This window comes from Deltaproteobacteria bacterium (genome assembly GCA_029210625.1).
Taxonomy (GTDB): Bacteria; Myxococcota; Myxococcia; order SLRQ01; family SLRQ01; genus JARGFU01.
Genome location: JARGFU010000003.1, coordinates 1 through 112,676, shown reverse-complemented (window position 1 = coordinate 112,676; position 112,676 = coordinate 1). Strand labels below are relative to the sequence as shown.

The 112,676-nt window shown below is 71.6% G+C and carries 97 protein-coding genes (1 of these 97 running past the window's edge); 42 read left to right on the top strand and 55 right to left on the bottom strand.

All coding sequences use genetic code 11. The features are described from left to right. Both P1V51_03950 and P1V51_03945 read right to left on the bottom strand, forming a co-directional pair. A protein-coding gene (locus P1V51_03950) for a sulfurtransferase TusA family protein (GenBank protein ID MDF1562169.1) crosses the window boundary here: on the bottom strand, positions 1-203 show its 5' portion. It extends 46 nt beyond the left edge of the window; the window shows 203 of its 249 coding nt (coding positions 1-203); it begins with the start codon at positions 201-203; the stop codon falls past the left edge of the window. After that, on the bottom strand, positions 200-451 hold the full coding sequence (locus P1V51_03945; GenBank protein MDF1562168.1) for a hypothetical protein: 252 nt from the start codon (positions 449-451) through the stop codon (positions 200-202). The genes P1V51_03950 and P1V51_03945 overlap by 4 nt, the downstream gene beginning before the upstream one ends. 239 nt (positions 452-690) lie before the next feature. On the opposite strand from P1V51_03945, the gene P1V51_03940 reads away from it, so the two are divergent. Continuing rightward, positions 691-2,661, top strand: a complete 1,971-nt coding sequence (locus P1V51_03940; GenBank protein MDF1562167.1) for a thioredoxin domain-containing protein — start codon at positions 691-693, stop codon at positions 2,659-2,661. Positions 2,662-2,743: 82 nt separating this feature from the next. Here P1V51_03940 and P1V51_03935 read toward each other — a convergent pair whose 3' ends face one another. Then, complete coding sequence (locus tag P1V51_03935; protein ID MDF1562166.1) at positions 2,744-5,494, bottom strand: serine/threonine protein kinase; 2,751 nt, start codon at positions 5,492-5,494, stop codon at positions 2,744-2,746. Between the two features lie 145 nt (positions 5,495-5,639). Continuing rightward, a complete protein-coding gene (locus P1V51_03930) occupies positions 5,640-6,374 on the bottom strand; it encodes a hypothetical protein (protein ID MDF1562165.1) in 735 nt (244 codons plus the stop codon). 138 nt (positions 6,375-6,512) lie between these two features. Between P1V51_03930 and P1V51_03925 the strand changes: the two genes are divergently transcribed. Continuing rightward, positions 6,513-8,156: a hypothetical protein gene (locus tag P1V51_03925; protein ID MDF1562164.1), complete on the top strand. Its 1,644-nt coding sequence runs from the start codon at positions 6,513-6,515 to the stop codon at positions 8,154-8,156. Between the two features lie 3 nt (positions 8,157-8,159). Here P1V51_03925 and P1V51_03920 read toward each other — a convergent pair whose 3' ends face one another. Continuing rightward, positions 8,160-8,864, bottom strand: a complete 705-nt coding sequence (locus tag P1V51_03920) for a hypothetical protein (protein ID MDF1562163.1) — start codon at positions 8,862-8,864, stop codon at positions 8,160-8,162. A 74-nt stretch (positions 8,865-8,938) separates the two neighbouring features. On the opposite strand from P1V51_03920, the gene P1V51_03915 reads away from it, so the two are divergent. Both P1V51_03915 and P1V51_03910 read left to right on the top strand, forming a co-directional pair. Further along, the gene (locus P1V51_03915; GenBank protein ID MDF1562162.1) at positions 8,939-9,547 is read left to right on the top strand and encodes a YiiX/YebB-like N1pC/P60 family cysteine hydrolase; all 609 of its coding nucleotides are present in this window, start codon (positions 8,939-8,941) and stop codon (positions 9,545-9,547) included. A 13-nt stretch (positions 9,548-9,560) separates the two neighbouring features. Further along, positions 9,561-10,271 (top strand): hypothetical protein, encoded by a 711-nt coding sequence (locus tag P1V51_03910; GenBank protein ID MDF1562161.1) that lies wholly within the window; start codon positions 9,561-9,563, stop codon positions 10,269-10,271. Here P1V51_03910 and P1V51_03905 read toward each other — a convergent pair. Genes P1V51_03905 through P1V51_03880 form a run of 6 tightly spaced genes read right to left on the bottom strand, consistent with a single transcriptional unit; the run spans position 10,268 to position 17,800 of the window. Further along, positions 10,268-10,855 (bottom strand): hypothetical protein, encoded by a 588-nt coding sequence (locus tag P1V51_03905; protein ID MDF1562160.1) that lies wholly within the window; start codon positions 10,853-10,855, stop codon positions 10,268-10,270. The two genes, P1V51_03910 and P1V51_03905, sit on opposite strands and share 4 nt — an antisense overlap. Positions 10,856-10,864: 9 nt before the next feature. Beyond that, positions 10,865-12,178, bottom strand: a complete 1,314-nt coding sequence (locus tag P1V51_03900; GenBank protein MDF1562159.1) for an SGNH/GDSL hydrolase family protein — start codon at positions 12,176-12,178, stop codon at positions 10,865-10,867. A gap of 50 nt (positions 12,179-12,228) precedes the next feature. Next, positions 12,229-14,172, bottom strand: coding sequence for a hypothetical protein (locus P1V51_03895; GenBank protein ID MDF1562158.1), 1,944 nt, complete (start codon positions 14,170-14,172; stop codon positions 12,229-12,231). Positions 14,173-14,232: 60 nt separating this feature from the next. Then, complete coding sequence (locus P1V51_03890) at positions 14,233-14,760, bottom strand: nitrate reductase cytochrome c-type subunit (GenBank protein ID MDF1562157.1); 528 nt, start codon at positions 14,758-14,760, stop codon at positions 14,233-14,235. Next, on the bottom strand, positions 14,760-17,540 hold the full coding sequence (napA, locus tag P1V51_03885; GenBank protein ID MDF1562156.1) for a nitrate reductase catalytic subunit NapA: 2,781 nt from the start codon (positions 17,538-17,540) through the stop codon (positions 14,760-14,762). Before napA ends, P1V51_03890 begins: the two co-directional genes overlap by 1 nt. 2 nt (positions 17,541-17,542) lie before the next feature. Next, a complete protein-coding gene (locus P1V51_03880) occupies positions 17,543-17,800 on the bottom strand; it encodes a chaperone NapD (GenBank protein MDF1562155.1) in 258 nt (85 codons plus the stop codon). 152 nt (positions 17,801-17,952) lie between these two features. On the opposite strand from P1V51_03880, the gene P1V51_03875 reads away from it, so the two are divergent. Together P1V51_03875 and P1V51_03870 are read left to right on the top strand one after the other, a co-directional pair. Next, positions 17,953-18,153 (top strand): redoxin domain-containing protein, encoded by a 201-nt coding sequence (locus P1V51_03875; protein MDF1562154.1) that lies wholly within the window; start codon positions 17,953-17,955, stop codon positions 18,151-18,153. A gap of 3 nt (positions 18,154-18,156) precedes the next feature. Continuing rightward, the gene (locus tag P1V51_03870) at positions 18,157-18,498 is read left to right on the top strand and encodes a redoxin domain-containing protein (GenBank protein MDF1562153.1); all 342 of its coding nucleotides are present in this window, start codon (positions 18,157-18,159) and stop codon (positions 18,496-18,498) included. On the opposite strand, the gene P1V51_03865 is transcribed toward P1V51_03870, so the two are convergent. Both P1V51_03865 and P1V51_03860 read right to left on the bottom strand, forming a co-directional pair. Beyond that, positions 18,499-20,196 (bottom strand): type IV pilus twitching motility protein PilT, encoded by a 1,698-nt coding sequence (locus P1V51_03865; protein ID MDF1562152.1) that lies wholly within the window; start codon positions 20,194-20,196, stop codon positions 18,499-18,501. A gap of 10 nt (positions 20,197-20,206) precedes the next feature. Further along, positions 20,207-20,692 (bottom strand): hypothetical protein, encoded by a 486-nt coding sequence (locus P1V51_03860; protein ID MDF1562151.1) that lies wholly within the window; start codon positions 20,690-20,692, stop codon positions 20,207-20,209. A 138-nt stretch (positions 20,693-20,830) separates the two neighbouring features. Between P1V51_03860 and P1V51_03855 the strand changes: the two genes are divergently transcribed. Then, positions 20,831-22,525 (top strand): carbamoyltransferase C-terminal domain-containing protein, encoded by a 1,695-nt coding sequence (locus tag P1V51_03855; protein MDF1562150.1) that lies wholly within the window; start codon positions 20,831-20,833, stop codon positions 22,523-22,525. After that, positions 22,525-24,222: a carbamoyltransferase C-terminal domain-containing protein gene (locus P1V51_03850; GenBank protein ID MDF1562149.1), complete on the top strand. Its 1,698-nt coding sequence runs from the start codon at positions 22,525-22,527 to the stop codon at positions 24,220-24,222. The genes P1V51_03855 and P1V51_03850 overlap by 1 nt, the downstream gene beginning before the upstream one ends. Here the strand turns inward: P1V51_03850 and P1V51_03845 are convergent. Next, complete coding sequence (locus P1V51_03845) at positions 24,131-26,335, bottom strand: hypothetical protein (GenBank protein MDF1562148.1); 2,205 nt, start codon at positions 26,333-26,335, stop codon at positions 24,131-24,133. The genes P1V51_03850 and P1V51_03845 overlap by 92 nt on opposite strands. A gap of 23 nt (positions 26,336-26,358) precedes the next feature. On the opposite strand from P1V51_03845, the gene P1V51_03840 reads away from it, so the two are divergent. Beyond that, positions 26,359-26,943, top strand: coding sequence for a hypothetical protein (locus tag P1V51_03840; protein ID MDF1562147.1), 585 nt, complete (start codon positions 26,359-26,361; stop codon positions 26,941-26,943). Here the strand turns inward: P1V51_03840 and P1V51_03835 are convergent. The 5 genes from P1V51_03835 to P1V51_03815 are packed head-to-tail and all read right to left on the bottom strand — an operon-like array spanning position 26,906 to position 32,102. Next, positions 26,906-27,718 (bottom strand): SDR family oxidoreductase, encoded by an 813-nt coding sequence (locus tag P1V51_03835; protein MDF1562146.1) that lies wholly within the window; start codon positions 27,716-27,718, stop codon positions 26,906-26,908. The genes P1V51_03840 and P1V51_03835 overlap by 38 nt on opposite strands. Next, positions 27,705-28,688: an SDR family oxidoreductase gene (locus P1V51_03830; GenBank protein MDF1562145.1), complete on the bottom strand. Its 984-nt coding sequence runs from the start codon at positions 28,686-28,688 to the stop codon at positions 27,705-27,707. Before P1V51_03830 ends, P1V51_03835 begins: the two co-directional genes overlap by 14 nt. Continuing rightward, a complete protein-coding gene (locus tag P1V51_03825; GenBank protein MDF1562144.1) occupies positions 28,685-29,632 on the bottom strand; it encodes a bile acid:sodium symporter family protein in 948 nt (315 codons plus the stop codon). Before P1V51_03825 ends, P1V51_03830 begins: the two co-directional genes overlap by 4 nt. Further along, positions 29,632-31,383, bottom strand: a complete 1,752-nt coding sequence (locus P1V51_03820; protein MDF1562143.1) for a thiamine pyrophosphate-binding protein — start codon at positions 31,381-31,383, stop codon at positions 29,632-29,634. Before P1V51_03820 ends, P1V51_03825 begins: the two co-directional genes overlap by 1 nt. Before the next feature lie 56 nt (positions 31,384-31,439). After that, a complete protein-coding gene (locus tag P1V51_03815; protein ID MDF1562142.1) occupies positions 31,440-32,102 on the bottom strand; it encodes a TetR/AcrR family transcriptional regulator in 663 nt (220 codons plus the stop codon). 177 nt (positions 32,103-32,279) lie between these two features. On the opposite strand from P1V51_03815, the gene P1V51_03810 reads away from it, so the two are divergent. Both P1V51_03810 and P1V51_03805 read left to right on the top strand, forming a co-directional pair. Continuing rightward, positions 32,280-34,181 (top strand): carcinine hydrolase/isopenicillin-N N-acyltransferase family protein, encoded by a 1,902-nt coding sequence (locus P1V51_03810; GenBank protein MDF1562141.1) that lies wholly within the window; start codon positions 32,280-32,282, stop codon positions 34,179-34,181. Further along, entirely contained in the window at positions 34,178-35,377 is a 1,200-nt protein-coding gene (locus P1V51_03805; protein MDF1562140.1) for a hypothetical protein, read from the top strand. The genes P1V51_03810 and P1V51_03805 overlap by 4 nt, the downstream gene beginning before the upstream one ends. On the opposite strand, the gene P1V51_03800 is transcribed toward P1V51_03805, so the two are convergent. The 3 genes from P1V51_03800 to P1V51_03790 all read right to left on the bottom strand — a co-directional run bounded on the left by P1V51_03800 (position 35,357) and on the right by P1V51_03790 (position 37,584). Then, positions 35,357-36,103, bottom strand: a complete 747-nt coding sequence (locus P1V51_03800; GenBank protein MDF1562139.1) for a TerC family protein — start codon at positions 36,101-36,103, stop codon at positions 35,357-35,359. The two genes, P1V51_03805 and P1V51_03800, sit on opposite strands and share 21 nt — an antisense overlap. Positions 36,104-36,106: 3 nt before the next feature. Continuing rightward, positions 36,107-37,066, bottom strand: coding sequence for an MBL fold metallo-hydrolase (locus P1V51_03795; GenBank protein MDF1562138.1), 960 nt, complete (start codon positions 37,064-37,066; stop codon positions 36,107-36,109). 89 nt (positions 37,067-37,155) lie between these two features. Further along, positions 37,156-37,584, bottom strand: a complete 429-nt coding sequence (locus P1V51_03790) for a DUF420 domain-containing protein (protein ID MDF1562137.1) — start codon at positions 37,582-37,584, stop codon at positions 37,156-37,158. Between the two features lie 352 nt (positions 37,585-37,936). Between P1V51_03790 and P1V51_03785 the strand changes: the two genes are divergently transcribed. Continuing rightward, on the top strand, positions 37,937-38,245 hold the full coding sequence (locus P1V51_03785; protein ID MDF1562136.1) for a hypothetical protein: 309 nt from the start codon (positions 37,937-37,939) through the stop codon (positions 38,243-38,245). Between the two features lie 3 nt (positions 38,246-38,248). On the opposite strand, the gene P1V51_03780 is transcribed toward P1V51_03785, so the two are convergent. From P1V51_03780 to P1V51_03765, 4 genes are read right to left on the bottom strand one after another with little or no spacing between them, the layout of a single operon-like run. Then, positions 38,249-40,870, bottom strand: a complete 2,622-nt coding sequence (locus P1V51_03780) for a dehydrogenase E1 component subunit alpha/beta (GenBank protein ID MDF1562135.1) — start codon at positions 40,868-40,870, stop codon at positions 38,249-38,251. A 16-nt stretch (positions 40,871-40,886) separates the two neighbouring features. Further along, positions 40,887-41,942: a hypothetical protein gene (locus P1V51_03775; protein MDF1562134.1), complete on the bottom strand. Its 1,056-nt coding sequence runs from the start codon at positions 41,940-41,942 to the stop codon at positions 40,887-40,889. Positions 41,943-41,970: 28 nt separating this feature from the next. Next, complete coding sequence (locus P1V51_03770) at positions 41,971-43,008, bottom strand: radical SAM protein (GenBank protein ID MDF1562133.1); 1,038 nt, start codon at positions 43,006-43,008, stop codon at positions 41,971-41,973. Beyond that, positions 43,005-43,628 (bottom strand): TetR/AcrR family transcriptional regulator, encoded by a 624-nt coding sequence (locus tag P1V51_03765; protein MDF1562132.1) that lies wholly within the window; start codon positions 43,626-43,628, stop codon positions 43,005-43,007. The genes P1V51_03770 and P1V51_03765 overlap by 4 nt, the downstream gene beginning before the upstream one ends. Positions 43,629-43,725: 97 nt before the next feature. Here P1V51_03765 and P1V51_03760 point away from each other — a divergent pair, with 97 nt between their 5' ends. From P1V51_03760 to P1V51_03740, 5 genes are read left to right on the top strand one after another with little or no spacing between them, the layout of a single operon-like run. Then, the gene (locus P1V51_03760; protein ID MDF1562131.1) at positions 43,726-44,289 is read left to right on the top strand and encodes a sterol desaturase family protein; all 564 of its coding nucleotides are present in this window, start codon (positions 43,726-43,728) and stop codon (positions 44,287-44,289) included. Between the two features lie 58 nt (positions 44,290-44,347). Beyond that, entirely contained in the window at positions 44,348-45,436 is a 1,089-nt protein-coding gene (locus tag P1V51_03755; GenBank protein ID MDF1562130.1) for a hypothetical protein, read from the top strand. Continuing rightward, complete coding sequence (locus tag P1V51_03750) at positions 45,433-46,458, top strand: DUF362 domain-containing protein (protein ID MDF1562129.1); 1,026 nt, start codon at positions 45,433-45,435, stop codon at positions 46,456-46,458. The genes P1V51_03755 and P1V51_03750 overlap by 4 nt, the downstream gene beginning before the upstream one ends. Further along, complete coding sequence (locus P1V51_03745) at positions 46,455-48,227, top strand: 4Fe-4S dicluster domain-containing protein (GenBank protein ID MDF1562128.1); 1,773 nt, start codon at positions 46,455-46,457, stop codon at positions 48,225-48,227. The genes P1V51_03750 and P1V51_03745 overlap by 4 nt, the downstream gene beginning before the upstream one ends. Further along, positions 48,220-49,449: an aldo/keto reductase gene (locus tag P1V51_03740; protein ID MDF1562127.1), complete on the top strand. Its 1,230-nt coding sequence runs from the start codon at positions 48,220-48,222 to the stop codon at positions 49,447-49,449. The genes P1V51_03745 and P1V51_03740 overlap by 8 nt, the downstream gene beginning before the upstream one ends. A 4-nt stretch (positions 49,450-49,453) precedes the next feature. On the opposite strand, the gene P1V51_03735 is transcribed toward P1V51_03740, so the two are convergent. From P1V51_03735 to P1V51_03715, 5 genes are all read right to left on the bottom strand, one after another. Then, positions 49,454-50,782, bottom strand: coding sequence for a radical SAM protein (locus P1V51_03735; protein MDF1562126.1), 1,329 nt, complete (start codon positions 50,780-50,782; stop codon positions 49,454-49,456). 21 nt (positions 50,783-50,803) lie between these two features. Continuing rightward, a complete protein-coding gene (locus tag P1V51_03730; protein MDF1562125.1) occupies positions 50,804-52,630 on the bottom strand; it encodes a hypothetical protein in 1,827 nt (608 codons plus the stop codon). A gap of 118 nt (positions 52,631-52,748) precedes the next feature. Next, positions 52,749-54,074, bottom strand: a complete 1,326-nt coding sequence (locus P1V51_03725) for a methyl-accepting chemotaxis protein (GenBank protein MDF1562124.1) — start codon at positions 54,072-54,074, stop codon at positions 52,749-52,751. 86 nt (positions 54,075-54,160) lie between these two features. After that, positions 54,161-54,697, bottom strand: a complete 537-nt coding sequence (locus P1V51_03720; protein MDF1562123.1) for a hypothetical protein — start codon at positions 54,695-54,697, stop codon at positions 54,161-54,163. A gap of 93 nt (positions 54,698-54,790) precedes the next feature. Then, positions 54,791-56,134, bottom strand: a complete 1,344-nt coding sequence (locus P1V51_03715; protein MDF1562122.1) for a mandelate racemase/muconate lactonizing enzyme family protein — start codon at positions 56,132-56,134, stop codon at positions 54,791-54,793. 45 nt (positions 56,135-56,179) lie between these two features. Between P1V51_03715 and P1V51_03710 the strand changes: the two genes are divergently transcribed. From P1V51_03710 to P1V51_03685, 6 genes are all read left to right on the top strand, one after another. After that, positions 56,180-56,902 carry a hypothetical protein gene (locus P1V51_03710; protein MDF1562121.1) on the top strand — a complete coding sequence of 241 codons (723 nt, stop codon included), beginning with the start codon at positions 56,180-56,182 and terminating at the stop codon, positions 56,900-56,902. A 90-nt stretch (positions 56,903-56,992) separates the two neighbouring features. Then, positions 56,993-58,498, top strand: a complete 1,506-nt coding sequence (locus P1V51_03705; GenBank protein ID MDF1562120.1) for a hypothetical protein — start codon at positions 56,993-56,995, stop codon at positions 58,496-58,498. Then, complete coding sequence (locus P1V51_03700; GenBank protein ID MDF1562119.1) at positions 58,488-59,528, top strand: DmsE family decaheme c-type cytochrome; 1,041 nt, start codon at positions 58,488-58,490, stop codon at positions 59,526-59,528. Before P1V51_03705 ends, P1V51_03700 begins: the two co-directional genes overlap by 11 nt. Before the next feature lie 8 nt (positions 59,529-59,536). Beyond that, a complete protein-coding gene (locus P1V51_03695) occupies positions 59,537-61,600 on the top strand; it encodes a hypothetical protein (protein ID MDF1562118.1) in 2,064 nt (687 codons plus the stop codon). Next, complete coding sequence (locus P1V51_03690) at positions 61,597-62,514, top strand: ABC transporter substrate binding protein (protein MDF1562117.1); 918 nt, start codon at positions 61,597-61,599, stop codon at positions 62,512-62,514. Before P1V51_03695 ends, P1V51_03690 begins: the two co-directional genes overlap by 4 nt. Positions 62,515-62,560: 46 nt before the next feature. Continuing rightward, complete coding sequence (locus P1V51_03685) at positions 62,561-64,618, top strand: fused MFS/spermidine synthase (GenBank protein MDF1562116.1); 2,058 nt, start codon at positions 62,561-62,563, stop codon at positions 64,616-64,618. Here P1V51_03685 and P1V51_03680 read toward each other — a convergent pair whose 3' ends face one another. Further along, positions 64,619-65,029: a secondary thiamine-phosphate synthase enzyme YjbQ gene (locus P1V51_03680; protein ID MDF1562115.1), complete on the bottom strand. Its 411-nt coding sequence runs from the start codon at positions 65,027-65,029 to the stop codon at positions 64,619-64,621. A gap of 42 nt (positions 65,030-65,071) precedes the next feature. Here P1V51_03680 and P1V51_03675 point away from each other — a divergent pair, with 42 nt between their 5' ends. Genes P1V51_03675 through P1V51_03665 form a run of 3 tightly spaced genes read left to right on the top strand, consistent with a single transcriptional unit; the run spans position 65,072 to position 66,971 of the window. Then, entirely contained in the window at positions 65,072-65,914 is an 843-nt protein-coding gene (locus tag P1V51_03675; GenBank protein MDF1562114.1) for a thymidylate synthase, read from the top strand. Next, the gene (locus P1V51_03670) at positions 65,911-66,414 is read left to right on the top strand and encodes a dihydrofolate reductase (GenBank protein MDF1562113.1); all 504 of its coding nucleotides are present in this window, start codon (positions 65,911-65,913) and stop codon (positions 66,412-66,414) included. Before P1V51_03675 ends, P1V51_03670 begins: the two co-directional genes overlap by 4 nt. Next, positions 66,411-66,971, top strand: a complete 561-nt coding sequence (locus P1V51_03665; GenBank protein MDF1562112.1) for a PEGA domain-containing protein — start codon at positions 66,411-66,413, stop codon at positions 66,969-66,971. Before P1V51_03670 ends, P1V51_03665 begins: the two co-directional genes overlap by 4 nt. Here the strand turns inward: P1V51_03665 and P1V51_03660 are convergent. Continuing rightward, entirely contained in the window at positions 66,968-69,154 is a 2,187-nt protein-coding gene (locus tag P1V51_03660; GenBank protein MDF1562111.1) for a protein kinase, read from the bottom strand. The genes P1V51_03665 and P1V51_03660 overlap by 4 nt on opposite strands. A gap of 3 nt (positions 69,155-69,157) precedes the next feature. Further along, positions 69,158-70,723, bottom strand: coding sequence for an adenylate/guanylate cyclase domain-containing protein (locus tag P1V51_03655; protein ID MDF1562110.1), 1,566 nt, complete (start codon positions 70,721-70,723; stop codon positions 69,158-69,160). 232 nt (positions 70,724-70,955) lie between these two features. On the opposite strand from P1V51_03655, the gene truD reads away from it, so the two are divergent. After that, positions 70,956-72,437, top strand: coding sequence for a tRNA pseudouridine(13) synthase TruD (gene truD, locus P1V51_03650; protein MDF1562109.1), 1,482 nt, complete (start codon positions 70,956-70,958; stop codon positions 72,435-72,437). Here the strand turns inward: truD and P1V51_03645 are convergent. Beyond that, positions 72,331-73,263, bottom strand: a complete 933-nt coding sequence (locus P1V51_03645) for an alpha/beta fold hydrolase (GenBank protein MDF1562108.1) — start codon at positions 73,261-73,263, stop codon at positions 72,331-72,333. The genes truD and P1V51_03645 overlap by 107 nt on opposite strands. 34 nt (positions 73,264-73,297) lie before the next feature. Between P1V51_03645 and P1V51_03640 the strand changes: the two genes are divergently transcribed. After that, a complete protein-coding gene (locus P1V51_03640) occupies positions 73,298-73,801 on the top strand; it encodes a DUF2505 family protein (protein ID MDF1562107.1) in 504 nt (167 codons plus the stop codon). A 219-nt stretch (positions 73,802-74,020) separates the two neighbouring features. Here P1V51_03640 and P1V51_03635 read toward each other — a convergent pair whose 3' ends face one another. From P1V51_03635 to P1V51_03625, 3 genes are read right to left on the bottom strand one after another with little or no spacing between them, the layout of a single operon-like run. Next, positions 74,021-74,296, bottom strand: coding sequence for a polyhydroxyalkanoic acid system family protein (locus P1V51_03635; GenBank protein ID MDF1562106.1), 276 nt, complete (start codon positions 74,294-74,296; stop codon positions 74,021-74,023). Between the two features lie 51 nt (positions 74,297-74,347). After that, positions 74,348-76,615, bottom strand: a complete 2,268-nt coding sequence (locus P1V51_03630) for a hypothetical protein (protein ID MDF1562105.1) — start codon at positions 76,613-76,615, stop codon at positions 74,348-74,350. Positions 76,616-76,672: 57 nt separating this feature from the next. Continuing rightward, on the bottom strand, positions 76,673-77,293 hold the full coding sequence (locus tag P1V51_03625; protein MDF1562104.1) for a LysE family transporter: 621 nt from the start codon (positions 77,291-77,293) through the stop codon (positions 76,673-76,675). A gap of 155 nt (positions 77,294-77,448) precedes the next feature. On the opposite strand from P1V51_03625, the gene P1V51_03620 reads away from it, so the two are divergent. Beyond that, entirely contained in the window at positions 77,449-78,897 is a 1,449-nt protein-coding gene (locus P1V51_03620; GenBank protein MDF1562103.1) for an MFS transporter, read from the top strand. Between the two features lie 447 nt (positions 78,898-79,344). Here the strand turns inward: P1V51_03620 and P1V51_03615 are convergent, their stop codons facing one another. Further along, the gene (locus tag P1V51_03615; protein ID MDF1562102.1) at positions 79,345-80,856 is read right to left on the bottom strand and encodes an AMIN domain-containing protein; all 1,512 of its coding nucleotides are present in this window, start codon (positions 80,854-80,856) and stop codon (positions 79,345-79,347) included. Positions 80,857-81,029: 173 nt separating this feature from the next. Between P1V51_03615 and P1V51_03610 the strand changes: the two genes are divergently transcribed. Then, complete coding sequence (locus P1V51_03610) at positions 81,030-81,785, top strand: sulfite exporter TauE/SafE family protein (GenBank protein MDF1562101.1); 756 nt, start codon at positions 81,030-81,032, stop codon at positions 81,783-81,785. Here the strand turns inward: P1V51_03610 and P1V51_03605 are convergent. The 8 genes from P1V51_03605 to P1V51_03570 are packed head-to-tail and all read right to left on the bottom strand — an operon-like array spanning position 81,766 to position 90,394. Continuing rightward, positions 81,766-83,238, bottom strand: a complete 1,473-nt coding sequence (locus tag P1V51_03605; GenBank protein MDF1562100.1) for a sodium:solute symporter family protein — start codon at positions 83,236-83,238, stop codon at positions 81,766-81,768. The two genes, P1V51_03610 and P1V51_03605, sit on opposite strands and share 20 nt — an antisense overlap. After that, positions 83,235-84,347: an alpha/beta fold hydrolase gene (locus tag P1V51_03600; GenBank protein MDF1562099.1), complete on the bottom strand. Its 1,113-nt coding sequence runs from the start codon at positions 84,345-84,347 to the stop codon at positions 83,235-83,237. The genes P1V51_03605 and P1V51_03600 overlap by 4 nt, the downstream gene beginning before the upstream one ends. Then, complete coding sequence (locus P1V51_03595; protein MDF1562098.1) at positions 84,344-84,595, bottom strand: hypothetical protein; 252 nt, start codon at positions 84,593-84,595, stop codon at positions 84,344-84,346. The genes P1V51_03600 and P1V51_03595 overlap by 4 nt, the downstream gene beginning before the upstream one ends. Next, on the bottom strand, positions 84,592-85,437 hold the full coding sequence (locus P1V51_03590) for a hypothetical protein (protein MDF1562097.1): 846 nt from the start codon (positions 85,435-85,437) through the stop codon (positions 84,592-84,594). Before P1V51_03590 ends, P1V51_03595 begins: the two co-directional genes overlap by 4 nt. Then, the gene (locus tag P1V51_03585) at positions 85,427-86,998 is read right to left on the bottom strand and encodes a hypothetical protein (protein ID MDF1562096.1); all 1,572 of its coding nucleotides are present in this window, start codon (positions 86,996-86,998) and stop codon (positions 85,427-85,429) included. Before P1V51_03585 ends, P1V51_03590 begins: the two co-directional genes overlap by 11 nt. Beyond that, positions 86,995-87,897, bottom strand: a complete 903-nt coding sequence (locus tag P1V51_03580; protein ID MDF1562095.1) for an alpha/beta fold hydrolase — start codon at positions 87,895-87,897, stop codon at positions 86,995-86,997. The genes P1V51_03585 and P1V51_03580 overlap by 4 nt, the downstream gene beginning before the upstream one ends. Next, entirely contained in the window at positions 87,894-88,919 is a 1,026-nt protein-coding gene (locus P1V51_03575; protein ID MDF1562094.1) for a hypothetical protein, read from the bottom strand. Before P1V51_03575 ends, P1V51_03580 begins: the two co-directional genes overlap by 4 nt. After that, positions 88,916-90,394, bottom strand: coding sequence for an AMP-binding protein (locus tag P1V51_03570; GenBank protein ID MDF1562093.1), 1,479 nt, complete (start codon positions 90,392-90,394; stop codon positions 88,916-88,918). Before P1V51_03570 ends, P1V51_03575 begins: the two co-directional genes overlap by 4 nt. 189 nt (positions 90,395-90,583) lie before the next feature. Between P1V51_03570 and P1V51_03565 the strand changes: the two genes are divergently transcribed. The 4 genes from P1V51_03565 (at position 90,584) to P1V51_03550 (ending at position 94,027) form a co-directional block, all read left to right on the top strand. Next, a complete protein-coding gene (locus P1V51_03565) occupies positions 90,584-91,147 on the top strand; it encodes a polyhydroxyalkanoate synthesis regulator DNA-binding domain-containing protein (GenBank protein MDF1562092.1) in 564 nt (187 codons plus the stop codon). Positions 91,148-91,271: 124 nt separating this feature from the next. Further along, positions 91,272-91,526, top strand: a complete 255-nt coding sequence (locus tag P1V51_03560; protein ID MDF1562091.1) for a hypothetical protein — start codon at positions 91,272-91,274, stop codon at positions 91,524-91,526. Between the two features lie 97 nt (positions 91,527-91,623). Next, positions 91,624-92,337 carry an SDR family oxidoreductase gene (locus P1V51_03555; GenBank protein ID MDF1562090.1) on the top strand — a complete coding sequence of 238 codons (714 nt, stop codon included), beginning with the start codon at positions 91,624-91,626 and terminating at the stop codon, positions 92,335-92,337. Positions 92,338-92,344: 7 nt separating this feature from the next. Continuing rightward, positions 92,345-94,027 (top strand): amidase, encoded by a 1,683-nt coding sequence (locus tag P1V51_03550; protein MDF1562089.1) that lies wholly within the window; start codon positions 92,345-92,347, stop codon positions 94,025-94,027. Here the strand turns inward: P1V51_03550 and P1V51_03545 are convergent, their stop codons facing one another. From P1V51_03545 to P1V51_03520, 6 genes are all read right to left on the bottom strand, one after another. Next, the gene (locus tag P1V51_03545; protein MDF1562088.1) at positions 94,028-95,368 is read right to left on the bottom strand and encodes a bifunctional folylpolyglutamate synthase/dihydrofolate synthase; all 1,341 of its coding nucleotides are present in this window, start codon (positions 95,366-95,368) and stop codon (positions 94,028-94,030) included. Next, positions 95,368-96,204 carry an acetyl-CoA carboxylase, carboxyltransferase subunit beta gene (gene accD / locus P1V51_03540; protein MDF1562087.1) on the bottom strand — a complete coding sequence of 279 codons (837 nt, stop codon included), beginning with the start codon at positions 96,202-96,204 and terminating at the stop codon, positions 95,368-95,370. The genes P1V51_03545 and accD overlap by 1 nt, the downstream gene beginning before the upstream one ends. An 11-nt stretch (positions 96,205-96,215) precedes the next feature. Beyond that, positions 96,216-96,848, bottom strand: coding sequence for a Crp/Fnr family transcriptional regulator (locus tag P1V51_03535; protein ID MDF1562086.1), 633 nt, complete (start codon positions 96,846-96,848; stop codon positions 96,216-96,218). Positions 96,849-96,978: 130 nt separating this feature from the next. Then, positions 96,979-98,601: a cyclic nucleotide-binding domain-containing protein gene (locus P1V51_03530; protein ID MDF1562085.1), complete on the bottom strand. Its 1,623-nt coding sequence runs from the start codon at positions 98,599-98,601 to the stop codon at positions 96,979-96,981. A 16-nt stretch (positions 98,602-98,617) separates the two neighbouring features. Continuing rightward, positions 98,618-101,221 (bottom strand): adenylate/guanylate cyclase domain-containing protein, encoded by a 2,604-nt coding sequence (locus tag P1V51_03525; GenBank protein ID MDF1562084.1) that lies wholly within the window; start codon positions 101,219-101,221, stop codon positions 98,618-98,620. Between the two features lie 75 nt (positions 101,222-101,296). Beyond that, entirely contained in the window at positions 101,297-102,001 is a 705-nt protein-coding gene (locus P1V51_03520) for a TIGR04282 family arsenosugar biosynthesis glycosyltransferase (protein ID MDF1562083.1), read from the bottom strand. A 79-nt stretch (positions 102,002-102,080) separates the two neighbouring features. On the opposite strand from P1V51_03520, the gene P1V51_03515 reads away from it, so the two are divergent. From P1V51_03515 to P1V51_03485, 7 genes are all read left to right on the top strand, one after another. Then, positions 102,081-102,500 (top strand): CBS domain-containing protein, encoded by a 420-nt coding sequence (locus P1V51_03515; GenBank protein MDF1562082.1) that lies wholly within the window; start codon positions 102,081-102,083, stop codon positions 102,498-102,500. Positions 102,501-102,571: 71 nt separating this feature from the next. Continuing rightward, positions 102,572-105,658, top strand: a complete 3,087-nt coding sequence (locus tag P1V51_03510; GenBank protein ID MDF1562081.1) for a hypothetical protein — start codon at positions 102,572-102,574, stop codon at positions 105,656-105,658. Positions 105,659-105,684: 26 nt separating this feature from the next. Beyond that, positions 105,685-106,113, top strand: a complete 429-nt coding sequence (locus P1V51_03505; GenBank protein MDF1562080.1) for a hypothetical protein — start codon at positions 105,685-105,687, stop codon at positions 106,111-106,113. Between the two features lie 29 nt (positions 106,114-106,142). Beyond that, on the top strand, positions 106,143-107,183 hold the full coding sequence (gene purM, locus P1V51_03500) for a phosphoribosylformylglycinamidine cyclo-ligase (protein ID MDF1562079.1): 1,041 nt from the start codon (positions 106,143-106,145) through the stop codon (positions 107,181-107,183). After that, positions 107,180-107,836 carry a phosphoribosylglycinamide formyltransferase gene (purN, locus tag P1V51_03495; GenBank protein ID MDF1562078.1) on the top strand — a complete coding sequence of 219 codons (657 nt, stop codon included), beginning with the start codon at positions 107,180-107,182 and terminating at the stop codon, positions 107,834-107,836. Before purM ends, purN begins: the two co-directional genes overlap by 4 nt. Continuing rightward, positions 107,833-109,302 (top strand): hypothetical protein, encoded by a 1,470-nt coding sequence (locus P1V51_03490; protein ID MDF1562077.1) that lies wholly within the window; start codon positions 107,833-107,835, stop codon positions 109,300-109,302. The genes purN and P1V51_03490 overlap by 4 nt, the downstream gene beginning before the upstream one ends. A 12-nt stretch (positions 109,303-109,314) precedes the next feature. After that, positions 109,315-110,748, top strand: coding sequence for an MFS transporter (locus P1V51_03485; protein MDF1562076.1), 1,434 nt, complete (start codon positions 109,315-109,317; stop codon positions 110,746-110,748). Between the two features lie 37 nt (positions 110,749-110,785). On the opposite strand, the gene P1V51_03480 is transcribed toward P1V51_03485, so the two are convergent. Together P1V51_03480 and P1V51_03475 are read right to left on the bottom strand one after the other, a co-directional pair. Next, entirely contained in the window at positions 110,786-111,142 is a 357-nt protein-coding gene (locus P1V51_03480; protein MDF1562075.1) for a type II secretion system protein GspG, read from the bottom strand. A gap of 97 nt (positions 111,143-111,239) precedes the next feature. Then, positions 111,240-111,902: a dihydrofolate reductase family protein gene (locus P1V51_03475; GenBank protein MDF1562074.1), complete on the bottom strand. Its 663-nt coding sequence runs from the start codon at positions 111,900-111,902 to the stop codon at positions 111,240-111,242. Between the two features lie 263 nt (positions 111,903-112,165). Here P1V51_03475 and P1V51_03470 point away from each other — a divergent pair. Beyond that, positions 112,166-112,676, top strand: a 511-nt coding sequence (locus P1V51_03470) for a transposase (protein ID MDF1562073.1), incomplete at its 3' end; no start/stop codon positions are given.

The following is a 112,676-nucleotide window of genomic DNA, read 5'->3' as shown; positions in this document are numbered from 1 at the left end:
TGCATGTCCACGAGCTCGTGGCCGGTGGCCTTGCACCAGGCCGGGAAGTCGCTGTGCATCCCCCGATCCGTACCCACCACCCGGAGGATCTCCCCCCGGGCGATCTCCTTGATCGCCCGGGCGGTCTCGATCACCGGCCGGGGGCAGAAGGTCCCCTGGACGTCGACCTCCCGGACGAAAGAGCCCTCACTGGCCTCGCTCAACCAGCCACTTCCTGATCGGAGAGGCGGCGCTCGTCGTCACGGCGCCCGGCGATGAAGAAGCGCAGGATCCGCAGCCGGCACTCCTCCATCATGTCGCCCTGCCGACCGTTGTCGAGGAGGGTGCAGGTCTCGCAGCGGGTGGACTGGTCCACGAAGCGGACGTGGGTCTCGTAGCCGATGTTCCCCCGCTCGTAGTCCTCCTCGTTGCGGTCGACCAGGTAGGTCAGGTGTTGACGGGAGATACACATGGGCAGCGGAGGGATTATAGGAGCGGGTGCCTCCGGGTCGCCACCGGAGCGGGGGTCCGGGAGGCGCGGCCAGAGCCGGGAATGGCCTCCGGGGCTCCGGGGTTCACCGCTGCCGGGAGTGCCGGCGGCGGCCCTGGCTTGCCGTCTCCCCGCGCCATCTGCTACAGTGCCCGGCCAACCTTCGCACAGGTGCAACCTGTTGATTTTCCAAGAGTTTTGATTCCGAGAGGATCCCAAGCATGAAGAACGCGAGTGTCGTCATCGCCCTGGTCATCGGGATGGTCATCGGCCTTCTCGTCGGCCGCATGACCGCCGAGGGGACCGCCCCATCCGGTACCCCCACCGTCGCCGCCGCCCCCGCGCCCTCGGCCGCCGAGGCCGTCCGCGGCGCCCCCGCCGCCCCCTCCGACGATCCCACCTACCGGATCGAGGTGGGCGACGCCCACTTCAAGGGCCCCGCCGACGCCCTCGTGACGATCATCGAGTTCTCCGACTTCGAGTGCCCCTTCTGTTCCCGGGTGAACCCCACCATCAAGCAGATCCAGGACACCTACGGCGACAAGGTGCGGATCGCCTTCAAGCACAACCCGCTGCCCTTCCACAAGAACGCGGGCCCGGCGGCCAACGCCGTCGAGGCGGCCGGCGCCCAGGGCAAGTTCTGGGAGATGCACGACAAGCTCTTCGCCAACCAGAAGGCCCTCACCCGCCCCGACCTCGACGGCTACGCCGAGGAGATCGGCCTCGACATGGGCAAGTTCAAGGCGGCCATGGACGGGAACGCCTTCCAGCAGAAGATCACGGCCCAGCAGGCCGAGGCCCGGCGCCTGGGCGCCAGCGGCACCCCCGGCTTCTTCATCAACGGTAAGTTCCTCCGGGGCGCCCAGCCCTTCCCGCGCTTCAAGGAGGTCATCGACCGCGAGCTGGCCGCCGCCGAGAAGCTCGTCGCCACCGGCGTCGCCAAGGCGCAGGTCTACGAGCGCACCATCGCGCGGGGCCTGACCAAGGCCGCCCCGCCGCCCCAGCAGGCGCCGAACCAGCGACCGGCGCGCCCGCAGTTCGGCGACGTGAAGGTGGGCGACGCCCACGTGAAGGGCCCGGCGGACGCGAAGGTGACCATCGTCGAGTGGTCGGACTTCGAGTGCCCCTTCTGCTCCCGGGTGGTCCCCACCATCAAGGAGCTGACCGACAGCTACGGCAAGGACATCCGCATCGCCTTCAAGCACCAGCCCCTGCCCTTCCACAAGAACGCCCACCTCGCTGCTCAGGCGGTCGAGGCCGCCGGCGCCCAGGGCAAGTTCTGGGAGTACCACGACAAGCTCTTCGCCAACCAGAAGGCCCTCGATCGGCCCCAGCTCGAGCAGTACGCCGGTGAGCTCGGCCTCGACATGGCGAAGTTCAAGGCCTCCCTCGACCAGGGCGCCTTCAAGAAGAAGATCGACGCTCACTCCAACGAGGGCCGGGGCGTCGGCGCCAACGGGACCCCCACCTTCTTCATCAACGGCCGCCTCCTCTCCGGCGCCCAGCCCGTCGACGCCTTCAAGCGGATCATCGACGAGGAGCTGAAGAAGGCCGACGCCGCCCTGCAGGCCGGCACCCCCCGCTCGGGCCTCTACGAGAAGCTGCTGGCCGACAACGCCAAGCTCTTCAAGAACGCCCCGGCGCCCTCCCCGGCCGCCCCGGCGGCCCCCGCCGCGCCGGTCGACATCAAGGCCGGCAACTCGCCTGCCAAGGGTCCGGAGAACGCCAAGGTCACCATCATCGAGTTCTCCGACTTCCAGTGCCCCTTCTGCAGCCGGGTGAACCCGACGATCAGCCAGATCATGGACGAGTACAAGGGCAAGGTCCGGGTCGTCTTCAAGCACCAGCCGCTGCCCTTCCACCAGGACGCCCCGCTGGCCGCCGAGGCCTCGCTCGCCGCCAACGCCCAGGGCAAGTTCTGGGAGTTCCACGACAAGCTCTTCGCCAACCAGAAGGCCATCCAGCGGCCCCAGCTCGAGCAGTACGCCGGGGAGCTCGGCCTCGACATGGCGAAGTTCAAGGCCGCCCTCGACCAGGGCACCTACAAGGCCGCCGTCGCCGCCGACCAGGCCGAGGCCCGCAAGTACGGCGCCTCCGGCACCCCGACCTTCTTCATCAACGGTCGCAAGCTGGTCGGCGCCCAGCCCTTCCCCGCCTTCAAGGCCCTCATCGACGAGGAGCTCGCGAAGTAGCGGCGAGGTCTGAAGACCGAACAAAGAGACGCCCGCTCCCCTTCGGGGGGCGGGCGTTTCTCTTTGGTTCCGGCTCTTCCGCCTAGAACCGGTGAATCACCTTCTCGGTCTTGTCCGCCGAGATGGTGATGCTCTTCTCGACCCGCTGACCGGTCGAGGTCTCGAAGACGACCTTGTGCTTGCCCGCAGAGAGCTGGAGCGGCTTGTTCGGGGGCACGGGGGTCCAGCGACCGGTGTCCTTGCCGTCGATGATGATCTTCGCCGGCGGGACGGTCATGGCGATGAGGCTCCCCGTCCCGGCGGGCTCGGGCTCGGGCTTGGGCTTCGGCTTGGGCTTGGGCTTGGGCTTGGGCTTCGGCTTCGGCGTGGGCTTGGGGGTCGGGAGCGTCTCGGCGACCTTCTCGATCTTGGCCACGGTGGAGTCGGCCTCGAGCTTGGTCAGCTCGAGATCGAACTCCCGGCGGGGCCCCTGGTCGAAGACCACCTCGACCCGCTCCACCCGGTGGCCGGTGAGCAGGACGGTGAAGCGGTGGACCGCCTCCAGGTCCAGGTCGCCGGTCTCGAAGGGGGTCTCGCCCAGCTTCTTCCCGTCCAGCTCCACGCGTGCTCCGGGGGGCGTCGTCCGGATGACCACCGTCCCCTTCTCCGGGGCCGGCGGCGGCGGGGGCTCCCCCGGGGGAGGCGGCTCGGGGGTCTCGGCGCTGCCCTCGCTGCCCGCGGCCACGGCGCCCGGCTCCTCGCCGCCCGGCTCGGCGGGCTCGCCGCCCTCGCTGCCGGCCTCCGCGGTCGCGCCCTCGGGATCGGGGGCCACCTCGGGGGTCGGGGTCGGGGTCGGGGTCGGGGTCGGCTCGGGCGGTGGAGGCGGCTCGCTGCCCGTGCTCGGCGTGGCGAGGCCGCCTCCGCCCAACGCGAGCTCGACGCGCAGCTCCTCGCCCTCGGCCAGCTCGAAGGTCTTCTCCTCGCGCTCCAGGCTTCCCGGCCGCTTCAGGGCCACCACGTGGGTGCCCGGAGCGAGGCCCTCGACCAGGGTCGGCGAGCGGGTGTCGACCACCCTCCCGTCCACGAGGATCTCCACTCCGAGCTCCGGCGTGGTGAAGATCGTCAGCTGGGTGGGCTTCGCGGCCGGCTTGAAGAGGAAGAAGGCGCCGACGGCCAGGGCCACCGCCAGGATGCCACCTCCGGCGATGGCCAGCTTCATGGCCTTGCCGCCCCCATCGGAGGTCGGCCGGGCCGCGCTCAGCGGCTTGCCGCCCCGGACGACGACCGGCGGCGCGCCGTCGGGGGTGACCTGGGGCGTGATCAGCCGCTCCTGGGCCGGGCGCTGGCGCGCCGGAGCCCTGGGCTCGATCGGGCGCCGCGGGAGGTCCTCGGGAGCCTCGATCTCGGCGGAGTCGGTGATCCGGGTGGCCTGATCGAGGAGGGCCGCCTGGGGCGGCGGCGGGAGGGGCGCCTCCGGCACCTCGGCGGCCAGCGCTCGCACCGCGGCCTCGTGCCCGGCCGCCTCGGCGTCGCCGAGGGGGGCTCGTCCCCGCGCGCCGTTCCCCGGGACCGGGGTCCGCTCCTCGTCTCCACCGGTGGCCTCGTCGTCTCCGGGGGCCGGCGGCATCACGCCGTCCTCGACCCCGGGGACCTTCATCTCCTGGGAGGAGATCCTGGTGGCCTGGTGCTGGATCGGCGCCTCGGTGCCACTATCCGTCGCCCCGTCGCCATCGAAGACGCCACCGGCGTCGAAGAGCACCGTCCGGTCTCCGCCGCCCTCCGGCAGGAGCTCCGGCGGTGGCGGCGGCGGCAGCGCGGCCCCGCGGCCGGGGGCGGTGTCCTCGTCGGGAGAGGTCTCGGTCTCCGGCACCAGGTGCGCCGGCGCCTCGATGGCGGCGTAGGCCTCCATCCGGGCCGCCTCGGCGTCGATGATGTCGGAGAACTCCTTCCGCAGGAAGCTCGAGAGCTGCTTGGCCCCGTAGATGCGCCCGTCGCTGAAGAGGAAGCGCATCAGGTCTTCCTGGAAGTCGGAGGCGTTCTGGTAGCGCTCGTCGACGTCCTTGGCGAGCGACTTCATCAGGACCGCCTCGAGCTCCTCGGGGATGTCCTTGTTGAGGCTCCGGGGCAGCGGAACCTCGGCGTTGCGGACCTTCTCCAGGGTGGAGAAGTCGCTCTCGCCGATGAAGAGCTTCTCGCCGGTGAGGCACTCGTAGAGGCAGACCCCGACCGCGAAGATGTCGGAGCGGTGGTCGATCGGGAGGCCCCGCACCTGCTCGGGCGACATGTAGCCGAACTTGCCCTTCAGGATGCCGGCCTGGGTCTTCTGCGCGCGGTTGGCGGCCTTGGCGATGCCGAAGTCGATGAGCTTGACCTCGCCCTCGAAGGAGAGGAGGACGTTCTGGGGCGAGACGTCCCGGTGGACGATGTTCAGGCTCTGACCCCGGGCGTCCTTCTTGCGGTGGGCGTAGTCGAGGCCCTCGGCCATCTTGGAGGCGATGTAGACCCCCTGGGCCTGGGGCATCAGCTGGCCGGCGGCCTTGTAGCGATCCAGCAGGGTGCGCAGGTCGCGGCCCGCCACGTACTCCATCGCGATGAAGTAGTTCTCGTCGTGCTTCCCGAGCTCGTAGACCTGCACGATGTTGGCGTGGGTCAGCTGGACGGAGATCCGCGCCTCGTCGATGAACATGGTGATGAACTCTTCGTCCTCCACCATGGTCGGCAGGATCTTCTTGATCGCCAGGACCCGCTCGAAGCCCTCCACGCCGAAGGCCTTGGCGCAGAACACCTCTGCCATTCCACCCACGTTGATGCGGTCGAGGAGGAGGTACTTTCCGAATGGAATCGGGCGTTTCATGAGCGTGCGGTGCCTGGATCCCTCTTGGCAGTAGAGATCCGTTGGATCCTAACCTGCATCCGATCACGAAAAAAAGCCCGGACCCCCGATTTGGGCGAGATCCGGGCTCTTTCGTGGGCTTCGCCGCGTGAACGCGGAGGCGTGATCAGCAGCTCGGATCAGGCTCCATCACGGGCTTGCCGGTCTTGGGATCCTTGATCTCCTTGCCGGTCTCGGGGTCCCGCTTGGGCTTCTCGGGCGGCGTGCCCTCGAAGAAGTTGTGCACCTCCTCGAAGAGGCGCAGGTAGCGGGTCTGGGCGAAGTCCTCGATGCGGGCGGCGTCGATCCGGTTGGCGGCCGAGGGCCGGATCATCCCGGTCCAGACCTTCTTCTTGCCCATGCAGGCCCACATCGCCCAGACGTTGGTCAGGGGGGCGGACTCGCTGATCGCCTGGGCGAGGTAGACCGCGTCGTGGGTCAGGCGCTCCTTCTGGGCGGCGTTCCAGGAGACGTAGCCGACGATCGTGCCGTCCACCTCGACCAGCTCGATGGAGGTGATCTGGCCGCCGACCTCGCTGGCCTTGAGCGCCTTCTCGGCGTCGGCCTGGTTGGCGGCCACGAGGCCCTCAGCGCTCTTCTCACCTTTGGTGACGGCCTTCTTCAGCTCCGGCGTCGTCACCCCGAAGTTGCGGGCGATCCGCGGGAGACGCTGGGCCGCCTTCATCTTCTGGACCCGGGGGTCCTCGAGGGCGTTCAGGTAGTCCTTGTAGAGCTTGTACTCCTTGGCGGTCATCGCGGCCGGGTCCACACCCTCGGACTCGGCCCGGGCCACCCCCCCGATTCCGAGGGCGAGGCAGATCAGGATCAACTGGATGGGGGCCTTCCGGCCGGCTCGCCGCATGGTGGACTCCTTCTCCTTCGGGAACAGTCGTGACGGCCGCGAATGGTAGCCAGAGGGACCCGGCAGGGTCAAACGCAGCTCACCTTACCTGCCACCTCCCTTACGACGAGCGCTCACTCCGGGGTATTCATAGGGCGGATGAGCGAGAACGAGACAGGGGGAGCCGGGCCTGCCTGGCGCCAGCAGCCGGAGCTGCTCGCCGGCGCGGGGCTCCTCGGCCTCTTCCTCCTGCTGAAGACCTACGGCCTCCAGCCGGCCGCCAGCGACGAGAACATCTACTTCTACCTCGCCGCCCGGGCCGCCGAGGGCGTCCTCCCCTACCGGGACGCCTTCTTCGCCCACCCCCCGGTGCACCTGCTGCCGGGGACGCTCCTCGCCCTCCTCTTCTCCCCCGGGCTGCTCCTCTTCAAGACCATCGCCCCCCTCTCGGCCGCGGGCGCGGGGCTCCTGCTCTGGCGCGTGGCCCACCGGCGCCTCGGCCGCCTCGAGGGGCTGCTCACCCTCCTGCTCTTCCTCTCCGCGCACGACCTCCTGCGGGCCTCGAGCCACCACACGGGGGTCAACCTGGGGCTCCTCCTCCTCTGCCTCGGCCTCTACCTCCTCGATCGAGAGAAGGAGGTCTGGGCGGGCGTGGCCATCGCGGGCAGCGCGCTGACGGCCTTCTACCTGGCGCCGGCCGGCGCGGCCCTGGCCCTGGTCCACCTCTACCGGGATCGGCGGCGCGGCCTGCGCCTCATCGCCTCGGGCACCGCCGCCTTCCTCGCGGTGAACCTCCTCTTCCTCCTCGTGGCCGGTGGGGCCTACTGGGATCAGGTCTACGGCTACCACCTGAAGAAGCCCGAGGTGGAGGACGCGATCTGGGGTGCGATCAAGCCGGTGACCTTCCGCAACGCCACCCTGATCTGGGCCCTGGCGATGGCCCCGGGCGCCCTGCTGGCCCGCCACCTCCTGGAGGGCCGCAAGAAGGGCGAGGGCCGGGGTCCTCCGCTCCCCCGGCTCCTCCTCGAGGCCGGCGCGATGGTGCTGGCCACCCTCCTCCTCCTCTCCCTCCTCGGCCGCCTCTACCACTTCTACTTCCTCGCCGGCTTTCCCGGGCTCGCCCTCCTCGGCGGGTGGGGCTACGGAGCAATGCTCCGCCGCCTGGCCGAGGTCCACACCCGGCGGGAAGAGGCCGGCCACGACCGCCGGATGGTCGCGGGGCTGCTCCTCTGCCTCCTGGGCCTGGGCGCCTTCGCCCTGCGCCAGGCCGCCCTCTCCGGCCTCTCCTGGTACCAGGAGGAGAAGGGCCAGGTGCGCGCCTACGTCTGGACGCCCTCCCCGGTGCTCCCGTCCTGGGTGGACGGGGGGCTGAAGGCGGTCTTCTGGAAGGAGCAGCGCACGATCGGCGGCTTCAGCCTCGGCCTGCACCAGTACCTCTGGCACGAGAGCCGGGTCTTCGAGGCCGGGGAGGCGCTCGCCCGCGAGGTCCAGGCGCGGGTGCCGCCCGGGGGGACCCTCTTCGGCGACAGCACCTCGGTGCCGCTGATCGCACTCCTCGCGGATCGTCACCTCGCCAACCACGAGGCCGACACGAACTTCATGCGCTTTCGCTCGGGCGTGACGCCCACCCGTGACTTCCTCGATCGCCTCGCCGCCGCGCCACCGGCGGCCGTGATCCTCCGGCCCGGCCGCGGGGTGGCGACCGTCCCGGGGATCCAGGGGTGGGTGGACACCCACTACCGGGTCGTCCACCAGGAGAGCGACCCCTACCAGGGCCGCTACCTCCTCTACCTGCCGCGCTAGCCCCTACCAGTGGGGTGGATAGGCCGGGTTGCCCCAGAGCCCGAGCATCCCTGGCGCGCACTCCTGCCAGTAGTCGGTGCAGGGGCTCGCGTCTCGCTCCTCCCGCGGGACGATGCTCGCCTCCCGGCTCGAGAGGCCGGCCGCGATCCAGGGCTCGAAGGCCGCGTCCGACATCGAGGTAAAGACCGGGTGCGGCGTGTCGGTGCGCTCGAGGGCCAGGTCGAAGGAGGTGGGATGATCGGCGATGCGCGAGGGGTCACCGGGATCGCACTCCCGGGTGTCCGCCCAGGCGATGCGCTCCCCGGCCTCCACCCGGGTGCCCTCCTCCACCGCGGCGTTCACGTGGAAGAACTTCAGGTAGAAGGTCGCCTGGGCCTCGGAGCGCAGATAGAGGTTCACGCCGTGCCGGTCGCCGAAGCAGGGCAGCTCCCGGGAGGACTCGCTGATCCGGTAGACCTTGCCCGCGAAGGGCGCGGTGATCGGCAGGAGGTCGTCGGAGAGCCCCACCGCGTCGACCGGATGGAAGTAGTGCTTCATGCTGCGGTTCTTCTCTCCGTGGCCCGAGTAGTCGTGCCCGCAGCAGGAGCGGTAGCGGGAGATGCGCGCGATCTGCCCGACGTCGACGAAGGGCTGGACGAGCAGGTCCGGTGCGGGCGGCTTGCAGGCGGCGAGGCCGCCGGCGGCGAGCAGGGCGAGGAACCAGCGCATGGCGCGATGATACCCGGGCGCGGATTGACCTGCCGCCCGGGCCGTGGCCACCATGGGCCATGGGGTGGACGCAGATGAACCGCAAGCGCTGGGCCTTCCTCGGGGGCGCCCTCTGCCTGGGCGTTGGCGTGCTGGTCATGGTGCAGTGCACGGGGGTGCGCACCCACGTGAAGCCCCCGCCCCCGGAGATCCGCGACCAGCAGACCCGGGACTGGCTGGTGGAGATCCGCTCGCTGGCCGAGGCCGGCGACTGGCTGGCCATCCGCGGCTACCACTCCACCGACGATCTGGTGGTCACCGCCACGAACTCTCCCATCTCCCACGTGGCCCTCTTCGATCTCGAGGGGGAGCAGATCGTCGAGGCCATCGGCTCCGGGGTGCAGCAGCGCGCCCTGAAGGACTTCGTCCACGAGTCGCACCGGGTGCTGCTGATCCGGCCCAAGTGGTGGACCCGGGAGGCCGGCCTCGACGCCATCGCGCGGGCGCGGGAGACGGTGGGGAAGAAGTACGACTTCCTGGGCACCGTCGGGCTGCCCTCGAAGAAGCGCTTCTACTGCTCGGAGCTGGCGACCTGGGCCTATGCGGAGCACCACCAGGAGAACGAGCACCTCCCGAAGGTGATCGAGCCGGGGCAGCTCTACCTCTGGGGCGAGATCCTCTTCGACTCCGGCAGCCGGGACTAGAGGGGGCACCGAGGTGCGCACCGATCACGAGCCCGGAGAGCTGAAGCGGGGCCTGCTCCGGGAGGGCGCCGCGCACCTGGGGCACGGCCTCCTCTACGGCTTCGGCTACCTGCGCAGCCGGCACCGCCCCCTGCGCCGGAAGGAGCTGCACACCCTGGTCTTCGTCCATGGCCTGGGGGGGAACCGGGCGGGCTTCTTCCCCCTCCAGGGCTACCTGGCCTGGCACGGCCACGACCGGCAGCTCGCCTACAACTACCGGAGCAGCGGCGCCTCGCTCGAGGGCCTCGGCCTGGAGCTGAAGCGCCTCCTCGACGCCCAGGTGCGGGGCGGGCGCATCACCCTCGTCGCCCACTCCATGGGCGGGCTGGTCTCCCGCGTCTACCTGCAGCTCCTCGGAGGCCACCGGCGAGTCGAGCGGCTGGTCACCCTCGGCACACCCCACCTCGGCAGCCACGCCACCGCCTATCTCCCGACCCCGCTGGTCTCCCAGCTTCGCCCCGGCGGCCCCTTCCTCGAGCACCTCAACGCTCTGCCGCCCCCCGGGGGGGTCGAGGTCCTCTCCATCGCCGCCGAGAAGGACCTGATGGTCCTCCCGGCCGAGAACGCCCTCTGCCCCTTCGGCGAGCGGCGGATGATCCCCGGCCGGGGCCACCTGGATCTCCTCTTCTCCCGGGAGGTCTTCCGGGAGATCCGCGACTTCGTGACGTTCCGGTCCGCGGACTAGGGTGCGCAGGCGCCCGAGGTGACCCCGGCGCAGGCCTCGAAGCCGAGCTCGCACATCTCGCAGCGGCACCCCGCGCACTCCGGCCCGGTGGGGTCGAAACTGCAGGTGGAGAGGCAGTTGGAGAGGGTGCAGTCGGCGTTGTCGGCCAGGCAGTAGGAGCAGCCCGCGGAGATGGGCTGGCCGGCGTTCGAGCTCTCGCTCTGGATGCAGTTGTCGAGGCAGGTGACGCGATCACCGTCGGACATGCAGTTCATGCTGCAGGTCGAGGCCAGCTCCTCCATCACGCCGGAGGAGAGGGAGGCCCCGTCGTCCGGGTTGTCGCAGGCGCCGCCGCCGACGCCACCGTCGGTCCCACCGTCCGTGCCACCATCGCTGCCACCGTCCGTGAGCCCGCCGTCCGTGCCACCGTCGGTGCCGCCGTCCGTGAGCCCGCCGTCCGTGGTCCCCCCACCGTCGGAGATGCTGCCATCCGGCGAGGTTCCAGCGTCGCCATCGCCGCTGTCATCGGTCGCGGGGAAGCAGGCGAGGGTCGTCGAGAGGAGCGCGACGAGCGCGAAGCGGGAGAGGGCGGAGAGGATACGCATCCCCCTACTCTACCGAGCCGGAGGCACTTGCTCCAGCACTCGCTCGGCCAGCAGCACGCCCAGCTTCGCGTTGAGGGTCGCCTTGGGGTGGAAGTCCTTCTCGTACCAGTACTCGTTGCGATGGTTGGGGTAGCGCAGCTCCTCGGGGAGCTCGAACTCGACCATGCCCGGCATCCCCGACAGGGGGTAGCGCTCGAGGTAGTGCAGCAGGATCACCTTGCGTCCGGCAGCGGCCGCGTCCCGGGCGATGCGCTCCAGGATGCCCAGGTTGCGCTCCATGTTCGCCTCCGACTCCCAGAAGTGCTCCCGGTGGACCACCGCGACGACGTGGACGCGCTGGAGGATCTTGAGGTTCCAGATCAGGTTCCGGAAGAGCGTCGAGCTCGGCAGGCTCTCCTGGAGCCGCTGGGCGTCCAGCGGGTCGGCGTCGGAGCGCCCCAGGGAGCCCACGATGATCAGATCGGGGGGGAAGTGCCGGCCCGCGGCCTGGATGGCCCGCTCGTAGCCGTGGAAGCCGTTGCCGGGGAAGGCGAGGCTCATCACCACGTAGGCGCCCGGGGCCCGGGCCTCGAGCGCCTGGCGCAGCTGGTAGCCGATGGTCTCCTCGTTCGTCGCGATCCCGTCCCCCCACACGAAGGAGTCTCCGACGATGAGGACCCTCCGCTGCCCCTCCTTCAGCTCCGCCACCGGCTCCTCGTCCCGGAAGCCCAGGCGGTTGTAGCGGAAGGTCATCAGCGGATAGCCGTCCTTGTTCAGGTAGAGCGACCCGTCGGTGACATCGGTCCTGGAGGGAGGGAAGCCCACCAGGTCCGGGGGGGCACCCCGGGCCTCGCCCCAGTCCGCCTGCTCCCCTCGCGCCGACGAGGTCGAGAGGAAGGCGACCACCGCGAGGCCGGCGGCGAGGTAGGCGGCCAGGGTCCGCCGGACCCCCGACCAGCGTCGGACGCCCCAGATCACGGCCACGCCCGCGACGAAGGCCGGGAGCAGGCCCCGGAATCGCTCGGTGACCTCGCCGAGGTTGATGAGACCCCAGAAGAGCGCGAGCAGCGCCACGAAGAGGAACGCGTAGGTCGCGCTCTCCCGCACCCAGAAGCGGCGCGCCTCCGGCGGCGGTGAGACGAGCAGGGCGAGGTGGCTGGCCACGACCTGCACGAGGGCGAGCCGCAGGAGGAGCCAGTAGCTGGTCAGATCGAGATCGCCCTCGTCCATGTTGACGACGACGAAGGGGGTCCCCGCCAGGTAGGCCGCGAAGCCCGCGAGGAGCCCGTGGCTGATCCGCCCCCGCTCGCCCTTCGATCCTGCGCCCTGTTCCGCGGCCCTCACCGCCCCAGGGCTACCACGATTCCGGGGCCCCCGCAGCCGCCGCGCGGACCTCAGTCCGGGTCACAGGGGCCGTCGCAGGTCTGGAGGATCTCTCCCCCGGGAGAGAGGAAGGCGTCGACCTGCGCCTGCCCCTCCGGGCTGTTGCGGACGTCGCCGTGGACCGAGGTGCCCTCGGGGGGGATGGTCGCGTGGGTCCCCGGCAGGGGTGCGGGCACGCCAAAGTCGAACTCGACCAGGGCGGAGCCCGCGTGGGGCGCCGTGACCTCGTCGAGGCCCACCACGCTGCGCGGCCCGGGCTGCATCAGGGGGATCCCGAGGGCGCGGGCGTCGAGGTGGGAGGCGAGGTTCGGCACCGCCGTGTCCCCCAGGCCGATCTGCAGCAGGACCCGCCGCCCGGTGAGCCCTCCGGGGAGGGGCGAGGTGACGACGTGGCTCGCGTAGGTGATGGGATCGATCCGGTCGAGGGTGAGCTGCATCAGCGAGGTGACCTTCTGCTGATCCAGCGCGTCGGGGACCGCCCCGGCGATCACCCCGAGGAGGGACTCGAAGTTCCGGGAGCGGAACATGATGAAGTTGTAACTCGCCCCCCCGACCGAGAGCGCGGCGCGATCGTGGAAGGGGGAGAGGGCCAGGAAGGTGCCACCCAGGATGTGCCCGTTGCTCAGCCCGTAGAAGTAGAGGCGCTCCGGATCCAGCAGGGAGACGCCCCCCACCTGGAAGGCGGCGTTCAGCGGCAGCACCTCCTTCAGCGCGAAGGCCAGCGCGAGCTGGTTGGCCATGCCCTGGTGCAGGCGATCGACGAAGCGCATGGCGATGGACGGGTCGGTGATGAGGTCGCCCCCGAGGGAGACCATGTCGGCCCGCGCCATCCCCTGCCAGTTCGCCGCGACGAAGACGCTGGCCGTGTCCTGAGCGAAGCCGACGGAGAAGCCGTCGGTGATCTCGTCCTGCCCGCCGAAGAAGCCGTGGCCGAACTGGATGATCCGCGCGGGGGCCGGCGCCTCCCCCACGCTCCGCGGGATGACGGCCGTGAAGGGCACCTCGCCGACGCCGCTGGCCTCGGGCAGGCCGTCCGCGCCGCGCCGGAGCATGGCACCGGTGTTCTCGTCCTCGACGAAGAGCGGCACCTCCAGGGTCCCACTCACCTTCCGGAAGATCTGGGCGTCGACGTCGTCGAGGACCTCGATGATCCGGACCACCGGCGGTGCGGCACCGAAGGCCTCCAGGATCGCCCGCCGCACCTCCAGGAGGTCGGCGGTGGTCTGCTCCGCGCTGCGCGTGGTGAAGTCCCAGGCCAGCTGCAGCTCGTCCCGGGCGACACCGGCCGCCTCCAGGAGGGGGAAGACCTCCTCCTCGTAGCGCTCGGCCAGGGGGTCGAGGACGGGGTCGTGCCGGGTCTCGCCGTCCCGGATCCGCCGGAAGGCCTCCGGGGCGGGCAAGAGCTCCCCATCGAGGCCCCGTAGCCCGCGCAGCGCGACCACGTGGCGAGTAGCCGGCGCGAGGGGACGCATCGGGCGCAGGAAGATCGCCCGCCGCGCTGGATCCGCGGGCCTCGGATCGAGCTCGGCGAAGTGGAGCAGCGCCCTGCCCTCCCCGTCGAGGAGCACGGTCGGACCGGCCGCGTCCAGGGTCGTCGCCACGGCGGGATCGTCGTGGAAGATCAGGTTCCCGTCGTCGATCGCTCCCGGCAGCAGGGCGTAGATGGAGGGGTGGAGGGACCAGCCGTCCGCCGGGTGCAGGAGGGTGGGATCGATGGCCTCCGCCTCCGGCGTGTGCACCAGGGCCGCGTCGGGGAAGGCCACCCGGAAGCCCGTCGGCATCGCGGCGTCCGCCTCCCGGAAGTGGTCCGAGGGGAAGGGCAGGAAGCAGTCGAGCTCGGTCGCGAGCGGCTGGCAGCCCGCCGGGATCGCCAGCGGTTCGGGGGCTCCGCAGCCCTCGCAGAGGAGAGAGAGGAGTGCGAGGCAGGCGACGCTCCAGCGGGAGGAAGAGCTCATCCTCCGGAGTCTACCGAATCCCGGGGGCTCCCGGAGCCCGGGCGCCCCCCGGCGCGAGGCTCAACCCCCGAAGGAGTTGCCGACCAGCGGCGCCTGGTCGGTGCGGGCCACGTGGCAGGAGATGCAGACCCAGCGCGCTCCGGCCACCTTCTCCCCCACCTTCTCCGGCGCGTTGCGCAGGTCGGTGTAGTGGCTCGGCGGCATGGGGGTGGGCTCGCCCTCGGTCTTCTCCTTCACCTCGTGGCAGTCGACGCAGGCGTTGCTCTCCCGGGTGATGGGATCGAGGTCGGCGACGCCGTGCGGGATCACCGGCGCGGCCATGGGGTGGGCGCGGGGGTGCTTCGGGCCCTCACCGGGCTCGGAGCCCTCCGCCACCGGCGCCATCGGCGTGCCGGCCTCGAAGACGTCGTAGCTCCCCAGGCCGATCTCGGACTCGGGGATCGACGCGGGGGCCGGCGCCGGGGCCTCGGCGGTCTCGGTCGCGCCCTCGTCGGCGGGCGGCGGCTCGGGAGCCTTGTCCGGCGCCGGGGCCGCGCCCGAGCAGGCGGTGATCAGCAGTGCGAGCGAGAGAAGAGTGAGAGAGCGCATCAGCGGGCCTCCTCGACGGCCGGGGCGGCGGCCACGGCCTCGGCGGCGTAGACCTTGACCGCGCACTTCTTGAAGTCGGTCTCCTTGGAGATCGGGCAGGTCGCGTCGAGCGTCAGCTTGTTGATGAAGACGCTCTCGTCGAACCAGGGAACGTAGACGGTCCCCCGGGGAACCTTGTTGCGTCCCCCGATCTCGACCCGTGCCTGGATCTTGCCGCGCCGCGACTCGACCCAGACCAGGTGACCGTGCTTCACCTTCCGCGCGGTCGCGTCCTTCGGGTGCATCGCCAGCGTCGCGACGGGCACGGCGTTGTGCAGCTCGGGGACCCGGCGGGTCATCGTCCCGCTGTGCCAGTGCTCCATCACCCGGCCGGTGGCCAGCCAGAGATCGAAGGCCTCGTCCGGCGACTCGGCGGGGGCCGCGTAGGGGCGGAAGAAGATCTTCGCCCGGCCGGCCACCGACTGCGGCTCCGGCTTGGTGACCTCGTCCAGGTTCCCCTTGGGGATGGCCTTGAGGGCGCCACCGTAGAACTCGAAGCCCGCGCCCTTCTTCACGTAGGGATCGTGCTCCTCGTTGAAGCGCCACCTCGTCTCCTTGCCGTCGACCACTGGCCAGCGCAGGCCGCGCACGTCGTCGGCGAAGAGCAGGTCGAAGGGCGCCAGGTCGTGGGCGTGCCCCCGGCCGAAGGCGGCGTAGTCCTCGAAGAGGGCCTTCTCCGGGAACCAGGTGATGCCCGCGGCGTCGACCGTGCAGTTGTCCGCGCCCTTCGCCACCGGATCGGGCCAGGCGAAGGTTCCGGCGAGGGGCCTCTCGAAGAGCACGTCGTAGAGGGTATCGTCGGGCGAGTAGCCGAGCTTCCCGGCCTCGGCCAGCACGTCGGGGAGCTTGCCGTCCTCGAAGCCCTCGGCCTGCAGGCCGGGGATGCTCTGCTCACCCCAGACCTCGGAGAGCTTGAAGCGCTTGGCGAACTCCATGATCTGCCAGACGTCGGAGCGGGCCTCGCCCGGCGGCGGGACCTGCTGCCGCCAGACCTGGGTGCGGCGCTCCGAGTTCCCGTAGGCACCCCACTTCTCGAAGATGATCGCCGAGGGGAGGATCAGGTCGGCGACCTTGCAGGAGAGGGTCGGGTAGACGTCCGAGACCACCACGAAGGCGTCGTTCTTTCGGGCCGCCTTGATCCAGTGGTTGGCGTTGGCCGTGGACTGGAAGGGGTTGGTGACCTGGACCCAGAGCCACTTCATCGACCCGTCCTCGATGTCGCGCATCTGCTGGGTGATGTGGCTGCCGATCTTGGGGTTGAGGGTCTTCGCCGGGAGCTTCCAGTGCTTCTCGCTGATCTCCCGGTGCTTGGGGTTGGCCACCACCATGTCGGCGGGAAGGCGGTGCGCGAAGGTGCCGACCTCGCGGGCGGTGCCGCAGGCCGAGGGCTGCCCGGTGAGCGAGAAGGCGCCGTTGCCCGGCTTGGCCTGGCGCCCGGTGAGCAGGTGCACCATGTAGGCCTGCTCGTTCACCCAGGTGCCGCGGGTGTGCTGGTTCATGCCCATCGTCCAGAGCGAGACGATCTTGCGCTGCTTGTCGACGTAGAGGTCGGCGAGCTGCTTCAGCTTCTTCTTGAAGGACTCGATCGGCTCGTCCGGATCCCCATTGGCCAGGTTGGCCACGAAGTCGAGGGTGTAGGGCTCGAGGGCCTTCTGGAAGTCCTTGAAGGTGATCTGCCAGTGCTTGCCCGCGCTGGCGACGTTCTTCTGCTCGTAGGCAGTGCGGGTCCCCACGGGCTTGCGCTGGGCGATGGCCTCCTCCTTGGTGAGGACGACCACCCGCTCGCGAAGCTGGGTGTCCTTCTCGGCCTCGTAGGCGAAGGCATCGCTCCCCCGCATCCCGTAGCCGATGTCGTAGGGGCCGGTGGCGAAGACGCAGTGCGCGTCGACGAACTTCTTGTCCATCGCCTTGCGCTTGATGACCTCGCGGGCCAGGAAGTTCCAGATCGCCAGATCGGTCTGCGGCTTGAAGACGATCTCCAGATCGGCGAGCTGCGAGCTGCGGTTGCTGATCGTGGTGAGGTTCACGATCTGGTACTTGCCGCCGGCCAGCCGCTTGTCGACGATGCGTGACCAGAGCATGGGGTGCATCTCGGCCATGTTCGCGCCCCAGAGCACCGCGGTGTCGGTGAGCTCGAGGTCGTCGTAGCAGCCCGAGGGCTCGTCGATGCCGAAGGTCTGGATGAAGGCGGCCACCGCCGAGGCCATGCAGTGGCGGGCGTTGGGATCGAGGTTGTTGGTCCGCCAGCCCGCCTTGGCGAGCTTCACCGCGGCGTAGCCCTCCTGGATGGTGTACTGGCCTGAGCCCATGATGCCGACGCCCGTGGGGCCGAGCTCGCCGTGGGCTTTCTTGAACTGGGCCTCCATCTCGTCGAAGGCCCGCTCCCAGGAGACCGGCACGAAGTCACCGCTCTTGTCGAACTTGCCGTCCTTCATCCGGAGCAGGGGCCGGGTGAGGCGATCGTCGCCGTAGGGGATCAGGGCGTTAGCGTAGCCCTTGGCGCAGAGGATGCCACGGTTGACGGGGCTGTCCGGGTCGCCCTTCACCGCGACCACCTTGCCCTTCCTGGTGGCGATCTGGATGCCGCAGCCCACGCCACAGAAGCGGCAGGCCCCCTTGTCCCACTTCCAGCCCTCCTCCAGGACCTCGGCGGCGGCCTCCCGGGCGGAGAGCCCCACCGTCGCGGCCGCGGCGGCGGCGACGGAGGTCTTCAAGAAATCACGGCGATCGAGATTGGCCATTGCTACTCTCCCTCGTGCGGTTCTCGGTGCTCGTCGACCAGGTGATAGACGAGCTCGGCGAAGAGGACCCCGGGCAGGGCCTGGATCCTCCGAAGCCCCTCCTTCGAGGCCTCGTTGGTCGCGGCCTCCTGGACCGCGATCATCCGGCCCTCCTCGGGGTGGAAGCGGTGGACCTCGAACGCCTCCAGGCCGTCGACGGCGCGACGGACCTCGTCCATCGCCTCCGGCCGGGCCGCTATGAGGATCCCTGAGTACTCCATCGCTTGCCTCCCCCGGCGATCGCCGGTGTCGAGGGTCTACTCGATCCTTTCCCAGGCTGGAACGAAGGGTGGTCAAGGAGCCCTGACCGACTCCCGACCCCGCTCGAGGATCCGGCGGCGCGGCCGCCTCGCCGGGACTAGGCTCTCCCTCCATGAAGACGCGCAACACGATCGCCGTCGCCGCGGCGCTCCTGTCCTCCGCCTGCGCCCACGGGCAGCAGCTGGACCCGGGCACCTCGGCCCCCCCCTTCGAGCTGGCGGGCTCCGATGGACGGCAGCACGCCCTGGCGGACCACCTCGGCAAGGAGGTGGTCGTCCTGGCCTGGTTCCCCAAGGCCTTCACCGGCGGGTGAACCATGGAGTGCAAGTCGCTCCGTGAGAGCGGCGAGGCCATCCGGCGCTACGAGGTCGCCTACTACGCGGCGAGCGTCGATCCCGTGGAGAAGAACACCGAGTTCGCCAAGAAGCTCGAGCTCGACTACCCCATCCTCTCCGACCCGGGGAAGGAGGTCGCCCGCGCCTACGGGGTGCTCCTCAAGGGGGTCGGCGTGGCGAGCCGCCACACCTTCTACATCGGCAAGGACGGGAAGATCCTGAAGGTCGACCGGGACGTCAGCCCCTCGACGGCCGGCGCGGATGTCGCGCGCACCCTCGCCGAGTTGGGGGTAGCGCTGCGCGAGGCGCAGCCCTCCGAGTAGCTACTCGCGGACGACGATCCCCTTCTCCATCAGGGTCTGGCGCATCTCGGCGCGGGCCACCGACTTGGTGACCGCCTCCTCCGGAGAGATCAGCCGGCTCTTGAGCAGGCGCAGGAGCGACTCGTTGAGGGTGGTCATCCCGGCGCTCCGGCCGGTCTGCATGATCGAGGGGATCTGGAAGGTCTTGCCCTCGCGGATCAGGTTGGCCACCGAGGCGGTGACGATCAGCACCTCGAGGGCGGCGACCCGTCCTCCCCCCACCTTCTTGCAGAGGGTCTGGGCGATGACCCCCTTCAGGGACTCGGAGAGCATGGTCCGGATCTGGGCCTGACGGTCCGCCGGGAACTGGTCGATGATCCGGTCGATGGTGGAGGCCGCGGTGTTGGTGTGGAGCGTCCCGAAGACCAGGTGACCGGTCTCGGCGGTCTCGATGGCGATGGCCACCGTCTCCAGATCCCGCATCTCACCCACCAGGACGATGTCCGGATCCTCTCGGAGGGCCGCGCGCAGGGCCTGCTTGAAGCCCTTCGTGTGGACCCCCACCTCCCGCTGGTTGATCAGGCACTTGTGCTGGGGGTGCACGAACTCGATGGGGTCCTCGATGGTGATGATGTGCTCGTCCCGGCTGCGGTTGATGTGGTCGATCATCGCCGCCAGGGTCGTCGACTTGCCGGAGCCGGTGGGGCCGGTCACCAGCACGAGCCCCTTGCGCAGCTCGCAGAGGTTCATCACCGCCGGGGGCAGCCCGAGCTGCTTCGCGGAGAGGATCTCGGCCGGGATGATCCGGAAGACGGCGCCCGGGCCGTTCCGGTCCATGAAGAGGTTGGCCCGGAAGCGCGCGAGCCCCGGGATCTCGTAGGCGAAGTCGGTGTCGTGGAGCTCCTCGAACTCCCGCCGGTTCTTCTCCGGGGTGATCTCCAGGACCAGGCGGTGCACCGTCTCGGCCGAGAGCCGCCCGTCGCCCATCAACGACACCATCGAGCCGTCGAGTCGGAAGAGGGGCGGCTGCCCGCTGGTGAGGTGCAGATCCGAGCAGCCCTCGTCCTGCATCCTCCGGAAGAAGGCATCGATCTCCGCCGCGCCTCCCGGGGAGGAGACCGCCACCGGGGCGGAGGGCGGCGCCTCGGGGGGCGCCGGGTACTCGGAGTCGGGCGCCCGGGTGGCGCCCGCCGCGACGTCCGGCACCGGCTCGCGCTCCCGCTCGAGGAGGTCCGGGAAGCCGGCCCCGGTCTCCGGAACGTCGTCCAGCTCGATGGCGTCGGGCGCCTCGGCCAGCGAGATCCCGGCCTCGGGGATGAAGACGCCGGTGTCGGGCGCGTCGAGCTCGACCTCCCCGACGGACTCCTCCTGGGTCCAGGCCCGCAGGGCCTCGAGGGCCGACTCCCCGTCGGGCTCCTCGGGCACCGGCCGCAGGGAGGCGGTGATCTGGTCGCCCACTCGCCCCACGGTCACCTTCACCTTGCCCTGGCCCGAGCGGTGCTCGAAGGAGAAGGCGCCGTCCACCTCCAGCTCCGGGTGGTGCACCTCGGGGGCGATCTCCCGCAGCAGCTCGACCACCTGGGCGGAGGTGGCGTCCTGGTGGGTCACCGGCCGGGCCTCCTGGCCGGTCACCAGGATGGCCCGCATCCCGGCCACGATGCGCAGCTCGTCGGCGCCGAACTGGAAGAGCGCGTCGATGAACTTGTCGATGCGTGCCATCGCTCTCCTGCTAGCCTTCCTTCTTGCGGATCCAGAGGATCCGCCGCTTGTTCACCAGGTAGATCTCCTCCCCCGCGCGCAGCGGGAAGAAGGTCCCGCTGACGTTGAGGTAGTCCTGCAGGCGCTGCTGGGCGTCCGGCAGGAGGAAGACGACCGTGCCCTCCAGGGGCCGGTCGTCCTCGAGCATCACCGTCACCGGCACCGCCTGGGCCGAGGAGGCCCCCAGATCCTCGGCCGGCAGGTGGTCGCTGCCCAGCTCGACCTCGGTGGCCACCTTCAGGAAGGCGACCGCCTCCCGCTGGATGAGGACGAAGCCGTCCTCGGCGTCGACGCAGGCGAAGAAGGTGGCCTCGCCCTCGAGGAGGTCGCTGGGGCGCTCGGGTCCGGCGTGCCGCTCCGCCTGGTGCGCCAGGAAGATGCTCACCTGGCGAGCCTCCCGGCCCGCCAACCCCAGGGTGGCCTGCACCTTCGTCTTCGGGACCCGATAGGCTTCCACGTCCACGATCGGTAGCACCCGCGCGCCGCCCGCGACAAGCGCCCCCCGGGACCTCCGGGAGGCCGCCGGCGAGAAGAGCGGGCGGCCCCCATTCGAGGGATGGCCCCCGGATCCGCTGCGCTGCTAGGTTCTGCCCCGATGTATGTCCTGGGATTCAACTGCTACGTCTTCAACTCGGCCGCCGTCCTCCTGCGCGACGGCGTGCCGGTGGCGGCGGCGCAGCAGGAGCGCTTCGACCGCAACCGCCACACCGGCGAGTTCCCGAAGGACGCGATCGCCTACTGCCTGGCCCAGGAGGGCATCGGGCTGAAGGACGTGGATCACGTCGCCTTCCACTGGCGTCCCTTCCACGACTTCCACCGCCGCCTGGGCCAGATCGCCCGGGGGATGCCCGCCTCCCTGCGCTTCTGGAACAGCCACGGGGGCCGGTGGTGGAACATGATCCGGGCCCCCGAGGATCTCCGCCGCCACTTCCCGGAGGCGACGAAGCAGCGGCCTCGCTTCTGGAGGGTCCGCCACCACCTCTGCCACGGCTCGAGCGCCTTCTTCTGCGCTCCCTTCGACGAGGCCGCCATCCTGACGGTGGACGGCTCCGGCGAGATGGCCACCACCACCCTGGCTCACGGGCGCGGCTCGGAGATCGAGACCCTGGGCGAGGTCTACTTCCCCCACTCCCTCGGCTACCTCTACGTCTCCCTGACCCACTACCTCGGCTTCAAGCCCGACAGCGACGAGTACAAGGTGATGGCGCTCTCGGCGCTCGGGCAGCCGACCTTCCGGAAGGACTTCGAGGAGATCGTCACCCTCGAGGGTGAGGGGAGCTTCCGCCTCGACCTCGACTACTTCGGCTTCCAGCACGGCATCCGGGATCCCTGGGTCTCCCCGCGCTTCATCGAGCGCTTCGGTCCCCTGCGCCGGCGGGGAGAGCCCCTCGAGCAGCGGCACTACGACATCGCCTTCGCCCTGCAGAAGCGCGTGGAGGACGTCGTCCTCCACCTCGCCCGCGGGCTGAAGGCGCGCACCGGGAGCCGCAACCTGGCCTACGCCGGCGGCGTCGCCCTCAACTCGGTCCTCAACACCCGCCTCCGGGAGGAGCTGGGCTTCGACGAGGTCTTCGTCCAGCCCGGCGCCAACGACGCCGGGACGGCGCTGGGCGCCGCGCTCTACGTCTGGCGCCACCACCTGAAGCAGGACACCCGCTGCGACTTCCGCTCGGCGGCCCTCGGCCCGGCCTTCCCGGACGAGGCCTGCCAGGCCGCCCTCGCCGGCCGCCCCCACGAGGTCCTCGGCGAGGAGGCCCTCCTCGAGCGCACGGCCAAGGCCCTCGCCGCGGGCAAGGTCGTCGGCTGGTTCCAGGGCCGGATGGAGTTCGGCCCCCGGGCCCTCGGCCACCGCTCGATCCTGGCGGATCCGCGGCCCGCCGAGATGAAGGACCGGATCAACGCCAAGGTGAAGCACCGGGAGGGCTTCCGCCCCTTCGCCCCCGCCGTGCCCCTGGAGGAGGCCAGCACCTTCTTCGACTCCACCCGCCCCTCGCCCTTCATGCTCTACGTCGTGCCCATCCGCGAGGCGTGGGTCGACCGGCTGGCGGCGGTGGCGCACGTGGATGGCACGGCCCGGCTGCAGACCGTCGAGCGCGAGGTCGACCCCCTCTTCTGGGGGCTGCTGCGCGCCTTCGAGAAGGAGAGCGGCGTCCCGGTGATCCTGAACACCTCCTTCAACGTGATGGGGGAGCCCATCGTCTGCACGCCGGAGGACGCGGTCGCCTGCTACGACGGCACGGGCATCGACGCCCTGGCGCTGGGCCCCTGCTGGGTCGAGAAGCCCGAGTGATGCGCGTCCTGGGCTTCAACTGCTACGCCCACAACGCCGCGGCCGCGCTCGTCGAGGACGGGCGGCTCACCCACTACGTGCAGGAGGAGCGCCTCTCCCGCCGCAAGCACGACGGCCGGCTGCCCCGGCTCGCGATGGCCTGGTGCCTGGAGCAGGCGGGCCTGCGCGCCGACGAGCTCGACGCCGCCGCCTTCCACTGGCAGCCCCTCCACGGCCTGCCCCAGCGCGGGCGGATGCTCCTGCAGAACCTCCCGCGGGCCCTGCGCATGGGGAGCGCGCACGGCGGCACCTACGCCGATCTGCTGCAGGCCGGCGCCCGCTTCCGCTCGACCTTCGGCCTGGGCCGGCGGCACCCTCCCCTGACCCACGTCCGGCACCACCTGGCGCACGCCGCCAGCGCCTTCCTGCCCTCCCCCTTCGACTCGGCGGCCATCCTCACCCTGGACGGCAACGGCGAGATCGCCTCGACCCAGCTGGCGATGGGCGAGGGCAGCCGGATCCGGGTGCTGGAGGAGGTCGACTACCCCCACTCCCTCGGCTACCTCTACGCGGCCGTCACCCACTACCTGGGCTTCGACCCGGAGGGGGACCAGTACAAGGTGATGGGGCTGGCGCCCTTCGGGGACGAGAGCCTGGTCGAGCGCTTCCGCGAGGTCCTCCACCCGCTGCCGGGCGGCACCTTCGAGGTCGACCTCTCCTACGTCGACTACCCCGCCGGGGGCCGGGATCCCTGGGTCTCCCGGCGCTTCGTCGAGACCTTCGGGCCGGTGCGCCCCCGCGGCGCCCCCCTGGAGGACCGGCACCGCGCCGTCGCCCGGGCCATGCAGGCGGCCCTGGAGGAGGTGGCGCTCCACCTGGCCCACCGGCTCCACCAGCGCACCGGCGCCCGCCGCCTCTGCCTGGCCGGCGGCGTGGCGCTCAACTCCGCGATGAACGGCCGGCTGCAGCGGGAGGGCCCCTTCGAGGAGCTCTGGATCCAGCCGGCGGCGAACGACGCGGGCGCGAGCATCGGCGCGGCGCTGCAGGTCTACCACCAGCTCGCCCCCCGGGCGCCCCGGCAGCCCCTGGAGTCGGTCTTCCTCGGCCCGGGCTTCGGCAGCGAGGAGGTAAGGCGCGCGCTGGAGGCCTCGGGGCTGCCCTTCGAGCAGCTCCCGGAGGAGGCGCTGGTGGAGGAGGTCGCCCGGCGGCTGGACGAGGGCGAGGTCCTCGCGCACTTCAGCGGCCGGATGGCGGTGGGCGCCCGCGCCCTGGGTGACCGCTCGATCCTCGCCGACCCCCGCCGCGCCGAGATGAAGGACCGGGTGAACCTCAAGGTGAAGCACCGGGAGCCCTTCCGCCCCTTCGCGCCCTCGATCCTCGAGGAGGCCGCCCCCGAGTGGTTCGAGGGCTGCGGCCGCTCCCCCTACATGACCACGGTCTTCCCCGTGCGGGAGGGCTTCAAGGATCGCATCCCCGCCGTGACCCACGTGGACGGCACCGCGCGGGTGCAGACCGTCTCGGCTGCCGACCACCCCCGCTACCGGCGGGTGATCGAGGCCTTCGGCCGCCGCACCGGCGTGCCGGTGGTCCTGAACACCTCCCTCAACGTGATGGGCGAGCCGATCGTCAACACGCCGGAGGAGGCGCTGGCCTGTCTGCAGGCGACGGATCTCGACGGGATGGTGATCGAGGACTTCCTGGTCCGGAAGACCGGATGAGCTCCCCCAGGGTCCAGGCCGTGACGAGTCCCAGGCCCAGCAGCAGGAAGGCGACGTAGACGAAGGGCGTCCGCAGCGGCAGCGTCGCGTCCGCCGCGGGTACGGGCCGGGTGCGCATCGCCGGCCGGCGGGGGGCCGCGGCCAGCTCGAGGCCGGGCACCAGGGAGAGCGAGACGAGGGGCGCCGCCTCGGCGGCGTCGGCCGGCTCGGGGTAGAGGGCGCGCGCCTCGGCGGACGGCCGGTCGGCGGGCCACTCCAGGAGGGCCGGCGTCCCGAAGAAGCGAGAGTCGCAGCCCTCCAGGGCGCGGGAGAGGTAGAGGTGGGCCTCCCCCTCCGGATCGGCCGGGTGCAGGATCACCTCGCCCGCGGAGAGCACCTCGAGATGGGCCCCGGTGGCGCCGAGCACCTGCGTCACGCAGCCGTGGAACTCGACCGGCTCCAGGAGGAGGCGCCGGGGCTCCCTCACCTCCGGGCGCAGCTTCACGCGGTAGCGGATGCGATCGATCGGGTCCTCGCCGGGGGGGGCGATGGAGGCCAGCTCCCGGGCGAGGTAGGGCTCGGGGGGGGCGGCGATGCTCAGCCGCGCGCTCAGGGTCCCGCCCCCGGGCGCGCAGGCCAGGGGATCGCCTGGCGGAGCCGCCCCGATCCCGCAGATCTCCGGGGCTCCACGATCCAGGATGGACCGATGCACCTGCACGCCGAAGGTGGGCTCCCGGGCCGGGGCGTCCGGCCGCAGGTCGATCCACCCGGCGGGTAGCTGGGCCCGGGCACCGGGCGGCAGGCGCACGATCTGGAGGTCGAGATCGACGATGCCCTCCTCACCTGGCTGGCCGAGGGGCTCGGTGGAGAGGGCGGCGAGCCAGAGATCCGCGCGGCGCGCGCCGCGCAGCCTCCAGAGGGCGTCCTCGAAGTCCCAGTCGAGCTCCTCCCGCAGCAGGCGGGCCAGGGCCCGGCCGTCGGCCGGCCGGACGCAGAGGGGGGTGAGCTTGGGTTGCGCCTCGAGGCTCGGCTGGTAGCGCTGGAGCGCGACGAGGGTCAGCACCCCGACGCCGACGCCGAGGGCGATCCGGGCGAGGGGAATCCCGCGCAGGCGCGTGGGGATCCGGGCGAAGAAGTGCGACAGGCGCAGCGCGGCGAGGAGGGCGAGCCCCGGGACGAGCGGGAGGAGGTAGCGGGCATCCCCGGTGGAGGAGAGGCCGGCCAGGAGCGCCAGGGGCAGGTGGGTGACGAGGAGGGCCAGCGCGAGCGCACGGCCGGGCGTCGCCTCGCCCGCCGACCCTCGCCGCCGCCAGAGGAGGTCGAGGCCGGCGAGAGCGCAGAGGCCGAAGAGGAGGAGGTGGGCGCCCTCGAGGCCGCGGGCGTCGGTCGCGGCCGCGGGCCCGGAGCCGCCCGGGTCCAGCTGCGCCAGGCTCGCCGGGGAGCCCAGGAGAAAGGTGAGCAGAACGACGCCGAGGGAGAGGAGGAGCGCCGCGAGCCAGCGCCGGGGCGGGAGCCGGCTCGCCAGCCAGACCCCGAAGGGCAGCAGGGCGAGGCCGGCGAGGTGGGTCTGCGCCACCCAGGAGAGGAAGAAGGCCACGAGCAGGAGGTGCCGCAGCCGGCGCGTCTCGAGGAAGAGGACGCCCGCCGCCAGGGCCAGCACCACGAAGGGCGGGAGGAAGACGGGGTTCCAGAGGACCGAGAGCCCGGTGATCATCGAGGAGCCCGCGGCGAGCAGGCAGAGCTCGGCCGCCAGGAGACCGGCGAGGGGCTCCTGCAGGCGAGCGCCGAGGAGGTAGAGAGCGAAGAGCGCCAGCAGGTAGAGCGCCGCCGCCAGGTAGGCGACGTCCTCGAGCTCGCCGCCGAGCACCGCGAGCCCCGACATCAGGTGGAGCGCCGCCGCCCCGTGGGCCAGATCCAGGCGGCTCAGGCGCCCGAGGGAGAGGGAGCACCCCCGCCCCTCGGCGCAGTCCAGGGCGCGCGCCCAGTGCCCGGCCGTGTCGATGTGCGTGCAGAGCTCGCCCTGATCCAGGGGCGCCGTCTGGCTCCAGACCTGCAGGGCCAGGATCAGGAAGACCCCCAGCCCACCGGCCCAGACCCGAAGTCCTCTGAAGCGCCCCGGGCCCTCGGAATCCATGGCGCGCATTATAGAGTGCTTCCATGATCCGCCGAGCGCTCGTGGTGGTCCTCCTGGCCCTGCTGCTCGCCCCCCGCGCGGGGCGCGCCGGGGAGGAGAGCGACGCGTGCCGCTTCGTGATCTCGCCCGGCGGCCCCTACTGGCTCGCCGGGCAGCTGCCCGAGGCGAGCGGCGAGGGCTGCACGCTGGCCTCCCTCGCGACCGAGCGCACCGTGTTGCGCCTCGTCTACGAGCAGGCGGAGGGGCCGGGACCGCAGGTCGCCCTGCGGGCCCTCGAGTGCCGGCCGCGGGGGGAGGCGGGGCGCGCGGAGGGCCCCTTCTTCCTCGGCGGGATCGCGGCCCTCGAGGCCCGGTGCCCCCGGGCCGCCGCCGCGCTGATCGGGGCGCTGGCCGATCCGGCCGCGAGGCAGGCCCTCCGGAGCGAGCCCCGGGACACGCCACCGCGGGCGGCCGAGGCCCCCTCTCCGATCCTCCTCGGCTTCCTGATGGCAGGCGACCTCCGCCTCCTCCTCGGCCTCGGGCTCGCCTCCCTCCTGCTGCTGGCCCTGGGCGCCTGGCGCTGGCGCCGCGCTAGCGCTCCAGCTCCGAGCCCACCGAGCGGACCATGAGGCGCTCGTAGAGTCGCGGCCAGAGGGCGGTGAGCAGGCGGGTCACGACCGCGACGCGGCCGAGGGGGAGGAAGCGCCGATCCCGCCGCGACGCGTCGACGATCTTGGCGGCGGCCTCCGCCGGCCCCATCACCTTCCCCACCGTCGACTGGGGGTGCCGGGTCCTGCTGCCGTCCCCGTCGAGGGCGTTCACGTTGATGTCGGTGCGGATGAAGGAGGGCGAGACGATCAGCACGCCGACTCCGTCGGGGGCGAGCTCGGCGCGCAGGGTGTCGAAGAAGCCGTGCAGGGCGTGCTTCGAGGCGCAGTAGCCGGTGCGGCCCAGCAGGGGGGCGAAGCCGGCCACCGAGGAGATGACGATCACCTGGCCGCGGCTGGCCTTCAGGTGAGGCAGGGCCGCGCGGGTGCAGTGGAGGGATCCGAAGAAGTTCACCTCCATCACCTTGCGGTAGACGGCCAGGTCCGTGTCCACGAAGGCGCTTCGCTGAGTGATGCCGGCGTTGTTCACCAGCACGTCGAGGCCCCCGAGGGCGCCGGCGACATGGGTGATGCCGGCCTCGCAGGCCGCGGGGTCGGTCACGTCGCAGGCGGCGTGGGCGCACTCGCTCCCCTTCCCCGTGAGCTCCGCGGCGAGCGCCGCGCAGGCCGCCCCGTCGAGGTCGAGCAGGCCGAGCCGCGCCCCCCGCGCCGCGAAGGCCCTCGCCATCGCCGCGCCGAGCCCGCCGGTCGCGCCGGTGATGACGACGACCTTGCCCCTCGGATCACGCGCGGGCATGGCGGCGCGCCTCCAGGAAGTGCTCGAAGACCTCCCGGCTGGTCTTGCGGGGGGTGTAGGGGAAGTCCCGCTTCAGCCGCGCGTTGGAGAGCACCGGCCGGTAGCGCAGGAAGTCCACCTGCTCGGGGCCGTACTGGGTCCGCCCGAGGCGCTTCATCACCCAGAGGGCCGAGCGCACCAGCCCCACCGGCAGGGGCAGGTAGGGCTTGCCCATCATCCGCGCCAGCTCCCGCATGGGCAGCGCGCCGTCCCCGGCGAGGTTGAAGGCGCCGGTCACCTCCTCCAGCACGCCGCGGACGATGATCTCGGCGACGTCCCGGTCCCAGATCAGCACGAAGGGGGTCTCGGCGCCGCGCAGGCCCACCACCAGCTTCCCGTCGAAGAGGTCGGTGATCTGGTTGCGGGTGTGGTCCCCCAGCACCGTCCCCGGGCGCAGGATCAGCTGCTGCAGCTCGGGGTGCTCCTCGCGCCAGCGGGCGAGCATCTCCTCGACCAGCCGCTTGTGATCCGAGTAGGCGAACTCCTGGTTGCCCCGCAGGGCGTCCTCCTCCGAGAGCCACTCGGGGTTGTCGGCGTGGTAGCCGTAGGCCGCCCCGCTGCTGGTGATGATCACCTTGCGCACGCCGGCCGCCAGGCTGCACTCCAGGACGTTCTTCGTCCCCAGGACGTCCACCGAGTACTCCAGCTCCCGGTTCGGCTTCTTGCCGGGGGTGACGATGGCGGCCAGGTGCGCCACCACCCCGATGGAGTGCTCCTCGAGCAGCCCCTTCAGGGCGCTGTCCCGCACGTCGGAGGCGGCGTAGACCACGCCCTCGAGCCGGTCCTCCGGGGCGGGCTCGCGCAGGTCGGCGGCGACGATGGTGCCGAGGCGGCCCACCGTCTCCCGGGCGTGGCGGTGCAGCTCCTCCACCACCACCCGGCCGATGTAGCCGCCGGCCCCGGTGACCAGGACGTTGATCGGAGCGCTCATACCGCCTCCTCCTCGTAGGCCGAGCCGACCTCGGCGGGGGTCAGGATGGGGGTCCGGGACCAGAAGAAGGCCAGGGTCAGGCCGGCGATGATGTGCCAGATGCCCCACCAGGCCACGAGGATGGCCATCCCGCCGAGCCCGTCGAAGAAGTTGAAGACCAGCACCAGGCCCAGGGCCGAGTTCTGGATCCCCACCTCGATCGCCACCGCGCGGCGATCCGCCGGGGGCAGCCCCATGAGCCGGGCCGAGCCCCAGCCGACGCCGATGGCCAGGGCGTTGTGGAGGAGCACGGCGAAGATCACCAGCCCGATCACCTCGAGGAAGATCTTCCAGTTGGCGGCCAGCGCCCCGCCGACCACGCCGATGAAGATGATCACGGTGAGGATCTTGAAGGGCCTGCGGACCTTCTCCACCAGGGCCGGCTTCCAGCGCGCCACCAGCAGGCCCGCGATCAGGGGGATGCCCAGGATCACGAAGACCGTGACGAAGACGTCCACCGGCGAGAGGCTGACCTGCTTGAGGATCGGCGCAGTGTCCGGGTTGAGGCTGCCCCAGAGGGTGAGGTTCAGCGGCGTCATGACGATCGCGGCGAGGGTGGAGATGGCCGTCATGCTGATCGAGACGGCGACGTTCCCTCCGGCGAGGTAGGTCATGAGGTTCGAGAGGTTTCCGCCCGGGCAGGCGGCCACCAGGATCATCCCCAGGGCCAGGGAGGGCAGCGGCCCGAGGATCATCGTCAGGCCGAAGGTGAAGGCGGGCAGCAGGATGAACTGCGCCACCAGCCCGATGAGGGGGGCCTTGGGGGACTTCGCGATCTTCACGAAGTCTTCCAGCTTCATGTCCAGGGCGACCCCGAACATCATCAGGCCGATGACGGCGTTGATGGCGTTGAGGCCTACCTGACTGAAGTTGAGCTGGATGGTGTCGACGGTGGAAGCGTCCATCACTTCCCCTTCGGCTCCTGGTGCATGTCCTTGAAGTGCATCAGCGCCGGCGCCCAGAGGTGCTTGTCCGGATCGACGTCGACGTGGATCACGGCGCAGCGGCCGCACTGCAGGGCCTTCTCGATGGCCGCGGGGAGCTTCGCGGGATCGGCCACCCGATCCCCGTAGCCGCCCATCGCCTCAGCCAGCTTGGCGTAGTCGATCTCGTCCAGGGTGGAGTTGATGGTCTCCTCGGGATCGAGGCGCTTCTTCAGCATCATCTTCAGGGGCTTGAAGGCGATGGACTGGGTCATCTTCACCATGCCCCACTGCCGGTCGCTCACCACCAGGAAGACGATCTTGAGATCGTTGCGGATCGCCGTCTCGATCTCCTGGGGGTGCATCCCGAAGGCCCCGTCCCCGATGATGCAGCAGACCTGCTTCCCGGGCCGGGCGATGGCCGCGCCGAGGGCCTGCCCCACCCCGGCGCCCAGGTGCCCCATGTGGTGGGTGGCGAGCACCGAGTTCGCCGCGCGGGCCTGGAAGAAGAACTGGCCCCAGACCGAGGTGTTGCCGCCGTCGAAGACCAGCACCGCGTCGTCGTCCAGCACCTTGCGGGCGCTGACGCCGACGTGGGCGGTGTTCATCGGGGTGGCCAGATCCTCGAGCTTCTCGTCGAGCTTCGCCCGGTCCTTGTCCCGCTCCTTCGCGAGGCGGGCGACCGTCTCCTTGCGGGCGGCCAGGGGCATCTCCGACTTCAGCTCGTCGAGGGCCAGGGCCAGCTGCCGCAGGAAGACCTTCACGTCGGCCTGCACCGGCAGGTCCGCCGGGCGGATCCGGCCCAGGACGTCGCCGTCGATGTCGACCTGGATCAGCTTCTGCTGGTCGGGCGTCGCCCAGTAGGGCGCCTTGCCCCACCAGTCGGTCTCGCCCAGGCGGGAGCCCAGGCAGAGGACGACGTCCGCCTCGTTGCGGACCTCGTTGTTGGACTTCACGTGGACCATCGGCCAGGCCAGCGGGTGCGCCTCGGAGAGCACCGTGCGGCCGCTCCAGGAGGTGGTCACCGGGGCGTGGAGGCGCTCGGCGACGGCCTCCAGCTCCTCGAAGGCGCCGGCGTGGATGACCCCGCCGCCGGCGTGGATCACCGGCAGCTTCGCGTCCACCAGCATCCGGGCCGCCTGCTGCACCGCCTCGGGCGCCGGGACGGCGGGGCGGGTGCGCCGGTAGCGCTCGGGGGCCCAGTCGGGGGGCACCTCACCCTTGCCGTTGATGAGGTTCTCGGGGACGTCGAGGTGGACCACCCCGGGCCGCCCCTCCCAGCACTTCGCCAGGGCGCGCCGCATCAGCTCGGGGATGCGCTCGAAGGAGTGCACCGCCTCGGACCACTTGGCCATCTTCCCGATCACGCCCACCTGGTCGAAGGCCTGATAGGTGCCGCCCCGGTTGGGGTAGTGGATCCCCGTGCGGCGGCAGCTGGTGATGAGCAGGACCCGGTGGCCCTCGACCTCCTCCACGGCGATGCCCGAGAGCACGTTGGCCACGCCGGGCCCGTTGCTGGCGATGACCACACCGAGCTTTCCGGTGAGGCGGGCGTAGGCCCCGGCCATGTGCGCGCCGATGGTCTCGTGCCGCGGCGTCGTCAGCTCGATGCCCTCCTTCACCAGGCCCGCGCAGAGCTGCAGGTAGGACCCGTCCACGATGCCGAAGGCCTGCTCCACCCCCTCGAGGCGCAGCATGCGGGCGATGATCTCTCCACCGGTCTCCTTGGCCATGTCGTATCTCCCCTTGTCTCGGTTTGTTCGAATTTCGTCGCCGAGGGCCCTTCTCTTCAGGCCGTCGGACGCAGGTTGAAGCGGATGAAGTCGAGGGCACGCTCGCGCAGCGTCTCGACCTGATCGTCGGAGAGCTCGACGTCGGGCTCGCCGACCTCGAGGTACTCGCGCAGGCGCGTGCCGAAGTGCTGGCTGACCAGCGCGGTCAGCAGCATCACGTAGGTGTTGTTGATCTGCCAGGCGACCTGCGGCACGTCGATCGACGTGTCGACCAGGCCCGCCTCGATGCCCGCCCGCAGGGTGTCCTTCAGACGATCGGCGGTGGGCTTCTCCACCTCCACCGAGAGCCGCCGGGCGAAGTGCTCGAGCCCGGAGGAGGCGACGTGGAGGTAGAGGGAGACGTACTCGGGGTGCTCGCGGGCGAAGCGCACCCCGGCGGCGAAGACGTGCTCCACCAGCTCGAAGATGTTCGCCTCGGCGGGAGCGCTCTCCCAGACCGCCTCCCGGGAGCGGGAGAGCCCGTCCCGGCAGACGAAGACGTAGAGCTCTTCCTTGTTCTCGAAGTAGTTGTAGAGGGAGCCCTTGGCGATGCGGCAGCGGCGGGCCAGCTCGGCCATGTCGGTCTGGCTGTAGCCGCGCTCGGCGAAGAGGATGGCCGCCTCGCGGAGGATCCTCTCCTTCTTCTCGGAGGCGATGTTTTCCAGGGTGTCTCGAGGCATGGTGGCTCTCCGGAATGACTGGACAGTCAGTCAGTTTCGCCGTAGTTATCGAATCCATGACTGACCGTCCAGTCATTTCTTCACCGGGCGGTCGAGATCCGGGAATGACGCGCCGGGACGCCACGAAACCCGGCAGAAGACGCTAATATGCGGCCCCTAGGCTGCGGGGGCGGGAGCATGCGTATGAAGGACCTGATCAAGCGGGGAGCCATTCTGCTCCTTCCGATGCTGATGGCGGCCGGTGGCTGCAGCAAGGCCACCGAGCCCCCACCCTTCGTCCGGATCGTGGTCCTGAAGGGCTCGGACTACGAGCGGGGCTTCCAGCACGGTCAGCTCTTCTCCTCCGAGATCCGGTCCTTCTACACCCGGATGCTCACCAACTCCCTGATGCCGGCCATCAGCCGGGAGCGCCCCGACATCGCCGAGGTGCTCTGGACCTACCAGGACGAGCGCTACGCCGGCTCCCGCTTCGCCGAGGAGGTGATGCTCGAGAGCGCCTACAACCTCGAGCTGGAGATGTCCCCTGCGCACCTCGACGAGATCCAGGGTCTCGCCGACGGCGCCGGCCTCCCCTACGACCAGATGCTCCTGCTCAACACCTTCATCGACTCGGTGCTGGGGGTGCGATCGATCCAGAAGTTCGTGAACCTCGCCCAGGCCCCCCGGGTCACGGTCCTGGAGATCCGGAGCGCCTCGACGGACGACCTCGAGGGCGACGGGGTCGACAACGACGAGGACGGCCAGACCGACGAGGTCGACGAGGGGATCCTGGATCCCTACGACCCGCTCTTCCACGCCCCCTTCGTCGAGGTCCCCACCGACGCCGTCTTCCGCTGGGTCCTCTGGGATCCCGACGGCGTGAACCCCGAGAGCATCCGGCTGATGGTCGAGGACGCGACCTACCTCGCCGGCGATCCCGCCCTCTCGATCCGGGTCTTCGGCGCCGAGAACGACAGCCTGGAGCTGATCTTCACGCCCCCCGCTCCCCTCCCCGCCGCCGCGGTGGTCACCCTGCGGGTCGAGGCCACCGACACCACCCTGGTCACCGCTCCGCCGCCGACCAAGAGCCGGGTGATGCGCGAGCAGGCCGTGGTCGTCGGGACCACCGGGCTGGGCAAGTCGACCTACGAGATCCCCAACCGCAGCATCCTGGACGACCGCTTCCCCCCCTACTCCCAGGGCTTCGGCGTGCGAGACGGCGCGACCCCCGACGGGGAGATCCGCGTCGGCCACCACTTCGTCCTCTTCGACGGCAACGTCGCCCACAAGCACAACGTGGTCTTCGTCCACGTGCCCGACGACGGCAGCATCCCCCACGTCACCCTGGGCTGGACGGGCATCACCTGGGGTGTCGCCGGCATGAACGCCGAGGGCCTGGTCTGGACGGTGAACAGCGCGGACACCCTCGACAACCCGATGGTCAAGGACATCTACGAGAAGACCATCGCCGGGCAGCTGATCTCGACCGGGATCCCCGTCGGCTACCAGGGCCGGGAGCTCCTCGCCACCCACTCCACCGTGGCCCCCGCCGAGGCCTTCATCCGCCAGTCGGGCCAGACGGTGGGCTGGACCCACATGCTGGCCGACAGCGCCCACGCCATGCGGGTCGTCGAGCGGGACGGGAACATGTTCTCCGAGGCCGACGGCGGCGCCCTCGGCTACGACACCGAGACCCGCGACGCCAACGGCCGCCGGATCGGCAGCGCCACGGGCGACGACCTCTACATGAGCGCCCACTACCTGCTCAACATGGAGGACCTGCGAACCTCGATCCTGGGCTTCGACCTGATGCCCCAGCGCTACTGGAGCGGCATCTGGCACTCCTCGGTCCGCAGCCAGTCCTTCCTCTCCGAGCTGCTCGTGCGCGACCACGGCAGCTTCGACGCCGAGCAGATCATCGAGACCCTCCGGCACCCGGAGGTGGTCAACACCCGCGACAGCATGACCGCCGCGGTCTTCGAGCCCGAGAGCCAGTCCTTCCACGTCGGCCTCGGCGTCGTCCCGGCCACCGGCGCGGACTTCATCCCGCTGAATCTGACGGACCTCATCGCGCGGGACGCCGGGGAGGTGACGCCGTGAAGCGCCTCCTCCCGGCCCTGAGCCTCGTCGCCCTCCTCGCCGCGCCGGGCCTCGCCCGGGCCGGCTACACCGAGACCCTGCCCTCGAGCACCTTCATCCTCGACAGCAGCTTCGTCTGGTCGAAGGTGAAGACCCACTGGAACGACGAGGGCGAGCCCGGCCCCCTCCTCGAGGAGGTGGTGCGCTACGAGCCCGGCGGCGGCTGGCAGGGCACCCTCATCCCCAACGCCACGGCCGAGTACGACGTGCTGGTCAGCCTGTTGATGTACGGGGTCACCGACCGCATCTCGGTGATGGCGGGAATCCCCCTGGTGCTCCAGACCTCGATCGACCCCGACCTCGGCTGGGAGGTCGGCGTCCACAGCGTGCAGATCGGGCGGCCCTACAGCGAGGAGGACTTCTGGGCCTGGGCCGGCAGCATGGATCAGCCCAAGCCCGGCCCCTGGACGGGCAACAAGGGGGCGCTCTCGGACATCGTCCTCGGCGCGCGGTGGCGCTTCGACGAGCTGATCCCGCCCTTCCAGGACCTGAAGCTGCGCTCGGCCGTGCAGATCTTCGGCGCCCTGCCCACGGGCGTGGCGCCGGATCCCGAGGAGCTGGTCGCGGCCGGCACCATGAGCTGGAACCTCAACACCCAGGGTGAGCTGGGCTTCCACCTCGCCTTCGAGCGGGAGCTGGGCGACCGGGTGCTCGTGGGCGTGGACTTCTTCCACGAGATCTTCTTCCCCCATCGCTTCTACTCCTCCACCGGCGCGGTGCACCCGCTGCTGCTGAACACCCGCCCCTACGTGGGCGAGACCTACGTCATCGACGGCGGCGACTTCACCGGCGTCGACGTGGGCGTGGAGGTCATCGCCATCCAGGGCCCGATCCTCGACACCTGGCTGACCAAGAAGCTCAAGGGCGCCGGCAACATCCCGCCGCTGGTCACGCTCACCGCCCGCTACAACTTCACCTACGTGGGACAGACCGACTACACGTCCAACAGCGAGCTCTGGGACTGGGAGCAGGAGAAGTTCTGGAAGCCCGGCTACAAGAACATCCTCCTGGGTCAGGTCATGGTGAGCCTGCTGCGGGTGGGCGTGCCGCTGCGCCTCTACGCCAAGGTGCGCGACATCAGCCTGCTGCCCGGCAAGAACGTCCGGGGCCCCCTCGCGGTCACCGGCGGGCTGCAGCTACCCCTGCGCTTCTGGTGAGTCCCCGCGCTTGCGCAGCTTGTTCTTGCGCAGGCGCATGTTGACCAGCTCGACCAACAGGGCGTAGCCCATGGCGAAGTAGACGTAGCCCTTGTCGATGTGGCGGTCGAAGGCCTCGGCCGTGAGCAGCACGCCGATGAGGAGCAGGAACGAGAGCGCCAGGATCTTGATGGCCGGGTTCGCGTTGACGAAGTCACCGATCCTCTGAGCGAAGACCATCATGATCGCGATGGCGATGATCACCGCGGTGACCATGATCGCGATCTCGTCGACCATCCCGACGGCGGTGATCACCGAGTCGAGGGAGAAGACGATGTCGAGCAGCATGATCTGCACGACGATGGACCAGAGGTTGCCGTGCCCCCCGGTGCCCTGCGTCTCGTCGTCGAGGCCCTCCATCTTCTCGAAGATCTCGTGGGCGCTCTTGCCGATGAGGAAGAGCCCGCCGAGGAGCAGGATCACGTCCCGGCCCGAGAACTCGGAGCCCCAGAACTCGAAGAGGGTGGCCTGCAGCCCCATCACCCAGGAGATGGCCAGCAGCAGGAGGACCCGGGTGAAGAGCGCGCCGCCGAGGCCCAGGCGGTAGGCCAGTGCCCGATCTTCCTTCCTCACGCGCTCGGTGAGGATCGCGATGAAGACGATGTTGTCGATCCCCAGGACGATCTCGAGCGCCGTCAGGGAGAGCAGGGCCAGCCAGGCGTCGGGCGAGGAGAGGAGCTGCACCATCCCCTACCCTCCGGTGGTCTGGAGGAGCTCGAGGGTGTGCACCGGCAGCCCGGGCGCGTGGCGGTGGACCTCCTCGAGGAAGCCCCCGAGGTTCACGTTGAAGGAGAAGCCCATCGGCCCCTCGAGGGGCAGGAAGAAGTTGTCGAAGTGGTGGGGCAGGATCGCCGAGGGGCGGGTGGCCCGCAGGATCCGGGGCAGGAAGTCGGGGGTGTGGCCGCGACCGGCGATGCCCAGCAGGAGGGTGTCCACCCGGTCGAAGCGGATCTCGTCCTCGAGGAGGTTGGCGCTGCCGAGGTGGTAGAGGCTGTGGCCGGCGACCTCCAGGTGGATGCCCCAGACCTGCCCGCAGCAGAAGGTGCCGTTGGAGAGCGCGTCGAGGTGGTCGCAGGTGATCTCGCCCTCGGAGGTGACCTTCAGGCCCAGCGCCAGCTTGCTGTGGACCGAGGGCACGAAGGTCACCTTGAAGGGGCCGATCTCGAAGGGCTGGTTGCCCTCGACCTCCCGCGCCCGCGCGCCCTCGCCCCAGAGCCCCATCAGGGTGGCGACCGAGCGGCCGCCGTAGACCGGGCAGTCCAGGTGCCGCGCCGCCACCGGCACGTCCATCGCGTGATCGTAGTGGGTGTGCCCGACCAGGATCGCATCGGCCCGCTCCCCGAGGTGCTGCGCCACCGCCTCGCCGCGGGGCCGCAGGTTCTGGTTGAGCGCGACCGGCCGCAGGGGCGGCCGGGTGACGAAGGGATCGATCAGCAGGCGCGTACCCTCGTGGGCGATGGCAAAGCCGGCGGTGCCCAGCCACTGCAGGGAGAGGCCCGGGGGCAGCGCGAGGGGGTGGCGGCTGACGTTCCGGTCGGCCGCCGCGCTGGCGTCGTTCTCCTGCCGGGCGCCGGGCCGCAGCAGGTAGCGTAAGAGCGACTCCACGGGCAGCGCCCACCCCTCCCCGCCCGCTCGTGATCGCAGCTGCATGAAGGTACTCTAGTCCAAGGACCCCTCGCCAGCACCCCGGAAGCCAGGTCCCGGGAGGCCCGGTGAGCGGCCCTGGATCACCGGCCGGCTCAGGTGCCGGCCACGTAGACGAAGGTCAGGTAGTAGACGAAGACCCCGGAGCCGACCGATCCCACGAGCAAGAGGAAGGCGGGGTAGCCCCGGGTCCGATGCGTCGCGCGAAGGCCGGGATCGACGGGCGCATCCGGATTCAGGCGCCGACCGCTCCCCACGGCCAGGCCGGCGACGATCAGCGCGAGGATGGCGCAGAGGACGTGGAGCGCCACGACCGTGAAGTAGGTGCTCTCGGGCATCTGGATTCGATCCCGGAGGAAGGCCAGCCCCCCCTGGTAGAGCATGCTCGCCTCGTAGATCACGACGTAGCCCACCACCACCGAGACCACCGACCACATCAGGAACCGGTGCAGCCGCCGCCTTCCTCCGCGGCCGGCCCAGACCCCGGCGAGCAACGCCGGCACGATGACGACGAGGGCGATCATCAGCAGATCCGAGAGCAGATCCCCCCGGAATCCCAGGAATCCTCGAGAGAGCAGATCCTTCACTTGCTGGCTCCATGCCCCCCCGGACGGGTCGCCCGTAGATTAGCATGGACCTCCGTGGTTGTCAGGGTGACCTGACATTCCCACGCGCCATGGTCGGCGAATGGGGCGATTGGGGGCGGATCCACCGCCGGGAGAGAGGACGGCAGGGCGCCTGAATCTTCCTGGCGCCGGTTCGATTCTTCCGGCTAGGGTGAGTACCGCGTCGGCCAAGGGCGGTTGGAGGGCGGACGCACTTCAACTCGCGCGACACCGGTCCGTGAGAATCGGACCGCTCCCGAAAGGAATCCACATGGCCCGCGCCATCCTCGCCGTCCTCTGCCTCTCGTTCTTCGCCCTCTCCCTCGGGGCCTGCAAGACCACCGGCCTCTCCCTCAACGAGGTGAAGAGCGCCACCACCCGGCCGGGCGGCGTCGAGCGCCTGGCCGAGAAGAAGGCCAAGAGCTCGGCCTGCAACGAGAGCTGCCAGGCGACCTACGACGAGTGCTACGGGGGATGCAGTGAGAGCGCCGAGACCTCGGATGGTGATCACGCCTGCGGCACCGCCTGCGACGAGGCCCGCAGCACCTGCCTCAACAGCTGCCGCAGCGCGGTGAACTGAGGATCACCGCCTCGCAGGCGCCCCCCCGACGGCCATCCCCTCCAGCGAGGTGACGATGCCCTCGACGGTGGGGAGGGTCGCCCGCTCGAGGCCCGGGGCGTAGGCGATGGGCAGGTCCTTCGCGGCCAGGCGCAGGGGCGGGGCGCGCAGGAGGTCGAAGGCGCGCTCGCTGACCCGGGCGACGATCTCGGCGCCGAAGCCGTGGGTCTTGGGCGCCTCCTCCAGGGTGGCGATGCGGCCGGTCTTGCGGACGCTCTCGAGGATGGTCTTCAGATCCAGCGGGACCAGGGTCCGCGGATCGATCACCTCGAGCTCGATCCCCCGCCGCGCCAGCTCCTTGGCCGCCTCGAGGGCCTGGTTGAGGGCGCCGCCGATGGCGACGAGGGTCAGATCGCTCCCCGCCCGCTTGATCGCCGCCTTACCGATCGGGATCAGGTACTCCTCCTCGGGCACCGGCCCCACCGCGGCGTAGGCCAGCTTGTTCTCGAAGAAGATCACCGGGTTGTTGGAGCGGATGGCCGTCTTGAGCAGGCCCTTGGAGTCCGCCGGCGTGCTGGGCGCCATCACGATCAGGCCGGGGACGCCGCAGAGCAGCGCCTCCAGGGACTGGGAGTGCTGGGCCGCCATGCCCAGGCCCGCGCCGCCGGGCGTCCGCACGACGAGGGGCATCTGGTACTGCCCCCCGGACATCAGCCGCAGCTTCGCGGCGTTGTTCACGATGGGATCGAGGCAGGTGGTGAGGAAGTCCGAGAAGAGGATCTCGGCCACGGGCCGGCTGCCGGTCATGGCAGCGCCCACCGCCGAGCCGACGATGGCGTACTCGCTGATCGGCGTGTCGACGATCCGCTCGCTGCCGAACTCGCCCGCGAGCCCGGCGGTCACGGCGAAGTAGCCGCCCCCCCGGACGTCCTCTCCCAGGAGGTAGACGGTGGGGTCGCGGCGCAGCTCCTCGGCCAGGGCCTCGCGGATGGCCTCGGCGCAGGAGATCTCCCGCACCGGCGCCAGCCTCGGCGGGCTCGAGCCGGGCAGGTAGCGCGGCTGGACCTCGCCGGCGAGGAAGAGCTCGGCCGGCTCGGGGGCGAAGACGTCCTGGTCGAGGGTCTCGAGGGAGGGCGCCTCGCTCTCCCGCGCGAAGAGCAGGGCCGCCTCGACGGCCTCCTTCGCCTCCCGCTCCAGGGCCTCGAAGCCCGCCGCGTCGAGCACCCCCTCCTCGAGGAGCGCGTCGCGCAGGGCGGCGATGGGGCAGCGGGCCTTCCAGGAGGCGATCTCCTCGGCGCTCCGGTAGGGCACCTTCTCGCCCTCCATGTGGCCGTGCCAGCGGTAGGTGTCACAGACCAGGAGGGTCGGTCCCCCACCCTGCCGCGCCCGGGCCACCGCCTCGCCCATGGCCCGGTGAACGGCGCGCACGTCGTTGCCGTCCACCGTGGCGCCGGCCATCCCGTAGGCGCGCGCGCGGTCCTGCAGGCGCTCGACCCGGGTGTGGGCGTGGAGGGGCGTGAACTCCCCGTAGAGGTTGTTCTCGCAGACGAAGATCACCGGCAGCTCGAAGACGGCGGCGAAGTTGAGGGCCTCGTGGAACATGCCCTGGTTGGTGGCGCCGTCGCCGAAGAAGGCGACCGCCACCCGGTCGTCGCCCTCCCGCTTGATGGTGTGGGCGGCCCCGGCGGCCAGGAGCGGGCTCGCGCCGACGATGCCGTTGGCGCCGATGGCGCCCACCCGGGCGTCGGTGACATGCATCGAGCCGCCCTTGCCCCGGCACAGCCCGGTGGCCTTGCCGAGGATCTCCGCCATCATCCCGTCGACCGGGGCGCCCTTGGCCAGCAGGTGCCCGTGGCCGCGGTGGGTGGTGGCGAGGTAGTCGTCCGCCCGGAGGGCGAAGCAGGCGCCGACGGCCGTGGCCTCCTGCCCGATGGAGAGGTGGATGGCCTCGGTGGGCACCTCTCCCTCGGCGTAGAGCGTCGAGAGGGCCTCCTCGAAGCTGCGGACGAGGAGCATCCGGGAGAGCATCTCGCGGTGGAGGGCGGCGGGCTCCGTGGGCAGGTTCAGCTCCCTAAGGAGCGGCGCCTCGGGGGCGGGGGTGTGGGGGCCGATGATCGGGATGGGCGCGCCGCCCAGCCCGCTGGTGTCGAGGAGGCGGGTGCTCTCCCTCCGGAAGAGGCCCCGGAGACGGTCGCCGAGGGTGGGTCCGGCGCCCGGCCGCCGCGAGGCCCGGGGCTGCGGCAGCAAGTCGGAGAGCCCGAGCTCCTGCAGGACCTGCCGGTAGATCGGGAAGGCCGGCTTCACCGCCGGGAGCAGGGACAGCGCCTTGGCGATCTCGCCGCGGCTGACGATCTTCCGGCCGGCGATGGCCAGGGGGACGTTCAGCTCACCGAGCCAGAACTGGTGCGCCACGTCGCCGCTCTGGATCATCTCCAGGTCGCAGGCGAGCTCGCTCTCGCCGAAGCTCCAGACCAGCCGCTCGCCCCGCAGGTCGCACGTGACCAGACCGTCGGGGTCGCGGTAGCGGAAGCGCAACACGAAGGAAGCGTTCAGGAGCGGCTCGACGATCTCCCGGCGATCGCTCATCCGCCGGAAGAGCGCGTCGAAGACCTCGTAGAGCTGCTCGGTGTTCTGGAAGACTGGCATGACCCTCTCCTTCCCCCTAGGGGTTCCCCATCTGCTCGACGTAGCCCTCGCCCTCGAGCGCTCCGGTGTGGCCGAGGGTCTCGAGCAGCGCTCCCTCGGCCTGGTAGTCCTGGGCGGCGAGGAAGCCGTCGCCCAGCAGCGGCCGGGCCTCCTCCGCGAGCGCCCCGTGCAGGATCAGCTCCCGCCCCGCCTCGTCGCGCAGGCGGGTCCGCCAGCGGCGGGGCAGGCGCCGCGGGGCGCCCCGGTAGTTCGGCAGCGTCTCCCACTCGAGCACCTCGAAGCTGCGCAGCTTCAGCCGGTGCCCCGGGCCCTCGAGCCGGCGGTGCAGCGCCGTCCGCCGCAGGTGCACGCCACCGGGCCCGTCGCAGACCAGCACCACCAGGTAGGCGTCGCCGGGCAGGCGCAGGACCTCGTAGCGGAAGAGCTGCAGGCCGCGGCCGAGGACCCCCAGGTTGCGCCCCCAGCCGTGATCGTGGAGCAGCGGCGTCTCGAGGGCGCCCTCCTCCCGGCCCCAGCGCCAGCGCAGGCGCGCCGACGCGAAGGAGGTGTAGTGCGAGTAGAGCCCGGGGTTGCGCGCCCACCAGCACAGACCCTCGCGTGAGCGCAGCTCCAGCTCGAGGGTCAGGGCCTCGTGGGGCAGGCAGAGCTCGGCGCGGTAGTCGGGCCAGGTCCCCTCGAAGGAGAGGAGCGGGGGCAGCTCGACGCCGCCCGGCGAGCGGCGCGCGGGGTACGCCGCGCGGGGGTGGTAGGCCTTGTGGGCCGCGTGGAGCCCCCGGCCCTCCAGGCAGACCTGCAGGTCGAAGGCCTGCCCGGCCGGGACGGCGCCGAGGTGCTCCGGGCGGTCGAAGGGCAGCCCGGTGAGACCCACGGCGAAGTTCAGGTTCAGGTAGCGCAGCGGCGCCTCGGGTCCGAAGACCGCGATCAGGGTGCGCAGATCCCAGCGGCCGGGCTCCACCCTCACCGGGGAGAGGTCCTCGGCCGGGCTCGGGGCGCGGCTCGGGGTGCGCTCCCAGGCGTCGACCCGGGAGAGCACCCCGCTGACCACGGGGTTCAGCCGATCGATGAGCGGCATGACCAACATCGCGTCCCCCAGGGCCTGGCTAGAAGGCCAGGCCTCCCTCGGAGAGTAGCAGCTCCGGGCGCTCCCAGATGTGGGAGCAATCCACCATGGTGGGCGAGTTGCACGAGGAGCAGCCCTCCGCGTCCCGGCGCAGCTCCAGGAAGCGCTGGCGCGCCATGATCTCCTTCAGCGGAGTCTCCCGGATATTGCCGATGGGGCGCTCGAGGGCCAGGCAGTCCTCGACGTTGCCGCGGGCGTCGAGGCTCATCGCCACCTTGGGGAGGTGGCAGTGGTAGCCGGGCCGGCCGCGGGCCATGTAGTCGAAGTAGAGGCCGGTGTTCACGATCGGCGCGCCGGCCCGCTTCTTCTCCAGCAGGTGCGCCGCCACCGCCTGCACCTCCGGCAGGGAGAGCCCCATGTCGGTGGAGGTGAAGGCCGAGCCGTCGCCGGCGTTGCGGGCCTCGGTGATGAAGTCGAAGGAGATCTTCACGCCGAGCTCCTCGGCCAGGCCGATCAGTCCGTCGATCTCCGGCTCGATGCCCTTCTGCACGCAGGTGTTCAGGTGCAGGGGCACGTGGGGGTAGCGCTCGCGCATGGCCTTCACCCCCCGCACCAGGCGGTCGAAGAGGCCGGGCAGCCCGCGGATCTCGTCGTGGCGGGAAGGAACGGCCGAGTCGACGCTGACGATCATCATGTCGATGAAGGGCGCGACCTCGTCCATCCGCTGCTCGAGGAACCAGCCGGTGTTGAAGAGGAGGATGGCCATCTGCGCCTCCTCCTTCATGAAGCGGACGAGCTCACCGAGGTCCTGGCGCACGAAGGGCGCCCCGCCGGAGAGGGCCGCCGCCACGAAGCCGGCGTCCCGCGCCTGGGCGTAGAAGGACTTGAGGTCCTCGAGGGGGACGTCCGGCGTGTCGTTGTTCTTCCACAGACAGCTGCGGCACTTGCAGTTGCAGCGGGCGGTGACGAAGTGGGCGACGACGAAGGGCACGCCGTCCTGTCGCTCCCGGGCCTCCATCACCCGTCCGAGCAGCCGGCCGATCGCCTCCTGGGTCGAGGGCGAGAGTTCGTTCATCATGACGCTTCTCCTTCTTTCCTGGGCCGCTCCAGCTCCCTCACGATCAGATCGACCATCAGCTGGAGGTGGGCCTTTCGAGCCGCCAGCGCCTCCTCTCCCAGGGGATCGAAGCCCAGGAGCGGGGCGAGGACGGGGGCATAGGTGAAGGTGCTGATCACCATCCCGTAGAAGGAGAGCAGCACCTGGGCGGGTCCCACGTCGTCCGGGAAGGCGTGGGGGTAGGTGGCGCGCAGGAGGGCCACCCCGCTCTGGAGCAGGGGGGTCATCCGGGAGGCGATCCGCTCGACGTGGCGGCCTCCCGCGGCCTCGCGCTGGACGATGTGGGAGAAGCCCTGGTTCTCCCGGAGGAAGTCGACGTAGGCGTCGATCAGAGCCACGAAGCGGTCCCGGACGCTCCCCTCGGCGCCGAGGGCCGTCCCCAGGACGCCCCCGAGGCGCTCGTAGTAGCGGTCCAGGACGGCCCCGAAGAGCTCGTCCTTGTTGCGGAAATGGTAGTGGATCAGGGCCTTGTTGACGCCGGAGCGCTCCGCGATCAGGCGGGTGCTGGCGGCCTCGAAGCCCAGCTCGCAGAAGAGGGCGTCAGCGGCCTCGAGGATCTTCTCCTGGGTGTCTTCGGCCATTGATCTTCTCCCTCCCTCGTGTTTTAACTGGGCGCCCAATCAATTCTCACCTTCCGACGAGACCGTCAAGCCCTTTTCGAAACGGGGGACCCCAAAAATGCTGATCCTCACCTTCCTCTTCCTGGTGGGCATGGCCCTCTGGAGCCTGCTCGAGTACCTGATCCACCGCTTCCTCGGTCACCGGAAGCGGGCCACCAACCCCTTCGCGAAGGAGCACCGGGCGCACCACGCGAAGATCGACTACTTCGCCCCGATGGCCCGCAAGGTCCTCCTCGCGATCCCGGTGCTGCTCCTGGTGGCCGGCGCCGGCGCCCTCGCCATCGGCCTTCGCCTGGCCAGCGTCGTCACCGCCGGGCTGGCCACGGGCTGGCTGCTCTACGAGCGGCTGCACCTCCGCCTGCACCAGAAGGGCCCGACCGGGGCCTACACCCACTGGGCGATCCGGCATCACTTCGACCACCACTTCATGAACCCCAGCACCAACCACGGCGTGAGCTCGCCGGTCTGGGACGTGGTCTTCGGCACCTACCAGGCGCCGCGGCGGGTCAAGGTCCCGAAGCGCGCCGCGCAGCAGATGCCCTGGCTGCCGGCGGTGGTCGACGTCGAGCCCGGTGAGCCCGCGCCCGCCGAGGTCGAGGCCGAGGCCGCCGCCACCCGCTGAAGCCTCGCGCGGGAGGTGTCCGGCGCGCGACGCGGCCTATGCTAACCTCTCGCGCGCGATGGCTTCGAAGCTCGAAGAGCGAGTGCTGACCCACCGGGGGCGTCAGCACTTCAGGAAGACCTACTCCCGGGTGGAGGTCCGCTACTCCCTGGCGGTCTTCCTCGCCCTCGGCGCGATCACGGCCTGGGTGGCCTGGAGGGGCGCGCACCCCGACCCGACCCTCTTCGAGGCGCCGGTGGATCCCGGCCTGCCGGCCGCCGCCGGGCTCGTCGACCGGGGCCCCCTGCCCGAGGGCCTGGCGCCCGAGGGCTTCGCCGAGCAGGGCCTGGGCTCCTTCGACGCCGAGAACCTCTACGTGAAGATCAACGGCCGGGAGGGCTACTTCAAGGCCTTCGGCTTCCAGCACCTCTGGGCCGCCACCCTGGTGGCCAGCGATGCCCCCGAGCGGACCATCGAGCTCGAGCTCTACGATCTCGGCCGGGCCGAGAACGCCGCCGGCGCCCTCTCCGGTGAGCTGCCCGAGGGCGCCGAGCCCCGGCGGGTGGGCGGAGACCTCGCCCACCTCGAGCGCAACGCCCTGCTCCTCACCCGCGGGAAGCACTTCCTCCGGGCCATCGGCTCGGACGAGGGCGCCGAGGTGAAGGCTGCCCTCGCCGCCCTGGAGGCCACCTTCTCCGGGGCCCTCGAGGGCGCCGAGCGGCCCTGGTCCCAGGCCCTCTTCGAGGCCTTCGGGGCCGGCGCCGGTGACCTCGCCTACTACCCCGAGAGCGCCTTCTCCTTCGGCTTCGCCCGCGAGGTCCACGCCGCCCGCCTGGCCGACGGCTCCACCGAGCTCTTCGTGCACCGCGCCGGCGACGAGGCGGCCGCTGCCACCCTCGCCCGCCAGTTCCACGAGGGCTTCCTCCAGTACGGGGAGGCCGTCGAGGGGAGCGACCACTGGGTGAAGGACCGCTACCTGGGTGAGGTCTCGGGCGCGGTCGCCGAGGGGCGCTGGGTGATCGGCGTCCGCACCGCGCCGGACCTCGAGACGGCCGAGGCGCAGCTCGGCAAGCTGCGGGAAGAGGTCGGCCGCCTGGCGCCGCTGCCCGCCGCGGCCGCCCCGGTCGCGCCGGAGGCACCCGCTGCGGCAGAGGAGGGCTACGAGTGAGCGACGAGAAGCCGAAGCTCGATCGGAGGGCCTTCCTGCGGCAGGTCGGCGCCGCCTCGGCCCTCGCCGCTGGCGCGGGCTGGGCCTCCCTCGCCCCACCCCACTGGCCCGGCTCCCTGCGCGACCCGGACGGAGAGCGCGGAAAGCCCGAGGAGCCCATCTTCCACCTGCCCGAGGGCGGCTTCGCGGTGGAGCCCTCGAGCGTCCACGCCGAGCTGGGGGTGGCCCGGGGCAGCCGGGTCGACGCCCTGGTGCGCGGCGCCATCGACGCCATCGGGGGCATGCCCCGCTTCGTGAAGCCCGGCGACGTCGTCCTCATCAAGCCCAACGTGGCCTTCGGCCGCGCCGCTCCCCTGGGGGCGACCACCAACCCCGAGGTCCTCGCCGCCCTGATCCACCTCTGCCAGGAGGCCGGGGCCGAGGAGGTGCGGGTGGCGGACAACCCCATCGAGTCCCCCGAGGACTGCTTCGTCCGCACGGGGATCCGCCGGGCGGCGAGCGAGGCCGGCGCGCGGGTCTACCTCCCCACGACGGCGGACTTCGAGCTCCTGAACGTCCCCGGGGCCACCTGGATCGAGCGCTGGCCCTTCTTCTGGCGCCCCTTTCGCGGCGTCACCAAGGTCATCGGCACCGCGCCGGTGAAGGACCACAACCTCTGCCGGGCCTCGATGACGACCAAGAACTGGTACGGGCTGCTCGGCGGCCGCCGCAACCAGTTCCACCAGGACATCCACGGCATCATCTCGGATCTGGCGCTGATGCTCCGCCCCACCTTCGTGCTCCTCGACGGGACCCGGGTGCTCTTCCGCAGCGGCCCCACCGGCGGCTCGCTGGCCGACGTGCGCGAGGGCAAGACCGTGGTGGCCTCGACCGACTCGCTGGCCGCGGACGCCTTCGGCTGGGACGACCTGCTGGAGCGCAAGGGCGAGGACCTCCCCGCCTACTTCGCCCAGGCTGAAGCCCGCGGGCTCGGCCGGCCCGGGTGGAGGACCCTGCGCCTGAAGGAGGTCCAGGTCGGATGAGCCCTGGCGGAAAGAAAGACGACGGGCTCCTGCGCCCGGCCTTCCTCGCGCGGACGCTGCGCGCCAACGCGGACGGCAGCTCCTGGACCGCGCGCGTCTTCCGGATCACCACCGCCCGGGTGATCGCGCAGGCCTTCTTCTTCGCCCTCTTCACCTTCCTGCTCTGGGTGACCTGGTTCTCCCGCCTGGAGGGCTACCCGGTCTCGCTCTTCCTGGAGCTCGATCCCCTGGTGGGCTTCGCCACCGCGCTCTCCACCGGCACGGTCTACCGGTGGCTCTGGCGCGGGATGTGGATCCTGGTGCCGACCCTCCTGCTCGGCCGGGCCTTCTGCAACTGGATGTGTCCCTACGGCACCCTCCACCAGTTCTTCGGCTGGGTCTTCAACGTCCGCTCCAACAAGAGCGCCATCGACTCGAGCCGCTACCGCCCGGCCTATCAGCTCAAGTACGTCGGCCTCGCGATCTTCCTGGTGCTCGCGGCCTTCGGCTCGCTGCAGATCGGCCTGCTCGATCCCATCTGCCTGCTCACCCGCACCTTCGCGGTGGCCCTGACGCCGGCCTCGGACCTCGCCGCCTCCAGCCTCACCACGGCCTTCGAGCTCGATCAGAACACCCTCTCCTTCCTCTCCAGCGCCCCCGGCGCTCCGGAGCAGCGCATCTTCCACGGCGCCTTCTTCGTCGGCCTGATGATCCTCGGCCTGGTCGGGATGAACCTCGTCATCCCCCGCTTCTTCTGCCGGGTGATGTGCCCCCTCGGCGCCTTCCTCGGCGTGCTCTCCCGCTTCGCCCTCTTCCGGATCGACCGGGACCTCACGAAGTGCACCGACTGCGACCTCTGCCTCTCGGCCTGCGAGGGCGCGGCCGATCCCCAGGCCGCCCTGCGCAAGAGCGAGTGCTTCGTCTGCTTCAACTGCATCGACGACTGTCCCGAGGACGCCCTGGCCTTCCGCTTCACGCCGATCAGCGTGAAGGAGAGGATCGTCGGCAACCTCAAGGCGGGTACCGCCACCCTCTTCGGGAACAAGGTGATCTCGAAGCTCGGCGAGACGGTGCGGGCCGCCCCCGACCTTCGCCGCCGCCGCTGGATCTTCTCCGGGCTGGCCGGGGTGCTGGCCTACCCCTTCCTGCGCCTGACCGGCGCGGTGAACGACCGGGGCTTCCACGAGAAGGCCATCCGGCCCCCCGGGAGCGTGGAGGAGAGCGAGTTCCTCGAGCGCTGCATCAAGTGCGATCAGTGCCTCAACGTCTGCCCGACCAACGTCCTGCAGCCCGCCACCCTCGCGCAGGCTGGCTTCGAGGGGCTCTGGACCCCGGTGATGGACTTCTCGATCGGCTTCTGCCAGCTGAACTGCACCCTCTGCAGCGAGGTCTGCCCCACCGGCGCCATCCAGAAGATCTCGACCCCGCGCAAGCTGGGCACCGGCGAGTTCGCCGGGGAGGGGCCGGTGATCCTCGGCACCGCCTTCTTCGACCGGGGCCGCTGCCTGCCCTGGGGGATGGAGACGCCCTGCGTGGTCTGCGAGGAGGTCTGCCCGACCTCGCCCAAGGCCATCGGAACCTACGAGGAAGAGCACGTCCGCTGGGACGGCAAGACCGTCGTCCTGAAGCGACCCTACGTCCGCCCCGAGCTCTGCATCGGCTGCGGAATCTGCGAGCACGAATGCCCCGTGATCGACGACGCCGCGGTCTATGTTACGGCCATCGGCGAGAGCCGCTCGAAGGCGCGATCCCTGCTACTCGGAAGTGAGACCGGAGAGAAGAATGGCTAAGAAGAAGGAAGGCCTGAGCCGTCGTGACCTGCTGACCCTCGGGGGCGCCGCGGGCGCCGCCCTGCTGCTGCCCCGGGAGGCGCGGGCGGTGGAGGCCGCGACCGCCACCCCACCGAAGAAGCCGGCGAAGAAGGACGCGGCCCTGCCGCAGGTGCCCCGGCGGATCCTGGGCAAGACCGGCGAGTCGATCCCGATCCTGCTCTTCGGCGGAGGCGTGCCGCTCGATCCGCGCTTCGATCCGAAGCTCGCCGAGGCCCTGCGCTTCGGCGTGAACTACGTCGACGCCGCCGACTGCTACTCCGGCGGCAGCTGCGAGCCGGCGGTGGCGAGCTTCCACGAGCGCGCCAAGGCCCGCGACCGGCTCTGGATCACCTCCAAGAGCGACGCCCACGACCCCGAGGGCTTCGAGGAGACCCTCGAGAAGAGCCTCTCCCGCCTGAAGACCGATCACGTCGATCTCTACTTCCTCCACGCGCTGCAGGAGGGGAGCTACCTCTCCCCCGAGTTCGAGAAGACCGTGGCGCGGCTGAAGAAGGCCGGCAAGCTGAAGTACTTCGGCTTCTCCTGCCACCACGGCAACGTCGCCGAGCTGATGCAGCAGGCCGCCAAGCTGCCGTGGATCGACGCGATCATGTTCCGCTACAACTTCCGGATGTACGGCGACGAGAAGCTCAACGCCGCCATCGACGCCTGCCACGCGGCGAAGATCGGCCTCATCGCCATGAAGACCCAGGGCTCGGAGGTCTCCTTCCAGGAGGCCTGGAAGAAGTTCGAGAAGACGGGGAAGTGGAACAAGCACCAGGCCGTGCTCAAGGCGGTCTGGGCCGACTCCCGGATCACCGCCGCGGTCTCGGCGATGGACACCTTCGAGAAGCTCAAGGAGAACATCGCCGCCGCCCTCGACGACTCGGAGCTGGGCCTGCGCGAGGTGGAGGCCCTCCGGAAGTACGCCGACGCCACCCGGGGCGACGCCTGCGACGGCTGCGACCACCTCTGCAACCCGGCGGTGGACGGCGAGGTCCAGATCGGGACCACCCTGCGCTACCTGATGTACCACGACGCCTACGGCGAGGCGGAGAAGGCCCAGCGCCTCTTCCGCGAGCTCCCCGAGGGCGCCCGCCGCCTCGCCGGGATCGACTTCGAGCCGGCGAAGCGGGTGTGTCCGCACGGCGTGGACGTGGTGGCCCTGATGGAGCGGGCCCGGCAGATCTTCGTGGCCTGAGGGCTCAGGTCCCGGACGGGGCGAGGGCCTCGGCCGGCACCGCGCGGAACTCGCCGAGGCCGAAGCGCTCGGCGTAGGCCCGGTAGATCGCACCGCTGCACTGCCCGGCCAGGGCGCAGGCCTCGCGCTCGGGGCAGGCGACCGAGGGCACGCCGGCCCGCAGGCGCGTGCCCCGCGCGGCGAGGGCCTGGCTGTCCACCTCGGCCCTGCCGGTCAGGCGCGAGCGCTCCCCGCCCAGCCGGGTGAAGACCGGGAGCCCGGTGGCCTGCTCGTGGCGCCAGAGGATGCAGGGGTGCACCTCGGAGAGGGAGAGCTCCGAGCCCGGGACGAGGAGGGCCTCGACCGCCTCCTCGTAGCGCAGGGCGACCGCCTCGTAGCGCGAGCCCGGCTCGGCCCGGTCCGGGAAGGGGAGCTGCAGCTGCAGCTCGAGCCCCAGCGCAGCGGCGTGGCGCGCGAGGTCGGGGATGGCCGCGAGGTTCTGGGCGAGGACGACGCAGACCAGCTTGATCCGGGAGGGCTCGAAGACCTCCCGGGCGATGGCGAGCGCCTCCAAGAGGCGCTGGTGGCTGCCGGGGGTCCGGGTGAGGGCGTCGTGGAGCTCCGCCTCGGCGGCCAGGATGGGGATGGAGAGCTCGTACCGTCCCGGGAGGGCGTCGGCCAGCGCCTCGGCGAAGGCTCGGTCGGCCAGGGGGAGGCCGGCGGTGGAGATGTGGAGCTCCTCGTAGCCGAGGCGCACCGCCTCCCGCACCAGGCCGAGGGCGTGGGGGTGCGCCAGGGGCTCGGTGCCGGTCAGGTTGAGCAGGCGCGCCCCCTGCTCCCGCCCCTGGTGCAGCTCCGAGTGGAGCTCCGCCAGGGTGCGGGCGGCGAGCGCGGGCTCGGGCTCGATCCCGCAGAAGGTGCAGCGCAGCCCGCAGGGGCTGGGCAGGGAGAGGGTGTAGACGGCCACCGCGACCTCGGGGGGCGCGGGCGGCACCTCGGGGAAGATCCAGCGCCGCTGCCCGGCGTCGGCGCGCTCCAGCGCCCGGACGACCAGCCGCAGGACCCCTCCCGCGCCCGCGCCCTCGGCGCCCGGGTCCGCGCCCCGCTGCCTCGGGCGGCGGTAGTTCACGTTGAAGTGCGGGGTGCGGGCGTAGGCCTCCCGCCCCTCGTCGCGTGGGGAGACCCAGAGCTCCAGCGCCCCACCCCGCCGGGAGACGAGGCGCAGGCTGATGGTGTCGTCGCGCACGAAGAGCGCGTCGACCAGCTTCCAACCACCGGTGAGGAGGCGGCCGCGCCGGAGCGTCGGGGCGAGGGCCGCGAGCAGCGCCTCGACCTCGAACTCGACCTCCCGCACGGCTCCGCGCTCCTTCCGGGGCTAGCGGTACTCGGCCAGGAAGGTCTGGCGGCAGGTGCTCTCCAGGCACCCCGGCAGCCCGTCCTCCTGGGTCCAGACCAGCAGGGCGTTGCCGTCGTCGTCGGTGGCGAGGCCCGGCTCGTTCGCCGGCTGACCGGCGAGGCTCAGGTGATCCGCGAGGGTCGCCGGGTGGTGCCAGGCACCCCGCCGGAACTCGGAGACGTAGATCTGGGAGCAGGGGCCGCCACCGCAGTCGCTGCTCTCGTCCTCCTGGGCCCAGGCCACCAGCCGGTTCTCGTGGTCGTCCACGGCCAACGCCAGGTCCACCTCCCGGCCGTCGGTGCCGACCAGGGCGCTGCCGGGCAGCGAGAAGCGCTCGGGGGCGGACCAGGCGCTGCCATCCCAGAGCCGGCCGTGGAGCTCCGCCACGCTGCCGTCCGTCTGGCGCCAGACCAGCAGGCCGTGCCCCTGGTGGTCCATCACGACCCGCGGCGAGGAGCCCGTCAGGCCCGTCGGCCCCAGGCTCTCGGAGAGGCTCATCGGGTGGCTCCAGACCGTGCCGTCGAAGTGGCTGACGTAGATCTGCATCCGATTCCCGTCCGACTGCTGCCAGACGACCAGCGCCTGGCCTCCCGGGCTCACCGCCAGGTCGGTCGCCATGACGTGCTGACCGTCGGGGGCGATGCCCCCGGTCCGGTCGGTCGGGACGGTCCAGCCGCCGCTGTCGCGGGTGGCCAGGTAGAGCTGGAAGCAGGGGTAGTTGCCGACGCAGCTGTTGCCCGCCTCCTCGTCCAGCCAGCTGGCCAGGCGGTTGCCCGCCCCGTCGGCCGCGATCCGCGGCTCGCGGGCTCGGCCGCTGGGCGGGCTCATCGCGTCGGTGGCCATCACCAGGGGATCGACCCAGACGCCGGAGGTGCGCTCGGAGCGGAAGATGCGGCTGCAGGAGAAGGTCCCGCAGACCTCCCCGTCGGAGCTCGCCCAGAGGATCGTGGCGTCGCCGGCGTCGTCCAGGACGAGCCGCGGGGTGTCCACGTTGAGGCCCGCGAGGCTGATCCGATCGCCGAGGCTCGCCGGGTGGGTCCAGCCGCCGCTGCCGCGCTCGCTGCGGTAGATCTGCCGGCAGCTGGCGCCGCCGCAGGCGGTGCTGCCGTCGTCCTGCAGCCAGGCCAGCAGGGCCTGACCGTCGTCGCCCAGGGCCACCTGCACCGGGCTCGAGCCGATGAGCCCCAGGCCACCGGTCGGGGCGATGCTCTCGGCGAGGGTCTGGGGGTGGGTCCAGGTGCCGCCGGTGCGCTCACTCAGGAGCAGCCGGAGGGTGCCGCCCTCGCTCTGCTGCCAGGCGACGAGCGCGTCCCCGCCGGCGTTCATCACCACCCGGGCGCCCCGGACGGTGGTGGAGGGCGGGCTGATGCTGTCCTCGAGGGAGGCCGGCGGGTACCAGCGCTTGTCCTCACAGGTGACCTCCACCGTGGTGACGTCCTCGGTGCCCATGACGCCCTCGGCGCCGCTCACCGCGCAGTTCTGCAGGAGGGGATCGGAGAGGAGGGTGACGGCGAAGGCCGTGCCCTCGTCGAGGCGGGTGGAGAAGGCGAAGGGGCCGTCGGCCTCGATCCGCAGATCGTCCGCGCCCTGGTTCTGGAGCACCAGCGCCCCCACCAGGCCCATGACCGTCCCGCCGAGCGCGTAGGGGCCGGTGCTCCCGCCGTCCGTGCCGCCGTCGGCGCCCCCATCGGCGCCGGCGTCACCGCCACCCCCCCCGCCGGAACCCGAGCAGGCCGCGAGGGTGGTCATGAGGATCAGGGCCAGGAGGGCCCGGAAGGTCTGGGTCCGATCGATTCTGAGCGTCATGGATTGCTCCCCCTTCTGTCGTGACGGCCCTCGGTAGCATCCCCCGGGGGGCCTGTCGTCTTTTGTGGCCGCCCTCCCCCACCCGCAGGGCGAGGGGTCCGGCCGGCCGGTTCGTGGTTCAGGCCTCGGTCCGGAAGACCTCGATCTGATCCTGGAGGCGCCCGGCGAGCTCGACCAGGCTGCGCATCGCCTCGGCGATCTGCTGACTGCCGCTGGCCACGGAGAGGGCCGAGCCGGACACCTGCGTCATCTCCTGCTCCACCTCGCCCATGCCGAGCTGGAGCGCGCCCACCAGGCTGCCGATGAGGCGGGCCGAGTCCGCGGTCCCGTCCGCCAGCCGGATGCCGTCGGCGGAGAGCGCCGAGGAGATGCCCGCGAAGTCGCGCACCTCCTTGGCCAGCTGCTGCATCTGGAGCACCGCGTAGAGGATCGACTCCGAGAGGCGCTGCATCTCGGTCGCGACCAGCACGAAGCCGGCGCCGTGCTCCTGAGCCCGCACCCCCTCGAGGGAGGCGTTGAGGGCGAGCATCTCGCTCTTCTCGGCGATGTCCCGCACGGTCTCGAGCAGCTCGCCCATCTTGAAGACGATGCGCTCGAGATCGCTCGACTGCGCCGCCGACTTCTTGTTGTTCTCCAGGGAGGTGTCGGCGTTGGCGACCACCTCCAGCGAGGCCTCGTGGATCCGCTCACCGGACTCGACCAGCGCCTCGGTGGCGTTGAGGGTCCGGTCGGCCGCCCGGGTCTGCTCGTTGGCGCCCTCCTGCTGCCGCTCGGTGGTCGCGAGGCTCTCGCCGGCCACCGAGCCGACCTCGGCCACGGTCTGGGAGAGCGCGCCCACCAGCCCCCGCAGGTTGTCGACCATGCGGTTGAGGTCCTCGGCCAGGAGGACGATCTCGCTGCGGCTGCCCGAGATCGGAACCGTCCGGGAGAGGTCGCCCTTGGCCACGGCCCGGGCGATCTGCGCCATGAGGCGGAGCATCCGCGCCATGCGGTCCCCGAGGTAGCCGGCCACCGCCAGCACCAGGCCGACGCCGACGACCAGGACGACCAGCAGGCTCCGCCAGGCCCGGCCGGCGGCCTCGGTCACGGCCGCGGTGGAGACCGTGGTCCGCACCGTGCCCAGCTCACCCGGGATCTCCGCGTCCGCGTGGAGCATCTCGTCCTCGGCGGCCTCGAGGCCCGTGTCCAGGCGGACGAACTCGCCGCCCTCGGCCAGGAACACCTCGATGCTGACCAGGCCGCGAACGGAGGGGGCCAGCTCCCGCAGGGAGCGCATCGCGGCCTCCTCCTCCTCCATCGCCACGTAGACGACGACCGCGCTGCCGACCAGGCTGCCGACCGCGGTGATCTTCTCCCGCTCGGCGTCGATGAGGACGCTCTCGGTGTAGACGCCCGCGACCACCGTGGAGAGGGCGAGCGCGACGGTCGCAAGTGCGCCGCTCATCGCTCCTAGCTGGAAGGAGAGTCGCTGGTACCAGACCAGCTCCAGACCTCTGTCTGGGCTCCGAGCTTGTTCCGTCACCGTCCCGATCACCTCGGTCGCAGATCGTACTCCGTCGACGAGTGATCCTTGCCGTCGAGCTTGAGCAGACGCAACCCCTTGAGGCTCGATGGGGGCAGTTTTTCCACGGTCTCGATCCGCAGCCAACCGACGTAGAGGTAGTTCGGGTCGGGCCGCAGCCGGTCGATCAACTGATTGGGGCCGGACACCGTCGAGGGCCAGTCGCCCTCCCGGCGGAATTTCAGCTCCAGGAAGTGCCGCTCGACCAGGCTCGGCGTGAGGCGGGTGAGCGCCGAGAGGAAGGCCAGCCGCTCCTTCATGGACTCCAGGTTCACCGGCTCGACCTTCCGGCCGCCGACCAGCATCTCACCCTGCCGGAGGAAGAGCCGGGACGCGGCGCGGCGGGTTAGCCCCTGGAGGGGCGACTCCTCGCTGCAGATCAGGACCCAGCCACTGGGGTCCTCGAGCTCGCCCCGGGCAGGGAGAGAGGGCAGCGAGAACAGCAGGCCGATGAGGATGGTGATCCCCGGCCACAGTGTTCGCGCATGCAGTACACCTAGGCTCATCTCTCCCCCCAGGGTGTAGCCGACCCCTTGAGGTTACTCCCCGGGTCGCCTGCGGCAAGGGGTCCCCTCAAAAAAGAGAGAAAAAGTCGGGGCTCAGCGGCCGTCGGTCGGAAGCATCGAGTGGGCGAAGCGCACCAGCCGCTCGACCTCCTCGAGCGCCGGATCGCCCGGATTCGCCTCCAGGGCCCGCCTGCGGGCCTCCAGGCGCGCCTGGCGGGTGGCGCCGAGGCGCTTGGCCAGCCCGAGGCCCCGGTCGAGGACGGCGTTGAGCGCCACCCTCCCCGCGGTGCCGACGAAGTAGCGCGTGCCGTGTCGCCGCAGCGCCCGGCCATCGATCTCGATGCCGAGGCCCGGGCCATCGGGCACCGGGATCCGCCCCTTCTCCGCGCTCCAGGGCTCGACCAGGATGCCGTCCCGACCCTCGGGGACCCAGCCCGGCGGATCGTAGGGGTACTCGAGGAGCTTCTCCTCCCGCCAGCGTGACGCCGCGAAGAGCTGGAGGTTGATCGCGAAGCCCACCCCGTTGGTCCAGGTGTGGGGGGAGTAGGCCGCGCCCCCGTGGTCGATGGCCTGGATGATGGCCCAGGTCTCGGCGATGCCGCCGGTGAAGACGGCGTCCGGCTGGTACCAGTCGTAGCAGCCCCGGCCGATCATCACCCCGAACTCGGGCAGGCCCTGGTTGTTGAGCTCTCCGCCGGTGATGGCGATCTCGGTCGCCTCCCGCAGGCGCGCCTGCGCCGCGTAGTCGTCCATGGCCAGGGGCTCCTCCACCCAGGTGAAGCCCTGGGCCTCGGCGCCCCGGCAGAAGGCGAGCGCCCGCGCCTCGTCCCAGAGGGGGGCGTCGCCGATGGCCGCCACCCGCCAGGCCTGGTTCGCGTCCACCCCCAGGATCGCCGCGTCCCCCACCCCCTTCCGGGTCACCTCGAGCTGCTCCAGGTCCTCCTCGAGGGTCTCGGCGTGCACCCGCAGCTTGACCCCCTCGAAGCCCTCGGAGAGGCGGGCCTCGACCTCCTTCACCCGCTCGGCGCCCGAGCGCACCTGGCCGGTGCTGGCGTAGCCCCGCACCGACTCGAGGGGCTCGCCCCCGAGGAGCTGGTAGATGGGCTTGCCCCGGGCCTTGCCGACGATGTCCCAGCAGGCCGCCTCGATCCAGCCGACCCGCCAGCCCAGGTAGCTCATCTCCCGCACCCGCTGGCGGATGTTGGCGATGTCGTCGGCCCGCTCCCCCAGGAGGTAGTTGCCCAGCAGCGAGCCGAGCCCCGAGCGCTCGCTCGACATGCACTGGGCGGCGGACCACCCCTCGAGGCCCGAGGCCGTCACCAGCCGGATCAGATCGAAGCGGTTCTCCTGCTGCTCGAAGCCCGGGATCCAGGAGGGGTAGAAGGGCGCGGGCAGGGGCACCGCGACGCGCCAGAGCTCGATGCGGGTGATCTGCATCCCGTCACGCTACACCCCGGCGGGGGCACGGAATAGAGTCGGCCCATGACGACGAACCCCTGGAGAGACCTCGCGTCCGCGCTCGTGCTCGTGCTCGCGCTCGGAGGCACGCTCGGCTGCCCCGCCCACACCCGGATGGCCCCGGCGATCATCTCCCAGGTCGAGGACACCCTCGAGGGCCAGGCCCGCACGCTCCAGGTGAGCTGCCACACGGGCCCCTTCTTCCGCGACGCCCGCTTCCGCTTCCTCTCGGATCGCCCACCCGAGACCGTCGACCTGCTGCGCGGTCCGCGGGACGAGCCGATCACGGCCGGCGCCGCGGACGGCCTGATCCCGGCGGGCACCAGGGTGCGCATCCTCGACGTCCAGCTCCCCACGGCGACCAACGTCACCGGCCGCTCCCTCCTCACCCCCCGCTACTTCACCTGGGTGCTGGTGGAGGTGCCGGGGAGCCAGACCCCCCACGTCCTGGTCTTCCGGGACGATCCGCCGGACCTGGCGGGCTTCGAGGCCATGGTGGGCCGCTACCTGGGCGACGACTCGGTGCTGAAGGCCCTCGAGGGGCTGCACCCCGACGTCCAGGCCGCCATCGAGCACAAGGAGCTGCTGGCCGGCATGCGCGCCGACGCCGCCCAGATGGCCTGGGGCTTCCCCCGGCAGATCCAGCGGACGGTCGAGGCGGGGGTGAAGAAGGAGCGGTGGATCTACGAGGGCGGCGCGACCATCGACCTCGAGAACGACCACGTGAAGCGCTGGGAGACCCCCTGATTATTTTTCACCGGACCGGTGGAAGCCAGGCGTACCTGCGCATAGGTTGATCTCGATCGGGCCGGGGGGGGCTCGGGTGGAGGAACATCCATGTTCAAGCAACCTCTCTGTCCGGGCGCGGTGCTGGCCCTCTCCCTCCTCCTGGCCGCCTGCAGCGCCCAGAGCCACGACGGCGAGGGCACGCCCGATCGCTGGACCTCGGCGACCTGCCGGGAGTGCCACGGCACCCGCGGCGCCGGGGCCAGCCCCGAGGCGCTGACCGCCGACATCGTCGACACCCACTTCGACGATCAGCACCTCGACGCCGACGGCGCCCTCGTCCAGATCGAGAACGTCGCCGGCGACGCCTTCGTCCTCGACCCCGCGGTCGACTGGTCCCTCTCCATCCCGGGCGGCGCGCCCGCCCGGAACCCGCCGGGCTTCGTGGTGGAGGGCGCCGAGGATCAGTGCGCGGCCAGCTGCCACGCCGGACACGATCACGCCGGGCTGGTCCGTGAGCAGTACGCCCGCTCCTCCCACGCGGACCGTGAGAGCCACTGGATCTCACCGACCTGGGGCGGCTTCAGCACCACCGCCTGCTTCCAGTGCCACTCCGGCGCCGGCTTCGCCCTCTACACCGATCCGGCCACGACGGCCTGGAGGCCGCCGGACCACTCCCGCCCTCTCACCGAGGGTGGATCCCCGGGCGGGGACCTGATCACCTGCAACACCTGCCACCTCGGCACCGGGCTACCCTCCGGGAGGGAGCCCCTCCTCCGTGCCGAGGGCGCGGTGACCCTGACGAGCGGGACCGCCCCGGCCACCGACGTCGTCGACGGCACGGTCGACGCCGGCCGCGGCGCCGCCTGCGTCATCTGCCACTCCGGCCGGGAGAGCGGCGGCAGCCTCTTCCGCGCCATGGTGGCGAAGGGCACGGACCCCTACGACGGCAACGACGAGACGATCACCGGACAGGACTTCATCCAGGCCCACTACCAGGCGGCGGGCGCGACCCTCTTCAGCCTGAAGGCCTACGAGCTGCCGGGCCACCGCTACTCGCCGGGCAACCTCTTCCACCAGAGCGCGGGCTGCGTGGGCTGCCACATGCCCGACAGTGACGAGGTGGACCTCGGCGGCCACTCCCTGCGGGCCGCGAGGGACGGGGGCGTGCGGGACAACGCCACCTGCCGGGAGTGCCACGGCAGCACCGGCCGGGTCTGGAGCGACTACGAGGCCATCGGCCCGGCCATCGACGCCGACGGGGATGGCAGCGCCGAGCCGCCCATCGAAGAGCTCCACGGGCTCTACGACGCCCTGATCGAGGCGCTGGCCGCCCAGGGGGTCCACTACAACGAGGAGAGCTACCCCTACGTCTTCAACACCCCGGATCCCGCGCAGCAGAACTACGGCACCCGCCTCCGGGACTGGACCGAGTCCCAGCTGATCGCGGCCTACAACCTGCACTTCCTCTCCCACGACACCGGCGTCCACGTGCACAACTACCTCTACGCGGCGCAGGTGCTCCGGGACAGCCTCGAGCTGATCACGGGGAGCGTCCCGCCCGGGACCCGCCCCACCTCTCCCTACGATCGTGAGACCACCTCCTATGCGCCCTGACATCCGAGAGAACGCACCGACGAAGCCCGGGCGCCGTGGAGGGTGGCTCCTCGTCCCGGCCCTCGCGATCCTGGCGGCCTGCGGGGCCCTGAAGGCCCGCGAGCCCCTCGGCACCCTCCAGGAGTACAAGGAGATGCTCCTCGGTCACCCCGACGCCCAGTACGTCGGCACCGACCGGTGCCTGGAGGCCTGTCACACCCACGACGCCCGGCGCAACGACCTGGCCAACAGCACGATGGGACAGCAGCCCGGCTCGGCCGAGGGTGAACACCGGGTCGACTGCGAGTCCTGCCACGGCCCGGGCAGCCTCGCCATCGCCGGCCTCGATCATGACGAGGTCGAGGCCGCGGCGGCCCGGGGCATCAAGATCCCCTGCCGCTACGAGACCCTCACCCCGATCAAGAGGCTGCCGGCGGGGGCGCAGGACCTGATGTGCCTCAACTGTCACTCCTCCAGCGCGAACCCCAACCTCCACGACTGGGCGGCGAGCAGCCACGCGACCGCGGAGGTCACCTGCACCAACTGCCACCCGATCCACGCCGGCCCCGACATGCTGATCTCCTTCCGGGACCAGTCGGACCTCTGCCTCAAGTGTCACGAGGACCAGCGGGCCAAGATGGCGATGCCCAGCCGCCACCCGGTGATGGAGCGGAAGATGGGCTGCAACAGCTGCCACGAGCCCCATGGCTCCGGCGGCGCCGAGAGCGCCCTCGTCCGCCCGACGGTGCGGGAGACCTGTGGCAGCTGCCACGGCGACAAGATCGCGCCCTTCTCCTTCGCCCACGCCGACGTCATCGACGACTGCGAGACCTGCCACGATCCCCACGGCGCCCCCAACGACGACATGCTGGTCGCCACCGAGCCCTTCCTCTGCATGCAGTGCCACGTCGGGCATCCGGTCGACGCCGCCGCCGGCCCCTCCAGCCTGGAGTCGAAGGCCGCCTTCTACACCCGCTGCAGCAACTGCCACTCGACGCTGCATGGCTCCCACCTCCCCTCCCCCAGCGGGTCCGGGACCTTCATCCGCTAGGAGCTGCCGTGGAACTCCTGCTCATCTTCCTCTTCGCGGCCACTCCCGCTCCCGCTCTCGCTGGTGAAGACGCGTCTGCTCTCGCTGGCGAAGACGCGCCCGCTCCCGCCCTCCTCGTCGCCCAGGCCGGGGCGACCCCCGCCCCGGCGAAGGAGGAGGACGAGGAGGGGCTGGACGACTTCTTCGCCGAGACCCCGGAGCCCCACGAGACCTACGTCGCTCCGCACGACTTCAAGCTCGAGCTGGGCGCTGGCGTCCGCTTCTTCTCCGCCGAGGGCTCCCATCGCGCCAGCGAGTACCTCCACGAGCAGACCTGGCCGACCCTGGACGGGCACCTCGGGCTCTACGGGATCGGGAAGCACCGGGTCAAGGCGGACACCGTGATCCGCAATCCACGGGACTTCTGCGTCGACGGCGTCTACGGCCTGGGGGAGCTCCTCCAGGTTCGCCTCACCGGTACGGCCCTTCACCACGACACCGAGGCCCCCACCCCCCTCGACCTCGGCCCGGATCCCCGCTTCTCGGTCGGGACCGGGGAGCTGCCGGATCACCGCTACATCGACACCCAGACGGGCCGGCTCAAGGTGATGTTGAAGCTGCCCGACTTCCCGGCCCACCTCGTCCTGGATGGCTGGCTCCATCATCGGACCGTGAACCAGGCGCGCCCCTTCCTCGGCGGCTCGGGCCACTTCGACGACCTGGCGCTCCAGCACGCCCCCGACCTGGCCTCCGATCTCTTCCAGGAGGGCTCCGCCACCCTCAACAGCCACCTCGGGCCCGTCGAGCTGAGCTTCATCCACCGGCAGGTCGCCCTCACCCCGCTGAGCGCCTTCGAGACCTACCGCTACGAGGGCGCGCTCCCGCTGGGGGCGGGAGAGTACGCCCGGAACCTCTCGACCGTGTGGAGGGGTCACACCGAGGAGCTGGCCCTCAACTCGGACAACTCCGGCATGTACTCCCTGGTCGGCCGCCTGCGCTGGTCCGAGGTCGCCAATCCTCGGGCGGACCTGAAGGGCCGGACCCTGGGGGCCTACCTGGCGGCGACCGCGCGCCCCTTCCCCTCGCTCTCCCTGCGCGGCAGCGTCTCGGGGCGGACGGTCGGCTGGCGGGGCCCCGACACCGCCACCATCACCAACGTCACCACCGGCGAGACGACGGCCGTGCCGGCCCGTCCGCCCCTCGACCGGAACGAGCTGATCACCCGCCTGCGCCTGCGCTACCGCGTCAACCGCGACGCGGTGCTGGACCTGCGCTTCCGCCGGCAGGACCTCCAGCGGCCCGACGGGTCGGACTGGGGCCTCTCGCCCTACACCATCCGCAGCCGCATCGGGGCCCGGGTGAAGGTCGACGCCCACCGCACGATCACGGTGGAGGGCGGCTACGAGCACGAGTGGATCGCGGCCCCGGCCCTCAACACCGAGCCGGACGCCACCGGGAAGACGGAGCTCTCGCTGACCTGGCGCCCCTCCCCCCACTTCTCCGCCCGCGGCCGCTACCAGTACGCGATGGGCATGCGGGAGTCCCTCGCCTACGAGGTGAGCGGCGTGACCGTCCGCGGCGGCGCCCGCCGGACGGGCAGCCACAACGCCCAGGGCAGCGTGACCATCAACACCAACGACGGGATCACCCTGCTACTCCTCTACGGCTACATGCAGGTGCAGGTGGGGCAGGAGCTGGCCTACGACCTCTGGAGCACCGAAGAGGACACCCCCTTCCTCCGGGATCCCCTGGCCCTCTACCAGCACGACCTCCACCAGGTCGTGGGCGACCTCTCCTGGAGACCCCTGGACTGGCTGCACACCGGCCTGCGCGTGAGCACCAACTCCGCGCACTCCCGCTTCACGCCCACCGAGCCCCTCGCCCTCGAGCCGGTCTCCATCGCGGCCTTCTCCTCGGGCTTCTCCCTCCAGTACCGGGTGGACGCCTACCTGCGCCTTCAGGTCCACCCGCGCTGGACCACCTCGCTGACGGGCGGCTGGCGATCGATCGATCAGGCCGCCAACCCCTACGATCCCTGGCCCGACAGCTCGACCACCTTCCTCGCCGTCCACGTGATGAGGAGCTTCGAATGAGGAACGCTCGCCGACACCCCTGGGTCGTCGCGGCGGCCCTCCTCCTCTCCCTGGCGGCGTCCGCGCCGGCGCAGGCAGCGACGGTGGGGATCTTGCTGGAGCGAGACAACCCCCACTACCAGGCCTCGCTGAAGGCCTTCGAGGCCGCCCTCGAGGCCAAGGCGCCGGGCACCAAGGTGCTGGTCCAGAAGCCGGGCCCGACCAGCGTCGCCCGCTCCAACTCCCTCGAGCGCCTGGAGACCCTCAAGGTCGACGTGATCGTGACCCTGGGCACCACGGTGACGCGCTCGGCGGTGGGCCTCAAGCGGGTCGCGCCGCTGGTCTTCTCCCTGACCACCCCGAAGCAGATCAAGATCCCCGGCAGCTCCCACATGGTGGGGCTGACCTGGCAGCTCCCGATCGAGGAAGCCCTGGGGGTGTTGCAGGCGCTGGCCCCCGGCAAGCCCGTCGCCCTCGCCCACGCCGGGGGCAGCGACGCCAAGCGGGAGCTGAAGACCGCCACCGCCATCTGCGAGCGCCTGGGCCTCACGCCGGTGGAGGTCGATCTGAAGGCCGACGACCTCGCCGCGAAGCTCGCGGAGGTGGGCTCGGTCTACGTCACGGGCAACGCCACGGCGATCGACGCCATCGCGCCGCTGCTCGCGGCGGCGAAGCCCCGGAAGCTGCCGATCGCCACCACCACCGCGGGGGCGGAGCAGCGAGGCGTGCACGTGACCTTCGCCCCCGATCCGGCCGCCGAGGGGAAGGCCGTCGGGGAGCTCGCGGCCCAGCTCCTCCAGGGGGCCACGCCCGAGAGCCTCGGCAACCGTGAGCTGCAGGAGACGGCGGTGATCCTGAACCAGAAGGCCGCGGCAGAGGCCGGCCTCACCCTTCCCGACGACCTGAAGTCCCGCGCCACGCGCACGATCGAATAGCGCCCGGGCCTGACACGAGGCCGCCCCTGCCCGCAGAATGGCCGGGTTGAGCCGCTTCGCCCCCACCATCTTCCTCGGCGCCCTGCTCCTCTTCGGAGTGCAGCCGATGATCGCGCGCTTCATCACCCCCTGGTTCGGCGGGGGGACCGCCGTCTGGGCCACCTCCCTGGTCTTCTTCCAGACCGGGCTGCTCGGCGGCTACGCCTACGCCCACGGGATCCGGCGCCACCTCTCGCCCCGGCGGCAGGCGGCGCTCCACCTGCTGCTCCTCGCGCTCACCCTGCTCTTCCTCCCGATCGTCCCTCGTCCCCCCGCCTCGCCCCCGGCCGACCCCACCCTGGGGATCCTCGGCCTCCTGGCCGGCACCGTCGGCGCGCCCTACCTGCTGCTCTCGTCCACCGGCCCCCTGATGCAGAGCTGGTTCGCCCTGGCCCGCCCCGGCGACTCGCCCTACCGCCTCTACGCCCTCCCCAACCTGGGCTCCCTCCTCGGGCTGCTGGCCTATCCCTTCGCGCTCGAGCCCCTCCTCGGCCTGGAGGCCCAGGCCTGGAGCTGGTCGGGCGTCTACCTCGCCTTCGCCGCCCTGAGCGTCGCCTGCGCCCTGCCCCTCCTGCGCCGGGACACGGTCTGGCCCCTCGACGCCCCGGCCGACCGGAGCGCCGCGCCCCCCTGGCACCACCCCCTGCTCTGGCTCCTCCTGCCCGGCTCCGGGAGCCTCTTCCTCCTGGCCACCACCAACCAGCTGGTCCAGGACGTGGCCTCGGTGCCCTTCCTCTGGGTGCTGCCCCTCTCCCTCTACCTCGTCACCTTCATCGTCGCCTTCGAGCGGGACCGCTGGTACCACCGGGGCGTCTGGATCCCCCTCCTGGCGCTCGCGACCCTCACCTCGCTGCTCATCGTCGAGGCCGGCCCCTCGGTGCGGCTCTGGCTGCAGGTGACGAGCTACAGCGCCACCCTCTTCACCGCCTGCATGGTCTGCCACGGGGAGCTGGCCCGCCTGCGCCCCGCCCCGGATCGCCTCACCGGCTTCTACCTCCTGGTCTCCCTGGGCGGCGCCGCCGGCGGGGCCTTCGTGGCGCTGGGCGCGCCGCTGCTCTTCGACGGCTACTGGGAGTACCCGCTCGGCCTGGTGCTGGTCTTCCTCCTCCTCGGGCTGGTCGCCCTCCCCTGGCGCTCCCGGAGCCTCCCCGGCCTCCTGCGGCGCGGGCTGGTCGCCGGCTGGACCCTGGCGGTCGTCCTCCTGGTCCTCTTCGCCCTGGCCGACCGGGAGAAGAAGCTGCGCAGCTCGCTGGAGAGCGAGCGCAACTTCCACGGCGTGCTGCGGGTGAAGGAGGCGGGCCGCGGCGGCGAGGACTGGTACCGCATGATGATGCACGGGCAGACGCGGCACGGGGATCAGTACCTGGCCCCCCACCGCCGCGGCTTCGCCACGACCTACTACGGCCGCGAGAGCGGCGTCGGGCTGGCGCTGCGCCTCCACCCCCGGGCGGCGGCGCCGGGCTTCACGGTCGGGGTCATCGGGCTGGGGGCGGGCACCCTGGCCGCGCACGCCCGCGAGGGGCAGCGCTACCTCTTCTACGAGCTCGATCCCGCCGTCGAGCGGATGGCTCGAGAGCACTTCACCTACCTCGCGGACTCGGCCGCCAGCGTCGAGGTCGTCCTGGGCGACGCCCGCTTCGTCCTCGAGCAGGAGCGGCGCGCCGGGGCGCTGCGCGGCTTCGACGTGCTGGTGGTGGACGCCTTCTCCTCCGACGCGATCCCCGTCCACCTGCTGACCGCCGAGGCCTTCGCCCTCTACCGGGCGCACCTGGCCGCCGACGGCATCCTCGCCTTCCACATCTCCAACCGCCACCTGCAGCTCGAGCCGGTGGTGCGGGGCCTGGCCGCGAGCCAGGGCTGGGAGGTCCGGCGGGTGCGCCGCGACCGGGACGGCGCGACCGGCGGGGTGATGAGCAACTGGGCCCTCCTCACCCGCAACCGGGACTTCCTCGCGAGCGAGGAGCTGGACGCGGCCCTCGTCCCCTGGACCGCCGGCCTGGAGCCGGTGGTCTGGACGGACGACCGGGCCAGCATCCTGGGGCTGCTGAAGTGGCGCGCCCCCTGACTAGCCGGTGATCACCACGCTGATCTTTCGGCGGTGGGGGTGGGTGCGGTGCTCCCAGAGATAGAGGCTCTGCCAGGTGCCCAGGTCCAGCCGGCCCCCGGCGACGGGGATGCCGATGCTGGTCTGGGTGAGGATGCTGCGGACGTGGGCGGCCATGTCGTCGGGCCCCTCGGCGGTGTGCCGGTAGATCGGATCGCCGTCGGGGACCAGGCGCGCGGTGAAGGCCTCGAGATCCCGGCGGACGGTGGGATCGGCGTTCTCGCAGACGATCAACGAGGCGCTGGTGTGGTGGACGAAGACCGTGCAGAGCCCCTCCTCGACCCCGGAGGCGGCGATCACGGCGTCGACCCGGGTGTCGAGGGAGGTGGTGCCCCGGCCCTCGGTGGCGACGACGAAGCTCTCGCGATGCATGGAGGGGACTAAACCCTCGACCATGATGCTATGGGAAGGGCCATGCAGGCCTATCTCGATCTCATGCGGAGAGTGCTCGAGGAGGGGGTCGACCGGGAGGACCGGACCGGCACCGGCACCCGCAGCGTCTTCGGCCACCAGCTGCGCTTCGACCTCTCGGCCGGCTTCCCGGTGCTGACGACCAAGAAGCTGCACCTGCGCTCGATCATCCACGAGCTGCTCTGGTTCCTCTCCGGCGAGACCCGGGTCGAGCCCCTCCAGGAGGCGGGGGTCCGGATCTGGAACGAGTGGGCCACCGCCGAGCAGTGCGCCCGCTTCGGCCGCCAGGCCGGGGACCTGGGGCCGGTCTACGGCCACCAGTGGCGCAACTTCGGCGCGACGCCGAGGCCGGACGGCACCTGGGAGGCGGACGGCGTGGATCAGCTGGCCAACCTGGTCGAGCAGATCCGCCGGAACCCGCACAGCCGGCGCCTCATCGTCAGCGGCTGGCATCCCGCCGAGGCCGACCAGGTCGCCCTGCCCCCCTGCCACACCCTCTTCCAGTTCTACGTGCAGGGGGGGCGCCTCTCCTGCCAGCTCTACCAGCGCTCCGCCGACCTCTTCCTCGGCGTGCCCTTCAACATCGCCAGCTACGCCCTGCTCACCCAGATGCTGGCCATGGTCTGCGACCTGGAGGTCGGGGACTTCGTCCACACCTTCGGCGACGTGCACCTCTACCTGAACCACCTGGAGCAGGCCCGGCTGCAGCTCGAGCGCGAGCCGCGCCCCCTGCCCACGATGGAGATCAAGCGCAAGGTCGACGACCTCTTCGCCTTCCGCTACGAGGACTTCGAGCTCGTGGGCTACGACCCGCACCCCCACATCAAGGCCGAGGTCTCGGTGTGAGGCCCCTGGTGATCATCGCCGCGGTGGGCCCGGAGCGGCTCATCGGGCGCGGCGGCGGCCTGCCCTGGCGCATCCCGGAGGACCTGAAGTTCTTCAAGGCGCAGACCGTCGGGCACGCCATCGTCATGGGGCGCCTGACCTGGGAGGAGGTCGGCCGCCCCCTCCCCCGCCGACGCAACATCGTCGTGAGCCGCTCCCCCGACTTCCGCCCCGAGGGCGCCGAGGTGACCCCCAGCCTGGAGGCGGCCCTCGCCCTGGCGTGGGCGGAGGATGCCGAGCCCCGCATCATCGGCGGCGCGCACCTCTACGCGGCCGCCCTCCCCCTGGCCACCCGCCTCCTGCTCACCGAGGTGGACGCGTCCCACCTGGAGGTGCCGCCGGGCCAGCCTGGCGACGTCTTCTTCCCCGCCTTCGATCGCTCGCTGTGGGAGGAGACGCGCCGCACGCCGGGCGAGACGCCGGGGGTGGTCTTCACCGAGCTGACGAGGAGCGCCTCATGACCCAGACCCCGATGACCCCGCCGCCCGAGGGCACCCCCATCGAGCTCGATCACCCGCCCGTCTCCGTGGGCACCACCGTCGACGATCTCGCGCGGGTGCCCGCCCGGGTGAGGGCGCGGCGCCTCTTCTTCGTGCTCGGCGGCGTGGCGCTGCTCGGGCTCACCGCCGCCGCGGCCGTCTTCCTCCTGGACGCGAAGCCCGACACCGGGACCGCGCAAGGCGAGAGCTGGTTCGCGCGCCTGCTGGCCTCGAGCGGGGCGGCGTCGGAGGACGACGCGACGATCGACCCGGCCGCCTCGCTGGTGACCGAGACCTACGTGCCCACCGGCAACACCGTGCCGGGGATGGTCTACCTCGACTCCCTCCCCGACGGCGCCGAGGTGCGGATCGACGGCGAGCTGATCGGCAAGACGCCGCTGATGGTCGGCCGCGCCTACGAGGGAGAGTTCGCCTCCGTGCAGGTCAGCAAGAAGGGCTACGCGACCTGGAAGGGCCGCGTGCAGATCGTCGACGGTGGGATCCGGGCGGACATCACCCTCAAGCCCCTCGAGCGCTAGCGCTCGATCGGCTCGACGCCGGGACCGGTCTGTCCCTTCTCGTCCTTGCGCGGCGGCGGGCGGGTCTTGCCGACGATGAGGGCGTCGTCGAAGATGCAGCGGGCGTCCTGGCAGCCGAAGCCGACCTTGCCCCAGTTCTCCTCGGTGAGGTCGCCGAGCTGGGCGCGGCCGATCTCCTTGCCCTCGACCGAGCCGTAGAGCCAGCCCCCCTCGATCCAGAGGGCGAGGCGCAGGGCCTCGCGGCCGGCGGCCTCGGGGAGGCCGGTGCCGCCCTCGAGGGTGCCGAAGCGCTCGCCGTCCTCCAGGTTCCAGGAGAGGCGGTAGCCCCCGGACTCGCCGCCGGAGACCTCCAGGGCGAAGAAGTGCCGCTTGTTGCGGTAGAGGTAGAGCTTGGCGGTGGGCACCGGCTCGCTCTCGTCCGACTCCAGCGCGTCGACCAGCGCCCGCGCCTTCCCCAGGGGCACCTCGGGGCCCGGCGAGGAGGAGAGCACCACCGAGCTCTCCAGGCGGAAGCCGTCGGCGAAGAAGCGCTCGTCACCGAGGAAGGCCCGAGGCATCCGGTCGGTGGTCGCCAGGCCCGCGCCGCCCATGAAGACGTCCTGCACCAGCGCCTCGGCCTCGTGGACCCAGTAGCCGCGGTAGAGGAACCAGGGCATCTCTCCGGAGGTGTCGGTGACGAAGTCGAACTCGCGCTCGACCCGCTCGTCTCCGTCCAGGCGCATCTTCACCGGCAGGGACATCGGGCTCTCCTGGTGGTGCACGACCTCACGGGGGAGCTCGCCGCCGCCCCCGTCGGCGGTCAGCTCGCCCCCCAGGCCGGTGGTCAGGCCGGTGCTGATCGCGCGCCGGCCCTCCTGGCCCACCAGCACGAAGACCAGCACCGCCGCCACCGCCAGCCCGAAGATCAGGATCTGGACCGTGCGCTTGAGGCCCCGCCCGGTGCGCTCCAAGACGCTGTCGACGGTGGAGAGGGAGAGCTCGCTCTCGCCCTCGACGCTCCGCGCCCGCGCCCGGGGGCGGTCGGCGGCGGTCGCCGGGCCGGAGATCTTCATGGGGGTCGAGGTGAGGCGGCTCGACTCGGCCACCTGCTGGAGGTCGGCGAAGATCGCCGAGGCCCGCTGGTAGCGGTCGGCGGGGTTGGCCTCCATCGCCCGGGTGACGATGGCGTCGACCCGCTCGTCGAGTCCCTCGATGCGCTTGGAGGGCAGCTTGAAGACCCCGGCGGGCACCTCACCGCAGAGCAGCTCGTAGAGCATCACCCCGAGGGAGAAGAGATCGGCGCGGGCGTCGACGTCCCGGGCGCTCTTGCGCTGCTCGGGTGCCATGTAGTGGAAGGTGCCCATCGCCATGTCGGTGCGGGTCAGGTGCAGCCGCTCGTCGCCGCCGATGATGCCGGCGAGGCCGAAGTCCGCCACCTTCACCACCCCGTGGGGATCGATGAGGATGTTCTCGGGCTTGAGGTCCCGGTGGATCACGCCCTTCGAGTGGGCGTAGTCGATGGCGGCGCAGACCTGGGCGATGATCTCGACGGCCCGGGTCGGGGCCAGGGGTCCCTCCCGGAGGAGGTCCCGGAGCGAGGGCCCCTCCACGAACTCCATGGCGAAGTAGTAGGTGCCCTCGGCCTCGCCCCGGTCGATGATGCCGACGATGTTGGGGTGCGAGAGCGAGGCCAGGGCCGCGGCCTCCTTCTCGAAGCGCGCGACGAAGTCCTCGGAGCGGGCCAGCTCCGGCGCCAGCACCTTCAGGGCCACCTGCCGGGCGAGGGACTGCTGCTGGGCCAGGTAGACCTCGCCCATGCCGCCGCGCCCCAGGGTGCGCAGGACGTCGAAGCCGGGGATGGCCAGCCCGGCGCGCACGCGGGTCTCGTCGTTGGCGAAGCTCTCGCCGGCCACCTCGGCGTCGGTCGGCCCCTCGGTGACGTGCTCGTCGCTCCGGGGGGCGCTCTCTGCCTCCAGCGGGACCGGGGGGGGCGGCGGCGGCGCCCGGCCGATCTCGCCCACGGCCGTGCCCTTCCCGTTCTCCGGAGCACGGGCGCGCTGCTCCGCGGTGGGCCGCCCCATCGAGATGTCGCTGCGCTGCACGTCGAAGCGGATCCCGCAGCGGGTGCAGCGGACGCGCTGACCGGTCACGAAGATCGAGACGTCGTGGCCCGTGCCACAGTTGGGGCAGGTCTGCTCTGGCACCTTCTAGCTCACCTTGAACACCGGCACCGGCCGGGCCTTGCCCTTCACCTGCTTGGCCGGCAGGGCCTCGCACTGGAACTCGCCCCGCAGGGCCTCCCGGGTGAACTCGGAGATCAGCACCTCCCCCCCGGAGGCCAGGTCGCAGAGGCGGGAGGCCAGGTTCACCGAGTCACCGATGGCCGTGTACTCCAACCGCCGGCTGGAGCCCATGTTCCCGACGACGCACTCCCCGGTGTTGATCCCGATGCCGACCTCGATGGCCGGCAGCCCCTCGGCGGCCCGCTCCTCGTTGAGGCGGCGCACCCGCTCGATCATCCCCAGGGCGGCGCGCACGGCGCGTGAGGCGTCGTCCTCACCGGCCACGGGCACGCCCCAGAGGGCCATCACCGCGTCGCCGATGAACTTGTCCAGGATGCCGTGGTGCTGGAAGACCGCGTCCACCATCTCCTCGAAGTAGGCGTTCAGCATTCCGACGACGGCTTCGGGCTCGCTATTCTCCGAGAGGTTGGTGAAGCCGCGGATGTCCGAGAAGAGGATGGTGGCCCGCATCAGGCTGCCACCCTTCTCGAGGTCCAGCTCGCCAGCCTGCGCCTTCTGCACCAGCGCCGGAGAGAGGAAGCGCTCCAGCCGGGAGCGGGTGGTCTCCTCGTTCTTGATCTTGTCGATGAGCTCGGCGTTGAGCAGCGAGACCGCGGCCTGGCCGGCCAGGGCCGAGAGGATGTCGAGGTCCTTGGCGGTGAAGGACGAGATCTGGCGGGAGTCGAGGTAGATGATGGCCCGGATCGTCCCGTGGACGACCAGGGGCACCGCCAGCACCGAGCGCACGCCGCGGGTCACCATCGAGGCCGCCGCCTTGAAGCGCTGGTCGGTGATCGCGTCGGTGGAGAGGACCCCCTCGCCCCGCTCGGCGACCCCCTCCAGCAGGGTGCGGGAGACCTGGATCTCCTCCCCCTCGGTGCGGGAGCGGGCCCGCACCACCCGGTAGCCCTCGGCGTCGGGCACCAGCAGCACGCCGTTCTCGGCGGGGAGGATCTCGAAGGCCAGCTCGAGGATCCGCTCGTAGAGGTCGGAGGGATCGATGACCAGCCCCGTCTCCTGGTGGAAGCGGTAGGCCACCCGCAGGCGCTCGTAGTCCTTGCGCAGCGCCTCGAGATCCGTGACCTGCGATGCGGGCAGGAACGAGGCCGCCTCGGTGACCGCCACCGGCCGGACGCTCGCCAGCACCTGGGTCACGGAGGGGGCCTGCACCACCTTGGGGCCGGCCGGGACCGGCGCGATCCCGGCCCGGAAGACCAGCTTGGAGGTGCCCAGGCGGACCTCGTCGCCGTCCTTGAGCTTGAGGCTCTCGATGCGCCGGCCGTTCACGAAGGTGCCGTTGGAGGAGCCCAGATCCCGCAGGAAGTGGCCCTCCGGGGTCCGCTCGACCACGGCGTGGCGCTTGGAGACCTCCCGGTCGGCGACCACCACCCCGTTCTCGTAGTGCCGCCCGAGGGAGAGGCGCGCCCCGATGGGGAACTCGGCGGTCAGGCCGTCCGGAGAATGCAGGACGAGGTGTGGGTCCGCCCTCACTCCCAGGTCCAGGGTCTCGCCACAGGCCGGACACGTCTCGGGGAGAGAGGGCCCCACGATGGGCGTCCGGCACGAGGGGCAAGAAGCGTGCATGATAGAGCCTGGAAAAACGCCGTTCCCGGCCCCGGAACGCTACCACGCGCCCGATCCCCCCTCAAGGCGACTCTGCCGCCCAAAATCGCCCTCCGGCGGGACCGACGTCCCGGAGGCGGCGTGGTAGGGTGCCTCGCCCATGCGACTCAAGACCCGACCCGAGGATTTCATCGTCCGGGAGGCCTACCACTTCGAGAAGGCCGCCCGGGGCGCGCACTACGTCTACCTGATGGACAAGCAGAAGCTCTCGACCCTCGAGGCCATCCACCGGGTGGCCGAGGCGAACGATCTTCCTCCGCACGCCATCTCCTTCTGCGGACTGAAGGACAAGCAGGGCCGCACCGAGCAGATCATCGCCGTGGACGGCAAGGCGGTCGAGCACCAGGAGCCGAACCTGCGGCTGAAGTTCCTGGGTCGGACCAAGGAGCCCCTCTCGGCGGCCAACCTGCGGGCCAACCGCTTCGTCGTCACCGTCCGCGACCTGACCCTCGACGAGGCCGAGCGCATCCCTGCCTCGGTGGTGGAGGTCCGCCGCTCGGGGGTGATCAACTACTTCGACTCCCAGCGCTTCGGCTCGGTGAAGCACGGGCAGGGCTACGTGGTGCGGGACCTCCTGCAGGGGCGCAGTGAGGATGCCCTGCGCCAGCTCATCGCCCGCCCCAGCCGCCTCGACAAGAGCGAGGACGCCCGGGTGAAGGCCTTCTGGGCCCGCCACTGGGGCGAGTGGAAGCGCCGCTGCTCCCTGCCCGCCGCCCGCACCTACGAGCCGATCATCCGCAGCCTGCGCGAGAACCCCCGCGACTTCCTCAAGGCCTTCGGGGCGATGGAGACGCGGCGGCGCACCCTGCTGCTCTTCGAGTTCCAGAGCCTGCTCTGGAACGAGACCGCGCGCATCTTCCTGGAGGAGGCCTACGCCCGCGAGCGCCTCCTCGCCCTGCGCTACCAGGCCGGCATCCAGCGCTTCCCCCGGCCCGATCCCGAGGAGCGGGCCGAGGTCGACACCGGGCCCTCCCTGGCCCAGCTGCGCAAGATCCAGCTGCCGCTGCTGGGACCGGACACCGAGCTGACCGATCCGCGGATCGCCGCGGCCGTGAACAAGGTGCTCAAGAAGCAGCGCCTGAAGCTCTCCGACCTGAAGCTGCCGGCGGCGGCCCGGATGGTCTTCAAGGACGAGCCGCGGGCGCTGGTGGTGAAGCCCACCCGCCTCTCGGTGGTGAACCCCCGCCCGGACGAGCTGAACCCGGGTCGGGTGAAGATCTCCCTGGCCTTCACCCTCCCCTCCGGTGCCTACGCGACCCTCGTGGTCCGCCGGGTGATGTGGTTCGCCGACAGCGAGGTCCGCGACTGGGGCGGCCCCCTCCCCGAGGCGCACGGCGACTTCCTCTCCGAGGAGCTGCGCCGCGAGGTCCACTCCCGCTTCTCCCGCGCGCAGGGCCGGCGCCGCAACCGCCGCCCGCGGGCCTTCAAGGGCATCGCCGTGGAGGAGACCCGCGAGGAGCGGGCGACCCGGGCTCCTACGCCCCGGCGCGGCCCGGCGAAGGGGCGCGGCCCGGCGCCTCGCAGCGCTGAAGGATCCAGGAAGCCAGCCGCTCCCAGAGGGGGCGGGCGCGGGGGTCGGTGAGCACCTCCATGTGACCGGGATCGAAGGGCAGCCCGCTCGCCCTCCCCTCCAGCCAGACCTCGGCGCCCTCCTTCCCGATCCGGGCGGCCCAGGCCCGTCCGCCGGCCTCGTGGGCCATCAGGCGGTCTCCGCGGCCGAAGACGCAGAGGGCCGGCGCCTCGATGGCCCGGGCCGCCTGCAGGTAGTCCTCGCCCGGGGCGCTGCCCCAGCGGTCCTCCCACCAGAAGCGCGCGAGGTCGTTCACGTAGGGGGCCGCCTCGTCGATGGGCCCCATCTTGAGCCGCCGGCTCGGGAAGTGATCCAGGGCCACGCCCACGGCGTCGAAGACGGCCATCTGGGCGTGGCGCTCGAGGCGCCGCAGGGGGTGCCGATCCAGGGAGGGCAGCCAGATGTTGGTCGAGAGGAGGACGAAGCCCGCCGGGGCCAGCGAGGGATCGCGGGTGACCGCGGCGATGGCGAGGTGGCCGCCCAGCGAGTGGCCCACGACGAAGAGGGGCAGGCCGGGCGCCGCCTCCCGGGCCGCGGCGAAGAGCGCCGGCAGGTCCTGGTGAGCGAAGCCCTCGTAGCTCCAGCGGCCGCCCCGCTCCACCGGGGGACCGGACCCGCCCCGGCCCCGCAGATCCGCCACCAGGGGCAGGAGGCCCCGGGCCCCCAGGGTGGCGGCCAGCCCCTCACCCCGGCGCTCGAAGGTACGCCCGTCCACCATCATGGCGTGGAGGCAGAGCACGGCGGCCCGGGCCTCGCCCGCCGCGGCGTGGCGGCGAAGCTGGAGCGTCCAGCCGTCCTCGGTGACGCAGTGCAGCAGCTCGGGTGCGGGAGAGTCCATCCTCGGGCCGGCAGCCTGCGGTATAAGACCCACCATGGCAACCAAGTTCCGGATCGAGCACACCTGGCCCGTCAAGCGCGAGGTCGTCCTGGCCCACCTCTTCGACGACGAGCTCCACGACCGCTGCAACGTCGCCCTCTCCTCCGCCGACCGCTCGCGCGTGTCGGTCGAGCACAAGGAGGGCGGGGAGGTGCTGCAGCGCTTCCACGTGAAGGTGCGCGACCTGCCGCCCGGCGCGACCAAGGTCCTCAAGCCCGAGGTCTTCGAGTGGGACGAGGAGAGCCGCTGGGATCCGAAGGGCGAGACGATCCACTGGCGGGTGCTCACCCAGGTGATGAGCAACAAGATCGACTGCGCGGGCGAGCTCTTCTACGTCGCCGCCGGTGACCAGACCCGGCGGGTCGTCGAGGGCCGGATCGAGATCAAGATCCCCCTCGCCGGCAAGGTCGCCGAGAAGGTGATCGTCGGGCAGCTCGAGAAGACCTACGCGGAGCTCTCGACCGCGGAGTCGAAGTACTTCTCCGAGCAGGCGGGCTGATCCGACAGGCGGCTATCAGCTTTCAGCTGTCAGCTCTCAGTCTGGCCGTGCCCGGGCGACGCTCTCCGGGCATCCGCGCGTGTCAGCACACCCGATCGGTCCACGCGGACCCATACCGCCTGAGCTGATAGCTGACAGCAGATAGCTACGGCCTCGCAGCTCGCGTGGGTACGGTCATCCTCTCTACCGAAGACCTCCCGCCGGAGCAGGGAGGTCCCTTCACCCGAGCTTCTTGTCGAGGAACTCGACGATCTTCCCCTCGATGACGCCCTTCATCGGCCGGAACATGAGGCCCAGCTTGATGCTGATCTCGATGGCCTCCTCGGTCACCCAGAGGTAGCCCTCGGCGCCGGTGCGCTTGAAGCGCAGGTGCTCGCCGTCCCAGTGGTAGCCCACCTGAAGGCGGTCCTTCAGGTTCTCGGCGATCTCCTCGGCGGCGCGCCGCGCCTCGGCCTGACCCATCGTGTGGTTGCGCTTGACCTTGATGTCCGACACGCGTGCTCCCTTTCGCTGGCCCCCGAAGAGGGGGTCGAGTGAGCCGGAAATCTACCCGCCGAGTCCGGCGAGATCCAGCGCCAGCCGGATCTCGGGCGCCGACTGGCCGGGGAGCCAGACCGCGATCCCCCGCAGGGAGAGGCACTTGCAGGGCGCCTCGTAGGTCAGCCCCACCACGTGCTGGGGCAGGCGGGCCGTCTCGCGCTCCCCCAGGTCGAGGCGCAGCGCGTAGGAGGTCTGCAGCCCCGGGAAGACGCTGAAGCCGAGGGAGAGGGAGAGCTCGTCGATCCGCTGGGGCAGGATGCCCGGCCCGGTGGCGCCGCCGTCGAAGAGCTCGGAGAGGCCCGCCCTCAGCCAGGCGCTCGCCCAGGGCTCGAGGCGCACGTAGGAGAGGCCCAGGCGGCTCGCGAAGGGGCCCCGCGCCGAGAGGCTCGCCTGGGCGAAGGAGAGCTCGCGGCGGGGCCAGGCGTAGGCCGCCCGGGCCAGCATCCGCAGGGGGCCGCGCTGCAGGCGCAGGCGGGCGTCGGCCTCGGAAGGGGCCCCGGCCCGGAAGTCCCAGCCCTGCCGGCCGGAGAGCTCGACCCGGGTGCCGCGGCTCGTGAAGCGGCTGGAGAGCGCGGCGACCGCCTGGGCGACCCCCTCGTCGTGCAGCGCCATGCTCCAGGCGTCGATGGCCGAGCCCTCACCCTGCTGGAGCGCCGGCGGAGCCCAGAGGGCCTCGAGCGAGGGCACGATGCGGTGGCGCAGCGTCGGCTCGCGCACCTCGAGGGCGCTCTGCACCTCGGCCCGCAGGAGCGGCCAGGCGCGCAGGGCCGGGGCCTCCCCGCTCCAGGGCTGCCAGAGGTCGGTGTGCAGCTCGGTGGCCACGCCGCCGGTGAGGACCTGCCCGAGGTGGAAGGCCCGCTCGGCCCGGGCCCGGCCGTGGAGGTGCAGGTGGGGAGAGAAGGCCTCGACCTCCGGGGCCTCGGAGAGGCCGGTGGGCCGCAACCAGGTGTAGCTGTTGAGCGAGGCGCCCCCCAGCACGCCGAGGAGGAGGGGCCGGGGCAGGTGGACCCAGTGCACCTCCGGCAGGGCCTGGAGGGTGCCGGGCACCCCACCCTCGGCGCTGCCGAAGAGGGGTCGGGCCAGGGCGGTCGCGTCGGTGCCGAAGAGGGGCGAGGAGAGGTCCTGGAGGTAGCGCGCCCCCACCTCCAGCGAGCTGGCGACGTCCTCGCGGCCCAGGAGGTGGTAGACGCGGGCGCTGGAGCGCAGGTAGCCCACCTGCCGCTCCTCGAGGCGCAGCCCCAGATCGGAGATCAGGGCCGCGTCGCTCGCGAGCTGGACGTTGGCGGCGAAGCCCGCGCGGGCCGCCCGCGCCGCGTCCCCGAAGTGGGTGTCGTGTCGCCAGCCCAGGCGCCAGCGCTGACCCCGGATGCCCTCGCCCTGCCCCACCGTCCCGGTGGTCATCAGGTCGTGGAGGTAGTCGACCCGCAGGTGGCCAGAGGTGTGGCGGCGCGGCGCGTAGCGCAGCTCGACCCCGAGGGCGGGGCCGGCGGGGCCGGGCCGCACCCGCTCCCCGCGGCGGCCGAGCACCTGCTCCGGAGCGCGCCCGAAGCGGTAGACCCCCTCGAGGGTGAGATCCCAGGAGCGGCCGAGGGCCAGGTAGAGGGGCTGGGTGATGCGGTAGCCCCCCCGGCCGGAATAGCCGAGCTTGGGGATGAGCAGGCCGCTGCGCCGTGAGCCCAGGGGCAGGTAGAAGGCGGGCAGCCAGAGCACCGGCACGCCGGCGAGCTTCATCACCGGAGAAAGAAGGAAGGCGCCGCGATCGAGATCGATGCGGGCCCGGGCGGCCGAGAGGCTCCAGGCGGGCACGCCCTCCTGGCAGCCGCAGGCGGTGACCTCCAGGCGGCGGGCCAGCACCACGCCCCCGGGGATCCGCCGGATGTAGGCCGCGTCCAGGCGCAGGGTCCGGCCGCTGGAGATCTGGTGGTTGAGGTGGGCGTCGGAGGCCTCCAGGTTGTCGCCCCGCAGGGAGACCCGCAGGGTGCGCGCCTCCAGCTCGCCCCAGGGCGCCGAGAGGTGAGCCCCGAGGCTCGCCGCCAGGAGCCCGAGCTCGAGGTCGAAGTAGAGCCGCGGCGTCTTCAGGTCGAGGCCGCGGGCCCGCAGGTGCACCTCGCCCTCGGCCAGGCCGGTGTCCGATCCGCGATCCCAGCGGATGCGCGCGGCCTCCAGGCAGACATCCTCGGGACCGCAAGCCGGCGGCAGCGCGCCCGAGGCCGCCGGCGTCAGGAGCGACGCCGCCACCAGGAGGGCGGCCAGGGCTGCGGTCGAGCGGTTCATACCTCTCCTAGAGGAGGTATCCCGAACCCCACCGCCCGCGCCAGTGGCCCGCGCCCTTCAGGGGGCGCCGAGGATCCCCGCCACCAGCCGGGCGGCCAGGGCGAGCAGCACCACGCCGAAGACGCGCTCGACCCAGACGGCCCGGCGGCGCAGGACCTCCAACCAGCGGGGGTCGGAGAAGAGCCAGGCGACGATCAGATACCAGGAGGTGTCGATGACGAGCGCCGTCGCCGCGTAGCCGAGGCGGGCCAGCCCGGTGGTCTCGGCGCCCACGACCTGGCTGAAGAGGGCCAGGAAGAAGACCGCGACCTTCGGGTTGAGGAAGGCGATCAGGAAGCCGTCCCGCGCCGCGCTCCGGGTGGTCGGCGCGTCGGGCAGCGCCTCCCCCGGGGCCACCCGGGCCCGCAGCCCCTTCACCCCCAGCCAGGCCAGGTAGGCCGCGCCGCCCCCCTGCAAGAGCGCGAAGGCCACCGGGGAGGCGGTGATCAGGGCGGCCAGCCCCAGGAGGCTCAGCAGGGCGTAGAGCCCGACCCCGAGGCCATGGGCCAGGGCGGTGATCACACCGTTTCGCCGCCCGCCGCCGAGGGTCTGCTTGAGCACGAGCGCCAGCGAGGGGCCGGGGGACATGGCCCCCAGCACGCAGATCGTCACGACCGTGAGCCAGGTGGTGAGGGTCATGGGGTCGAGCTCGGCGACGCGTCTTGCCTCGCGGGGCCACCATCCTAGCCCGGACCGCGGGCGACGGGGTCCGCGCTCTCGCGTCGCCACGCCTCTCGACCTGGAGGCCCACGCGAGATAGGCAGCCGGACACCAACCTACGGAGGGATGCCGCCTTGGAGTCTGCCGAGTCTGCCCGACTGAGCTTCATCGATCAGGTCAAGGCCCTGCCCTGGCCCTTCTGGGTCGCGAACATCATGGAGATGATCGAGCGGCTCGCCTACTACGGGGTGCGGGTCGTCATCCCCATCTACATCGCGCAGGCGGACGAGCCGGGCGGCCTCCACTTCTCCCAGGCCGACAAGGGCATGATCTTCATGGCCTGGGCGCTGATCCAGTCCCTCCTGCCGGTCTTCACCGGCGGCTTCGCGGATCGCTACGGCTACAAGAAGCAGATCGTCATCGCCATCGCGCTCAAGGCCGTCGGTTACGTGGGCATGGCGACCCAGCGCGAGTTCTGGCCCTTCTTCTTCAGCTGCATGCTGCTCGCGGCCGGCACCGCGGTCTTCAAGCCACCGGTGCAGGGCACCTTCGTGAAGACCCTCGACGAGCGCAACTCCGGCGTGGGCTGGGGCTTCTTCTACATGGTGGTGAACATCGGCGGCTTCCTCGGGCCGCCCCTGGCTCACTTCCTCTACGGCTACTCGTGGGCCATGGTCTTCTACGGCTGCGCCGTGCTCGTCAGCCTCAACCTGCTCTGGCTCTTCACCTACGAGAGCCCGGCGTCCGGGGCGGACACCTCGACCAGCGTGCTCGACGTCGCCTGGCTGACCCTGAAGAACATCTTCCAGTGGAAGCTGCTGCTCTTCATCGGGATCATGTCCTTCTTCTGGGCGGGCTTCACCCAGCTCTTCGACATGATGCCCAACTTCATCGTCGACTGGGTGGACAGCTCCGCCATCGCCGGCAGCCTCCCCGAGTTCATGCGCGCCGCCGACACCTCCCGGGGTCCGCAGATCGCCCAGGAGTGGATGATCAACCTGAACCCCTTCCTGATCGTCATCTTCGTCGTGCCGATCTCCTGGCTGGTGAACAACCTGATGCGGCGGCTGACCTCCATCGCGGTCGGGATGCTGGTGGCGGGCCTCGGCGTCGCGCTGGCCGGCGCCACGCCCCTGTGGAGCTTCTGCCTGCTGGGCATCGCCCTCTTCTCCCTGGGCGAGATGCTCTCGAGCCCGAAGATGAGCGAGTACCTCGGCGTCATCGCGCCGGAGGACAAGAAGGCCCTCTACATGGGCTACTCCAACATCCCCTTCGCCATCGGCTGGACCTACGGCGCCTTCGCGGGCGGCGACCTCTACGGCCGCCTGGGCGAGAAGGCGACCCTGGCGATGCGCTACCTCGGCGAGGAGCTGCAGGTGGTCGGAGAGATCCCCCGCAACGAGGCCTTCTCGATGCTGCTGGAGAAGACGGGGTGGAGCGCCGCCGAGGCGACCACGAAGCTCTGGGAGCTCTACTCCCCCGGCCAGGTCTGGACGCCCTTCGCCATCGGCATCGGCGTCGCGGTGGTGATGCTGGTCGTCTACAACCGCTTCGCCAGCCGCTGGGAAGGGGCGAACGCCTGATCGATCGACACGCCTCCTGATCTCCCTCCGGGCTCCCCGGAGGGAGGATGGCGCCCCCACGTGATAGGCTGCTGGTGGATCGCGGTTCCACGATGCACCTACTTCGGGGGAGGGGCAGCGGGTGGCGAAGGGCTGGAGTCGGGCTGGGGAGGGTGTCCCCCGCTGGAGCGTGCTGGTGGCGGCGCACCTGGCGATCGCGAGCTAGGGGGGTGCTCGTCACCACCGGCTCTGCCAGCCCGGGCGCGGGGCCTTCGCTCCTCGGCGCCCTCCCCGGGGAGGCGCTGGCCGGCTAGAAGCGGATCAGGGCCGGGACGTCGCCCTCCGGCCCCCCTCTCACTTGCCGCCAGAGAGGGTAGCGCAGGCCCCTGCGTGCCGCGTGCGGGGGAACGACGAACGCCCTCCCGGGGGGGAGGGCGCTCGGGTACGGCCGCAGGTTGAGCGGGGGGCCTACTGGCCCGGGCGCCGGAAGTCGATGCGGATCTCGTTGTCGGTCCGCGTGGCCTCGTAGGGCACGTTCTGCTTCAGGCGGATGCGCACCCGGATGTGGGTGCCGGCGCCCTCGATCTCCTCGGGGTCGATCATCGCCACGGCGGTGTCGAAGAAGCGCGTGTCGAGGTGGTTCAGATCGTTGAGGGTCGAGGCGCGGGTGTTCTCGATCTCGAGCCAGATCTCGTCGCCCTGCTGGGTGACGGTGTAGCGGGCGGGCTCGTTGGTGCGCACGTAGACGCGCGACACGTCCGGGCGCTGCTGGAAGCCGACGTAGGACATCACCTTCGGGCGGTTGTCGACGCGGGCGCCCGGGGCGTCCCCGCCGGCCTCCTCGCCGGTCTCGTACTGGGCCCAGGCCACCTGTCGGCCCGCGGGCACGGCCGCGCGGGCGTCGGCGGCGAGGCGCCCCTCGGCGCGCAGCTTGGCCAGCTGGGTCTCGAGCTCGGCGCGGGCCGCCGCCTCGCGGCGGGCGAGGGCCTCGGCCTCCTCGCGGGCGCGCAGCTGCTCGGCGGCGCTGCGCTCGGCGGTCGCGCGCATCTGGTCGAGCTGCGCCTGGAGGGAGTCGACCCGCTGGTGGGCGTCCTTCAGGGTGCGGTCGGTCTCGTCGAGGCGCTGGCGGGCGGCCTCGGCGCGGGCCAGGGCGATGTCCCGCTCGTGCACGGCGGTGTCGAGATCCGAGCGGACCTCGTTGCGGGTGGAGGCCAGCGCGGCCTCGGCGTCGCGGGCCTTGGCCTCGGCGTCGCGGGCCTTCGCCTCGGCGTCGGCGGCCTTGCTGCGCAGGGCGCCCAGATCGTTCATCGCGGCGGCGAGGTCGGCGTCACGGCGGGCCAGCTCGGCCTGCGCGGCCTTCACGGCCCGGGCCTCCTCGGCGGCGCGCGCCTCGGTGCTGGCGGCGGCCTGCTTGGCCTCGTTCAGGGCGACGGAGGAGCGGGCAGCCTGCTCTCTCCACTGCTCGGCCTCCTGCTGGAGCTGGTCCACCCGGGCGGCGGCCTCGGCGAGGCGGGTCTCGGCGGCGCGGGCGCGGCGGGCGGCCTCCACGGCGTCCTCGGTGGACTTGCGGGCGAGCTGACGGCCCAGGCTCTGGCCCTCGAGCCGGACGAAGAGTTCACTGCCCTGGGTGTCGATCGTGTAGGGCACGTCGTCGCCGGTCTCGAGCACCACCCGGGTGAAGGAGACGCCGCGCGCCTCGTACATGAGGGTGCGCACCGAGCGGAGCACCTCCGTATGGAGGGGAAGCTCGGCGGGTGGCCCGGCCAGGACGGCGTCGCCCAGATCGATGACGACCCGCGCCGGGGCCTCGAGGCGATACTGGGTGAAGCTCGGCGCGCGGCTCCCGACGATCTTGAGGAACGCGCCCCGGGCATCCTGCCCGCTGTCGATCCGGGTGATGACGTTGCGGGTGTCGGCGCTGGCACCGGTCTGGAAGAGTCCGGCGATTGCGATGGCAGCGAGGGTCCTGGCGAGCTTCATGAGATGGCTCCAGTTCTGACTTGGCATCACGCCGATGCTACCTGCCGTCCTCTGGGGGAGCAAATTCTCGACCCACCCTTCTGGAGACCCGAAGGGCGCGTCTTTGCAGGGCTTTGTCCCGGCGGTCCCCGGCTTGACCCCGGTGGGGGCTTCCCCCGACCCTGGAGCCGAAGATGCTCGCCACCCCCGACGACCCCCTCGCCCTCCTCGTCCTGGCCCTGGTCGGGGTCGTGGCCGGCGTGATCAACACCCTGGCCGGCGGTGGATCGCTGCTCACCCTCCCCGCCCTGGTCTTCCTGGGCCTGCCCGCCGGGGTGGCGAACGGCACCAACCGGATCTCGGTGCTGGTGCAGAGCCTCAGCGCCACCGCCACCTTCGCCCGGGAGGGCGAGCGCCCCTTCCGGCAGGCCGGCCGCCTGGCGCTGCCCACCCTCGCCGGGGCCCTGGCGGGCGCCTACCTGGCCACCCGCTGGCCGGGCGACGCCTTCCGCCCCGTCCTCGGCGGGGTGCTGGTGGTGATGGGCCTGCTCACGGCCCTGCGCCCCCGCCTCCTCGAGGGGCGGGAGCAGGTCGCGACCACCGGGCCGCTGCACCTCCTCGGCCTCTTCCTCGTCGGAGCCTACGGGGGCTTCGCCCAGGCGGGCGTCGGCTTCCTCCTCCTCTTCCTCCTGGTGGGCGGCCTCGGCCACGCGCTCGCCCGGGCCAACGCCCTCAAGGTGGTCCTGGTGGCGCTCTTCACCGGGCTCTCCCTGCTGGTCTTCGGCCTCTCGGCGCAGGTGGCCTGGCTGCCCGGCGTGGCCCTCGCGGTCGGGGCCGGCCTCGGCGGGATCGCCGGCGCCCGGCTGGCGATGAAGGTGCAGGCGCGCTGGCTGCGCTACCCGGTGGCGCTCTTCGCCCTGGCCAGCGGGATCAGCCTGCTCCTTCGCTGACGCCCGGCAGGGAGACCGCCGCCTCCCCGGCGCTGCGCCGCCGGCTCCACGCCCACCACCCGGCGCCGATGGCCAGGGAGGCGAGGATGCCCCAGGCCGCCGAGACCGCCGGGTTCGACACCCCGGCGAGCTTCAGCACGAAGTGGGTGGCCACGCCGAGGACGCCGAGGCCCCCGGCGAGGGCGGCGGGCACCCTCCCCTGCACCAGGATCCCCAGGAGCATCGGCGCCGCGGAGGCCGCCACCAGGCCGTAGACCCCCTGCTGGGCGAAGAGGCCGAGGAGCTCGGGGGGATCCCAGGCCAGGGCCAGGCTGACCAGGCCGACGGCCACCAGCACGCCGCGGGAGGCCTGGAGGCCGAAGCGCATCCGGCGCTCCTCGTCGAGCCTGGGCAGCGAGGGCAGCACCAGGTCGTTCACCACCACCGTGGAGATCGAGACGAGGATCCCGTCGAGGGTGCTCATCCCGGCGGCCAGGAGGGTGACCAGCACGAAGCTGACGACCAGGGGCGGATAGGTGGCGCCGATCCACTCGATCACGACCTTGTCCTGGGCGCTGACCGCCATCCCGGAGAAGCGCGCCCAGAAGCCGACGAAGAGCATCCCGCTGAAGGCGACGCTGGAGAGGATGGTCACCGCGAGGAAGCGGCGCAGGTCCTCCTTGCGCTTCAGGTAGAGGATCTTGGTGATGATGTGCGGCTGGAGCATCAGCGCCGCGGTGACGACGAAGGCCGCGATGAAGACGCCGAAGGTCGAGTGGTAGAGGGTCGACTCGGGGTTCAGCCAGGCCGAGTAGCTCTCACCCACCGCCGAGAGGCGCGCACCGAAGTCGGCGCCGTACTCGAGCAGGCCGGTGCCGAAGACCATCAGGGCGATGATCAGCATCAGCCCGCCCTGGAAGGCGTTGGTGTAGGCGTGCGCGTAGGTGCCGCCCATCAGCACGTAGGAGAAGACGAAGGCCAGCACGCAGACCAGGGCGACGTGGTAGCCGATCCCGAAGAGCGCGCCGATGATCAGCGCGCTGCCCGAGAGGATGAGCACGATGAAGGTGATGTAGAGGAGGGTCAGCAGCGCGAAGGCGCGGCCGATCCAGGCGCTCTCGTAGCGGCGCTCCAGCCAGTTGGGGAGGGTCACGGCGCTGACCTTCGCGCCGACCCGGTGGAAGCCCTTCGTCATCACCAGCAGGGCGCAGGTCAGGCCGGCGCCCGCCGCCAGGCCGTAGTGGGCCCAGGCGGCCAGGCCGTCGGCCCAGACGAAGCCCGGGTTGATCACGAAGGTGGCGGTGGAGGCGATCGAGGAGGACATGGTGATGCCCACCAGCACCGGGCCCATGTCTCCCTTGCCGATGGCGAAGGACTTGAGGTCCTTCGTCTTGCGCATGCCGATCACCGAGAGGACGATGGTGATGGCGGCGTAGAGCCCCACCAGGCCGATGGCGAAGGCGGCGGCGCTCATGACGCGAGCTCCTCCGAGTGCCGGTCGAAGAGCTCGGTGGTGTGGGCGACCAGCTCCCGCCGGACCCGGCCACCGACCACGATGCCGATGTGGCCGCCCTGCAGGGTGACGGCCTTCTTGTCCTCGCTGCTGAAGCGCTCGTGACCGACGAGGGCCGAGGAGAGCGGGACGATGTGATCCTCGCTGGCCGCGATCGTGAGCACCGGCACCCGCACCGCCTCGAGGCGCACGGCCTTGCCGCCCAGGACCAGGCCGCCCTCGAGGAGCGCGTTCTCGCGGTAGAGCTGGGTGATCAGGTCGACGAAGAAGGCCTTGGGCAGCGGCACGTTGTCGTTGACCCAGGTCTCCAGGGCGCGGAAGAAGTCGAGGAAGCGCTCGCTGCCCAGGTTCTGGTAGAGGCGCAGCAGCTTCGCCGGCTGCCCCAGGGGGCGCAGGGTCATGAAGGAGGGCTGGGTGATCCAGTTGGGCACGTGGCCGAAGAGCTCGGCGAAGGACTCGGCGTCGAAGAAGGGCGCCCGGGACCAGGCCGAGAGCAGGCCGTCGTCCTCGAAGCCGAGCGGCGCGGTGAGGAGGACCAGCGAGGCGAGGTGGCTGTCGTCCACCGCCGCGAGCATGGCGCCCATGGTCCCCCCCAGGCACTGGGCGAAGAGGTGGAGCTTCTCGGCGCCGGCGTCGGCGCAGGCGGCCTCGGCGAAGGTGCGCAGGCGCTCGTACACGTAGGTGTCGAAGCCCGCGGCCTCCTCGGCCTCGCCGGGGGCGCCCCAATCGATCAGGTAGACGGCGTAGCCCGCGTCGAGCAGGTCCTGCACCACGCTGTTCCCGTCGACCAGATCCAGGATGTAGGGGCGGTTGATCACCGAGGGGGTGATCAGCACCGGCTCCCGGAACCGGCGCGCCACCCGCGGCTCGTAGCGAAGGAGGCGCGAGCCGCCGAGGCCGGCGACCACCGAGAAGGGGCTGGGGGCCACCGGGGCCGGCTCGCCGGCGAGGTTGGCGCGGGTGAGGGCGACGGCGCCGTTGAAGCGGGCCATGGCGTTGGGCACCGCGTCGAAGACGCCGAGCTTGCGGGCGAGGGAGACGGGATCGGTGAGCTCGGAGAGGGTCATCATGACTGCTCCTTCTTGGCGGCGGCGGACTGGGTGCCGGCGACGGTGGCGCCACGCCAGAGGCGGGAGGGCTTGCCGTCGCGCAGGGCGAGGGCGGTCCGGCAGTAGAGCATCCAGCCCAGGCCCATGGGGGTGAGGAGGAGGCGGCTCTTGAAGAGCCTCTCGGCGGCGCGGTTGGCCGGACCCTCGATGAAGCCGATGGCGCGGTCGAGGGCCTGCTCGGGGAGGGAGGTGGTTCGATCGTTGCTCATAGCGAGAGCCTCCGCAGCTCGACGATGGTCGTCAGCTCGTCGGGGTAGGGTTCGGAGAGGGGAAGGAGGGGGCCGGTCGCCCGGGCGACCTCGCCCAGGCACTCGTGCATCCAGACGTGGGAGATCTGCCGGACCTCGCCGGCCAGCAGGGTGCGCTCGAGGCGCAGGGTCACCCGCAGGGTGTTCTCGAGGATCAGGTCGGGGAGGATCACCCTCCCCTGCCCCGTCACCTCGACCTCGTAGGCGTCGTCGAAGGTGCCGGGCAGCCCGAGCAGCGTGGCGTTGCTCGCCCGCACGGTCTCGGTCCAGGCGCCGCCGAGCGCCATCGGCAGGGGCGTGAGGGTGACCGGCGCCTGGTAGACCGCCAGGGTGCGGCCCTCGGGCGGGCTCTCCTGCGCCGAGGCGAAGCCGTGGAGGTGCAGGCCGCCCTCGTCGGCGTGGACGGCGCCGAGGGTGTCGCCCCGGGTGTCGAGGGGCACCACCAGGTCGGCGCCGGGGAAGTCGCCGGCGAACCACTGCCCCGCGAGGGCCGAGAGGCCGAGGCGGGCGACGGGCTCGCTCTCGGGATCCGGGCGGGAGAGATCCCAGACGGTGACGCCCTCCTCGAGCCGGCCGGCGGTGTCGAAGTCGATGGCGCTCTCCCGCACCCGGTAGCGGGCCTTGAGGTCCGGCACGAAGGCGAGCTCCCCGGCCTCGAGGACGCCGTCGTTGTCCGGGGTGCAGGCGGCGACGCGCACCGCGGGATCGAGAGAGGGATCGTCCGCGACCGGCGCCGGCTCACAGCCGAGGGCGGCGATCGACGCGACGCCGAGGAGGGCGAGGAGCCTCGCTTCAGAGCGCATAGCTGAACCTCAGGAGGAAGACCTGGGCGAAGGGCGGGGCCGGCTCGCCCCGGGTGCCCAGCCCGCCGAGCGCGGCCAGGCCACCCCAGGAGAGGCGGGCGGCGAAGTGATCGAAGGTGAGCTCGGCGCCGAGGTCGAGCTCGAGCCCCAGGGGGGCGACCCCACCGGGGTTGGAGGCGGCGGAGAGGCCGTGGCTGTAGACGAGGTTGGCCTCGAGCTCCACGGCGCTGCCGGGGCGGAAGCGCAGGCGGGTGCGCCCGTAGGCGGCCTCGCTCACCCCGCCCAGGAGCGTGCGCCAGAGCACCAGGTCGACGGCGTAGGCCGGGTGGAAGCGGAAGGCGTCCATCCGGGTGTCGCGGCTGCCGTCGAGCTGGGAGCCGGAGACGTCGCCCGGGCGGCCGCCCCCGAAGGCGGTGGGCGAGGCCAGGGGGAAGCCCGGCGCCGGATCGGCGCTGGCGAGGCCCACCTCGGCGACGAGATCGAAGCGCCCCTCGGGCGGCTCCCAGGCCACCTGCAGCACGGCGCCGAAGGGGTTGCCCTGCACCGGCTGGCGCAGGGTCACGCCGGGCCAGGGCGAGGCGTTGTCGATGCGGAAGTGGGTGGCGACGGCCTCCAGCTCCAGGCGCAGCGCGCCGAAGGTGGCGCGCACCCAGAGGTCGGCCACGAAGGTGCGGGCGCCGCGCTCGACGGTCAGCTCCGGCGGGATCGAGGTGGGCGCCTCGAGGGTCTGGTAGTACGCCGGGAGGTCCCGGGCTTGCCACGTGTGGGAGAGCGCGAGCCCGTAGTTCAGGAGAGGGCGCCCCTTCTGGCGGTAGAGGTCGGTCTCCCAGGGGGCGTGGAAGCGCACCGCGGCGAGGGAGACCGACTGCACCCGGGTGGAGGGCAGGCCCGCGGCCGGCGCCACACCTGCGGCGGAGACCTGCGGGCCGCTGGCGCCCAGATCGTAGCCCGCGGCGAGGAAGTGCCCGAAGAGGGGAAGGACGAAGGCGACGCGATCGGAGCGGTCGCCGCCGTCGTCGTCGAGATCGTCCCCGGCGTTCGCGGCGATGCCCAGGCCGAAGTGGGAGGGCATCCGCCCGGCCGCGAGGATGCCCACCGGCAGGATCACCTCGCCGTAGGCCGAGCGCAGCTCGATCCCCACCGCCGGCTCCTGGAAGGCGGTCGCCGCCACCAGGCCGGTCCGGTCGCCGAAGGGCGTGCCGGTGGGGCGGGCGCCGAGGGCGAGGTCGACGAGATCCAGCTCGAGGACCAGGCGCCCGAAGCCCCCGAGGAAGAAGCTCGGCCGCAGGCGGGCCCGCAGGTCCGCGCCCGCCGTGTGATCGAGGGCGCCCTCCCCCGCCGGCCAGAGCGAGGTGGCGGGCCCCGCGGGCCGGTCGAGATCCAGATCGAGGAAGCTCGCCGCCCGCAGCCGCAGGTGGCCCTCGAGGGCCACCGTCTGCCCGGGCTCGCGCTCGCGCCAGGCCTCGGAGGGATCGCCGAAGCCCACCCGCGCGGAGGCCGGCAGCGCCGCGGCGAGGGAGAGGGCGGCCGCGAAGGCGCGCAGGGAGCGGCTGCGCCTCACGGCTCCACCTCCCCCAGCAATTCCCGGGCGACGCGCACCACCGAGGCGGGCTGCTCGAAGAGGGGCAGGTGCCCGCAGTCCTCGATCACGTCGAGGGGCACGGAGAGGCGCCCGGCGAGCCGGCGGCCCTGGGCGAGGGGCAGCGCCCGGTCGTCCCGGCCCCAGACGACCCGCACCGGCACCTTCAGGGCGCCGTAGCGCTCCTCGGCCTCGGTGTAGCGCATGCCGCGCACGGTCTCGAGGGCCGCGTAGGTCGAGCCGGGGCGGGCCATCATCGCCCTCATCTCGTCGAGGGCCTCGAGGGTGACGAAGCGATCGCGGTCGTGGAAGGCCAGCAGGCTCTTCTCGCCGGGCACCTGCTTGTAGAAGGCGCCGAAGATCAGCTCGCCGAGGCCGGCGACCTGCGCCCAGCGGAAGGACTCGGGGATCTGCTCCTCGAGGGCGAAGGTGGAGACCAGCAGCAGCCCCTCCACCCGCTCGGGGGCGTCGAGGGCGAGGCGCAGCGCGACCCCACCCCCGTAGGAGTGCCCGGCCACCACCACCCGCTCGAGTCCGAGGGCGTCCATCAGGGCCAGCGCGTCCCGGGCGTGGGCCTCGGGGCCGTACTCGCCCTCGGGCCGCTCGCTGAAGCCGAAGCCCCGCTGATCGAAGGCGACGACCCGCCGCTCCGCGGCGAGGGCCTCCTGCACCGGCGCCCAGGCCTCCAGGCGCGAGCCGTAGCCGTGGAGCAGCAGCACCGGCACCCGGCCGCTCTCCCGCGGCCCCAGGTCCCGCACCCGCAGCCAGGCGCCCCCCACCTTCACCATGTCCTCGCGCGGGGCCGAGGTGCCGTGCGGCCCCGGCCGCACGCAGCCGCTGGCCGCGACGAGGAGCAGGAGGACGAGGGCGCGCTTGCTCACAGGCTGAACCTCCGCAGCTCGGCCGCCTGAGTGAAGAGCAGCTCCGTCTCGTCCTCGACGCTCGCCACCTGCGCCGCGACGCCCAGGCAGGGGGTCACGAAGGTGTAGCGGACGTAGCGGTAGGTGAGGCTGAAGGGCCAGACCAGGATCGGCAACTCGACCTCCAGCACCGTCCGCAGGCGCAGCGCCTCGAAGCGGCCGGCGGGCGTGTCGACCACCCCGGCGGCCTCGACCTCGAGCGCCCAGGTGTCGGTGCTCTGGAAGTAGAGGCCCTCGAAGGTGCCCAGGGTCGAGGTCGTCTGGCTCCAGCTCGCGCCGAGCTCGAGGGGATAGCGGATCACGTCGATCGGGGGTTCGTACTGGATCGAGGTCTCGTCGGGCAGCGCGCTCGCCACGCCGTGCAGACGCAGGGCGTCGCCGGTGCGCTCGTAGACCCCGTAGTTCCCCGCGTCGCCCTCCAGGGGGAGGACCAGGACCGTGCCGGTGAAGGGGCCCGGGAAGTCGTGCTCGAACCAGTGACCGGCGAGCGCGGAGGCGCCGATCGTCACGGCGTGGTCCCCGGGGTAGGCGCCGGAGAGGTCCCAGACGGTCGTGCCCGCCTCGTCGGCGCCGACGAGATCCACGGGGAAGGGATCGGCCGGGTCGGCCTCGAGGTACTTCACCGGGAGGTCGAGGACCACCGGGGCCTCCTCGGCGCTGATCCGGCCGTCGGCGACGATGGTGCAGCTGCCGCCGCCGTCGGTCCCACCGTCGGTCCCACCGTCGCTGCCCCCATCGCTGCCGCCGTCGGTGCCGCCGTCCTCGAGGCCCCCGTCGCCGCCGCCATCGAGGCCGGCGTCGGTGGAGGCGTCGCTCGCGCCGCCGTCCGGATCGCCCGGAAGCATGCAGCGGCCGGCCTCGCAGACCTCGTCCGCGGAGCACTGATCGTCCGCGTCACAGGCCTGCTCGGGCCCGGGGCCGCAGGCCATCGCGGCCACCGCCAGGAGCGGGAGGGCGAGCCGGGCGAGGAAGCGAGGGCTCATGCGACCCCCAGCACGTGCTTCATGATCTTCCCGGAGGGGTTGCGCGGCAGCGCCTCGACCACCACGTACTCCTTGGGGACCTTGTAGGTGGCCAGGCGCTCCTTGAGCCAGGTGCGCAGCTCGGCGCCCTCGACCGCGCTCTCCTCGCTGCGGGCCTCGAGGTAGGCCCGGCCGACCTCGCCCCAGCGTGGGTCGGGGATGCCGACCACCGCGCAGGCCCGCACCGCCGGGTGCGAGGAGAGGACCTTCTCCACCTCGGCCGGATAGACGTTCTCGCCCCCGGAGATGAACATGTCCTTGGCGCGATCGACGATGGTGTACCAGCCCTCTGCGTCCCGCTCGACGACGTCGCCGGTGAGGAAGTAGCCCTCCTCGGTGAAGCAGGCGCGGTTGGCGTCGGGGCGGCGCCAGTAGCCCAGGAAGACGCAGGGGCCGGCCAGGGCCAGCTCGCCGCGGCCGGCGCCCTCGACGAGGCCCCCCTCGCCCAGCACCCGGGCGAGGATCTGGAGGTTCGGGCGCCCGGCGCTGCCGGCCCGGCGCACCGCCTCGGCCTCCGGGAGGTTCAGGCAGTTGGGGCCCACCTCGGTGAGGCCGTAGCCCTGCTTGAAGACGATGCCGCGCGCGTTGTAGCGCTCGATCAGGGCCGGCGGGCAGGGCGCCCCGCCGCAGAGGGCCACCCGGACCGTGTCGAGCTCGAGCGCGGTGAAGCTCTCCGTCTCGGCCATCATCTCGAAGGTGGTGGGCACCCCGAAGAGGAGGGTGCAGCGCTCCTCGGCCGAGAGGCGCAGCACCTGATCGGCGTCGAAGCCGTCGGTGAGCACGATCGAGCCGCCCTTGCAGAGCAGGGGCGTGGTCAGGACGTGGAGCGCGCCCGTGTGGAAGAGGGGGGTGTAGGTCACCGTGCGGTCGGCGCTCGTCAGGTCGAGGGCGACCATCGTGTTGAGCGCGTTGTAGGCGACCTGCCGGTGGGGGATCAGGGCGCCCTTGGGGTGCCCGGTGGTCCCCGAGGTGTAGAGGATCATCCAGGGGTCGTCGGCGTCGATCGCCACCTGGGCCGGCGCCGGACCGGCCGGGCCCTCCTTCCAGTCGAGGGAGAGGGAGCTCACCCCTCGAGGGCCGCAGAGCCGCCCGGCGAGGTGGGCGTGCTCCTCGTCGAAGAAGAGCGCCCGCGGCTCGCAGTCATCGAGGAGGAACTCGAGCTCGGGCTGCGCCAGCCGCCAGTTCAGCGGCACGAAGATCGCCCCGAGGCGCGCGGTGGCGAACATCAGCAGGAGGGTCTCGAGGCGATTGTGAGCGAGCACGGCCACCCGCTCGCCGCGCTCCACGCCGAGATCGACGAGGAGGCGGGCCGCCTCGTCGGTGGCCCGGGCCAGGTCGAGGTAGGAGAGGCGCCGCCCGCTGGAGACCTCGAAGATCGCCTCACGCTCGCCGAAGAGCTCGGCCAGGGTTCCGGTCCAGTCACCTCGGAAGATCATGCTGGCCTCCCTCTCGGGTGCAGAGCGACGTTGTTGCTGCGCACAATCAGGGCCTCTCCGGCCAGTCGACGATCTTTGCCGCTCATCTCGGGGCGCAGACAGACCAAACCGGACCCGACCTGTCAACCCTTTTTGTTGCACAGCAAAAGTCTTGACGCATTTGCACAAATTGCCGAGGATGCCGCTGCCATGGAAGCCCCCAGCCCCCGCGTCCTGAAGAAGTACGGAAACCGCCGCCTCTACGACACCGAGGCCTCGCGCTACGTGACCCTCGCCGAGGTGGAGCAGCTGATCCAGGCGGGGAGCGACATCGAGGTGGTCGACGCCAAGACCGGCGAGGACCTCACCCGGGCGGTGCTCGCCCAGATCATCAGCGAGCGGCAGAGCAGCCGGGAGGTGCTCCCGGTGGCCTTCCTCACCCGCGTGATCCGCACCGGCGCCTCCCCCGAGGCCCGGGAGAAGCTGGGCGAACAGCTCCTCGGGGTGGTCCGGGGCTTCTCCGAGCTCCAGCGCAACCTGGCCGCCGAGGTCCAGAAGGCCGCCGCCGAGACCATGCGGATGAACCCCTTCGCGGCACCCTTCGGCTACCCTCCTGCCCCGCCCCGGCCCCAGGATCAGGCCGCGGTGCCCTCCCCCGCCGAGGTGAAGGAGGGCGCCGAGACCCGGGCCGAGCTCGCCGAGCTGCGGGCCGAGCTTAAGGCCACTCAGGCGGTGCTGCGGGAGCTGATCCACGGGCGCAAGGACGCGGAGTGAGGGTGGCGGCGCTCGGATATTTTTGTGCACTGCAAAAATATCCCTTGACGCGACGCACAAGATCGCTAGGTTGGTTGCCGAGCGCAGGACGCTCCAGACGAACCCAACCATCAGGAGGCCCACCATGGCCCAGAAGAAGACCCTGACCCCCCCCTCCCTCGAGACCTTCGACATCGCCGCCATCGGCCAGCTCTGGACCGAGAGCGCCACCCGCATGGTGGACGAGTTCGAAAAGGCCGGCCAGGCCACCCTCACCCAGATCGAGAAGCTCGGTGAGGAGAGCCGCAAGGTGGCCGACACCCAGCTGAAGACCGCCCGCCGGCTCTTCGACACCTCGATCGAGACCGCCCGCCGGGTGACCGACGCCTTCCAGGCCTGATGAATCGGACCTGCCTTTCGCGGCGCGGCCAGGCTCCGACCCCCCGTCGGACCGGGCCGCGCCGTTTCACTTCGAGCAACGTGAGGAGACGACGAAGATGCGTGGACTGAAGGACAAGCGAGTGGTGGTGACCGGCGCCGGCCGGGGGATCGGACGGGCGACGGCCGAGCGCTTCCTCGAGGAGGGCGCCGTGGTGGCCGCGGTGGATCTGGAGGCCCCGGCCCTCGAGCACCCCCGGGTGACGAACCTGGCGGCGGACGTCACCTCCGACGCGGGCCTGGCGGCGATCGACGCCTGGTGCGCTGAGGGGGGCGTGGACGTGCTGGTGAACAACGCCGGCATCACCCGGGACGGCACCGCCCTGAAGATGAGCGACGCGGCCTGGGATCAGGTCCTGGCCGTGAACCTCACGGCCGTCTTCCGCCTCGCCCGCCAGGCCGCCGGCCGGATGCGCGAGCAGGGCCGCGGCGGGGTGATCCTCAACGCGGCGAGCGTGGTCGCCCACACCGGCAACTTCGGTCAGGCGAACTACGTCGCGACCAAGGCCGGGGTCATCGGGCTGACCAAGACCCTGGCCCGGGAGCTGGGCCGCAAGGGCATCCGGGTCAACGCCGTGGCGCCGGGTTTCGTGAAGACCCCGATGACCGACGTCGTCCCGGAGGAGGTCCTGGGCCAGATGGCCGCCCGGACCCCCCTGGGCGAGCTGGGCGAGCCCGCCGACATCGCCGCGGCCTACGCCTTCCTGGCCAGCGACGACGCCCGCTACATCACCGCGACCTGCCTGGACGTGGATGGCGGCCTCGTGGTCTAGGAGGACCATGGCCTATACCCGCACCCCCGTGAAGGCGCCGCGTCTCGCCGGCTTCAAGCTCAAGCTCTTCGTCGGTCTCCTGGAGAGCCCCTTCGGCGGACCGCTGAAGAAGATGATGCTCACCAACCTCGGGATGCCCGCCTTCCGGGAGCGGGCGATCGAGGAGGGCCCCTCGCCCTGGTCGATCCGGCCTCACCCGGCGAAGGCCCCCGAGGGGAGCGAGCCCGATCTCGAGGCGCTGATCTCCAGCCCGCCCCCCGGGGGCAGCTTCCCGGAGGAGTCGGTCTGGGCCTTCGTCTCGGCCTACCGCGCCGGCGACCGCTCGCCGGTCGACATCGCCCGGCGGGTGGTCGAGGCCACCCGGCAGTCGAACGCCACCACCCCACCCCTGCGGGCGATCATCGCCCAGCACGAGAGCGACCTGCTCCAGCAGGCCCAGGAGTCGGCCGAGCGCTACGCCAAGGGCACCACCCGCTCCCTCCTCGACGGGGTCCCGGTGGCGGTGAAGGACGAGGTGGATCAGGAGGGCTACGGCACCACCGCCGGCACCTCCTTCCTGGGGCAGAGCCCGGCCCAGAGCGACAGCACGGTGGTCGAGCGCCTGCGCAACGCCGGCGCCCTGCTCATCGGCAAGGCGAACATGACCGAGATCGGCATCGTGGTGACGGGCCTGAACCCGCACCTCGGCGCGGTCCGCAACCCCTACGATCCGGCGCGGATGACCGGCGGCTCCTCCAGCGGCCCCGGCGGCGCGGTCGCGGCGGGCCTCTGCCCGGTCGCCCTGGGCGCCGACGGCGGCGGCTCGATCCGGATGCCCGCGGGCTTCTGCGGCCTGGTGGGGCTCAAGCCCACCTTCGGCCGGGTCAGCGAGCACGGCGCGGCGCCCCTCTGCTGGAGCGTCGCCCACCTGGGCCCGATGGGCATGACCGCCCGGGACACCGCCCTGCTCTACCACGTGCTGGCGGGCCCCGATCCCCGCGACCCCCACTCCCTCGAGCAGCCCGAGCCGACCCTCGCCGGCCTCGGCGATCCGGATCTCTCGGGCCTGCGCATCGGGGTCTACCGCCCCTACTTCGAGGACGCCGACGAGGAGGTCGTGAAGCACTGCGACGGGATGCTCCAGAACCTCACCGAGGCGGGCGCCAGCGAGGTGGGCATCGAGATCGAGGACATCGACGGCATGCGCCTGGCGCAGCTGGTCACGATCGCCTCGGAGATGGTCGCCTCCCACCGGCAGTACTACCGGGAGGATCCCACCCGCTACGGCCACGACGTGCGGCTGAACTTCTCCCTGGTCGCCTCCCTCGACGGCGCCGACTACGTGAACGCCCAGCGGGTCCGCACCCAGGCCTGCGAGCGCTTCCGCCGCCTCTTCGGGGAGGTCGATCTGATCGCGCTGCCCACCTCGGGCACCGTGGCGCCCCCATTCCCGGCCGACGCCGCCGAGACCGGAGAGTCGAACCTCGAGCTCCTCGACAAGATCATGCGCTTCGCCGGCATCGCCAACCTCACCGGCCTGCCGGCCATCACCTTCCCCGCCGGCTACACCGCCGCAGGCCTGCCGGTGGGCTTCCAGCTCATCGCGGCGCCCTGGCGCGAGGACCTGCTGCTGAAGGCCGCGCTGGTCTCGGAGCACTTCGTGCCCAAGAAGTCCCCCCGGGTGCGCTACGACCTGCTCGGCGAGCAGTGATCAGGGCGCGGCGGCGGCCACCTCGGTGGTCGCCTCGCCTGGATCCGGCGCCGTGCCCTCGCGCAGGGCGAGGAGCTCGCCGACGAGGTAGAGCGAGCCCCCGACCATCGTGACCTCCCCGCCCGCCGCGTCCGCGGGCGGCCGCCCGCCCTCCAGCAACTCCGGCAGGCGGCCGGCGAGGACCGCGCCCGGCACCCGGCGCGCGACCTCGGCGTGGTAGGTGCGGGCGTCGAGCCCCCGCTCGCTCACCGGCGAGACCAGGGTCAGGCGCCGGATCAGGGGCAGGAAGGGCTCGAGCAGGGCCAGAGGATCGCGATCCTTGAGGCAGCCGAAGACGAGGTGCAGGGGGCGCCCCTCCAGCAGGGCCGGCAGCGCGGCGGCGCTCGCCTCGGCCCCGGCACGGTTGTGGAAGCCGTCGCAGAGGAGGGAGGGCTCGAGCCACTGGAGCCGCCCCGGCCAGCGGGTCTCCTCCAGGCCGCGCCTCAGCGCCTCGGCGTCGGGCGCGGGCCGCCCCTCGAGCGCGGCGAGGCGGCGGGCGGCGAGGATGGCCACCCCGGCGTTGATCGCCTGGTGGGCGCCGGCGAGCCGCGGACGCAGGCCCGGGTGGAAGACCTCGCCCTCCCGGTAGCCCTCGGCGCCGAGGGTGGCGTCCTCCCCGAAGCGGTGGAGGGGGCAGCCGCGCTCGGCGGCGAAGCGCGCGATCACCTCGGCGGCCGCTGCCGCCTGCGGCGCGCTGACCACCGGCGCCCCCGGGCGGAAGGCCTCGGCCTTCTCGGCGGCGATGGCCTCCAGGGTCTCCCCGAGGGTCCTGGTGTGGTCGAGATCGATGCGGCTGATCACCGTGAGGTCGGCCCGCGCGGCGGTGGTGCCGTCCCAGCGGCCGCCGAGGCCGGCCTCCCAGACCACCACTTCGCAGCCCTTCCGCGCGAAGTGCCGGGCGGCGAGCACCACGGCCCACTCGAAGAAGGTCAGCCCCCGCCGGCCGGCCTCGCCGGGCAGCCGGGGGTCATCGCTGGCCCAGGGGGCCGCCGCGTCGATCTCCCGGTAGGCCTCGGCCAGCTCGGCGGACGTCGCGTCGACCCCGTCGACCCGCATCCGCTCCTCGAAGTGCACCAGGTGCGGCGAGGTGAAGAGGCCCACCCGGCGGCCCTCCTGCTGGAGCAGCGAGGCGAGGGTCGCCGAGACGCTCCCCTTCCCCACCGTGCCCACCACCTGCACCGCCCGGTAGCCGCGGTCGGGGTGACCCAGGGCCGCGAGGACGCTGCGGGTCGGAGCGAGCGAGGGGTGCACGCCGCTGCGACGCAGGGAGAAGAGCCACTCCCTGAAGCGCTCCGCCTCCATCAAGCCAGGAGGTTGAGCAGCAGCGCCAGGCGCGCGCGCAGCTCGGGCCGGCGGACCACCATGTCGACCATCCCCTTCTCGAGGAGGAACTCCGAGCGCTGGAAGCCCTCGGGGAGGGTCTGGCGGATGGTCTGCTCGATCACCCGGGGGCCGGCGAAGCCGACCAGGGCCTTGGGCTCGGCCACCACGACGTCGCCGAGCCAGGCGAAGGAGGCCGCCACCCCGCCGGTGGTGGGGTGCAGCATCACCGAGATGAAGGGCTTCTTCACCTCGCGGAAGCGGCCGATGGCCGCCGAGGCCTTCGCCATCTGCATGAGGGAGAAGACCCCCTCCTGCATCCGGGCGCCGCCCGAGGCGTTGAAGAGGACCACCGCGCACTTGCGCTCGTGGGCCCGCAGGAAGAGGCGGGTCACCTTCTCCCCCACCACCGAGCCCATGGAGCCGCCCATGAACTGGAAGTTGAAGCCGCCCACCGCCACCAGGTGGCCGTCGAGGCGCGCGAGCCCCGAGACGAAGGCCTCGTTCTCGGAGAGGCGCTTGCGGGTGGACTTCAGGCGATCGCGGTAGCGCTTGCTGTCACTGAAGCCGAGGGGATCCCCGGACTGGAGCTCGGCGTCGGTCTCCTCGAAGCTGCCGGAGTCGAGGAGCGAGGCGAGGCGGTCGCGGATCGGCCAGTGGAAGTGATGGTCGCAGAGGGGGCAGACCATCTGGTTGCGCTCGATCTCGGCGGCGTAGACGATCTCGCCGCAGCCGTCGCACTTGCTCCAGATGCCCTCGGCGATCTGTGACTTGGAGGCTGCCGTCCGCTTGGACGGCGTCTTCGAAAACCAGGCCATGCGCTGCCTTCCTAGGCGTCCCCGAACTGTTCCTTCATCTCCAGGAACTCGAGGTACTGCTGTAGCTTCGCCCGGTCGACGAGGCGTGTGGTCTCTTCGGTGGTCTCGACGAAGCCCTTCTTGCGAAGGCCCTCGAAGACCTCTTCGATCTCGTCGAGAGGCAGGCCCAGCTGGGAGGGCAGGTCCTCGGCGACGAAGGGAAGCGGGTTCATCCCCTTGGCGTCCTGGGAGAGCAGGAAGTGCACCACCCGGGAGCGGGCGTCCCGCATCATGAGGTTCTCGATCTGCTCGTCCGCCTCCTGCAGGCGGGAGGCCAGGCGCTTGACCATCCGCAGCGCCACCTCGGTGGAGCCGAGGATCATCGCCTCGAAGACCTTGGGGTTGATGACGATCAGCTTCGCCTCCGAGGAGACGGTGGCGGTCGCCGAGCGGGGCTTGGCGTTCAGGATCGCCATCTCACCGAAGAACTCGCCCTGCCCCAGCTCGGCCAGGAACTTCTCCCGGCCCCGGATCTCCTTGGTGATCCGCACCGTCCCGGCGTGGATGACGTACATCTCGTCGCCGCCCTCTCCCTCGCGGAAGAGCACGGTGCCGGCGGGGAAGGTCTTGCCGAATTTCTGGAAGAGGACGTCCTCGACACCCATGGGGCTCTACCCTGTTCTCGAGAGTTCCACTCTGGCCCGGTGAGCGGACAGCCTCGCGTATAGGGGCCTGCCTAGCAAGAAGTATGGGGTCGATCCAACCCCGGTCTGGCCGAACGCGAGGGCGGGTGGTTCAGACCAGGCCGGCCGAGGTGAGGCGATCGATCGACTCGTGCAGGCGGCGCTGCCCGATCTCCTCGAGGACCTCACGTACGCCCGGGTGATCACCGCAGAACTCGAGGACCTCGCGCCGGGAGATCTTCAGGACCTCCACCGCCTCGTCGGCGACCACGTCGGCGGTCACCGGTGAGCCGCTGAAGGTGGAGATCTCGCCGAAGAAGTCGCCCGGCCCGAGCTCGGCGAGCGCGACCGCCTCGTCCTGCAGCCCGCGGCTCTCGACCCGCAGCTTGCCCCGCTTCACCAGGAAGATGCCCTCGGGATCGTCGCCCTCCTGCAGGATGGTCGACTCGGCCTGGTGGCGCTCCATCGAGGCGCAGCGGGCGAGCTCGTGCCGCGCGAACTGGTCCAGGCTACCGAAGACCCGCGAGGCGGCCAGGGCCGTCTCCATGGCGCGCTTCTGGTAGAACTCGACCAGGACTCTGCGCACCCGCGGGTGCTGCCGGGTGAGCTCGAGCAGGTCCTCGTGGTGGATCTCCAGCACCTCGACGTCGTCCACGGCCCTTACGGTCGCGTGGCGGATGCCGTCGGTGAGCATCCCGAACTCGCCGAAGAAGGCGCCCTCCTCCAGCTCGGCGACCTCCTGCACGGACTCGCCGGAGTTCACCTCGACGACCAGGTGCCCATCGCTGACCACGAAGATCGACGAGCCCACGTCGCCCTGCTCGACCACCGTCTGACCGGGGGCGATGGGCCGCGCCTGCACCCGGGTGAGGAGGGCATGGAGCTCCTCGGGGGCCAGGTCGGAGAAGAGAGGCGTGTGGGGCATCTCCGGCAGGGCGTCGGGGGCCAGCTCCACGAAGGCCAGGTCCAGGTCACCCAGGTCGAGGGACTGCAGGTCGTCCTCGGCCAGCTGCCGCCGCGCCTCCTCGTCGCTGGTGACGGCGAAGGGGTTCTCGGCCTCGGCCATGGCGGCGAGGAGCTCGGAGCCGCTCGGCCCGGCGCGGGGCGCGGGGGCGGGCGCGGGTGCTGGTGCGGGCGCGGGCGCCGGTTCGGGCGCGGCGGCCAGCTCCGGGTCGAGGGCCTCCTGAACCTCCACCGGGATCTCGATCTCGACGGAGATCTCGTCGAAGCTCACCGGCCTCGGCGGGGGCATCGAGGGGGGCGCGGGGCGGGGCACCGGCTTCGGCGCGAGCCCGGCGGGCGCGGGCTTCGGACCCGGCGGGGGGGCAGGCTCCGGCGCGGGCTCCGGGGCGTGGTCGGCGGCGTGGACCTTCTCGTCCAGCATCGCCTTCACCGCCTTGGAGGGCGGCAGCCCCCGGGCGGCGTAGAGGAGCGAGAGCTTCTTGGCGGTGGCGGTGTCCTCGGGCTGGAGCTGGAGGATCATCTTCAGCACCGAGATGGCCCGCACCAGCCGCCCGTCGTCGGCGTAGAAGTCGGCGACCCGGTGGTAGACCTCCAGGGCCTTCTCCTCGTTGCCGAGGCGCTGGTGGAGCTCGCCCACCTTCAGCAGGGTGCGGTCGTCCCGGGGATCGAGCTCGATGAGCTCCTCGGCCGCCGTCAGGGCGTCCTGGTAGTGCTGGCGGGCCAGGCTCTTGGCCACCGCCTCCTTCAGCTTCCGGATCTTGCGCTCGGACATCGTCCTCAACCCGCTCCTACTTGGTCGTCATCGTGTAGACGCCATCCCAGTCGTCTCCCGGCGGAGTCTCCTTCATGGCGTTGCTGCGCGCGATGTAGAGCTGCGCCGCGTAGTCCCCCGGCTGGTGCTCCAGGCACTCCTGGAAGAGCGCGATGGCGCGATCCCAGAGCTGCTCCTTGTAGTGCACCAGCGCCTCGGAGAAGAGGTCGAGGAAGACCTTCTGCTCCGGGGTGGGCTGCCCGAGGGCCAGCAGCTCGTAGATCCGCACCGGCTCCCGCTTGCCCTTCACCCGCACCGCGTCCAGGGGCCGCACCACCACCTGGCCGCTGACCTTGGCCAGGGTCGCCTCGCTGATGATGATCTTGGTGCCGTACTGCTTGTTCGTACCCTCGAGGCGGGAGGCGAGGTTCACCGAGTCGCCCATCACCGTGTAGTCGAAGAGCATGTCCGAACCGAAGTTGCCCACCGACACCTGACCGGTGTTGATGCCGATGCCGATCTCGATGGGCGGCCAGCCGCGCTCCACGAACTCCTCGGCGAGGCGGTCGCAGACCTCGATCATCTTCACCGCGGTGGTGCAGGCCCGCAGGGCGTGATCCTCGAAGGGGATGGGATCGCCCCAGAAGGCCATGATGGCGTCGCCCATGTACTTGTCGAGGGTGCCGCCCTGCTCGAAGACCACGTGGGTCATCGGCGTCAGGTAGGTGTTCAACACGATCGCGAGCTGCTCGGGAGGCAGCCGCTCGCTGATGGTGGTGAAGCCGCGGATGTCGGAGAAGAGCACCGAGAGCTCGGCCTTGGTGGGGTTCAGGGCGAGCTTGCTCTCGTCCTTGAGCACGCTCTCCAGGACCGAGGGGGCCAGGTAGTGCTGGAAGGCGCGGCGCACCTTGCGCTTCTCGCGGTCGGTAAGGGCGAGCTGCAGCCCCAGGACCACGCCGCTGGTGCCGACGAAGAAGGCCAACGGCGTGAAGAGGAAGAGCTCCACCCCGTGGTTCACGAAGACGTAGAGATCGACGGCGATGTAGATCCCCACCCCGAGGACCACGAAGAGGACGATGAAGACCGCCCCCTTGATCCGCGGCAGGGCCAGCCCGACCAGGAGCGCGATGCCGAGGAGGATCACCGCCTCGATGGGGGCCATCCAGCCCCAGCGCACCAGCAGGCGGCGGGAGAGGATGTTGTCCATGATCGCCGACTGCACGTAGACGCCGGGGATCATCCCGTCGTAGGGCGTGACCCGCTGATCGTAGGTGCCCAGGGCGGTGACGCCGACCAGGGCGATGCGCCCGGCGAGCAACTCGGGATCGGCCTTGCCCTCGAGGACGTCCACCGCGGAGACGGTGTCGAAGTCGCGGCCGCGGCCGAGGTGGTTGATCAGGATCCGGCCCTGCTGCACGGGGTCGAGATCGAGATCGAACTTGTCGCCGTAGGCGAAGCCCGGGAGGGTGACGGGGTCGACCGGCGGGAACTCCTCGACGTCCTCGGGGAGGTTGTCGATGGCCTCCTGCCGCTCCTCGCGCCAGGCCTCCCACTTCGCGACGTGGGCCTCCTCCCAGGGGCCGGGCGGGAGCTCCTCGGCGCGCTGCTCCATCCAGTCGATGGCGCCGTGGGCGTCGGTGATGGCCAGGCCGTCGGCCTCGGCCGAGCCGACCCGGAGGCGGACGGTGAGCACCTGCCCCTGCTCGGCGTCCCAGAGGGGGTAGATGTTGGAGCCGAGGTAGGCCGCCACGCTGCGAAGGGCGAGGGAGGGCACCAGGCGATCGCGATAGCGCTGCAGCACCTCGGCGCGGCGCAGGCCGCCGTCCCGGTCGGGGTAGACGTTGATCAGCCCGAAGTAGGGGGTGGCCGCCGAGAAGGCCGGCAGGGGCGACTCGATGCCCTCGTTGAGGTAGCCGATGTTCACCTGGGGCGCGTCCACCGGCACCTCGAGGGCGTACTCTCGCTCCGCGCCGCTCTCGGCGTCGGTGCGGGCCTCGTAGAGGTGCGCGACGAGGAAGGGCCGCACCCGGGTGAAGCAGGCGTCGAGGTGCTCCTCGGAGAGGTTCACCGAGCGCACGCCCTCGCGGGAGCGGTAGCCGAAGAGACCCCAGACCACCCGGCCGGACTCGAAGATGGCCTTCGCCAGCTGCTCGTCCGGCCCCTGCTCCGAGAGGGTCCTCTCGAAGTAGGCGTCCAGCTCGGGGACGGTGGGGCGCTTCGCCTCACCCTCCTCGAGCGCCACCCCCTCCGGGACCTTCAGGCCGCCGGCGACGGCCTCCTGATAGATCTCGTGGATCTCGTGGAGGGTCGTGTGCCGCCCGGAGAGCTGGGCGTCGACGAAGGACATGTCCAGGGCGATGACCCGCACCTTCGCCTCGGTCAGCCGGTCGACCAGGTCGGCGACGATGCTGCGGTCCCAGGGCCAGAGGCCGTAGGTCCCCACCGAGCGCTCGTCGATGCCGATGACGGTGACGTGCCCCGAGGGCGTGATGGGGCCCCGCAACCGGAACTTGATGTCCAGGGCCTTCGCCTCCAGGGAGCCGGCGAGGGTGTCCTCGGCCCGCACCCCCGAGAAGGCCCTCAGGTGCAGCCCCGCCGCCAGGATCCCCAGCGCCAGCGCCACCTTCCACGCCGTCGGCACCAGATGGCGCTTCCATCCTCCAGCTTCCCCGCTCATCTTCGGTCCGCGAGGGTAGCAGCGCAGGCGACCTGCCGGCTACCGAAAGCGCTCGCGCAGGGCGGGGTCCGCGGCGATCGCCGCCCGGGTGTGGCGGGCGAGGCCGGGCCCGGCGTCCCGCACCTCCTCCCAGAGCGCCAGCAGATCCTCGAGCCGATCCACGTCCCGGAGCAGAGGGCCGGCCGCCACCTCCACCCCCCGCGCCCGCAGGCGGGCCTCGCAGGCCACCCGCTCGCCGCCGCTGCTCCACGCGACCCCCTCGAAGACCGCGGCCCAGGGGAGGCCGGCGGGCCCGGCGACGCACCAGAAGCCGCCGTCCGGGGTGGGGGCCAGCACCGCCGCCCCCTCCCGGGCCCGCGCCAGGCAGGCCCGCAGGTCCGCCGGGCGCAGGGCCGGCAGATCCGAGCCGACGATGGCGAGGGTGGCGACGCCATCGGCGGCCTCGGCGGCGAAGGCGCCCGCCATCCGGGCGCCCAGATCCCCCTCCCCCTGCAGCCGCCAGGGCAGCCCCGAGAGGGCCTCCTCCCTTCCTGCCGCCTGTCCGGGGGGTGGCGCCTCGGCGAGGTGCACGACGACCTCGGCCCCGCTGCGCCCCGCCGCCTCCAGGGTGTCGGCGAGGAAGGCGCGGTAGAGGGCGAGGGCCGCCGCGTCCCCGAGCGCCGCCGCCAGCCGGGTCTTGACCCTCCCGGCCCGGGGCGGGCGAGCGAAGACGCAGACGCGGCCAGGTGAATTTGTGCCTTCCACGGGCTGGAGTCGTACAATGAAGACAGAAGGCGTGCACCCTCCCGGTGCCGCCTGGCCCCCTGGAAGGGAGATCGGCCTGATGACCCACAAGATCGTCCGGGAGTACATGGCCAGCGAGCCCACCACCCTGCAGGAGACGGATACGCTCCGAGCGGCGGTCGAGTGCGTGCTCGTGCGGAAGATCCGCCACCTGCCCGTCGTCGACGAGGAGGGGCAGCTGGTGGGCATCTTCACCGACCGCGATCTGAAGCGGTCGCTGCCCTCGCCGCTCTCTGGCCTCGAGGCGGAGGACCGGGAGCAGCTCCTCGACGAGACGACCATCCAGCGGCTGATGACCCGCGAGCCGGTGACCATCTCGCCGGACGCCAACCTCGCCGACGCGGTCGAGCAGATGATCGAGCGGAAGATCGGCGGCATCCCGGTGGTCGAGCACGGCCGCCTGGTCGGCATCATCACCCAGACCGACGCCCTGCGCGCCCTCCTCGGGCTGCTCGACTGAAGACGCCGCGGCGCGCTTTTTTACTCCTCCTCGCCTTGAGCGGAGCGCTCCCGGAGCGGGACAATGGGTCCATGACCCGCACGAGCCCGCTCCTCCTCGCGCTCCTCCCCTCGCTCGTCCTGCTGGCTGGCTGCGGCCGCTCGACCGTCGCCGTGGAGACCTGCGATCCCGCCTGCGGGCCCTGCGAGCTCTGCAACGACGATCAGATCTGCGAGGTCGATCCGGGCTGCGCCACCTGCGGCTCCGACGCCGACTGCCAGGCCTGCGAGAGCTGCACCGGCGGGGAGTGCGTGGCCGGACCCTGCCGCTGCAGCACCAGCCTCGACTGCGAGGACCTGGAGATCTGCCAGGCCGGAGTCTGCACCGCGCTGGGCGGCTGCCAGAGCGACACCGACTGCGGCGACGGTGAGGTCTGCGAGCTGGGGGCCTGCCTCGATCCCGGCTGCCTGACCGACGGCGACTGCCCGGGCGCCTTCCAGTGCGTCGCGGGCCGCTGCGAGGCCATCGAGGGCTGCCGCACGGACGCCGACTGCCTCGCAGAGGAGGTCTGCGCCCTCTACGGCCGGACCTGCGTCCCGCGCGTGGCCTGCACCGACGACGCCGACTGCGGCGGGGGCAGCTTCTGCCTCGACGGCGCCTGCCAGGCCTGGCGCATGTGCCGGGCCGACGCCGAGTGCGGCGCGGGCGAGTACTGCACCCGCAGTGGGGTCTGCATGGCCATCCCCGACTGCGTCGAGGACTTCGAGTGCGCGCCGGGCGAGCGCTGCGACTGGGGCAGCTGCCAGCCCTACACCTGCAGCGAGGACGCCGAGTGCAGCAACGGCTGGACCTGCGAGGCCGAGCGCTGCTTCCCTCCCCTGCTCTGCACCACCGACGCCGACTGCCTCTTCGAGCTCTCCTGCGTCCAGCACCTCTGCCAGGAGCCGGGCGGATGCACCGACGACAGCGAGTGCCGCAGCAACGAGTACTGCGTCCTCGGCGCCTGCACCGCCCTCCCCCCGCCCCAGTGCGAGACCGACGCGGACTGCGGCGTGGGCCGGGAGTGCAACGTGGGCTTCTGCAGCGCCCGCCCGGAGTGCCGCTCCGAGCTCGAGTGCCCGACGGGGGAGGCCTGCGAGGCCGGCGTCTGCGTCGCGGCGCCCTACTGCGTCAGCGACCTGCACTGTGCCACCGGCGAGGTCTGCAACGACGGCCTCTGCGTCCCGCGGGCCGGCTGCCAGAGCGACGCCGACTGCCCCGAGAGCACGGGCTGCGTGAGCGGGAGCTGCGTGTGGGTGCCCGAGTGCGCGACCAGCAGCGACTGCCCCTCCGCGGCCGAGGTCTGCGACCGGCAGCAGTGCGTCCTGCCCCCCGGGGCCTGCCGCTACACCCACGAGTGTCCGGCCACCTGGACCTGTGAGCTCTCCACCTGCGTGCCCCCCGCCGAGTGCAGCGCCGACACCGACTGCGGGGCGAGCGAGACCTGCTCCTACGGGGCCTGCGTCGCCCTCCCGGGCTGCCAGTCCGACGCCGACTGCGGTCCCGGCGAGGAGTGCAGCTACAACTCGCGGCAGTGCGAGACCCTGGTGAGCTGCACCGGGCACGCCGACTGTCAGCCCCTGGGCTACTGCGTGGGCGGCGCCTGCCAGGCCTACGCTCTCTGCCGGAGCGACCTCGACTGCCCGGGCGGCACCTACTGCAAGGACGTGATCTGCACGCCCTACCCCGACTGCCGCACCGACGCCGAGTGCGCCCCGGGCGAGCGCTGCGATCTCCTGAAGTGCGTGCCCGAGACCTGCGCCACCCACGCCGACTGCCCGGACGACTGGCGCTGCTGGAGCGGGGCCTGCTGGCCGCCCCTCCTCTGCCTGGACGACGCCACCTGCGCCTGGCTCGGCGCCGGCTCCACCTGCGTCAACGGGGAGTGCCAGGGCGCCGCCGCCTGCGCCACGCCGGCGGACTGCCCCCCGGGCCTCTCCTGCGTCTCCGGGGGCTGCATCCAGCTGCCCGGCCAGTGCACCACCGACGCCGACTGCCGCGTGCAGGAGGTCTGCGACCTCGGCTACTGCAGCGTCCCGCCCGAGTGCCGCGCCGACCTCGACTGCGGCGCGGGCTACGTCTGCGAGGGTGGCGCCTGCGCCTGGCGGGGCACCTGCCTCTCCGACACCGCCTGCCCCACCGGCGACACCTGCGCCAACGGCCGCTGCGAGGCCGGCGCCTGCGCCGCCGACGGCACCTGCCCCGTCGATCACGTCTGCGACGGCGGCACCTGCATCCACGCCCCGGCCTGCTCCCTCCCGGAGGACTGCCCGGGCGCCTCCTGCGTCCAGGGCCACTGCCGCTTCCTCCAGCCCTGCACCTTCCACTTCGAGTGCGGCGCGGGCCAGAACTGCATCAACGGCACCTGCGGCTTCGCCGGCACCTGCTTCGAGGACGCCGACTGCGGCGCCGGCTTCTGCATCTGGTACCGCTGCCTGCCGGCGGGCGCCTGCCGCAGCGACGCGGACTGCGTGGCCCCCGAGATCTGCGACGCCCTCTCGGCCACCTGCATCGCCGACACCACCTGCGCCGACGACCTCGACTGCCCGGCCGGCCAGCTCTGCCTCGGGGACACCTGCGGCACCCAGCCCACCTGCCAGGGCGACGTGGACTGCCCCACCGGAACCATGTGCTTCAACGGCACCTGCTGGCCCACCCTCGACTGCCTCTCGGACGCCGACTGCCCGATCGATCAGCGCTGCGACATGGGCTCCTGCCAGCCCTTCGTCTGTGCCTCGGACGCCGACTGCAACGACAACTTCTCCTGCACCGCCGGCCGCTGCCTGATCCCCCTCTTCTGCACCGACATCAGCGACTGCATGAGCGGGCTGCAGTGCGTGAACCGGCGCTGCATGAACCCGGGGGGCTGCCAGACCGACGCCGAGTGCCCGGTGAACCAGAGCTGCATCGAGGGGGGCTGCTTCTTCTTCCCCGGCAACCTCTGTGAGCGCGACGTGGACTGCGCCCCCAACGGCGAGTGCAACTTCGGCTTCTGCAACTTCCCGGCGGTCTGCCGGATCGACACCGACTGCCTCTCCAACCAGATCTGCGTGAGCGGCCAGTGCGTCTCGGGCACCCAGTGCACGAGCGACGGCGACTGCCTGGCCGGCCAGAGCTGCGTGAGCAACCGCTGCCAGTGAGAGGGGATCCGGATAGGATGACCGCCATGCGCCGCCTCGCCTCGATCCTCGCCTGCCTCGGGCTGCTCGCCTGCGCCGATCCCAACGCCCCGGTGGTCGAGGCCACGGCCCTGGGTGACACCCGGGACCCCCTGGGCCCCTACGCCGTGGCGGTGGTGGTGCGGGAGAACCGGGAGATCGCCGCCGTGCGGCTCTCCTTCCGCAGCGCCGAGGCCGCCACCGCCGAGGTGCTCCTGATGGAGGACCGGGGCGACGGCCGCTTCACCGGCGAGATCCCCGGCTACCCCGCCGGCGCCGAGCTCCACTGGTTCGTCGAGGCCGAGGACGGCGACGGGAACTTCGGCTACGCCCCCTGGCAGGCCGAGTACGGAGACGCGAGCTGCGTGGACGCGCTCGGCCCCGAGGACCCCCTCCCCGAGGGGGGCGCGGCCTACTGCTTCTCGGTGTTGCCCTGACATTGGCGCCCGCGTAGGGTCCGCCGCGAATGGGCACGAAGACCTACCAGGAGGCAGGCGTCGACATCGCGGCGGGCAACGCCCTGGTGGAGGCGATCAAGCCCGCCGCCGCCCGGACGCGCCGGCCGGAGGTCCTCGGCGGCCTCGGCGGCTTCGGCGGCCTCTTCTCGCTGCCCGAGGGGCTCGAGGATCCGGTCCTGGTCGCCGGCACCGACGGCGTCGGCACGAAGCTGATGGTCGCGCAGGCCACGGGGATCCACCGCGGCCTCGGGCAGGACCTGGTCGCGATGTGCGTGAACGACATCGTGGTCTGCGGCGCCGAGCCCCTCTTCTTCCTCGACTACTTCGCCACCGGCCGCCTCGAGGTCGAGGCCGCGCGGGAGGTGATCGAGGGGATCGCCGACGGCTGCGAGCAGGCGGGCGCCGCCCTCCTCGGGGGTGAGACCGCCGAGATGCCGGGCTTCTATGCCCCGGGGCACTTCGACCTCGCCGGCTTCGCCGTGGGGGTGGTCGAGCGCGCGAAGATCCTCGACGGCAAGAGCGCCGTGGCGGGCGACCGGGTGATCGGCCTGCTCTCCAACGGCCTGCACAGCAACGGCTACTCCCTGGCCCGCAAGCTGGTGGAGGAGCAGGGCCTCCCCTGGGACGCGAGGCCCGAGGTGCTCGGCGGCGAGACCCTGGCCGAGGCCCTCCTCGAGCCCACCCGGATCTACGTGAAGGCCGCCCTCGCCCTCCTCGCGGCGCAGCCCGTGCGAAGCCTGGCCCACATCACCGGCGGCGGCCTCATCGAGAACCTGCCCCGCTCGCTCCCCGCGGGCCTGGTGGCCCGCCTCGACGCCACCGCCTGGCGGCGCCCGCCGATCTTCGACCTGCTCCTGGAGTGGGGCGTGCCGCCCCTGGAGGCCCACCGCACCTTCAACATGGGCGTGGGCTTCTGCGCCGTCGTCCCCGCCGAGGCGGCCGACGCCTCCCTCGCCCTCCTCGCCGGGGCCGGGGTCGAGGCGGTGGAGATCGGTGAGCTCGTGAGCGGCGACGGTCCGGCCGCCGTGGAGCTCGAGGGTCTCGCATGACCCTCACCCTCGGTGTCCTCGCCTCGGGCAGCGGCAGCAACTTCGAGGCCATCGGCCGGGCGATCGAGCGCGGCGAGCTCGACGCGAAGATCGCGGTGCTGGTCTGCAACAAGGAGAAGGCCGGCGTCTTCGCCCGGGCGAGAGATCTGGGCATCCCCGCCGTCCACGTCTCGCACAAGCACTTCGAGAGCCGCGAGGCCTTCGAGGCGCGGATCTGCGAGGTGCTCGCCGAGCACGGCGTCGAGTGGCTGGTGCTCGCCGGCTTCATGCGCCTGGTGGGGGCGACCCTGCTCTCGGCCTACCCCGACCGGATCCTCAACATCCACCCTGCCCTCCTGCCGGCCTTCCCCGGCCTCCACGGCGCCCGGCAGGCCCTCGAGGCCGGGGTGCGCGAGACCGGCTGCACGGTGCACCTGGTCGACGCCGGCTGCGACACCGGCCCCCGCCTGGCGCAGGCCCTGGTTCCGGTGGAGGCGGGCGACGACGAGGCCAGCCTCACCGCGCGGATCCAGCGGCAGGAGCACCGCCTCTACCCCCTGGTCCTCCAGTGGATCGCCGAGGGCCGGCTCGAGGCCCGCGCGCGGCGCCCGGGCTTTCCGGGGTTGCTGCCCCCCACCGACGACCTCGTGATCTTCGACGGGGGCGAGGCATGAAGACGCGCCGGGTCTTCGACGTGGCGGTGCTCGGCGGCAGCACCGGTGCCCTGGTGGCCGCCTGCCTCCTGCGCAAGAAGGGCTACAAGGTCGTCCACGTCGAGCACGACGGGCTCGCCGGCCTCTACCACCACGCGGGGCGCGCGCTCCCGGTGGCGCCCGAGTTCCTCCCCCTCCCCCGCCGCAGCCCGGTGATGGCCGAGGTCCTGGACACCCTCTCCCTGGTGGCCGACAGCGGCCGCCTGCTGCGCGCCCTGCCAGCCCTGCAGATCCTCACCCCGGGCCGCCGCTTCTCGCTGCCCTTCGAGCCCGAGAAGCAGCGCGCGGAGCTCTCCCGCGAGTTCGGCGAGGAGCTCGGCGCCCGCGCCGCGGAGCGGATCGCCGCGCTCCTCCACGCCGACGCCGAGACCAGCAAGCTGCTGGCCGAGCACCCGCCGCTGCCCCCCGACGGCCTCTTCGAGCGCCGCGCCCTCAAGCGCCTCGGCGACACGGTCCCCGACACCGCCCCCTCCTTCGAGGGCCTGCCCGAGCTCGAGACCCTCTTCGCCGGGCTGGAGCGCCTCGGCAGCTACCTCCACACCGAGGCGCCGTCGCCCCTGCAGCGCCTGCGCAGCGTGGCCGGCCTGCTCCAGGGGGTCGTGCGCGGCACCGCCGAGCTCGAGCCGGGCGGCTACGCGAGCCTCCTGCGCCGCCGCTTCGAGAGCCTCGGCGGGGTACGCGCCGGCGGCAACAAGGGCATCGTCGAGAGCATCGGGGTGAAGAGCGGCAGGATCGACGTCATCGAGGTGCTCGACGACAACACCGAGTACCACCCGCGCTTCGTGGTCTCGGGCCTCGAGGTCGCGGCGCTGCGCCGCCTGCTCCCCCTCGACTCGCGCCGCCGCAAGTTCGACGCCCGCCTCGGCTCGGTGCGCCCGCGAGAGCTGCTCTTCTCCCTGAACCTGGTCCTGAAGGCCGGGAAGCTGCCCCTCGGCCTCGCCGACGCGGCCCTCTACCTGCCCCGCGAGAACGGGGCCCTCGACGGCGAGGTGCTCCTCCTCGAGCGCTTCCCCGAGGCCGGCGGCGAGGGCGAGGAGGTGCTGCAGATCTCGACCTTCGTCCCGGCCTCCCGCCGGGAGCAGGGCCGCCCCTTCTTCGAGCAGGAGGAGGCGCGCCTCCTGGACCTGCTGCGCTCCGACCTGCTCCCCTTCCTCGACGAGCACCTGGTCGCCACCTCGGCGCCGATCCTCGAGGACGGCGAGAGCCGGGGCTCGCGCCTGAACCCCTGGCCCCGCCTGGAGACCGACCTCGGCCTCTCCCTCGGCGTGGGCCTGCTGCCGCCCTCGACGCCCTACAAGAACCTCATCCTCGCCGGCCGGGAGAACGTCCCCGGCCTCGGCCTCGAGGGCGAGTTCCTGGCCGGGCACCGCGCCGCTCGCCTGGTCGCCGAGCAGGCGAAGCGGCACGACCCGCTTAAAGGCAGCTAGCCCGAGGAGCCCATGAGCACCGAGCGCGTGAACCCCGTCGTGAAGTACTTCAAGGACTTCTCCGTCCTGAAGGAGACCCGCCGGGAGTACTGGGGTCTGCAGATCGTCAACGTGCTGGACAGCACGGCCTACTTCGCGATGTTCAACATCGTGATCCTGAGCCTGAGCGACGACTTCGGGCTCGACGACGCCGACGCCGGCTACGCCTTCATGGTCTTCTCGTCGGCGACCACGATCTTCCTCTTCCTCTCCGGCCTGCTGACCGACTGGCTCGGCATCAAGCGCTCGCTCTGGCTGTCGATGGTGGGCATGGCGGTGAGCCGGGCGGGCATCGTCGCGGCGGTCTTCCTGCCGGAGGGCACCCTGCGGACGGCGGTCGCCGTGGCCGGGCTCGCGCTGATGGCGCCCTTCGTCGCCATGGTCCAGACCGCCTTCCAGGCGGCGAACAAGCGCTTCACGACCAAGCGGTCCCGCGGCGCCGGGTTCAACCTCTGGTACCTCTTCATGAACGTCGGGGCCGCCCTCGGCGGCTTCGTCGTCGACTGGGCCTTCATCGACTTCGGCTGGCCCCGCTACCACATCTTCACCTTCGGCATCCTCACCTCGCTGCTCTCCATCGTCGCGATCTTCCTGACCATCCACCACACGGAGCAGCTCGTCGGCGAGGACGAGGAGCCGGAAGAGGAGGAGGCGGCGGACGCGCCGCGGCAGAGCCCCATCGAGATCGCGAAGGCGGTGCTGCGCGAGTCGGCCTTCTGGCGCTTCACCGCGCTCATCTCGCTCCTGCTCGGCGTGCGCGCGGTCTTCCTCTACCTCGGCCTCCTCCACCCGAAGTTCTGGACCCGGGTCATCGGCAGCGACGCGGCCATCGGGACCCTGCAGGCGCTCAACCCCATCGGGGTGATCGTCGGGCTGATCGTGCTCATCCCGGTGCTCGAGCGCTTCAACGTCTACAAGATGCTGGTCACCGGGGCCTTCATCACCTCGGTCGCGCTGCTGCTCCAGGCCGTCCCGCCCTTCGGGGGCCTCGATCTGGCGACCTTCACCTACTACTCCGCGGGGATCTTCCTCCTCGTGCTGACGGTCGGCGAGCTCATCTGGTCGCCGCGCCTGCAGGAGTACACGGCCGCCATCGCCCCCAAGGGCCAGGAGGGGACCTACTTCGGCCTCTCGATGGTCCCCTACTTCCTCGCGAAGACGGCCATCGGCTTCGTCTCGGGCCACATGCTCGCCTACTGGTGTCCCGAGGGCATCGGCGATCGGCTCCGGGCCGGGGAGGTGGAGTACTGGCGCACGCCCTACGCGATGTGGCTCGTGCTCGCCCTGGTGGCGCTCGGCGGCTCGCTGACCGCGCTGCTGCTGCGCGGCTGGTTCACCCGGGGCACGGAGCTGGAGAAGGAGCAGAGCCCCGAGGACCGGCACGCCGTCGCGCCGGAGGCGGCCTGAGGGGGCGGGCGTCCCCCGCAGACAGCGAACACGGCGGTCAGGGTTCACACCCCGGCGAGCGCAGGTCGCTCTCCCCGAGGTAGAGGTCCGTATCCTCCCCCCGGCCCCCGCTCCGGCCATCGCCCCCGAGCGTCCCTACATCGGGCCCCCGGGGATTATGGGTTCCGGGCTGCCGGTAGAGGTAGGGCTTCCTCCAGGGATCGATCAGCGCCGTCTTCACGAAGCCCCGCTCGAGGAGGAGCGCGAGCCCCTGATCGGTGGTCGGGACCTCGCCGTATCTGGCCGTGTGGAGCTCGAGGACGGTGTCGATCGTCAGGAGGTCGATCTTCGCCGTCGAGCACCGAGCGTCCCGCCACCGCCCGAGCACCGAGACCGAGACCGCGGCCGCCACCATCCCCAGGATGGTGATGTCGAGCCACGCACCGGGTCGGCTCTGGCCTACGATGGGGCCCCGGGGCTTCGTCGAGAGCCTGACCCCACTGCCGCACTTGCTACTGGCGGGGCGGGACCGGGGGGTTGTCGTGGTCCTCGTAGAGCTCGTCACTGTGGCCAGTACGCAGCGGCTCACCGGTGGGCTGGTACGTGCAGATGAGGACCCCTGTCGGCGCCACCGTGTGGGACACGAGCCGCATCGGGCGGGCGTTCATGTCGTCGGGGAACAGCCGCTTACCCCCGCCGAGGGACACGGGCTCGATCATGAGCCGCAGCTCATCGACCAGATCGGCCGAGATCAGTGCGCGCGCCAGGGTGAGGCTGCCCATGACCTGGAGGTCCCCACCCGGGCGCGCCTTCAGCTCCTCGATTGCCTCGAGTGCACCGTCGGCTGGGATCAGGCGGGAGTTGTTCCAGGTCAGGTCGGCCGGGCTCAACGATCCCGACACCACGTGCTTTTCGATGCGGTTCATCGCGTCCGCGAACTCGTCCCCGGACCGCTCGGGCCAGGCCGCAGCCATGACCTGCCAGGTACGGCGACCGAACAACAGCGCCTCGGTCGTGGCGAACCCGTCGCCGATCGCGGCACCCATCACCTCGGGGTCGAAGAACGGCATCGACCAACCGCCGTGACGAAATCCACCGTCGACGTCCTCGTCGGGGCCGCCTGGCGCCTGGCACACACCGTCAAGGGACATGAACTCGCTGATCACGACTCGCAACGCACTGGCTCCTCGATTCGATCGGATTTCGGCCTCATCGCCAATCCCAGCCTAGGACCCAAGGGACAGGAAGGATTGCCGCCCTTGTGGCTAGGCACCTTTGACGCCTGCTGCGTCTTCGGACCCGCGGTCGCCTCGTCGAGGCTCCGGTCCAACGTAGAATGGGGCCTCGGGGCTTCGCTGAGAGCCTGGCTAGGAGCCTGTCGGGCATAGATCGCCGGTCAGCGATCGACAATCTCAGCTGGCCATGATCGTTTTCGGGCATGGCCGGCGTGAAGACCTACCGTCCGTGGCTGCCCCGGCAGCAGTATCTTTTGGCCCCCTCACCGCAGGATTGGCTGCCGGAAGATGACCTCGCCTACTTCATCCTCGACGTCGTGGAGGAGCTCGACCTCGGGCCGATCATCGCGGTCACCCAGGCCAAGGATCCACGAGGGACGCGTCCCTACGATCCGCGGATGATGACGGCCCTGCTCCTGTACGGCTACTGCGTGGGAGTGCGGTCGTCACGGCGAATGGAATCGGCGACTCACCGGGACGTGGCGTTTCGGGTGATCGCGGCGGGAAACCATCCGGACCACTCGGTGATCAGCGAGTTTCGGAAGACTCACTTCGACGCCTTCGCCGGGCTCTTCGTGGACACGGTGAGGCTGGCTCGGAGGGCGGGCCTGGTGAAGATGGAAAGAGGTGCTGGAAAGAGGTGCGGAAAGAGGTGCTGCGGAAAGAGGTGCCACACACTTGGTGGGGCGAAGACACCCTCCCCGACCCTGGAGC

Coding starts and splice junctions, on each gene's coding strand:
- P1V51_03945 (MDF1562168.1), bottom strand. CDS start 451: ATGTGTATCTCCCGTCAACACCTGACCTACCTGGTCGACCGCAACGAG.
- P1V51_03940 (MDF1562167.1), top strand. CDS start 691: ATGAAGAACGCGAGTGTCGTCATCGCCCTGGTCATCGGGATGGTCATC.
- P1V51_03935 (MDF1562166.1), bottom strand. CDS start 5,494: ATGAAACGCCCGATTCCATTCGGAAAGTACCTCCTCCTCGACCGCATC.
- P1V51_03930 (MDF1562165.1), bottom strand. CDS start 6,374: ATGCGGCGAGCCGGCCGGAAGGCCCCCATCCAGTTGATCCTGATCTGC.
- P1V51_03925 (MDF1562164.1), top strand. CDS start 6,513: ATGAGCGAGAACGAGACAGGGGGAGCCGGGCCTGCCTGGCGCCAGCAG.
- P1V51_03920 (MDF1562163.1), bottom strand. CDS start 8,864: ATGCGCTGGTTCCTCGCCCTGCTCGCCGCCGGCGGCCTCGCCGCCTGC.
- P1V51_03915 (MDF1562162.1), top strand. CDS start 8,939: ATGAACCGCAAGCGCTGGGCCTTCCTCGGGGGCGCCCTCTGCCTGGGC.
- P1V51_03905 (MDF1562160.1), bottom strand. CDS start 10,855: ATGCGTATCCTCTCCGCCCTCTCCCGCTTCGCGCTCGTCGCGCTCCTC.
- P1V51_03895 (MDF1562158.1), bottom strand. CDS start 14,172: ATGAGCTCTTCCTCCCGCTGGAGCGTCGCCTGCCTCGCACTCCTCTCT.
- P1V51_03890 (MDF1562157.1), bottom strand. CDS start 14,760: ATGCGCTCTCTCACTCTTCTCTCGCTCGCACTGCTGATCACCGCCTGC.
- napA (MDF1562156.1), bottom strand. CDS start 17,540: ATGGCCAATCTCGATCGCCGTGATTTCTTGAAGACCTCCGTCGCCGCC.
- P1V51_03880 (MDF1562155.1), bottom strand. CDS start 17,800: ATGGAGTACTCAGGGATCCTCATAGCGGCCCGGCCGGAGGCGATGGAC.
- P1V51_03875 (MDF1562154.1), top strand. CDS start 17,953: ATGAAGACGCGCAACACGATCGCCGTCGCCGCGGCGCTCCTGTCCTCC.
- P1V51_03870 (MDF1562153.1), top strand. CDS start 18,157: ATGGAGTGCAAGTCGCTCCGTGAGAGCGGCGAGGCCATCCGGCGCTAC.
- P1V51_03865 (MDF1562152.1), bottom strand. CDS start 20,196: ATGGCACGCATCGACAAGTTCATCGACGCGCTCTTCCAGTTCGGCGCC.
- P1V51_03855 (MDF1562150.1), top strand. CDS start 20,831: ATGTATGTCCTGGGATTCAACTGCTACGTCTTCAACTCGGCCGCCGTC.
- P1V51_03850 (MDF1562149.1), top strand. CDS start 22,525: ATGCGCGTCCTGGGCTTCAACTGCTACGCCCACAACGCCGCGGCCGCG.
- P1V51_03845 (MDF1562148.1), bottom strand. CDS start 26,335: ATGGATTCCGAGGGCCCGGGGCGCTTCAGAGGACTTCGGGTCTGGGCC.
- P1V51_03840 (MDF1562147.1), top strand. CDS start 26,359: ATGATCCGCCGAGCGCTCGTGGTGGTCCTCCTGGCCCTGCTGCTCGCC.
- P1V51_03835 (MDF1562146.1), bottom strand. CDS start 27,718: ATGCCCGCGCGTGATCCGAGGGGCAAGGTCGTCGTCATCACCGGCGCG.
- P1V51_03830 (MDF1562145.1), bottom strand. CDS start 28,688: ATGAGCGCTCCGATCAACGTCCTGGTCACCGGGGCCGGCGGCTACATC.
- P1V51_03825 (MDF1562144.1), bottom strand. CDS start 29,632: ATGGACGCTTCCACCGTCGACACCATCCAGCTCAACTTCAGTCAGGTA.
- P1V51_03820 (MDF1562143.1), bottom strand. CDS start 31,383: ATGGCCAAGGAGACCGGTGGAGAGATCATCGCCCGCATGCTGCGCCTC.
- P1V51_03815 (MDF1562142.1), bottom strand. CDS start 32,102: ATGCCTCGAGACACCCTGGAAAACATCGCCTCCGAGAAGAAGGAGAGG.
- P1V51_03810 (MDF1562141.1), top strand. CDS start 32,280: ATGCGTATGAAGGACCTGATCAAGCGGGGAGCCATTCTGCTCCTTCCG.
- P1V51_03800 (MDF1562139.1), bottom strand. CDS start 36,103: ATGGTGCAGCTCCTCTCCTCGCCCGACGCCTGGCTGGCCCTGCTCTCC.
- P1V51_03795 (MDF1562138.1), bottom strand. CDS start 37,066: ATGCAGCTGCGATCACGAGCGGGCGGGGAGGGGTGGGCGCTGCCCGTG.
- P1V51_03790 (MDF1562137.1), bottom strand. CDS start 37,584: ATGATCGCCCTCGTCGTCATCGTGCCGGCGTTGCTCGCCGGGGTCTGG.
- P1V51_03785 (MDF1562136.1), top strand. CDS start 37,937: ATGGCCCGCGCCATCCTCGCCGTCCTCTGCCTCTCGTTCTTCGCCCTC.
- P1V51_03780 (MDF1562135.1), bottom strand. CDS start 40,870: ATGCCAGTCTTCCAGAACACCGAGCAGCTCTACGAGGTCTTCGACGCG.
- P1V51_03775 (MDF1562134.1), bottom strand. CDS start 41,942: ATGCCGCTCATCGATCGGCTGAACCCCGTGGTCAGCGGGGTGCTCTCC.
- P1V51_03770 (MDF1562133.1), bottom strand. CDS start 43,008: ATGATGAACGAACTCTCGCCCTCGACCCAGGAGGCGATCGGCCGGCTG.
- P1V51_03765 (MDF1562132.1), bottom strand. CDS start 43,628: ATGGCCGAAGACACCCAGGAGAAGATCCTCGAGGCCGCTGACGCCCTC.
- P1V51_03760 (MDF1562131.1), top strand. CDS start 43,726: ATGCTGATCCTCACCTTCCTCTTCCTGGTGGGCATGGCCCTCTGGAGC.
- P1V51_03755 (MDF1562130.1), top strand. CDS start 44,348: ATGGCTTCGAAGCTCGAAGAGCGAGTGCTGACCCACCGGGGGCGTCAG.
- P1V51_03745 (MDF1562128.1), top strand. CDS start 46,455: ATGAGCCCTGGCGGAAAGAAAGACGACGGGCTCCTGCGCCCGGCCTTC.
- P1V51_03740 (MDF1562127.1), top strand. CDS start 48,220: ATGGCTAAGAAGAAGGAAGGCCTGAGCCGTCGTGACCTGCTGACCCTC.
- P1V51_03730 (MDF1562125.1), bottom strand. CDS start 52,630: ATGACGCTCAGAATCGATCGGACCCAGACCTTCCGGGCCCTCCTGGCC.
- P1V51_03725 (MDF1562124.1), bottom strand. CDS start 54,074: ATGAGCGGCGCACTTGCGACCGTCGCGCTCGCCCTCTCCACGGTGGTC.
- P1V51_03720 (MDF1562123.1), bottom strand. CDS start 54,697: ATGAGCCTAGGTGTACTGCATGCGCGAACACTGTGGCCGGGGATCACC.
- P1V51_03715 (MDF1562122.1), bottom strand. CDS start 56,134: ATGCAGATCACCCGCATCGAGCTCTGGCGCGTCGCGGTGCCCCTGCCC.
- P1V51_03710 (MDF1562121.1), top strand. CDS start 56,180: ATGACGACGAACCCCTGGAGAGACCTCGCGTCCGCGCTCGTGCTCGTG.
- P1V51_03705 (MDF1562120.1), top strand. CDS start 56,993: ATGTTCAAGCAACCTCTCTGTCCGGGCGCGGTGCTGGCCCTCTCCCTC.
- P1V51_03700 (MDF1562119.1), top strand. CDS start 58,488: ATGCGCCCTGACATCCGAGAGAACGCACCGACGAAGCCCGGGCGCCGT.
- P1V51_03690 (MDF1562117.1), top strand. CDS start 61,597: ATGAGGAACGCTCGCCGACACCCCTGGGTCGTCGCGGCGGCCCTCCTC.
- P1V51_03680 (MDF1562115.1), bottom strand. CDS start 65,029: ATGCATCGCGAGAGCTTCGTCGTCGCCACCGAGGGCCGGGGCACCACC.
- P1V51_03675 (MDF1562114.1), top strand. CDS start 65,072: ATGCAGGCCTATCTCGATCTCATGCGGAGAGTGCTCGAGGAGGGGGTC.
- P1V51_03665 (MDF1562112.1), top strand. CDS start 66,411: ATGACCCAGACCCCGATGACCCCGCCGCCCGAGGGCACCCCCATCGAG.
- truD (MDF1562109.1), top strand. CDS start 70,956: ATGCGACTCAAGACCCGACCCGAGGATTTCATCGTCCGGGAGGCCTAC.
- P1V51_03645 (MDF1562108.1), bottom strand. CDS start 73,263: ATGGACTCTCCCGCACCCGAGCTGCTGCACTGCGTCACCGAGGACGGC.
- P1V51_03640 (MDF1562107.1), top strand. CDS start 73,298: ATGGCAACCAAGTTCCGGATCGAGCACACCTGGCCCGTCAAGCGCGAG.
- P1V51_03630 (MDF1562105.1), bottom strand. CDS start 76,615: ATGAACCGCTCGACCGCAGCCCTGGCCGCCCTCCTGGTGGCGGCGTCG.
- P1V51_03625 (MDF1562104.1), bottom strand. CDS start 77,293: ATGACCCTCACCACCTGGCTCACGGTCGTGACGATCTGCGTGCTGGGG.
- P1V51_03615 (MDF1562102.1), bottom strand. CDS start 80,856: ATGAAGCTCGCCAGGACCCTCGCTGCCATCGCAATCGCCGGACTCTTC.
- P1V51_03610 (MDF1562101.1), top strand. CDS start 81,030: ATGCTCGCCACCCCCGACGACCCCCTCGCCCTCCTCGTCCTGGCCCTG.
- P1V51_03605 (MDF1562100.1), bottom strand. CDS start 83,238: ATGAGCGCCGCCGCCTTCGCCATCGGCCTGGTGGGGCTCTACGCCGCC.
- P1V51_03600 (MDF1562099.1), bottom strand. CDS start 84,347: ATGATGACCCTCTCCGAGCTCACCGATCCCGTCTCCCTCGCCCGCAAG.
- P1V51_03595 (MDF1562098.1), bottom strand. CDS start 84,595: ATGAGCAACGATCGAACCACCTCCCTCCCCGAGCAGGCCCTCGACCGC.
- P1V51_03590 (MDF1562097.1), bottom strand. CDS start 85,437: ATGCGCTCTGAAGCGAGGCTCCTCGCCCTCCTCGGCGTCGCGTCGATC.
- P1V51_03575 (MDF1562094.1), bottom strand. CDS start 88,919: ATGAGCCCTCGCTTCCTCGCCCGGCTCGCCCTCCCGCTCCTGGCGGTG.
- P1V51_03570 (MDF1562093.1), bottom strand. CDS start 90,394: ATGATCTTCCGAGGTGACTGGACCGGAACCCTGGCCGAGCTCTTCGGC.
- P1V51_03565 (MDF1562092.1), top strand. CDS start 90,584: ATGGAAGCCCCCAGCCCCCGCGTCCTGAAGAAGTACGGAAACCGCCGC.
- P1V51_03560 (MDF1562091.1), top strand. CDS start 91,272: ATGGCCCAGAAGAAGACCCTGACCCCCCCCTCCCTCGAGACCTTCGAC.
- P1V51_03555 (MDF1562090.1), top strand. CDS start 91,624: ATGCGTGGACTGAAGGACAAGCGAGTGGTGGTGACCGGCGCCGGCCGG.
- P1V51_03550 (MDF1562089.1), top strand. CDS start 92,345: ATGGCCTATACCCGCACCCCCGTGAAGGCGCCGCGTCTCGCCGGCTTC.
- P1V51_03545 (MDF1562088.1), bottom strand. CDS start 95,368: ATGGAGGCGGAGCGCTTCAGGGAGTGGCTCTTCTCCCTGCGTCGCAGC.
- accD (MDF1562087.1), bottom strand. CDS start 96,204: ATGGCCTGGTTTTCGAAGACGCCGTCCAAGCGGACGGCAGCCTCCAAG.
- P1V51_03535 (MDF1562086.1), bottom strand. CDS start 96,848: ATGGGTGTCGAGGACGTCCTCTTCCAGAAATTCGGCAAGACCTTCCCC.
- P1V51_03530 (MDF1562085.1), bottom strand. CDS start 98,601: ATGTCCGAGCGCAAGATCCGGAAGCTGAAGGAGGCGGTGGCCAAGAGC.
- P1V51_03515 (MDF1562082.1), top strand. CDS start 102,081: ATGACCCACAAGATCGTCCGGGAGTACATGGCCAGCGAGCCCACCACC.
- P1V51_03510 (MDF1562081.1), top strand. CDS start 102,572: ATGACCCGCACGAGCCCGCTCCTCCTCGCGCTCCTCCCCTCGCTCGTC.
- P1V51_03505 (MDF1562080.1), top strand. CDS start 105,685: ATGCGCCGCCTCGCCTCGATCCTCGCCTGCCTCGGGCTGCTCGCCTGC.
- purM (MDF1562079.1), top strand. CDS start 106,143: ATGGGCACGAAGACCTACCAGGAGGCAGGCGTCGACATCGCGGCGGGC.
- purN (MDF1562078.1), top strand. CDS start 107,180: ATGACCCTCACCCTCGGTGTCCTCGCCTCGGGCAGCGGCAGCAACTTC.
- P1V51_03490 (MDF1562077.1), top strand. CDS start 107,833: ATGAAGACGCGCCGGGTCTTCGACGTGGCGGTGCTCGGCGGCAGCACC.
- P1V51_03485 (MDF1562076.1), top strand. CDS start 109,315: ATGAGCACCGAGCGCGTGAACCCCGTCGTGAAGTACTTCAAGGACTTC.
- P1V51_03480 (MDF1562075.1), bottom strand. CDS start 111,142: ATGGTGGCGGCCGCGGTCTCGGTCTCGGTGCTCGGGCGGTGGCGGGAC.